Origin of the sequence: Nocardia sp. CY41 (assembly GCF_009829325.1) — a bacterium.
Lineage (GTDB): Bacteria > Actinomycetota > Actinomycetes > Mycobacteriales > Mycobacteriaceae > Nocardia.
Map to the genome: position 1 here is coordinate 1 of NZ_VUOS01000033.1, position 82,771 is coordinate 82,771.

General features: G+C 69.8%; 81 protein-coding genes and 1 riboswitch. Of the genes, 33 read left to right on the forward strand and 48 right to left on the reverse strand.

Going from position 1 to position 82,771, the window contains the following annotated elements; genetic code table 11:
• Nucleotides 1-246: 246 nt before the first annotated feature.
• Both GVY64_RS31210 and GVY64_RS38800 read right to left on the reverse strand, forming a co-directional pair.
• Nucleotides 247-969: a TetR/AcrR family transcriptional regulator gene (locus GVY64_RS31210; RefSeq protein WP_159849468.1), complete on the reverse strand. Its 723-nt coding sequence runs from the start codon at nt 967-969 to the stop codon at nt 247-249.
• Between the two features lie 67 nt (nt 970-1,036).
• Nucleotides 1,037-1,159 carry a hypothetical protein gene (locus GVY64_RS38800; RefSeq protein ID WP_267470263.1) on the reverse strand — a complete coding sequence of 41 codons (123 nt, stop codon included), beginning with the start codon at nt 1,157-1,159 and terminating at the stop codon, nt 1,037-1,039.
• A gap of 157 nt (nt 1,160-1,316) precedes the next feature.
• Here GVY64_RS38800 and GVY64_RS31215 point away from each other — a divergent pair, with 157 nt between their 5' ends.
• From GVY64_RS31215 to GVY64_RS31225, 3 genes are all read left to right on the forward strand, one after another.
• Nucleotides 1,317-2,579 carry a glycosyltransferase gene (locus tag GVY64_RS31215; protein ID WP_159849347.1) on the forward strand — a complete coding sequence of 421 codons (1,263 nt, stop codon included), beginning with the start codon at nt 1,317-1,319 and terminating at the stop codon, nt 2,577-2,579.
• Nucleotides 2,579-4,810: a glycosyltransferase family 39 protein gene (locus GVY64_RS31220; protein ID WP_159849349.1), complete on the forward strand. Its 2,232-nt coding sequence runs from the start codon at nt 2,579-2,581 to the stop codon at nt 4,808-4,810. The genes GVY64_RS31215 and GVY64_RS31220 overlap by 1 nt, the downstream gene beginning before the upstream one ends.
• Nucleotides 4,811-5,016: 206 nt before the next feature.
• Complete coding sequence (locus GVY64_RS31225; RefSeq protein ID WP_159849351.1) at nt 5,017-5,466, forward strand: hypothetical protein; 450 nt, start codon at nt 5,017-5,019, stop codon at nt 5,464-5,466.
• A gap of 45 nt (nt 5,467-5,511) precedes the next feature.
• Here GVY64_RS31225 and GVY64_RS31230 read toward each other — a convergent pair whose 3' ends face one another.
• The 8 genes from GVY64_RS31230 to GVY64_RS31265 all read right to left on the reverse strand — a co-directional run bounded on the left by GVY64_RS31230 (nt 5,512) and on the right by GVY64_RS31265 (nt 15,412).
• Complete coding sequence (locus tag GVY64_RS31230) at nt 5,512-6,069, reverse strand: TetR/AcrR family transcriptional regulator (protein WP_159849353.1); 558 nt, start codon at nt 6,067-6,069, stop codon at nt 5,512-5,514.
• Nucleotides 6,070-6,222: 153 nt separating this feature from the next.
• A complete protein-coding gene (locus GVY64_RS31235) occupies nt 6,223-6,837 on the reverse strand; it encodes a TetR/AcrR family transcriptional regulator (RefSeq protein ID WP_159849355.1) in 615 nt (204 codons plus the stop codon).
• Nucleotides 6,838-6,842: 5 nt separating this feature from the next.
• Nucleotides 6,843-7,619 carry an enoyl-CoA hydratase family protein gene (locus GVY64_RS31240; protein WP_159849357.1) on the reverse strand — a complete coding sequence of 259 codons (777 nt, stop codon included), beginning with the start codon at nt 7,617-7,619 and terminating at the stop codon, nt 6,843-6,845.
• A gap of 10 nt (nt 7,620-7,629) precedes the next feature.
• The gene (locus tag GVY64_RS31245; RefSeq protein WP_159849359.1) at nt 7,630-8,790 is read right to left on the reverse strand and encodes an acyl-CoA dehydrogenase family protein; all 1,161 of its coding nucleotides are present in this window, start codon (nt 8,788-8,790) and stop codon (nt 7,630-7,632) included.
• Nucleotides 8,790-10,796, reverse strand: coding sequence for an acetyl/propionyl/methylcrotonyl-CoA carboxylase subunit alpha (locus tag GVY64_RS31250; protein WP_159849361.1), 2,007 nt, complete (start codon nt 10,794-10,796; stop codon nt 8,790-8,792). The genes GVY64_RS31245 and GVY64_RS31250 overlap by 1 nt, the downstream gene beginning before the upstream one ends.
• An 8-nt stretch (nt 10,797-10,804) precedes the next feature.
• Entirely contained in the window at nt 10,805-12,403 is a 1,599-nt protein-coding gene (locus GVY64_RS31255; RefSeq protein ID WP_159849363.1) for an acyl-CoA carboxylase subunit beta, read from the reverse strand.
• Nucleotides 12,400-13,551, reverse strand: a complete 1,152-nt coding sequence (locus GVY64_RS31260) for an acyl-CoA dehydrogenase family protein (RefSeq protein WP_063016331.1) — start codon at nt 13,549-13,551, stop codon at nt 12,400-12,402. Before GVY64_RS31260 ends, GVY64_RS31255 begins: the two co-directional genes overlap by 4 nt.
• 145 nt (nt 13,552-13,696) lie before the next feature.
• On the reverse strand, nt 13,697-15,412 hold the full coding sequence (locus GVY64_RS31265; protein WP_159849365.1) for an acyclic terpene utilization AtuA family protein: 1,716 nt from the start codon (nt 15,410-15,412) through the stop codon (nt 13,697-13,699).
• Nucleotides 15,413-15,599: 187 nt separating this feature from the next.
• Between GVY64_RS31265 and GVY64_RS37430 the strand changes: the two genes are divergently transcribed.
• A complete protein-coding gene (locus tag GVY64_RS37430) occupies nt 15,600-15,758 on the forward strand; it encodes a hypothetical protein (protein ID WP_201298243.1) in 159 nt (52 codons plus the stop codon).
• Here GVY64_RS37430 and GVY64_RS31270 read toward each other — a convergent pair.
• The 4 genes from GVY64_RS31270 to GVY64_RS31285 all read right to left on the reverse strand — a co-directional run bounded on the left by GVY64_RS31270 (nt 15,755) and on the right by GVY64_RS31285 (nt 19,596).
• Nucleotides 15,755-16,519, reverse strand: a complete 765-nt coding sequence (locus GVY64_RS31270; RefSeq protein ID WP_159849470.1) for an adenylate/guanylate cyclase domain-containing protein — start codon at nt 16,517-16,519, stop codon at nt 15,755-15,757. The two genes, GVY64_RS37430 and GVY64_RS31270, sit on opposite strands and share 4 nt — an antisense overlap.
• Before the next feature lie 499 nt (nt 16,520-17,018).
• Nucleotides 17,019-17,780, reverse strand: a complete 762-nt coding sequence (locus tag GVY64_RS31275; protein ID WP_159849367.1) for an ABC transporter permease — start codon at nt 17,778-17,780, stop codon at nt 17,019-17,021.
• Entirely contained in the window at nt 17,780-18,724 is a 945-nt protein-coding gene (locus GVY64_RS31280) for an ABC transporter ATP-binding protein (RefSeq protein WP_159849369.1), read from the reverse strand. The genes GVY64_RS31275 and GVY64_RS31280 overlap by 1 nt, the downstream gene beginning before the upstream one ends.
• 125 nt (nt 18,725-18,849) lie before the next feature.
• Nucleotides 18,850-19,596: a helix-turn-helix transcriptional regulator gene (locus tag GVY64_RS31285; RefSeq protein ID WP_159849370.1), complete on the reverse strand. Its 747-nt coding sequence runs from the start codon at nt 19,594-19,596 to the stop codon at nt 18,850-18,852.
• Nucleotides 19,597-19,781: 185 nt separating this feature from the next.
• Here GVY64_RS31285 and GVY64_RS31290 point away from each other — a divergent pair, with 185 nt between their 5' ends.
• The gene (locus GVY64_RS31290; RefSeq protein WP_159849371.1) at nt 19,782-19,949 is read left to right on the forward strand and encodes a hypothetical protein; all 168 of its coding nucleotides are present in this window, start codon (nt 19,782-19,784) and stop codon (nt 19,947-19,949) included.
• Between the two features lie 277 nt (nt 19,950-20,226).
• On the opposite strand, the gene GVY64_RS31295 is transcribed toward GVY64_RS31290, so the two are convergent.
• Entirely contained in the window at nt 20,227-20,916 is a 690-nt protein-coding gene (locus tag GVY64_RS31295; protein ID WP_159849372.1) for a hypothetical protein, read from the reverse strand.
• A gap of 145 nt (nt 20,917-21,061) precedes the next feature.
• Nucleotides 21,062-21,775 (reverse strand): MerR family transcriptional regulator, encoded by a 714-nt coding sequence (locus GVY64_RS31300; RefSeq protein ID WP_201298238.1) that lies wholly within the window; start codon nt 21,773-21,775, stop codon nt 21,062-21,064.
• Between the two features lie 62 nt (nt 21,776-21,837).
• Between GVY64_RS31300 and GVY64_RS31305 the strand changes: the two genes are divergently transcribed.
• Complete coding sequence (locus GVY64_RS31305; RefSeq protein ID WP_159849373.1) at nt 21,838-22,305, forward strand: DUF6194 family protein; 468 nt, start codon at nt 21,838-21,840, stop codon at nt 22,303-22,305.
• 148 nt (nt 22,306-22,453) lie between these two features.
• Nucleotides 22,454-23,440 (forward strand): aldo/keto reductase, encoded by a 987-nt coding sequence (locus tag GVY64_RS31310; RefSeq protein WP_159849374.1) that lies wholly within the window; start codon nt 22,454-22,456, stop codon nt 23,438-23,440.
• A gap of 291 nt (nt 23,441-23,731) precedes the next feature.
• Here GVY64_RS31310 and GVY64_RS31315 read toward each other — a convergent pair whose 3' ends face one another.
• The 3 genes from GVY64_RS31315 to thiO are packed head-to-tail and all read right to left on the reverse strand — an operon-like array spanning nt 23,732 to nt 25,789.
• Entirely contained in the window at nt 23,732-24,508 is a 777-nt protein-coding gene (locus tag GVY64_RS31315) for a thiazole synthase (RefSeq protein ID WP_159849375.1), read from the reverse strand.
• Entirely contained in the window at nt 24,501-24,719 is a 219-nt protein-coding gene (gene thiS / locus GVY64_RS31320; RefSeq protein WP_159849376.1) for a sulfur carrier protein ThiS, read from the reverse strand. Before thiS ends, GVY64_RS31315 begins: the two co-directional genes overlap by 8 nt.
• Complete coding sequence (gene thiO, locus GVY64_RS31325) at nt 24,716-25,789, reverse strand: glycine oxidase ThiO (protein ID WP_159849377.1); 1,074 nt, start codon at nt 25,787-25,789, stop codon at nt 24,716-24,718. The genes thiS and thiO overlap by 4 nt, the downstream gene beginning before the upstream one ends.
• A 58-nt stretch (nt 25,790-25,847) precedes the next feature.
• Here thiO and thiE point away from each other — a divergent pair, with 58 nt between their 5' ends.
• A complete protein-coding gene (thiE, locus tag GVY64_RS31330; protein ID WP_159849379.1) occupies nt 25,848-26,546 on the forward strand; it encodes a thiamine phosphate synthase in 699 nt (232 codons plus the stop codon).
• A gap of 9 nt (nt 26,547-26,555) precedes the next feature.
• Here the strand turns inward: thiE and GVY64_RS31335 are convergent, their stop codons facing one another.
• Nucleotides 26,556-27,248: an NUDIX hydrolase gene (locus GVY64_RS31335; RefSeq protein ID WP_159849381.1), complete on the reverse strand. Its 693-nt coding sequence runs from the start codon at nt 27,246-27,248 to the stop codon at nt 26,556-26,558.
• Nucleotides 27,249-27,432: 184 nt separating this feature from the next.
• On the opposite strand from GVY64_RS31335, the gene GVY64_RS31340 reads away from it, so the two are divergent.
• The 3 genes from GVY64_RS31340 (at nt 27,433) to GVY64_RS31350 (ending at nt 32,712) form a co-directional block, all read left to right on the forward strand.
• Nucleotides 27,433-28,815 carry a hypothetical protein gene (locus GVY64_RS31340; RefSeq protein ID WP_159849383.1) on the forward strand — a complete coding sequence of 461 codons (1,383 nt, stop codon included), beginning with the start codon at nt 27,433-27,435 and terminating at the stop codon, nt 28,813-28,815.
• The gene (locus GVY64_RS31345; RefSeq protein ID WP_159849385.1) at nt 28,812-29,795 is read left to right on the forward strand and encodes a glutamate ABC transporter substrate-binding protein; all 984 of its coding nucleotides are present in this window, start codon (nt 28,812-28,814) and stop codon (nt 29,793-29,795) included. Before GVY64_RS31340 ends, GVY64_RS31345 begins: the two co-directional genes overlap by 4 nt.
• A 673-nt stretch (nt 29,796-30,468) precedes the next feature.
• Nucleotides 30,469-32,712 (forward strand): serine/threonine-protein kinase, encoded by a 2,244-nt coding sequence (locus GVY64_RS31350; RefSeq protein ID WP_159849474.1) that lies wholly within the window; start codon nt 30,469-30,471, stop codon nt 32,710-32,712.
• Here the strand turns inward: GVY64_RS31350 and GVY64_RS31355 are convergent.
• Nucleotides 32,709-33,920 carry an acetate kinase gene (locus GVY64_RS31355; RefSeq protein WP_159849387.1) on the reverse strand — a complete coding sequence of 404 codons (1,212 nt, stop codon included), beginning with the start codon at nt 33,918-33,920 and terminating at the stop codon, nt 32,709-32,711. The genes GVY64_RS31350 and GVY64_RS31355 overlap by 4 nt on opposite strands.
• Before the next feature lie 102 nt (nt 33,921-34,022).
• Nucleotides 34,023-36,095 carry a phosphate acetyltransferase gene (pta, locus tag GVY64_RS31360; protein WP_159849389.1) on the reverse strand — a complete coding sequence of 691 codons (2,073 nt, stop codon included), beginning with the start codon at nt 36,093-36,095 and terminating at the stop codon, nt 34,023-34,025.
• An 86-nt stretch (nt 36,096-36,181) separates the two neighbouring features.
• Here pta and GVY64_RS31365 point away from each other — a divergent pair, with 86 nt between their 5' ends.
• On the forward strand, nt 36,182-36,688 hold the full coding sequence (locus GVY64_RS31365; protein ID WP_159849391.1) for a nitroreductase family deazaflavin-dependent oxidoreductase: 507 nt from the start codon (nt 36,182-36,184) through the stop codon (nt 36,686-36,688).
• 69 nt (nt 36,689-36,757) lie between these two features.
• Here the strand turns inward: GVY64_RS31365 and fgd are convergent, their stop codons facing one another.
• Nucleotides 36,758-37,768 carry a glucose-6-phosphate dehydrogenase (coenzyme-F420) gene (fgd, locus tag GVY64_RS31370; protein WP_159849393.1) on the reverse strand — a complete coding sequence of 337 codons (1,011 nt, stop codon included), beginning with the start codon at nt 37,766-37,768 and terminating at the stop codon, nt 36,758-36,760.
• A gap of 245 nt (nt 37,769-38,013) precedes the next feature.
• Here fgd and GVY64_RS31375 point away from each other — a divergent pair, with 245 nt between their 5' ends.
• Entirely contained in the window at nt 38,014-38,772 is a 759-nt protein-coding gene (locus tag GVY64_RS31375; RefSeq protein WP_442939656.1) for an HAD-IIA family hydrolase, read from the forward strand.
• Nucleotides 38,773-39,047: 275 nt separating this feature from the next.
• Here the strand turns inward: GVY64_RS31375 and GVY64_RS31380 are convergent, their stop codons facing one another.
• Complete coding sequence (locus GVY64_RS31380; protein WP_159849396.1) at nt 39,048-39,497, reverse strand: MarR family winged helix-turn-helix transcriptional regulator; 450 nt, start codon at nt 39,495-39,497, stop codon at nt 39,048-39,050.
• Between the two features lie 50 nt (nt 39,498-39,547).
• Nucleotides 39,548-40,171: a type 1 glutamine amidotransferase family protein gene (locus GVY64_RS31385; protein WP_159849476.1), complete on the reverse strand. Its 624-nt coding sequence runs from the start codon at nt 40,169-40,171 to the stop codon at nt 39,548-39,550.
• Nucleotides 40,172-40,266: 95 nt separating this feature from the next.
• Between GVY64_RS31385 and GVY64_RS31390 the strand changes: the two genes are divergently transcribed.
• On the forward strand, nt 40,267-40,719 hold the full coding sequence (locus tag GVY64_RS31390; protein WP_159849398.1) for an RpiB/LacA/LacB family sugar-phosphate isomerase: 453 nt from the start codon (nt 40,267-40,269) through the stop codon (nt 40,717-40,719).
• Nucleotides 40,720-40,827: 108 nt separating this feature from the next.
• A complete protein-coding gene (locus tag GVY64_RS31395; protein WP_159849400.1) occupies nt 40,828-42,348 on the forward strand; it encodes a serine/threonine-protein kinase in 1,521 nt (506 codons plus the stop codon).
• Nucleotides 42,349-42,368: 20 nt separating this feature from the next.
• Here GVY64_RS31395 and GVY64_RS31400 read toward each other — a convergent pair whose 3' ends face one another.
• The 3 genes from GVY64_RS31400 to GVY64_RS31410 form a co-directional block, all read right to left on the reverse strand.
• On the reverse strand, nt 42,369-43,583 hold the full coding sequence (locus GVY64_RS31400; RefSeq protein WP_159849401.1) for an O-succinylhomoserine sulfhydrylase: 1,215 nt from the start codon (nt 43,581-43,583) through the stop codon (nt 42,369-42,371).
• Nucleotides 43,580-43,996, reverse strand: a complete 417-nt coding sequence (locus tag GVY64_RS31405) for a rhodanese-like domain-containing protein (protein ID WP_159849403.1) — start codon at nt 43,994-43,996, stop codon at nt 43,580-43,582. The genes GVY64_RS31400 and GVY64_RS31405 overlap by 4 nt, the downstream gene beginning before the upstream one ends.
• Nucleotides 43,997-44,010: 14 nt before the next feature.
• Nucleotides 44,011-44,127: riboswitch (SAM riboswitch) on the reverse strand.
• A 63-nt stretch (nt 44,128-44,190) separates the two neighbouring features.
• Nucleotides 44,191-44,631 (reverse strand): Rv0361 family membrane protein, encoded by a 441-nt coding sequence (locus GVY64_RS31410; protein WP_159849405.1) that lies wholly within the window; start codon nt 44,629-44,631, stop codon nt 44,191-44,193.
• 380 nt (nt 44,632-45,011) lie between these two features.
• Between GVY64_RS31410 and GVY64_RS31415 the strand changes: the two genes are divergently transcribed.
• Both GVY64_RS31415 and GVY64_RS31420 read left to right on the forward strand, forming a co-directional pair.
• Complete coding sequence (locus tag GVY64_RS31415) at nt 45,012-46,397, forward strand: FAD-dependent oxidoreductase (protein ID WP_159849407.1); 1,386 nt, start codon at nt 45,012-45,014, stop codon at nt 46,395-46,397.
• Nucleotides 46,398-46,481: 84 nt separating this feature from the next.
• The gene (locus GVY64_RS31420) at nt 46,482-47,357 is read left to right on the forward strand and encodes an amidohydrolase family protein (RefSeq protein WP_159849409.1); all 876 of its coding nucleotides are present in this window, start codon (nt 46,482-46,484) and stop codon (nt 47,355-47,357) included.
• 3 nt (nt 47,358-47,360) lie between these two features.
• Here GVY64_RS31420 and GVY64_RS31425 read toward each other — a convergent pair whose 3' ends face one another.
• Nucleotides 47,361-47,858 (reverse strand): DUF456 domain-containing protein, encoded by a 498-nt coding sequence (locus tag GVY64_RS31425; RefSeq protein ID WP_236567402.1) that lies wholly within the window; start codon nt 47,856-47,858, stop codon nt 47,361-47,363.
• A gap of 146 nt (nt 47,859-48,004) precedes the next feature.
• Between GVY64_RS31425 and GVY64_RS31430 the strand changes: the two genes are divergently transcribed.
• Nucleotides 48,005-49,102 (forward strand): CaiB/BaiF CoA transferase family protein, encoded by a 1,098-nt coding sequence (locus tag GVY64_RS31430; RefSeq protein WP_159849411.1) that lies wholly within the window; start codon nt 48,005-48,007, stop codon nt 49,100-49,102.
• Nucleotides 49,103-49,473: 371 nt separating this feature from the next.
• On the opposite strand, the gene yczR is transcribed toward GVY64_RS31430, so the two are convergent.
• The gene (yczR, locus tag GVY64_RS31435; RefSeq protein WP_159849413.1) at nt 49,474-50,979 is read right to left on the reverse strand and encodes a MocR-like transcription factor YczR; all 1,506 of its coding nucleotides are present in this window, start codon (nt 50,977-50,979) and stop codon (nt 49,474-49,476) included.
• Nucleotides 50,980-51,042: 63 nt separating this feature from the next.
• Here yczR and GVY64_RS31440 point away from each other — a divergent pair, with 63 nt between their 5' ends.
• The 3 genes from GVY64_RS31440 to GVY64_RS31450 all read left to right on the forward strand — a co-directional run bounded on the left by GVY64_RS31440 (nt 51,043) and on the right by GVY64_RS31450 (nt 53,106).
• Entirely contained in the window at nt 51,043-51,381 is a 339-nt protein-coding gene (locus tag GVY64_RS31440; RefSeq protein ID WP_159849415.1) for a hypothetical protein, read from the forward strand.
• Nucleotides 51,382-51,484: 103 nt separating this feature from the next.
• Entirely contained in the window at nt 51,485-52,123 is a 639-nt protein-coding gene (locus tag GVY64_RS31445; RefSeq protein ID WP_159849417.1) for a methylated-DNA--[protein]-cysteine S-methyltransferase, read from the forward strand.
• A gap of 146 nt (nt 52,124-52,269) precedes the next feature.
• Nucleotides 52,270-53,106: an alpha/beta fold hydrolase gene (locus GVY64_RS31450; RefSeq protein WP_159849419.1), complete on the forward strand. Its 837-nt coding sequence runs from the start codon at nt 52,270-52,272 to the stop codon at nt 53,104-53,106.
• An 8-nt stretch (nt 53,107-53,114) separates the two neighbouring features.
• Here GVY64_RS31450 and GVY64_RS31455 read toward each other — a convergent pair whose 3' ends face one another.
• From GVY64_RS31455 to GVY64_RS31465, 3 genes are all read right to left on the reverse strand, one after another.
• Nucleotides 53,115-53,399 carry a hypothetical protein gene (locus tag GVY64_RS31455; RefSeq protein ID WP_159849421.1) on the reverse strand — a complete coding sequence of 95 codons (285 nt, stop codon included), beginning with the start codon at nt 53,397-53,399 and terminating at the stop codon, nt 53,115-53,117.
• The gene (locus GVY64_RS31460) at nt 53,396-56,002 is read right to left on the reverse strand and encodes a helix-turn-helix transcriptional regulator (protein ID WP_159849423.1); all 2,607 of its coding nucleotides are present in this window, start codon (nt 56,000-56,002) and stop codon (nt 53,396-53,398) included. The genes GVY64_RS31455 and GVY64_RS31460 overlap by 4 nt, the downstream gene beginning before the upstream one ends.
• Before the next feature lie 116 nt (nt 56,003-56,118).
• The gene (locus tag GVY64_RS31465; protein ID WP_159849425.1) at nt 56,119-57,408 is read right to left on the reverse strand and encodes an adenylosuccinate synthase; all 1,290 of its coding nucleotides are present in this window, start codon (nt 57,406-57,408) and stop codon (nt 56,119-56,121) included.
• A 280-nt stretch (nt 57,409-57,688) separates the two neighbouring features.
• Between GVY64_RS31465 and GVY64_RS31470 the strand changes: the two genes are divergently transcribed.
• Together GVY64_RS31470 and GVY64_RS31475 are read left to right on the forward strand one after the other, a co-directional pair.
• Entirely contained in the window at nt 57,689-58,348 is a 660-nt protein-coding gene (locus tag GVY64_RS31470; RefSeq protein ID WP_236567404.1) for a hypothetical protein, read from the forward strand.
• Nucleotides 58,345-59,121: a site-2 protease family protein gene (locus GVY64_RS31475; RefSeq protein ID WP_159849429.1), complete on the forward strand. Its 777-nt coding sequence runs from the start codon at nt 58,345-58,347 to the stop codon at nt 59,119-59,121. Before GVY64_RS31470 ends, GVY64_RS31475 begins: the two co-directional genes overlap by 4 nt.
• Before the next feature lie 326 nt (nt 59,122-59,447).
• Here GVY64_RS31475 and GVY64_RS31480 read toward each other — a convergent pair whose 3' ends face one another.
• Nucleotides 59,448-60,584: an FUSC family protein gene (locus GVY64_RS31480; RefSeq protein ID WP_236567410.1), complete on the reverse strand. Its 1,137-nt coding sequence runs from the start codon at nt 60,582-60,584 to the stop codon at nt 59,448-59,450.
• 72 nt (nt 60,585-60,656) lie between these two features.
• A complete protein-coding gene (locus tag GVY64_RS31485) occupies nt 60,657-61,100 on the reverse strand; it encodes a DUF3151 domain-containing protein (RefSeq protein WP_159849431.1) in 444 nt (147 codons plus the stop codon).
• Nucleotides 61,101-61,291: 191 nt separating this feature from the next.
• Here GVY64_RS31485 and GVY64_RS38175 point away from each other — a divergent pair, with 191 nt between their 5' ends.
• Nucleotides 61,292-63,901: an Rv0361 family membrane protein gene (locus GVY64_RS38175; RefSeq protein WP_236567411.1), complete on the forward strand. Its 2,610-nt coding sequence runs from the start codon at nt 61,292-61,294 to the stop codon at nt 63,899-63,901.
• A 98-nt stretch (nt 63,902-63,999) separates the two neighbouring features.
• Entirely contained in the window at nt 64,000-65,067 is a 1,068-nt protein-coding gene (locus GVY64_RS31495) for a fused (3R)-hydroxyacyl-ACP dehydratase subunits HadA/HadB (protein ID WP_159849433.1), read from the forward strand.
• 8 nt (nt 65,068-65,075) lie between these two features.
• Here GVY64_RS31495 and GVY64_RS31500 read toward each other — a convergent pair whose 3' ends face one another.
• Nucleotides 65,076-66,542 carry a DUF4185 domain-containing protein gene (locus GVY64_RS31500; RefSeq protein ID WP_159849435.1) on the reverse strand — a complete coding sequence of 489 codons (1,467 nt, stop codon included), beginning with the start codon at nt 66,540-66,542 and terminating at the stop codon, nt 65,076-65,078.
• Nucleotides 66,543-66,825: 283 nt separating this feature from the next.
• On the opposite strand from GVY64_RS31500, the gene GVY64_RS31505 reads away from it, so the two are divergent.
• Together GVY64_RS31505 and GVY64_RS31510 are read left to right on the forward strand one after the other, a co-directional pair.
• On the forward strand, nt 66,826-67,194 hold the full coding sequence (locus GVY64_RS31505) for an excalibur calcium-binding domain-containing protein (RefSeq protein WP_159849437.1): 369 nt from the start codon (nt 66,826-66,828) through the stop codon (nt 67,192-67,194).
• Between the two features lie 43 nt (nt 67,195-67,237).
• Nucleotides 67,238-67,564, forward strand: coding sequence for an excalibur calcium-binding domain-containing protein (locus tag GVY64_RS31510; protein WP_236567406.1), 327 nt, complete (start codon nt 67,238-67,240; stop codon nt 67,562-67,564).
• Here GVY64_RS31510 and GVY64_RS31515 read toward each other — a convergent pair.
• Both GVY64_RS31515 and fbaA read right to left on the reverse strand, forming a co-directional pair.
• The gene (locus GVY64_RS31515) at nt 67,561-68,679 is read right to left on the reverse strand and encodes a BTAD domain-containing putative transcriptional regulator (RefSeq protein ID WP_159849440.1); all 1,119 of its coding nucleotides are present in this window, start codon (nt 68,677-68,679) and stop codon (nt 67,561-67,563) included. The two genes, GVY64_RS31510 and GVY64_RS31515, sit on opposite strands and share 4 nt — an antisense overlap.
• Nucleotides 68,680-68,710: 31 nt before the next feature.
• On the reverse strand, nt 68,711-69,745 hold the full coding sequence (gene fbaA, locus GVY64_RS31520; RefSeq protein WP_159849442.1) for a class II fructose-bisphosphate aldolase: 1,035 nt from the start codon (nt 69,743-69,745) through the stop codon (nt 68,711-68,713).
• A gap of 299 nt (nt 69,746-70,044) precedes the next feature.
• Between fbaA and GVY64_RS31525 the strand changes: the two genes are divergently transcribed.
• Both GVY64_RS31525 and GVY64_RS31530 read left to right on the forward strand, forming a co-directional pair.
• Nucleotides 70,045-70,701, forward strand: coding sequence for a DedA family protein (locus tag GVY64_RS31525; protein WP_159849481.1), 657 nt, complete (start codon nt 70,045-70,047; stop codon nt 70,699-70,701).
• Between the two features lie 5 nt (nt 70,702-70,706).
• A complete protein-coding gene (locus GVY64_RS31530; RefSeq protein ID WP_159849444.1) occupies nt 70,707-71,405 on the forward strand; it encodes a DedA family protein in 699 nt (232 codons plus the stop codon).
• A gap of 3 nt (nt 71,406-71,408) precedes the next feature.
• On the opposite strand, the gene GVY64_RS31535 is transcribed toward GVY64_RS31530, so the two are convergent.
• From GVY64_RS31535 to GVY64_RS31545, 3 genes are all read right to left on the reverse strand, one after another.
• Nucleotides 71,409-72,494 carry a glycoside hydrolase family 76 protein gene (locus tag GVY64_RS31535; RefSeq protein ID WP_159849482.1) on the reverse strand — a complete coding sequence of 362 codons (1,086 nt, stop codon included), beginning with the start codon at nt 72,492-72,494 and terminating at the stop codon, nt 71,409-71,411.
• Nucleotides 72,495-72,765: 271 nt separating this feature from the next.
• Entirely contained in the window at nt 72,766-73,452 is a 687-nt protein-coding gene (locus tag GVY64_RS31540) for a TrmH family RNA methyltransferase (RefSeq protein WP_159849446.1), read from the reverse strand.
• Between the two features lie 43 nt (nt 73,453-73,495).
• Nucleotides 73,496-73,831, reverse strand: coding sequence for a DUF4190 domain-containing protein (locus GVY64_RS31545; protein ID WP_159849448.1), 336 nt, complete (start codon nt 73,829-73,831; stop codon nt 73,496-73,498).
• A 92-nt stretch (nt 73,832-73,923) separates the two neighbouring features.
• On the opposite strand from GVY64_RS31545, the gene GVY64_RS31550 reads away from it, so the two are divergent.
• The 4 genes from GVY64_RS31550 to GVY64_RS31565 all read left to right on the forward strand — a co-directional run bounded on the left by GVY64_RS31550 (nt 73,924) and on the right by GVY64_RS31565 (nt 77,092).
• Nucleotides 73,924-75,294 (forward strand): sensor histidine kinase, encoded by a 1,371-nt coding sequence (locus tag GVY64_RS31550; RefSeq protein ID WP_159849450.1) that lies wholly within the window; start codon nt 73,924-73,926, stop codon nt 75,292-75,294.
• Nucleotides 75,291-75,944, forward strand: a complete 654-nt coding sequence (locus tag GVY64_RS31555; protein ID WP_159849452.1) for a LuxR C-terminal-related transcriptional regulator — start codon at nt 75,291-75,293, stop codon at nt 75,942-75,944. The genes GVY64_RS31550 and GVY64_RS31555 overlap by 4 nt, the downstream gene beginning before the upstream one ends.
• A gap of 265 nt (nt 75,945-76,209) precedes the next feature.
• On the forward strand, nt 76,210-76,584 hold the full coding sequence (locus tag GVY64_RS31560) for a Uma2 family endonuclease (RefSeq protein ID WP_159849454.1): 375 nt from the start codon (nt 76,210-76,212) through the stop codon (nt 76,582-76,584).
• Nucleotides 76,585-76,645: 61 nt separating this feature from the next.
• Nucleotides 76,646-77,092 carry a hypothetical protein gene (locus tag GVY64_RS31565; protein ID WP_159849456.1) on the forward strand — a complete coding sequence of 149 codons (447 nt, stop codon included), beginning with the start codon at nt 76,646-76,648 and terminating at the stop codon, nt 77,090-77,092.
• Here the strand turns inward: GVY64_RS31565 and GVY64_RS31570 are convergent.
• The 7 genes from GVY64_RS31570 to GVY64_RS31600 form a co-directional block, all read right to left on the reverse strand.
• Nucleotides 77,076-77,783: a lysoplasmalogenase family protein gene (locus tag GVY64_RS31570; protein WP_159849458.1), complete on the reverse strand. Its 708-nt coding sequence runs from the start codon at nt 77,781-77,783 to the stop codon at nt 77,076-77,078. The genes GVY64_RS31565 and GVY64_RS31570 overlap by 17 nt on opposite strands.
• A 1-nt stretch (nt 77,784) precedes the next feature.
• Entirely contained in the window at nt 77,785-78,843 is a 1,059-nt protein-coding gene (locus GVY64_RS31575) for a beta-ketoacyl-ACP synthase 3 (protein ID WP_159849460.1), read from the reverse strand.
• A gap of 50 nt (nt 78,844-78,893) precedes the next feature.
• A complete protein-coding gene (gene pyrE / locus GVY64_RS31580) occupies nt 78,894-79,442 on the reverse strand; it encodes an orotate phosphoribosyltransferase (RefSeq protein ID WP_040870748.1) in 549 nt (182 codons plus the stop codon).
• A 1-nt stretch (nt 79,443) separates the two neighbouring features.
• Nucleotides 79,444-80,253 carry an SDR family NAD(P)-dependent oxidoreductase gene (locus GVY64_RS31585; protein WP_159849462.1) on the reverse strand — a complete coding sequence of 270 codons (810 nt, stop codon included), beginning with the start codon at nt 80,251-80,253 and terminating at the stop codon, nt 79,444-79,446.
• A 55-nt stretch (nt 80,254-80,308) separates the two neighbouring features.
• Nucleotides 80,309-81,274 (reverse strand): hypothetical protein, encoded by a 966-nt coding sequence (locus tag GVY64_RS31590; RefSeq protein WP_442939655.1) that lies wholly within the window; start codon nt 81,272-81,274, stop codon nt 80,309-80,311.
• A gap of 137 nt (nt 81,275-81,411) precedes the next feature.
• On the reverse strand, nt 81,412-82,215 hold the full coding sequence (locus GVY64_RS31595; RefSeq protein ID WP_159849464.1) for a DUF5666 domain-containing protein: 804 nt from the start codon (nt 82,213-82,215) through the stop codon (nt 81,412-81,414).
• Between the two features lie 403 nt (nt 82,216-82,618).
• Nucleotides 82,619-82,771 (reverse strand): hypothetical protein (locus GVY64_RS31600; protein ID WP_159849466.1); only part of this gene is annotated, 153 nt, incomplete at its 5' end.

Below are 82,771 nucleotides of genomic sequence, written 5' to 3' on the forward strand. Positions count from 1 at the left end.
ATGTCCGCCCGACCAGCGCGCGCGGCCCTGACCGCCGGTCAGACCAAGTGATGGTCAACCCAGCAGGGCGACAGTCGGTGGGAGAGACACGACGATCAGAACCACTTCCCATCATCAGTGTCGGTGGTGGCTGCGATACTGAGGATGTCGCCGACACGGATGGCTTCAACGGCGAGGCGATCGGAACAACGACGTTCGGCGTGAACGCGGCGGAGACCTCGGCGCCCGGCCCGGGGGGCGCTCCGGTCACATAGCGGAAAAAGCGAGGTGCAGCGGCTGATCCGCCGCCATCGCGATGCCGTGCAGTCGAGCGCTCGCGGCTACCAGCGCCAAGATGACCTCGCTCAGATAGGCGGCGAACTGTTCGACCGGCATGGCCGGTGGCTCCGGCCGGTTCACCCCCAGCCACCAATCGGTGGCCGAGGCCACCGCGCCGAAGATCGAATAGATCACCAGCTCTACGCTCGCCACCTGCACCGACTCGTCGTCGACCGCGACGGCGAACAGCTCGGCGGCGCGTTCGGCGGACTGCCTGGCCGACTGTAGGGCGCGGTCGGCGTCGCCTGACCGTTGCGTGAAATGGCTGTGCAGCATGAACCGGAAGACGTTCGGCTGCCGCGACACCACCAGCGCGTATTCGGTCGCGGCACGGCGCACCAGGTCATCGGCCGAGTCGCCGGTCAGGTCGAAGCTGGTCATGACCTGCTCCCAGAGCAGGTCGCGCACCCGATCGACAATCGCGTTGTAGAGGTCGGTCTTGTCCTCGAAATGGCGATACAGCTTCGGCTTGGCCGCGCCCGCTTCCTTGGCGATGTCGCCCATGCTGACAGCGGGACCGCACTTGTCGAGCGCGCGGAACGCCGCGTCCACGAACTCTTCGCGCACCTTCCGGCGATGCTCACGCCAGCGCTCGGTGCGCGCGTCCACACGTTTCGGCGGCTGGTGGTCTTCCGTCCGGCCGCGCAGCATCACGAATCCGGATGCTACCTGCTGGCCCGGGTGCCGAGACCCGGCCGTGCGCCGGGTCTCGGCACCCTCAGTGTTTGCCGGAACCGGCACCGCCGTCGCCCGCGGCCTTGGCCTTCTTCTCCGCTCGCTTTTCCTTAAGGGTCTTCCCGGATTTCTTGGACATCGAACTGCGCGGAGATTTGTCGGACAAACGTGGTCCTTTGCTCGGAGAACCTGAATGGTCCCGCTGGCATCGACCGTACGCTACGGCGGCTGCCGGCGACCGCGAAACTTCTCCGGCGACACCCCCAGGAAGCTCACAGCTGAGGCCCAGCCCGGTGGCAGTGTGGCCCTCGACTCTGGTTCGCATGACCGAGACTTCGACCGTCGCGGCGACGGAACGGACCGAGACCACGGGCGCGCCCGTGCTGGACGTGGTGATACCCGTCTACAACGAAGAGACCGACCTCGGCGTGTGCGTTCGCGGACTGCACGCCTACCTGCGCAACGGGTTCCCCTTCCCGGCGCGCATCACGGTCGCCGACAACGCGAGCACCGACGACACGCTGCGGGTCGCCCAGCTGCTCGCTGAAGAACTGGACGACGTGCGCGTGGTGCACCTGTCCGCGAAGGGGCGTGGGCGGGCGCTGCGAGCGGTGTGGGAGCGCTCCGACGCGCAGGTGGTCGCCTACATGGACGTCGACCTGTCCACCGACCTGAACGCACTGCTGCCGCTGGTCGCTCCGCTGATCACCGGGCATTCCGATGTGGCCATCGGCACGCGGCTCGACGCGGCGTCCCGCGTGGTGCGCGGACCGAAGCGCGAGATCATCTCGCGCTGCTACAACTTGCTGCTGAAGGCCTCGCTGCGGGCGCACTTCTCCGACGCCCAATGCGGCTTCAAGGCGATGCGCACCGACGTGGCGCGCCGCCTGCTGCCGCTGGTGCACGACGGGGAGTGGTTCTTCGACACCGAACTGCTGGTCCTCGCCGAGCGGGCCGGTCTGCGCATCCACGAGGTTCCGGTGGACTGGATCGATGACCCGGACAGCCGCGTCGACATCGTCGACACCGCGCGCAAGGACCTGCTCGGCATCTGGCGGCTGGGGCGGGCGCTGGCCACCGGGACGCTGCCGCTCGACGAGCTGCGGCGCTCGGTGGGCCGGGAACCGCTGGTGGCCGGGGTTCCGCTGGGCATGGTGGGACAACTCGTGCGGTTCGCGATCGTCGGCGTGCTGAGCACGCTGGCCTACCTGCTGCTCTACGTGGTGTTGCAGCCGCTGATCGGGGCGCAGGTGGCGAACTTCGCGGCGCTGCTGATCACGGCGGTGGGCAACACCGCGGCCAACCGGGCCTTCACCTTCGGCGTGCGCGGCTCGAACGGCGCCGTGGCGCACCAGTTCCAAGGACTGGTGATCTTCGGGATCGGGTTGGCGCTCACCAGCGGGTCGTTGTTCGCGCTGCATCGGTGGGCGCCGGACGCCTCGGTGCATCTGGAGCTGTTGGTTCTGGTGGTGGCCAATCTGGTGGCGACGCTGTTGCGATTCGTCGGGCTGCGCTGGGTGTTCCGCGACAGCGGCGATCGCGCGCCGAGCGCATCCGCTCGCACCGCCGCCGAGGGAGACCGTTGATGACGGCGACCACGATCGCACCGTCGGTCGTGGCGGAACCGCGACCGAAAGCCCGCCGGAACTGGGAATATCCGGCCCTGGCTGCGCTGCTGCTCGGCATGGCGGTGGCCTACCTGTGCAATCTGAGTGCCAACGGCTGGGCGAATTCGTTCTATTCGGCAGCCGTCCAGGCGGGTTCGGTTTCGTGGAAGGCGTTCTTCTTCGGGTCCTCCGACGCGGCGAATTCGATCACCGTGGACAAGCCGCCCGCCTCGCTGTGGTTGATGGAGCTGTCGGTGCGGGCCTTCGGGCTCGACAGCTGGAGCATCCTGGTGCCGGAAGTGCTGCTCGGCGTGGCCGCCGTGGCAGTGCTGTGGGCGACCGTGCGCAGGCCGTTCGGGCCCGCGGCCGGATTGCTCGCGGGGCTGGCGCTGGCGGCGACGCCCGTCGCGGCGCTGATGTTCCGGTTCAACAACCCCGAAGCGCTGCTGGTCTTCTTGATGGTCGCGGCGGCCTGGGCGATGACGCGGGCGGTGGAGGACGGCCGCTGGCGGTGGCTGGTGCTCACCGGGGCGCTGATCGGATTCGGTTTCCTCACCAAGCAATTGCAGGTGCTGCTGGTGGTTCCGGCGCTCGCGCTGACCTACTTGCTCGCCGGTCCGCCGAAACTCGGCAAACGTATTCTGCAACTCTTCGCGGCCGGGGCCGCGATGGTGGCGGCCGCGGGCTGGTGGCTGCTGGCGGTGGAGCTGTGGCCTGCCTCGTCGCGGCCGTGGATCGGCGGCTCGCACGACAACTCGATCCTGGAACTCACCCTCGGTTACAACGGACTCGGCCGGCTCAACGGCAACGAGCGCGGCAGCGTCGGACCGGGCGGCGATCTTCCGCCGGGCGGCAACGGCATGTGGGGCTCCACCGGCATCACCCGGATGTTCGAACCGGCGCAGGGCGGTCAGATCGCGTGGTTGATCCCCGCCGCGCTGGTCGCGCTCGTGGCCGGAATCCTTCTGCGCGGCAGAGCGGCTCGCACCGATCGACAGCGCGCTTCCCTCGTCCTCTGGGGCGGCTGGCTGCTGGTGACCGGGCTGGTGTTCAGCTATATGGCCGGCATCTTCCACCAGTACTACACCGTGGCCCTGGCTCCGGCCGTCGCCGCGCTCGTCGGCGCGGGCACCGTGCAGGCGTGGCGGCAACGGCAGCGGCTATGGGTGCGGCTGGCCTCGGCGCTAGCGGTGGCCCTCACCACGGCGACCGCATGGATGCTGTTGTCCCGCAGTCCGGAATGGCAGTCGTGGCTGCGCTGGACGGTGCTGGTCGTCGGCGCGCTCGCGACGCTCGCCGTGCTCGTCCCCACACCGCGCAAACTGGCCGTGGTGTCGGCGCTGGCGGTCGCGTTCACGTTCCTGGCCGGACCGGTCGCCTACGCCGTCGACACCATCGCGACGCCGCACGCCGGGTCCATCCCCTCGGCCGGACCGAACGTCGCGACGCGTAATCGGCCGCCGTGGGGCGAGGGCATGCCGGGAATGGGCCGTCGCACGCAGGACGGGACCGGAACCACCGGCCGTGGCGGCGCCGCACAAGCCCCGGACGGCGGCGCTCCGGGAACGGGTCCGCAGGGCACGACGCCGGACGGCCGAATTCCGCATCCGGGGGACCGCATTCCGGGCGCCTGGCAGCAGGGCAACGCACCCGGCAGCCCGACACCGAGCGACGGACGCCAGGGCACGACGCCCAACGGACAGACCCCCGACGGCACGGGCACACCACCGGCCTTCCCTCCCGGCAACGCGCCGCAGGGCGGCGTACCCGGCGGGCAGGCACCGGGCGGCGCGATGCCCCCGCAGGGGCAAGGTATGCCAGGAGACGGCGGTCCCGGCGGCATGGGCGGCTTCCTGGGGGCGAGCGAACCGAGCGCGCAAATAGTGTCCCTGCTCGAGCAGAACGGTGGCGACTACACCTGGGTGGCCGCGGCCGTCGGCTCGAACAGCGCGGCGGGGCTGCAACTGGCCACCGAACTTCCGGTGATGCCGATCGGCGGCTTCAACGGCAGTGACCCCTCGCCGACGCTGGAACAGTTCCAACGGTATGTCGCCGAAGGGAAGATCCACTACTTCGTCGGTGGCGGACGTGGCGGACCGGGTTCCTCCGAGTCGTCCCCCAGTGCGCGGATCACGCAGTGGGTCCAGGAGAACTTCACCGCCTTTCAAGTGGACGGCGTCACCTTGTACGACCTGACCGCCACCCACTGAAACCGCGCGATGCGGTTCGGTCGCCCTGCATTCCCTCCGACCGCATCGCCTCCCCGTGTTCAGCGCTTCCCCTGCGTCCGCTGAACACCGCATCCGCACCGGCGCCATACCTCGGCGCCGGTGCGGATCGCGTTCGCGCACCGATTCCGCCACCGGCGCGCGGCCGATTCGGCTTCCCGCTCTTGGCATCCCGCAAAACTCCAGCGATGATGATCGGACCTGTGACGGCTCCCGGCTGGGAGCCGGGCCATCAGGTGCCGTGTCCACGCGAACATGCAGGGAAACAGTTGAACGCTTTCATGAAGCTGGCCGTGACGGTCGTCAGCGCACTGCTCGCAACCGCGCTCGCCGTCGGATTCGCCGCCACCGCGTCGGCCGCGCCCGCCGACCGCGCCGAACCGATCGCCGCCGCCGCGACCGGCGAACCCCCGCAGGTGACCTACATCAAAGCGTGCCTGCCGCCCGGTGACACGATCGAACTGCGCACCGGAATCGGCGCGGCGATCGGGGCCGCGATCGGCGCGCTCGTCGGCCTGCCCGTCTTCTTCGTCGGCGCGATCCCCGGCGCGATCATCGTCGGCCTGATCGGCGCCGCCATCGGGGCCTCCTCCTACGCCATCGATTCGGGACGGCTCGAGCAGCAAGGCCTGTGCTGATCGCCACGGCGTGACGCGACGCCGGACCCGTAGGCGCGACCGACGTCAATCGCTCCCGGCGGTCAGCGCTCGCACCAACCGGTCCAGCGCGGGGCGTGGATCGAAGTCCGCTTCCGGGTTGACCAGCTGATGCAGGATGATCCCGTCGAGCTGGTCGACCAGGGGCCGCGCCGCGGTCCGATCCGCCCCGGCACCCGCCAGCAGCGTCGCGGCCCATTCGGTCAGGCGCAGGTGTCCGCGCCGGACGCTCTCGCGCAGCGCGGGAATGGACTGTCCTTCCAGGAACAGGGCGTAGCGGGCCAGGGTGCGCACCCGGTCGGCGCCCACCGCGTGCACCGCGAAAGCGGCCATGCCATCGACGAGTTCGTCGATCGACCCGGGTGCCGGTCGCCGCAGGAGCGCCTCCCAATTCGCGTAGTCACGTGCCTCGAGGCGCTCGGTGATGCCGATCAGCAGCGCTTCCCGGGTGCGGAAGTAGTTGGAGGCCGATCCGGCGGGCATCCCCGCGGCCTCGTCGACCGCGCGGTGGGTGAGCGCGCGGGTGCCGCGGGATCCCAGCAGGTCGATCGCCGCGTCCAGGACGAGTTCACGTTTGGAGGACACGCTTTGATACTACGTAAGTAGTGATTCAGGTTACGGTGTAATTCCTGGTCGGCAACTCCTGTGCCCTGCACACTCTCGCCGCGATCGTCTCACTTCGCGCCCGCCATCGGGCCTCGCGACGCCACAGTCTCCGACTCGGTATCGAATCGCGGTTCAGCGGGGTGCGTGCAAGGCGGCGTGCAGCGTGGCCGCCCATTGCTCGACTATTCGCTTGCGACGGGCCGAATCGTCGGTGAGGACGTCGGCGAGGCCCAGACCGCGCGCCATGTCCAGGGTCGCCTGGACCAGGTGGTGGGCGACCGGGTCCGAGTCGTCCACGCCAAGGGCTTCGACCGCGCGGCGATGGGAGGCGCGCCCGAAACGAGCCTCCAGCGGGACGATGCGTTCGCGCAGCGCCGGGTCCGCGGCGGCATGGGTCCACACCTGCAATGCCGCCTTGAACAACGGGCTGGTGTAGGACTCGACCAGCCCCGCGACCACCGCCTCGGTGCGGGCGATGCCGTCACCCAGGTCCGTCAGCGTCGCCGCCTCCTGCACCGCCTGCCCGCTGCGTGTGTCGAACATGTACTCCAGCGCGGCGGTGATCAGATCCTCCCTGGTGGGGAAGTGATGCTGGGCCGCGCCACGCGACACCCCGGCCCGTTCGGCGACGACGGCGACCGTCGCGGCCGCCCAGCCCATTTCGGCCAGGCAGTCGATGGTCGCCTCGAGCAGGCGCTGCCGGGTGGCGCGGCTGCGGTCCTGCTTCGGTTCGTGGGGTGTCGCCATGGTCGTTATTCTGCCCAGTTCGGCGGGCGGCGCTGCAAAAAGGCCAGCATGCCCTCGTGCACTTCGGGGGTGCCGAAGAAACTCGCCGAACGCCGCGCGAGCTCTTCGGCGGAGGCGTCGAACTCGGCGAGGATGCCCGCGTTGACCAACCGCTTGGCCTCGGCCAGGCCCTGCGGGGAGCCCTTGCGCACCTCCCCGCACAGCCGTTCCACTTCGGCGGCCGGATCGTCGGCGGTCACCGTGACCAAGCCGATCTCTCGAGCCACGGTCGCGTCGAACTTCTCGCCCGTGAGGTAGTACCGGCTGGCCGCGCGCGGGTCGAGCCTGGGCAGCAGGGTCAGCGAGATCATGAACGGGGCCAGCCCGATGCGCACTTCGGTGAGCGCGAAACTACTGCCCGGACCGGCCACGACGATGTCGCATCCCGCCACGATGCCCATGCCGCCGGCCCGCACATTGCCGTCGATCCGCGCGATCACCGGCTTGGGGATCTCCACCAGCCTGCGCAGCACCCCGATCATGACCCGGGTGCGCTCATCGGCGGCCACGGCCGGATCGGCGTCGCTGGCCTCGCTCAGATCCGCGCCCGCGCAGAAAGTGTTGCCGGTGTGCGCGAGCACGATGACGCGCACCTTCTCGTCGGCGGCCGCGTCGTCGAGCCCGCGCAGCAGCTCGGCGACCAGCTTGGACGACAGCGCGTTGCGGTTGTGCGGCGAATCGAACGTGAGCGTCGCGACGCCGCCGCTCACCTCGTAGCGGACGAACGGGCCCGTCTCGGTCATGCGCGTCCTCTCAGTACGACTTCGGCAGGCCCAGCGAGTACTGGGCGACGAAGTTCAGGACCATCTCCCGGCTCACCGGCGCGATGCGGCCGATGCGCGCGGCGGCGAGCATGGCGGCCAGCCCGACGTCCCTGGTCAGACCGGCACCACCGTGGGTCTGGATGGCCTGGTCGAGTGCCTTGATGCTGGCTTCGGCCCCGGCGTACTTCGCCATGTTGGCCGCCTCGGCGGCGCCCATCTCGTCGCCCGCGTCGTAGAGGGTGGCGGCCTTCTGCATCATCAGCTTCGCCAGCTCCAATTCGACCTTCACCTGGGCCAGCGGATGCGAAATCCCTTGGTGCGCGCCGATCGGGGTCTTCCACACCGTGCGCTCCTTGGCGTATTCCACGGCGCGTTCGATGGCGTAGCGGCCCACGCCGACGGCCATGGCCGCGCCCATGATCCGCTCCGGGTTCAGGCCCGCGAACAGCTGCATCAGCGCCGCGTCCTCTTTGCCGACCAGCGCGGCGGACGGCAGCCGGACGTCGTCGAGGAACAGGTTGTACTGGTGGTCGGGCTCGATGATGTCCATCTCCTGCGCCGTCTTGGTGAAGCCTTCGGCGTCGGTCGGCACGATGAACAGGGCGGGCTTGAGCTTGCCGGTCTTGTGGTCGGAGGTCCTGGCCACGATCAGCACGGCCGCGGCCTGGTCCACGCCGGAGATGAAGATCTTGCGGCCGTTGAGGATCCAGTCGTCGCCGTCGCGGCGCGCGGTCGTGGTGATCTGGTGGGAATTGGAGCCCGCGTCCGGCTCGGTGATGCCGAACACCATCTTGCCGGAGCCGTCGGCGAGCTTGGGCAGCCATTCCCGCTTCTGCTCGTCGGTGCCGTACTTGGTGATGATGGTGCCGCAGATGGCCGGGGAGACCACCATCAGCAGCAGGCCCGCGCCCTGCGCGGACAGCTCCTCCATCACCAGCGACAGCTCGTACATGCCCGCGCCGCCACCACCGTACTCCTCGGGCAGGTTCACGCCGAGGAAACCGAGTTTGCCCGCCTCCTGCCACAGTTCGTCCAGCGGCTCGTTCTTACGCGCCTTCGGCAGCACGTAGTCGCGGTAGTTGTACTTCGCGGCCAGCGCGGCGACGGCGGCCCGCAGCGCCTTCTGCTCGTCGGTTTCGATGAACGACATCAGTTCTCCTGGGTTTCGGTGTTGTCGGCGGCGGGGTCGACGACCGCGAGCACGGCGCCGACGTCGACCTGCTGGCCGACGGTGACGTTGACGGCGCTGAGCACGCCCGCGGCGGGCGCGGCGATGGTGTGCTCCATCTTCATCGCCTCCAGCCACAGAATCGGCTGGCCCTGTTCGACCCGGCTGCCGACCTCGGCGCCGAGCCGGATCACGCTGCCCGGCATGGGCGCCAGCAGGGAGCCGGTGGCCACCTGGTCGGCCGGGTCGCTGAAGCGCGGCAGCCTGCGCAAGGCCACCGGGCCGAGCGGCGAGTCGACGTAGACCTGGTCGCCGTAGCGGGCGACCTCGAACTGCCTGCGCACCCGACCGCGTTCGCCCGGAACAGACAGCACCACGCGGTCGGGAGTCGCTTCGACGAGTTCGAGACCGTCGTGCCCGTCCACGGCGACACCGGTGCGGCCGAAGCGGTAACCCACCTCGTGCGTCCCGGTGGCACGGCTCTCGTAGGACTTACGCTGCGACTGGGACGGCAGGTTCCGCCACCCGCTGGGCAATCCACCGCCCACCCGCGCGCGGCCGCGATTGGCGGCGGCGTCGGCGAGCGCAGCCGCCACGATGGACAGCGCCTCGTCGGATTCCGACACCAGCGGCGCGGCGAGCACGTCCAGCCCGTGCGTGGCGAAGAACGCCGTGTCGGTGTCACCGGACAGGAACGCCGGATGACGCAGCACGCGCACCAGCAGATCCCGGTTGGTGACCAGGCCGTGGATCGCGGCGCGATGCAGCGCCGAAGCGAGCAATCGCGCCGCCTCGGTGCGCGTCTCGGCGTAGGAGATGACCTTGGCCAGCATCGGATCGTAGTGCACGCCGACGACCGAGCCGTCCACCACGCCTGTGTCCAAGCGCACGCCCGGCCGGTCGAGCAGGTCGAATTCGGCGCGGATCGAGGGGATCTCGATCCGATGCACGGTCCCGCTCTGCGGCTGCCAATCCTGTGCCGGATCCTCGGCGTAGAGCCGCACTTCGATCGAATGTCCGCGCATCGGGGGCGGTTCGGCGGGCAGCGCGCCGCCCGCGGCGACGTCCAGTTGCAGCCGGACCAGGTCCAGGCCGGTGGTGCACTCGGTCACCGGATGCTCGACTTGCAGGCGGGTGTTCATCTCCAGGAAGAAGAACTCGCCCTGCTCGTCGGCGAGGAACTCGACGGTGCCCGCGCCGGTGTAGCCGATCGCGCCCGCCGCCAGCCGCGCCGCCTCGAACAGGCGCGCCCGCATCCCTTCGGTGCGTTCCACCAGCGGAGACGGGGCCTCCTCCAGCACCTTCTGGTGGCGGCGCTGGATGGAGCACTCGCGCTCGCCCACCGCCCAGATGACGCCGTGCGTGTCGGCCATCACCTGGACCTCGATGTGCCTGCCGGTCTCCAGGTAACGCTCGCAGAAGACCGTCGGGTCGCCGAAGGCGGATTCCGCCTCGCGCCGCGCGGCCTCGATCTGCGGCGCCAGATCGGCCAGCGCGCGGACCACGCGCATGCCGCGCCCGCCGCCACCGGCGGACGCCTTGATCAGCACCGGCAGATGCGCCTCGGTGACCTCGGCCGGGTCCAGTTCGGCGAGCACCGGCACGCCCGCGGCGTCCATCATCTTCTTCGAGGCGACCTTCGAGCCCATCTGCTCGATCGCCTCGACGGGCGGGCCGATCCAGACCAGCCCGGCGTCGAGCACCGCCTTGGCGAATTCGGCGTTCTCGGAGAGGAACCCGTATCCGGGATGGATGGCGTCGGCGCCCGCGGCGAGCGCCGCTTCGATGATCAACTCACCACGCAGATAGGTTTCCGCCGGCGTGTTGCCGGGCAGACGCACCGCGGCGTCCGCCTCGGTGACGTGCGGCGCGGCGGCGTCCGCGTCGGAGTACACCGCGACGCTGCCCAGACCCATCCGGCGGCAGGTGGCGAAGACCCGGCGAGCGATTTCGCCACGGTTGGCGACCAGAACATTCATGATTTCCATCCCCGGCCTCACATTCGGAAGACGCCGAAGCCGTCGGCGCCTTTGATCGGGGCGTTGTGAATGGCCGACAGGGACATTCCCAACACGGTGCGAGTGTCGCGCGGATCGATGACGCCGTCGTCGTAGAGCCGCCCGGACATGAACATCGCCAGCGATTCGGCCTCGATCTGCGCCTCCACCATGGCGCGCATCCCGGCGTCGGCCTCCTCGTCGAACGGCAGGCCCTTCGCCTCGGCGGCCGCGCGGCCGACGATCGAGATGACGCCCGCCAGCTGCGCGCCGCCCATCACCGCGGATTTCGCACTGGGCCAGGCGAACACGAAACGCGGGTCGTAGGCCCGGCCGCACATGCCGTAGTGGCCCGCGCCGTAGGACGAGCCCATCAGCAGCGAGATGTGCGGCACCTTCGAGTTGGACACCGCGTTGATCATCATCGCGCCGTGCTTGATGATGCCCTTCTGCTCGTACTCCTTGCCCACCATGTAGCCGGTGGTGTTGTGCAGGAACAGCAGTGGCGTGTTCGTCTTGTTGGCCAGCTGGATGAACTGGGTGGCCTTCTGCGACTCCTCGGAGAACAGCACACCGCGCGCATTGGCCAGGATGCCGACCGGATATCCGTGCAGCTCGGCCCATCCGGTCACCAGGCTGCTGCCGTAGAGCGGCTTGAACTCGTCGAAATCCGAGCCGTCCACGATGCGTGCGATCACCTCGCGCGGGTCGAACGGGATCTTCAGGTCCGACGGCACGATGCCCAGCAGGTCCTCCGGATCGTAGAGCGGCTCGATCACCTCGGCGCGCGGAGCCGGACCCTGCTTGCGCCAGTTCAGCCGCCGGACGATGGAACGGCCGATGCGGATCGCGTCCTGCTCATCGACCGCGTAGTAGTCCGCGAGGCCGGAGACCCGCGCGTGCATGTCCGCCCCGCCGAGCGACTCGTCGTCGGACTCCTCGCCGGTGGCCATCTTGACCAGCGGCGGACCGCCGAGGAACACCTTGGAGCGCTCCTTGATCATCACCACGTGGTCGGACATGCCGGGTATGTACGCGCCGCCCGCGGTGGAGTTGCCGAACACCAGCGCGATCGTCGGGATGCCCGCCGCCGAGGCCTGGGTGAGGTCGCGGAACATCCGGCCGCCGGGGACGAACACCTCTTTCTGCGTGGGCAGATCCGCGCCGCCGGATTCCACCAGCGAGATCACCGGCAGCCGGTTCTCCCGCACGATGTCGTTGATACGCAACGTCTTGCGCAGCGTCCACGGGTTGGAGGTCCCGCCGCGCACGGTCGGATCGGGCGCGACGATCATGCACTCGACGCCCTCCACGACGCCGATCCCGGCGATGGTGCTGCCGCCGACGTGGAATTCGCTGCCCCAGCCCGCCAGCGGGCACAGCTCCAGGAACGGCGAGTCCTCGTCGACGAGCAGTTCGATGCGCTCGCGCGCGGTCAGCTTGCCGCGCTTGCGATGCCGCGCCAGCTTGTCCGGTCCGCCGCCCGCGATGGCCTTGGCGAACTCCGCCTCGACCTCGGTGAGCTTGGCGGTCATGGCCTCCGCGGCCGCCTCGTACTCGGGCGCGGCGGTGTCCAGGGTACTGCGCAGGATGGTCATGACTGATACCCCAATCGCTTCGCCGCCAGTCCGGTCAGGATCTCGGTCGTGCCGCCGCCGATGCCGAGGATGCGCATATCGCGGTACTGGCGTTCGATCTCGGATTCGCGCATGTAGCCGAGGCCGCCGAACAGCTGCACGGCCTGGTTGGCCACCCACTCGCCCGCTTCGACGGCGGTGTTCTTGGCGAAGCACACTTCGGCGATCAGGTCGGTCTCGCCTTCGGCGCTGCGCTGCACCACGTCGCGGGTGTAGACGCGAGCGACGTCGATGCGCCGCGCCATCTCGGTGACCGTGTTCTGCACCGCCTGCCTGCTGATCAGCGGGCGACCGAAGGTCTCGCGGTTGCGCACCCATTCCAGGGTCAGGTCCAGGCAGCGCTGCGCGCTGGAGTACGCCTGCACCGCGAGGCCGACGCGCTCGCTGACGAACGCGCCCGCGATCTGGAAGAAGCCGGAGTTCTCCGGGCCCACCAGGTTCTCCACCGGCACCCGGACGTCGACGTAGGACAACTCGGCGGTGTCGGAGGCCAGCCAGCCCATTTTGTCCAGCTTGCGGCTGACCGTGAAGCCGGGCGTGTCCTTGTCGACGATGAGCAGCGAGATGCCGCCGGAACCGGGGCCGCCGGTGCGCACGGCGGTGACCACGAAATCGGCGCGCACGCCGGAAGTGATGTAGGTCTTGGCGCCGTTGACGATGTAGTGGTCGCCGTCGCGGCGCGCCGTCGTGGTGAGGTGTCCGACGTCGGAGCCGCCGCCGGGCTCGGTGATCGCGAGCGAGCCGATCTTCTCCCCCGCCAGTGTCGGCTTCACCCAGCGCTCGATCTGCTCGGCGTTACCCGAGGCGATGATGTGCGGCACCGAGATGCCGCAGGTGAAAAGGGAGGCGAACAGCCCGCCGGACGCACCGGCCTGGTGCATCTCCTCGCAGACGATCATCGCGTCCACGCCGTCGCCGCCGGAGCCGCCCGCGGATTCCGGGAACTGCACGCCCAACAGGCCGAGCGCGCCCGCCTTCTTGTGCAGTTCGCGCGGGATCTCCCCGGCGCGCTCCCAGCCGTCCAGGTAGGGCAGGATCTCGCGTTCCACGAATCCGCGTACCGTGGAACGCAATTCGCGTCGTTCCGGCGTCTCCCAGAGTTTCGTCATGCGGTGTCCTTTCTCGCATGACCGGGGGCCCTGCGTGGTGACGCGAGCTGCCGCCTCCGGACCTGACCGGTCATGCGGTGTCCTTTCTCGCATGACCGGGGGCCCTGCGTGGTGACGCGAGCTGCCGCCTCCGGGCCTGACCCGGTCATGCGAAGAGCTCCACTGGAATGTCGAGGTGACGAGACCGCAGCCATTCGCCGAGTCCCTTGGCCTGCGGATCGAAGCGGGCCTGATACGCCACGCCCTGACCGAGCAAGCCTTCGATGATGAAGTTCAGCGCCCGCAGATTGGGCAGGACGTGCCGGGTGACGGTCAGCGAAGCCGCTTCCGGCAGTAGTTCTTTGACGCGGGCCACGGTGAGTGTGTGCGCCAGCCACCGCCATTGCTCGTCGGTGCGCACCCACACGCCGATGTTCGCGTCACCGCCTTTGTCACCGCTGCGAGCCAGCGCGATCGTCCCCAACGGGACGCGGCGCGTTTCCCCGGCGGGCAGCGGCTCCGGGGCGGGCGGCTCCGCGACGTCGGCGAGTTCGGTCGTCTCCGTGGCCGGCGCGACGTCGACGCGGGTGCCATCGGGCAGCACCGCCGTGTGCGGAACCTCCGCGGCGTCGACGAAACCGGGCGTGAACACGCCGTAGGGAGATCCGTTGCCGGGCAGCGTCGTGAAACTGCATCCCGGATAGCTGGCCAACGCCAGCTCCACGGCGACGTTGGAGAACGCGCGCCCGACCTTGTTCGGGTCCTGGTCGCGGACCACGCAGCGCAGCAGCGCGCTGGCCTGCTCCTCGGTCGCCGCGTCCGGCCGGTCCAGGCGGGCCAGCGTCCAGCTCAGCTCGGCGGGACGGGTCGGCAGCCAGGACTCCAGCTGGCGTTGCGCGAGTGCGGCTTTGGCCTCGATGTCCAGGCCGGTGAGCACGAACTCCATCTCGTTGCGGAAGCCGCCGAGGGTGTTCAGCGAGACCTTGAGCCGGGGCGGCGGGGCCTCACCGGTGACGCCGCTGATCCGCACCCGATCGGGACCGTCCTGGTCGAGCCGGATGGTGTCCAGGCGGGTCGTCACGTCGGGGCCTGCGTAGCGGGGACCCTGGATCTCGTACATCAGCTGGGCCTCGACCGTGTCGACGGTGACCGCGCCGCCGGTGCCCGCGTGCTTGGTGATCACGCTGCTGCCGTCGGCGCGGATCTCCGCGATCGGGAAGCCCGGCCTGCCCAGATCGGCGAGCTCGGTGAAGAAGGCGTAGTTGCCGCCGGTGGCCTGGGTGCCGCACTCGATCACGTGCCCGGCCACCACCGCACCGGCCAGCCGGTCGTAATCCTTGCGGTCCCAGCCGAAGTGCGCGGCGGCCGGACCGACGATCACCGACGCGTCGGTGACCCGGCCGGTGACCACGATGTCCGCGCCCGCGTTCAAGCATTCGACGATGCCCCACGCGCCGAGGTAGGCGTTGGCGGTCAGCGGCGCGCCGAAACCGAGTTCACCGGCGCGCGCGAGCAGGTCGTCGCCCTCCACGTGCGCGATCTTCGCATCCAGTCCGAGATCGGCGGCCACCTTGCGCAGCTTGCCCGCCAAGCCGGCCGGATTCAGGCCGCCCGCGTTGGCCACGATGCGCACGTTGCTTTCCAGCGCCAGCCCGAGGCAGTCCTCGATCTGTTTGACGAAGGTCTTGGCGTAGCCGAGGTCCGGGTCCTTCATGCGGTCCCGGCCGAGAATCAACATGGTGAGTTCGGCGAGATAGTCCCCGGTGAGGACGTCGAGCTGCCCCCCTTCCAGCATCTCGCGCATGGCACCGAGCCGATCACCGTAGAAGCCGGAACAGTTGCCGATCCGGAGCACATCCGGGTCGGCGGCCAGCATACTCATCAGCGGGAATGCCTCCTGTGCGGCGAACCGTCAGGATGAGCCGCATGCCGCACCCGTGAAGTCCGCTTTCCACGACCAGCATCACACCCGGGCCAGAAAAAAGCAAGCATGCGTGCTTGTTACTTGGCGACGGGGAGTTCGCGACCCACGCGCCCGCCGCCGAGCGGGCTGGAGCAAGATGGGCACGGTGTCCAGCGACGTCAGCGTGATCGTTCTGTTCGCCTTGGCAGGCTTCCTGCTCGGCGGCGCCTACACCACCTGGAAGACGGCCCGGCCGCTGTCGATCGCGTTGGCCGTCTGCGCCGTTCTGGCGGCGGGCGGCGCGCTGGCCTGGTGGCTCGGCTAGCTCTTCGACAAACGGAAGATCCGCAGGTCATCGGGGACGCCGTTGAGCGGAGCGGCGAAGAGGCCGCGGCGATACGGCTTGACCACCAAACCGAGTTCCGCCAGTGTCTCCGGCCGCAAACCCTGCAGCGTCACCTCCGACAGCATGGTGTGGCCGTTGCCGCCCGCCTCCATGACCCGCGCCGCGATCGTGACGTCCACGCCGAGCCAATCGCCCCCGATCTCGCGGGGGGAACCGGTGTGCAAACCGATGCGCATGTGCGGGGTGTAACCGCGCACCTGCACGTCGGCCAGGTTGCGCTTGGCGGTCACGGCCGCGCGCACCGCCCGGTCCGCCGAGGGGAACACCGCCATCACACCGTCACCCATGCGCTTGACCACCTGCCCTCCGCGTTCGGCGATCGGCGGCTCGATGGCCTTGGCCACCTTGCGCAGCAGTTCGAGGGTGGCCTCGTCACCGGCCGAGAGAGACCAGCGCGAGAAGGCCACCAGGTCGGTGAACATGACAGTTACTTCTTGGCTACCTTTGCCGCGGCCCATTCGCTCCAAGGCGGCCTGCCAGACCTGCAAGGCGCCGAAACCGATCTCGCGCGCGGCGCTGGGGGCGCCGCCGACCAGCTTGTCCGCCGCCCGCGCGACCGCTCGCGCGCCACCGGGCCCGGACACCGACAGCGGGTCGCCGAAGGCAGGGTCACCGGGTAGCTGTTCGCGGGCCTTGCGCAGCACACCGATGAGATCCGCACGCTGGTTCGCGGCGTTCATCAGCGCGGACAGCTGGCTGCGGCGCGATCCGCCGGAACGGCGGGAAGAATCGAACCCGTCGGACGGCTCCAACGGAATGACCACCTCGGGCGGTTCGCCACCGGCGGCCTCGCGCCCCGACTCCGGCTCCGTACCGCCGGAAGGTCTTTCGTTCACGCCCCGAGGGTATCTCAGCCGATCTGCCGTCGGCAGATTACCGATCATCGCCATCTCTCACCTCCGCGACGAACACGGCGAGCACGTCGGCGGGCTCCGCGTTGGATAACGAGCTGGTTGCTGAACCGAGGCTACTCGGCACAGCACAGGTCTCGGAACCGGCAAGCGGCATAGTTTCCTCGATGTTCACACGCACGATCGGCCCGGCGCGAGGACTCACACCGGGCCGATCGCGGCACCGACCGCCGGGCAGTGGCGACGGTGGGCGAAGCGCCGGACCTCCCGACAAGGTCGGCGCCCCACAACCCGAGTGGCGAGGGAAGGCGACTCGGGTGGCTTCGCGCTAAGCGTCGCGCTGGTTCACCACGACCAAGGCCGCGCCGAAGACGATCGCGACGAAGACGGTGAAGTACAGCAGGCTGCCCCACGGCCCCCAGTGCCAGTTGGCCGTGGACACGGAGGCGCTGAAGAAATGGTTCGCGTTCGCGAACGGCAGGAACGGCGTGACATTGCGGCCGAAGCTGCCGAACGCGCCGAGCAGCCCCTCGATGAGCAGCGGCCACAGCACGATCAGGGAGATGGCCGCGGCGGACTGCCGCACCAGCACGCCGACGCCGATCGCCAGCAGCACGCACAGGAACGCGTAGATCGGGATGCCGTAGACCTCGCGCCAGTCCTCCGCGCTGGACAGCGTGAGGGCCGCGCCCGCGTCCGGGCCGCTGATGGCCTTGGCCACCGCGTAGGCCAGGAACACCAGAACGAGGGTCAGCACCGCGCCGTACACGCCGACCAGCCCGGCCTTGGTCGCGATCACCTTGGCCCGATGCGGCGTCGCCTGGTACGTGGTCCGGATGATGCCGAAGCGATATTCGCTGGTCACGGTCAAGGTGGCCATGATCATCAAGACCATCACGCCGAAACCGCTGATGCCGGCCACCGCGGTGGAGACGGTCAGGTCGATCGCGCCGTCCTTGCCGTAGGACGCGCGCGCCACCGAGGCGAGCAGCGCGGCCATGCCGAGCGCCAGGGCGATGACGATCGCCGAGCACCACCAGGGCGACCTGGTGGAGGTGAGCTTGATTCGTTCCGCTGCCAGCACGCCCATCAGAGCGCACCTCCCATAACTTGATCGAAGCCTTCGCCGTGGTACTGCACGGCGCCGCCGGTCATCCGCATGAACGCCTCTTCCAGCGACGCGCGCTGCGGGGCCAGCTCGAACAACGTGATGCTGTGCTCGCCCGCCAGCTTGCCGACCGCGTCACTGGACACTCCCGCCACCACCAGCGCGGGGCCGTCGGCTCCGGCCCCGTCCTCGCGGACGGTCATGCCGTTCGAGGTGAGCACGCTGCGCAGCTGGTCGAGCTGCGGGCTGCGTACCCGCACCGACTGCTCGGAGGCGCGTTCGATGAATTCCTGGGTGGTCGAGTCCGAGATGAGCTTGCCGCGCCCGATCACCACCAGGTGCTCGGCGGTCTGCGCCATCTCCGACAGCAGATGGCTGGAGACCAGCACCGTGCGGCCTTCGGCGGCCAGCCGCTGCATGAACCGCCGGATCCACAGGATGCCCTCCGGGTCGAGGCCGTTCACCGGCTCGTCGAACAGCAGCACCTCCGGGTCGCCCAGCAGCGCGCCGGCCAGGCCGAGCCGCTGCGACATGCCCAGCGAGAAGCCGCCCGCGGTCTTGCCCGCCACCTCGGACAGGCCGACCAGCCGCAGCACCTCTTCCACCCGGGACTTGGCGATGTCGTTGGACGCGGCCATCCACTCCAGATGGGCGCGCGCCGATCGGTTCGGATGCACCCACTTGGCGTCCAGCAGCGCGCCGACGGTGCGCAGCGGATGGTCCAGCTCGTGGTAGGACTTGCCCTTGATCAGGGCGGTGCCCGCGGTGGGCCGGTCCAATCCGAGGATCATCCGCATGGTGGTCGACTTGCCCGCGCCGTTCGGTCCGAGGAACCCCGTCACCTGCCCGGGCCGAACGGTGAAGGTCAGATCCTGCACCGCTACGGTCTGCCCGTAGTGCTTGGTCAGGCCTCTCAGCTCGATCATGCGCCCAGCATTCCGCAAATCACGGCCGCGCGCGTCGGTAAATGGTGGCGAGTCGGATCATCCTCGAGGATGAGGAAGAGGTGTCCGGGTGGGTGCGATCCCGTACGGGGCGGCCGGCGAACAGCTCACGCGGTGTCCGGCGGGCGGTCGTAGGCGTCGATCGCGGCCTTGGACGTCGATGAGTCCTGGAGCACCAGCTCCCACGGTCCGGAGTTGATCTCGAAACTCTTGCCGAACCCAACCCACTTGCCGGCCATCCGCGCGCCGGTCAGCTCGATCAGCAGTTGGATCGCACCGTGGTAGTAGGCACCGCGGTAGTAGCCGTCTTGCGCGGTGTGCTCGCGCCACGTGCCCGTAGCCACATGCCCGTCCACCGTGAGGTCCATCTCCATGGACGACTGCGCGGAGTTCGGCAGGCTGCGCACCGTCAGCCGGTTGTCGTGCTGCAAGACGACGACATGGTGCACGGCTGTGAACGTCGCATCCCGTCCGGACGAGTAGTACTCGTACCGCGAAAGCCAAATACCTGAGTAGTTGCCTGGTGTCCTCGACCGCCGCGCGGCGGCGAACTGCTCGGGCGCGACTTCGCCGATAGCCGAGTCCACCACGGTTCCGTCCTCGCCGCCGGAGAGGCTGCGGCCCGCCATCACGGCACCGAAGCCGAGAGACTCGATAGGTAGTCGCATGACCTTCTCCAATGCTCGCGCGTGCGAGGGCCGCGGGTTGGTGGTGAGGCCGGATTCCCAGCGCTGCACAAGACGTTTCGTGGCGCTGGCGCATCCCGCTTCCCGGAGTGCCCGTGCTAGATCGTCCTGGCTCATCAGACGCGCGTTCCTGGCCGCGCGGAGAGCCGTGTTAGGTGCCGAAGCCATGTCGCCACGCTAGTCCTTTGACGCCTATATGTCGCCTTGGATAGAGACGGATTGACGCCGCTTCCGTCATCGCGGGGACATGGCCGGTCGACCGAGTCTGAAGGTGGCCCCGACGTCGGGTAGACGCCGAATCCTCGGCGTCGGGTGCCTGCCAACCGCACCACAACGCGCGAAGGAGTACAGCAATGCCCACCGACCTCGCAGTGACTTTGATCATCATGGCCGCTGTCGGCGGCCTCCTGATCCTGCTGTTCTGGGTGTTGCCGTGGCTACTCGAGCGGGGTGGCGATCCGGACGAGCGAGTTCCCTTCCGCGACGTGATGGACCGCATCGAACGCGAGGAACAGCGATGACGCTGCGGGGCAGTTGGATCCAGGACTACTGCGAGGACAGCAACTGGCCCGCGGATGAGAAGCACGCACAAGGCTTGCTGAAACTCCATGCCACCTGTACGCCACCGTGTCCGCGCAAGCTGTCCGCCGAGCGGTGGCTCCGGGGGCGCGGCATAGACGGACCGGATAGTACGACCAGCCAGGCGTAAAACGGGACAGCTATTCTTCGACTCAGCCGGCCCCCGCGAGATGAGGTCGGAGTTCGAGCCGCGGGGTCAGCGCAAGGTCCGCCGTAGTCTCAGCGGCCCAGCAGTTCGGCGACGTGCAGTAGCGGTGCGGCGTAACCGGGGATCGCGCTCGGATCGCGCAGCGCCGACGATGTTTTGACGAAAGTGAGCAGTTCGGCCCCGGCCAGGCTCCAAGGCGGAACCGTTCTGGCGATGTGCGCGTCGATCAACGGCGGACCCACCAGTGCCTTCGCGTAGCTCGGATCCGCTGTGACGATCCGGTATTGCGAGTCGAACAGCACATTGCCGGTCGCCGTCGGCTTGTCGCCGAACATCGCTCGGCCGAGCTGTGACAGCAGGCCCCGAGGGAGCACCTCGATCGGCGGATACATCCGATCGAGCAGGACCACCACGACGATGAAGTGATGTGTGGTGGTGGTCGTGCTGGTCGTGCCCGTCGCCGAGGTACTGCTGGACGACGTCGTCTGGTACGAGTACTCCGCCACGGTCACGCAGCGGCCGCCGAGCTGCCGGCTCATGGTCACGCCGAGTCCGCGCGAGTTGCGGCCTGGTAGGCGTGCGGTCCACTGGGCGCGGCCGGACTCGGCGAACGTCCAACCGTGGGCCGCCGCCCACTGCCCCAGCATCGCCTTGCGGGCCCGTTCGGCGCGGACGGCCAGCGGAATCGCGACGGCGAGCAGCACAACGAAGGACACGAGAACCGTCACGATCAGCACGCCCATGGCCTGTCCCGCTTCCACTTCCGATTCCTCCAGCGCAGACGCTGTCTACCGGTCGGCGACCCTTTCAGGAGTGTGGGCTCGCGACCTTCCCGGAGGCTTGGACAATCCTTGTGATGCGGCTTCGAAAGCCTCTGTACAGGATCGCGCCGGGATCCCAGGGCGTTTACACCGCGAGCGCGAGCACGGCGGCGAGCGCGGCGGCCGCGTCCAGCAGGGCGTGGGAGCGAGCGGTGATGCTCGCGTCCCGGGCCGCCAGTGCCGCCTCGACGTCATCGGATCGGTGGCCGCGCGGCAGGTCGGGCATCAACGCCTTCAGCGTGTCGACGCGGTATCCGGCCCTGCGGAGCTGATGGACGATCCGGGCGTCGCGGACCTGGGCGGGCGAGTACCGCCGCGTGCCCTGTGCGGTCGCGCGATCCGGGACGACGAGTCCTTCCGCGTCCCAATGCCGCAGTGTCGACGGGCGCACGCCCAGCGCGGCGGCGAGTTCGGCGACGCTCATCGCATCCGACGGCCGTACGTCGGCGATCGGCTCTGCGGAGATCACCTCCGCCGCCCGCTTGGCGAGTGCCAAATCGGCGCGCTCCCGGTCCAGCCCGGCGTGTGCCGCATCGAGCAGGGCGAGCACCTGGGAAAACGGTCCCTCGTGGACGGCGCGAACGATGCGCTTGGCCTCGACGGGGCCGACGCCCGCCGCCAGCGCTCGGTAGGCGAGCGCGGAACGCACGTGCACCTCGCCGTATCGGCGATAGCCCGTCGGGGAGCGGAGCGCTGTCGGCAGAACGCCGTCGCTTTCGAGGTTGCGAATTTGCTGCACGGAGTACCCCGCCCGCCGCGCCACGTCGGCCGTGCGCAGTGTGGAGTTGCGAGTTGGCACCCTGATTCACCTGTATATCCGGCTCGAAGTCTCCACGAGCACCTTAATGAAACGCTGGAATCATGACCATCGACGAGATCATCGACTTCGTCTCGGCCCTCGACGGAGTCCTGACGCTGCGCCCCGGCCCAGGTGACGGCTCGCCCGAAATCAGCTGGGGCGACACGTTCTTCTACTACTCACCGGACGGCGTCGTGCCGACGACGACCCAGCCTTTCGCGACGATCGTGACGAAGAATTACCCCGGCGACGAAAGTTCCCGCCTGGACCGGCCCGACACGTTCCGCGTCAACATCGCCGCCGGAAAAGAAGCCTTCACCCACTGGACCGGCCACACCCCTCGCGAATCATCCCCGCCCGATGATCCGAGCGCGGCGGACACGGTGATGCCCCACCCGATCTACGCATCCGCAGGATGGCTAGCGGTCGTCAACCCCGGCCCCCGAACCGCCGAACCCACCCGCGCCCTCCTCCGCACCGCCTACGAACTCGCCCGCGCCCGCCGCGAACGCCGCCCAGCTCGCCCATAGCGGACCGCGAGTGGCACATGGTTACGGCGAAACGCGGGAAGCTCCTCGACCATGTGCCACTCACGGAAACGGCTTCCGCACTGTTGACATGGAGCGCGCTCCAGCACCTAGCGTCGGGGCCGACGAATTCGAGTGCAGGAGGTAAAGCATGACCGACATCCCCACCCGGCAGCTCGGTGAACTGGCGGTTTCCGCGCAGGGCCTGGGGTGCATGGGTATGAGTCACGGATACGGCGCGGCGGACGACGAACAGTCGATCGCGACGCTGCACCACGCTCTCGACCTCGGGGTCACCTTGCTGGACACAGCCGACTTCTACGGCGCCGGGCACAACGAGGAGTTGATCGGGCGCGCCATCGCGGGGCGGCGCGACGACGTGGTGCTGGCGACGAAGTTCGGCTTCGCCAACCGGCTGGGCGAACCGACCCGCATCCGCGGTGACGCCGCCTACGTGCGTGAGGCGTGCGAGGCTTCGCTGCGCAGGCTCGGAGTCGACCACATCGACCTCTACTACCTGCACCGGGTCGACCCGCAGGTGCCGATCGAGGAGACCGTCGGCGCGATGGCCGACCTGGTGCGGGCGGGCAAGGTCCGCCATCTCGGGCTTTCGGAGGCGAGCGCGGACACTCTCCGGCGCGCCCACGCGGTGCATCCGATCGCCGCGTTGCAGAGCGAGTGGTCGCTGTGGACCCGCGACCTGGAGGCGGAGATCCTCCCGGTCTGCCGCGCGCTCGGCATCGGCCTGGTGCCGTTCTCCCCGCTCGGGCGCGGATTCCTGACCGGCAAGTACAGCTCGGTCGAGGGTCTGGCGGACAACGACGTGCGGCGCAGCCAGCCGCGTTTCGCCGACGGCAACCTCGAACGCAACCTCGCCATCGTCGCGAAGCTGAACGAGCTGGCCGCGGCCAAGGGCGTCACGGCGGGCCAGCTCGCGTTGGCCTGGGTGCAGCACCGCGGCGACGACGTGGTCCCGATCCCCGGCACTCGGCGGCAGCGCTACCTGGAGGAGAACCTCGCCGCGCTGACCATCGAGCTGTCCGCCGACGAACTCGCCGCCATCGAGGCCGCCGCTCCGCCCGATCAGGTCGCGGGCACCCGCTACGACGCGACGAACCTCACTTTCGTCAACGGCTGAGCGCCCACCGCCCCGGACTCGCCCGCCGAGCGGTGGCCTCCCCGCGATGACGTGCGAGCCTCACGTTGTCAACGGCTGAGCCCGCACGGCCCACCGCCCCGGACTCGCCCGCCGAGCGGTGGCCTCCCCGCGATGACGTGCGAGTCTCATGTCGTCGACGGCCGAGTCCGGGGCGGCCCAGCACTCCATGCCCCGGACTCGCCCACCGTGAGGTGTCGTCACACGCCTCGTGCCCGAACGGCTCGAGGATTCCGGCCGCCGTCACCGACTACCGGACGCGGGCTCGGCCCCTCACAGCGCCGGGGACGACGCCTGGGCCCAGAAACGTTTGGGGATGCGTCCGGCCAGCCGCGCCGCATGACCGGCGCGGACGGCGTCCGCCATCGCCGCGGCCATCAGCTCGGGGCGGCGCGCCCTGGTCACGGCCGTGGCCAGCAGCACCGCCGAGCAGCCGAGTTCCATGGCGAGAGCGGCGTCGCTGGCCGTCCCGATGCCCGCGTCCAGGATGACGGGGACGTTCGCGCCGGCGACGATCATCTCGATGTTGTGCGGATTGCCGATACCCAGGCCGGTGCCGATGGGCGCACCCAGCGGCATCACCGCCACGCAACCGGCGTCCTCGAGACGACGGGCCAGCACCGGGTCGTCGTTGGTGTAAGGCAGCACGACGAACCCGTCATCGACGAGTTGTTCGGCAGCGGTGAGCAATTCGATCGGATCGGGCAGCAGAGTGCGCTCGTCCGCGACGACCTCGAGCTTCACCCAGTCGGTGTCCAGCGCCTCGCGCGCCAACTGGGCGGTGAGCACCGCTTCGGCCGCGGTGCGACAGCCCGCCGTGTTCGGCAGCGGCGCGATGTCCAGCCGTTTCAGCAAATCGAGCACGCCGGTGCCGCCCGCGGCGTCGACGCGCCGCATGGCCACCGTGGTCAGCTCGGTGCCGGAGGCGATCAGCGCCTCCTCCAGCACGGCCAGGTTCTCCGCGCCCCCGGTGCCCATGATCAGGCGGGAGCCGAACTCCCGGTCGGCGATGCGCAGCGGAGCGTCGGCCGGTCCGGATGCCTCAGCCACCTTGAACCGCCGTCAGCACCTCGATCTCCCAGCCGCGCCCGACCGGTTCGTCCCAGCGCGATTTGGGGAACACCGCGCCGTCCACCGCGAGCGCGACGCCCCGGCACGGCAGCCCGAGGCGTTCCAACAGCTCGCGCACGGTCAGCGGCTCGGCGAACTCGTGCTCGTCGCCGTTCACCGTGACACCGACGGGGACGGATGACAGCGTCATCTGATTCCTCCTACAGTCGTCGAAAACCGTTGCGGATCGGCGGCTTCCGCTTCGGACAGCACTGCCCCGCCGAGCAGGCCGAGCACCGCGTCCACGGTGAGCGGCACGGTCAGCATGCCGTTGCGGCCGTGCCCGGTGGCCGCGACGATCCTGTCGGTGAGCCGGCCGATCAGCGGCAGGTTGTCCGGGCTGCCCGGCCGCGAACCCGCGCTCGCCTCGGCGAGCTCGTATTCGCCTATGCCAGGGAACACCGCCTCCGCGTCGGCGATCAGGTCGCGGACGCCCGCGACCGTGACCGCGGTGTCGAAACCCGCCTCGTACTGCGTGGCGCCCACAACGATCCCGTCGGCGCGCGGCACCAGGTAGACCGCTCTCCCGTGCACCCGGGCCCGGATGACCCGGCGCGGCGCGGGGGCGACACCTGGGCGGTGCCGCAGGCGCAGGATCTCGCCCTTCACCGGGCGGACCGGCAGTTCCGGCCACAACGTGGCCGAGGCGGCCCCCGCGGCGAGAACGATCTGGTCGTGCGGAAGTTCCGTCAGCGAGTCCACGGATTCGGCGCGCACCACGACGCCTGCCGCCTCGGCGGCCTGCCGCAGCGCGGCGACCAGTTTGCGATTGTCGATCGCCGGTTCGGCGGACGCCAGCAGCGCGGCGCGCACCGTCCTGGCCAGGTTCGGTTCCTTCTCGCGCACCGCGGCGCGGTCCAGCAGGTGCAGCTCGTGCCCGCGGCCGCCGACCCAATCGGCCACGGTGCGCAGGTCGGCCGCGTCGGCCGCGTCCAGCGCGACGGTCATGGTCTCGTCGGCGACGAAGACCGAGACACCGGTCGCGGCCGTCACCCGGGCGGCGAAGTCCGGCCAGCGGGCCAGCGACGCCGCGCCGAACTCGAGCACCCGGTCCTCGCCGGGCCAGCCCTCCGACAGCGGCGCGAGCATGCCCCCGGCCACCCACGACGCGCCCGAAGCCACAGCGGGATCCAGGAGCGTGACCGACCAACCGGTCTCGGCGGCGCGCCAGGCCACGGCCAGTCCGATGGCCCCGCCACCGACGACGGCCAGAGTCCGCATCCCGATCCACCTGCCTCCTGTTTCGCATCCCCACGGTAGCGCGGCTACGGTCGAAGGCGTGCAACCCTCCCACCCGAATCGACCCGCCTCGCCGCGGGAACGTCTGGCGAACGCGCGGCTGTATCTGTGCACCGACGCCCGCCGGGAGAAGGGCGATCTGGCCAAGTTCGCCGAGGCCGCGTTCGCAGGCGGAGTCGACATCATCCAGCTCAGAGACAAAGGGTCACCGGGCGAGGCCAAGTTCGGCCCGCTGGAGGCCAGGGCCGAACTCGGCGCGCTCGCCGAACTCAAGGCCGCCGCGCGCAGGCACGGCGGGCTGGTCGCGGTCAACGACCGCGCCGACATCGCGCTGGCCGCGACCGCCGACGTGCTGCACCTCGGACAAGGCGATCTGCCGCCCTGGTACGCGCGCCGGATCCTCGGGCCCGACGTGGTGATCGGACGATCCACGCACAACCGCGCCCAAGCCGGGCTCGCCGCGATCGACGAGCACATCGATTACTTCTGCACCGGCCCCATCTGGGCGACTCCCACCAAACCCGGCAGGCAGGCGGCGGGCCCCGAATTGATCCGCTCCACCGCGGAAGCCCATCCCACCCGGCCGTGGTTCGCGATCGGCGGGATCGACGCGGGCAACCTCGGGCAAGTGCTGGAAGCCGGGGCGACGCGGGTCGTCGTGGTGCGCGCGATCACCGAGGCGCGCGATCCGGAAGCCGCGGCGCGGCAGCTGAAAACGGCGCTGCTCGCGCACGCGTGAGCGCCGTGGTCAGGAAAGCAGCTGCCCGCGGGTGAACGACAGCGCCGTCTCCACCGCCGTATTTCCGCTCGGTCCCGGCTCCGAGATCTGCGCACCCGGCTCGTCGACGATCCTGGCGTAGTCCCCCGGCCCGGCGGGATCCGAATGCAACCAGACGAAACCGAGGTCGGCGAGGTCGAGTGTGCGCGGCAGCGCGGCGGCGACGGCGTGGTCGTCACCGATCTCGGCCGGCAGCACCCGCGCGGGGGCGGCGCGCAGCGTGGGCCAGGACGCGGCGAAGCCCGGATGCAGCGGACGGGCCTCGACCTCGTCCTCGGGGACCCAGACCAACTCGACGCTCTCGCCGTTGCCGATGGTCGGGAGGGTCATCACCGCGTCGGCGACGACCGTGGTGTAGGTCCAGCCGCTCAGGGCCGACGCCGTCACCCGCTCGCCGCGCACCCGGACGTCGGCGGGATCGATGCCCGCCTCCTCCCACGCCTCGCGGACCGCCGCGTGCACGGGCGTCTCGTGACTGTCGCGCGCCCCGCCGGGCAAGGCCCAGGTCCCGCCTTGGTGACTCCACGGAGCGCGGTGTTGCAGCAGCACCGCCGAACCGCCTGCGGCCAGCGGAGCGCGCAGGAGAAGTCCGGCCGCGCCGAAGCGACCCCAGTGCCGCAGTCCGTCCGGGCCGCGCGACCAACCGTCACCGTCACCACGCATCTCGTACCATCCTCGTCCGGCTACGGCAGCACCCCACCGCCGTTGCCTCCCAACCGGGGGTGTTTCACACGCCGCGGCGTCCGTACGACCACAATAAACTCCGCACCAACACGCACGGGTCGATCGAATATTCGGTCCAACCGTCGAGAAATCCGCGTACGCGGCCCAAACTGGGGAGGTGGACATGGCTAGCTCCGAGCCGACGACGGCCGAACTCCGGCCATCGTCCGCGCCCGAGACCGCCGACGGGGACGAGCCGGGCGGGTTGAGCGTCGCGGTGGTGCGCGAACGTCTCGACCTGGCCAATCTGCGGTCGTTCGCCAATTCCTCACCCGGACGGCTGATCGCGCTCGGACTGCTGCTGATCGGGTTGTGCCTGGCCGCGGGCTCGATGACCGCGGCGACCGTCGGCGACCGGCAGCAGAGCCTGGACGTCTTGCTCTACGACACCGAGCCGGACGCGCATTCCGCCCACCGGCTCTACACTTCGCTGTCGATCGCCGACGCCGCGGCCAGCACCGCGTTCATCGCGGGCGGGCTCGAACCGCAGGCGGTGCGTGATCGCTACACACAGGCGCTGGGCGAAGCGGCCGCGGAATTGGTGACCCGATCCGACCGCGACGTCGGGCCGAACGCGGCGCTGGACCCGGATGCCCGGCTGCGCACGGGCATAGTCACCGGCCTGCCGGTGTACTCCGGTCTGGTGGAGACCGCACGCACGAACAATCGCAGCGGATATCCGGTGGGCGCGGCGTATTTGAGCGAGGCGTCCAATCAGATGCAGACGACGCTGCTACCGATGGCCGAAGAGCTGCACAATCATCGGTCGGCGGCGGTGGCCGACGCGCAGCGCAATCACGTGCGCCCGCCCTGGGCCGCGATCGGACTGCTGATCCTCACCCTCGGCGTGCTGGTCTGGGTCCAGCGGGATCTGGCGCAACGCTGGCGGCGCGTGCTCAATCCTGGCCTGCTGCTCGCCTCGGTGTCCATGCTGATCCTGCTGGCGTGGACGGTGATCGCGGGGTCGGTGTCGGCGACGTCCATGATCAGCGCCCGCGACGACGGCGCGGTGCCCTCCTCCCGCCTGACCGAGAGCCGGATCCTCGCCCAGCAGGCGCGCGCCGCGGAGACGTTGAAACTGGTGCGCCGGGACGCGACCGGCGACTACGACCGCACCTACGACGCGGACATCGAACGACTGGCCGATCTGATCGGCAACTATCCCTCCTCCGCTCCGGCGGCGGACGAGGTGCGCAACGCCGTTCCGGCCCTGGCACGCTGGCGGGTGGCGCATCAGCGCATGAACGACGCGCTGGCCAAGGGCGATTTCAACAGCGCGGCCGTGGTGGCGACCGGTCCCGGCTCCGCGGACGCCACCGTGCAGGTGGAGGCGCTGGATCGTTCGCTCGAGCAAGGCATCGCCGAGACCAGGGACACGCTGCGCAGCGAGATATCCCAGGCCGCACGGGTCCTGGACTTCCTGGGCGCGGGAGCGATGGTGCTCGGCATTCTGGCGGCAGGCTATGTCGGACTGGGCATATGGCCCCGGCTTCGGGAGTACCGATGAGATCAGCGCGCGGCATTCTGGTGGCCGCCCTCCTCGTGGTGGCGCTGACAAGCGGTTGTGCGAGCGATTCCAGCGCGCCGGTGTCGACGAAGACGCCGAAGTACACCGATCCCCCGTTTCCCGCCAGAGCGGTTCCGGTGCTCACCGATTCGCCCGTCCCGCCACCGCCCGGTGCACCGCGATGTGGCGACCCGACGGCCAGCCTGCGCCCGACCGGCGCGGGAGCGGGCGCGCGCGGACCCACGATCGATGCGATCCGGGCGCGCGGGCGGTTGCTCGTCGGCCTGGACACCGGCAGCAATCTGTTCAGCTACCGCGAGCCGGTCTCCGGCGCCATCGTCGGTTTCGACGCCGACATCGCCAGGGAGCTGGCCCGCGACCTGCTCGGCAGCCCGGATCTGATCGAGTTCCGCAGCCTGGGCTCCGCCGAGCGCGAGACGGCGTTGCAGAACCGCACCGTGGATTTGGTCGCCAAGACCATGACGATCACTTGCGAACGGCGTGAGAAGGTCGCGTTCTCCACCGTCTACCTGCACGCGAATCAGCGGGTGCTCGCGGTGAAGAACTCCGGCATCCGGAGCCTGGCCGATCTGGCGGGCCGCCGGGTGTGCATCGTCACCGGCACCACGTCGCTGGAACACATGCGCCGCGACCAGCCCGCCGCGACCATCCTCACCGTGCCCACCTGGGCCGATTGCCTGGTCGTCCTGCAACAGCGCCAGGTCGACGCGGTCAGCACCGACGACGCCATCCTGGCCGGGTTGGCCGCGCAGGACCCGTACACCGAGTTGGTCGGCAGCAGCATCAGCGAAGAGCCGTACGGCATCGGCATCACCAAGGGCAACGACGATCTCGTGCGTTTCGTCAACGGCACGCTGGAACGCATCCGCAACGACGGCACGTGGGTCGGGCTGTACCAGAAATACCTCACCGTCCTCGGTCCCGTTCCCGCCCCGCCCGCCCCTACCTATCAGGATTGACCGGCCGATGAGCACACGGCCCGCCCCCGAGCCCGACCCGGACGAGACCGCTCCGGGGCGGCCCGGCCCGGCCGAGGTGTTCGAGGGCGGATGCACCGGATCGGCCGGTCGCCATCCGGATGCGGCGGCGAAACCGCCGCGCGCTGGTCACACGGGCACACGGCACTCGGACAGCCACGCTCCAGCAGCAGGCCGACGGTCGGGCTCGATAGATCCGGAAACGACTGTCCCCGAGGACCTTCACCACACGGCACTCACCTCGGCCGACCGTACGGCTCCCTCGCTCGGCACGGTCGCCTGGACCCGCACCGAGGACACAGCCCCGCCGGGTGCGGCGCAGGCGGCGTGCGGCACCGCATCTGCGAACTCCGGCGAAGCAGCGGGCGGCACCGGCGAAGAACAGCCCACCGCACCGCCGCCCGGCACCCCGGTTGCCGGGCGAGAAACACCGCCCACGGAATCGGCGCAGACGGCGGCCGAGCCGGACTCGGACGCCACCCGCACGCAGGTCAACCATCCAGGCACACCATCAGGCACACCGGAACACACTGCCGCCGAACAAGACTCGGACGCCACCCGCACGCAGGTCAACCGCCCGGGCACGCCGTCGGGCACGGTCGCATGGACGCGCGCCTCCGGACCGGAGAAGCCACCGGCGCGCGCGGCGGAAGAAATCCCCGGCACGGAGAAGGCGCGCGAGCAGCCCCGGCCCGCGGCGGCGGAAGACGACGAAACGCGCCGAACCTCCTCCGGTCCCACGTCGTCCCCGCAGCGCACTTCCGGACGCAGCGTGCGCACCGCGCGAACCCGCCCGGCGGTGCGGCGGCTCGGCGCGGGGCTCGTGCCGATCCCCTCGGTGACGCCGGCGGATCCCCGCGACGCCGTGCTCGCCGACGCGGTGGTCTCCGAGGGCAGGCGATTCTGCTGGCGCTGTGGCAAACCCGTCGGCCGGGCGACGGCGACCCGTCCCGCGACCACGGCCGGCGCATGCGCGACGTGCGAGGCGCCGTTCGACTTCCGGCCCACGCTGCACGCGGGCGACATGGTGGCGGGGCAGTACGAGATCCAGGGATGCATCGCCCACGGCGGACTCGGCTGGATCTACCTGGCGATCGATCGCAACGTCAGCGACCGCTGGGTGGTGCTCAAGGGCCTGCTGCACGCCGGCGACGGCGAAGCGCAGGCGGTGGCCATGGCCGAACGCCAATTCCTGGCCGAGGTGGCGCATCCCAGCATCGTCAAGATCTACAACTTCGTCGAGCACACCGGTGCGGACGGCACACCCGTCGGCTACATCGTCATGGAGTACGTGGGCGGCCGTTCGCTGCGCGACATCCTCGACTCCTACGAGCGGCCGAAGCGCATGCCGGTCACCGAGGCGATCGCCTACCTGCTGGAGATCCTGCCCGCGCTGGAATACCTGCACTCGACCGGTTTGACCTACAACGACCTCAAGCCGGACAACGTCATGGTCACCGAGGACCAGGTGAAGCTGATCGACCTCGGCGCCGTCGCCGCCATCGAGGCATACGGGAACCTGTACGGCACGAGGGGATTCCAGGCGCCGGAGATCGCGCGCACCGGCCCGACCGTCGCCTCCGACATCTACACCGTGGGGCGCACGCTGGCCGTGCTCACCCTGCACATGCCCTCGGAGCACGGACGCTATCTCGACGGGCTCCCCGATCCTGCCGACGAGCCGGTGCTGGCGCGCTACGAGTCCTTCCATCGTCTGCTGCTGTGCGCCACCGACCTGGATCCGCACCGCCGCTTCCCCTCCGCGCGTGCGATGTCCGCCCAGATGTCGGGCGTGCTGCGGGAGATCCTCGCGCTGGAGACCGACACCGAGCATCCGCAGCTGTCCACCGTCTTCACGCCGCCGCGCGCCAGTTTCGGCACCGAGGAACTGATCAGCCAGACCGACGCCTACACCGACGGCCGCCCCCGCAGCAGCCTGCTGGACGCGCTCGAGGTGGTGGCGGGGCTGCCGATCCCGCTGCTCGACCCGGCCGATCCGTCGGCCCCGTTGCTCGCGGCCGCGGTGCATCCCGAGCCGTCCCACGCGCTGGAGGCGCTGCGCAACGCCCGCGAGCGAGCCGACGCCGATCCCGGCAACGCCCCGGAGACGCTCGATCTGGAACTAGCCCTCGCCGAGGCGCGCGTGCGACTCGATCTGCGGGAGTCGGCGACGGTGCTGGATCTGCTCGGGCGTCTGCCCGAACGAGAGTGGCGGGTGAGCTGGTATCGCGGCATGGCCGAATTGCTCGACCGGGAGTACGAGCGCGCCTTCTCCAATTTCGACGAGGTCTTCCGCATGCTCCCCGGCGAGCTCGCCCCGCAGCTCGCGCTGGCCGCCACCGCGGAACTCGTACTCCAGCACTGGGATTCGCCGGATCCGGAGCAATGGCGCGCTTACGCCGAGAAGGCCTACGAGACGGTCTGGCGTACCGACCGCACCGTGGTGAGCGCCGCCTTCGGGCTGGCCAGGCAGTTGGCCGCGGACGACCGGGTGGAGGAGGCCGTGCAGGCGCTGGACGCCGTGCCCGCGGCGTCACGGCATTTCACCACCGCGCGGATGACCGCTGTGCTGTTCCTGCTCACGGCCGCGCCGGTGGCCGACCTCGACGAGGCCACCCTGCACATCTCGGCATCGCGGGTGTCGAGTCTGCCCGCGGGCGAGAGCCGCGCGGTGCAGATGCGGGTGCTGGTGCTCGGCGCGGCCTTGGCGTGGCTCCAGTCGGGCAACAAGCCGAAGCGTCCCGATGCCACACTGTTCGGCGCGCCTTTCACCGAGCGCGAACTGCGTGCGGGCACCGAGGCGGGTCTGCGCTCCCTGGCGCGCGGAGCACCCGATCGCAAGCACCGCTACGCGCTCGTCGACTTGGCCAACGCGATCCGCGCGAAGACCTGGGTCTAGCCGAGCCGCTCGACTACCTGCCGGGCGGCACGCGCGATGGCCAGTTCCTCGTTGGTGGGCACCACGAGCACCGCGACCGGCGCACCGGGCGGCGAGATGCGGCGCGCGGCACGATTCTGCGCGGTGTTGGCCGCCGGATCGACTTCGATGCCGAAGCCGGTGAGGCCGGTCAGCGCGTCGGCGCGCACCTGCGGGCTGTTCTCGCCGACTCCGGCGGTGAAGGTGATCGCGTCGACCCCGCCGAGTTCGATCAGATAAGCCCCCAGATAGCGCCGTAGCCGATGGATGTACACGTCGTAGGCCAGCTGCGCGGCCTCGTCCCCGCTGTCGATGAGTCGCCGCAGTTCGCGGAAATCGTTCACGCCGGACAGGCCCTTGATGCCGGAATCGCGATTGAGCAGGGTGTCGATCCGGTCGATGTCCATGTGCGCGGACCGGGCCAGATGCGCGACGATGCCGGGATCCAGATCACCGGACCTGGTGCCCATCACCAGGCCTTCCAGCGGGGTGAGTCCCATGCTCGTGTCGACCGGCCGCCCGCCGCGGATGGCCGAGGCCGACGCGCCGTTGCCCAGATGGAAGACGATCTGGTTCAGCTCACCCGGGTCGCGCCCGAGCAGTTCGGCCGCACAACCGGACACGTACTCGTGCGACGTGCCGTGGAAGCCGTACTTCCGGATACCGTGCGCGGCGGCCACCTTGGCGTCGATGGCGTAGGTCTTCGCGGCGGCGGGCAGGCCGTGGAAGAACGCGGTGTCGAACACGGCGACCTGCGCAACGCCCGGCAACAGCGCCCGCGCGCTCTCGATCCCGGCGACGTTGGCCGGATTGTGCAGCGGCGCCAGCGCAGCGAGGTCGGAGATCGCGGCAACCACGTCGTCGTCGATCAGCGTGGGCCGGTAGAACACCTCGCCGCCGTGCACCACCCGGTGCCCGACCGCCCGCACGCCCTCGCGCACCAGGTCGTGGCCCGTCGCGGCGAACGTATCGAAGACCAGCCGCAGTCCGGCGGCGTGATCGGCGATCGGCTCCCGTCGCTCGGTGGTCTCGCCGTCGGCGCGGTGCTCGAGCCCGCCCTCGTCCTCGCCGATCCGCTCCACCATGCCGGAGGCCGCGACCACGCTCGAATCCGGGTCCAGGAGCTGATATTTGATCGACGAGGAACCGGAGTTGATCACCAGCACCATGCCCTCGGCCGTCTTGCTCATCGCGCCTCCTGTATCCCGCGGGCTCGCCGCACTCGCTCGGCAACCACGATCACGACGCGATTGTTCCGCGCCGCGACCGCGCCGCAGCGGTGTGCGCGCGCATCAGCTCTCCTGTGCCTGGATGGCGGTGATCGCCACGGTGTTGACGATGTCGGCCACCAGCGCGCCCCGCGACAGATCGTTGACCGGCTTGCGCAGCCCCTGCAGCACCGGGCCGATCGCGATCGCCCCCGCGCTGCGCTGCACCGCCTTGTAGGTGTTGTTGCCGGTATTGAGATCGGGAAACACGAACACCGTCGCGCGGCCCGCTACGTCGGAATCGGGCAGCTTGGCATCGGCGACGGTCGGTTCGATCGCGGCGTCGTATTGGATCGGCCCCTCCACCGGCAATTCCGGCGCGCGTTCCCGCGTCAGCTTGGTCGCCACCCGCACCTTGTCCACGTCGGCCCCGCTGCCCGAATCGCCGGTCGAATACGACAGCATCGCCACGCGGGGTTCGATGCCGAAGCGGTCGGCGGTCGCCGCGGAGGAGATCGCGATATCGGCCAGCTGCTGCGCCGTCGGATCCGGTACGACCGCGCAGTCGCCGTACGCGAGCACCCGGTCGGCCAAGCACATCAGGAACACGCTGGAGACCGTGGACACGCCTTCGACCGTCTTGATGATCTCCAGCGACGGCCGGATGGTGTGCGCCGTGGTGTGCGCCGCGCCGGAGACCATGCCGTCGGCGATCCCCTTGTACACCATCATGGTGCCGAAATACGAGATGTCCGCGACGGTCTCGCGGGCCCGCTCCAGCGTCATGCCCTTGTGCTTGCGCAGTTCGGCGTACTCGGCGGCGAACTCGTCCAGGTAGCCGGAGGTGCGTGGGTCGAGCACCTGCGCGGCGGAGATGTCCACCCCGAGTTCGGCGGCCCTGGCGCGCACCGTCGTCTCGTCGCCCAGGATGACCAGGTCGGCGATCTTGCGTTGCAGCACCCGTCCCGCCGCGCGCAGGATGCGGTCGTCGTCGCCCTCGGGCAGCACGATCCGCTTGCGATCGGCTCGCGCGCGTTCGATGAGCTGATATTCGAACATCTGCGGCGTGACCACCGGGCTGGGCGGAACGTCGATGCGCCGCAACAACTCGACGGCGTCAACGTGTTCTTCCATCAACGCCAGCGCGGTGTCCACCTTGCGCGGGTTGCCCGCGGACATGCGGCCGCGGGTGCGGTAAGCGGCGCCCGCGGTGTCGTAGGTGCCGAGCTCGGTGGTGAGGATCGGCAGCTTCGGCTTCAGGCCGGTCATCAGCCGCGCCACCGCGGGGTGCGGCAGCAGGCCGCCGTTCATGATGATGCCCGACAGCGACGGAAAGCCTTCCGCCTCATGCGCGTTGACGACGCTGAGCAGCACGTCCGAGCGATCACCCGGCGCGATCACCACGACGCCCTCCACCAGCCGTTCCAGGATGTGCTCGGCCGTCATGCCGCCGACCATGATCCGCAACGCCTCGCGGTGCAGCAGTTCCGGGTCGCCGCTGTACATTTCGCCGCCGATGGCGGCGCACAGCTCGGCCATGGTGGGCGCGATCAGCAACGGCACCTCGGGCAGCGTCCAGGAGGGGACCGCGAAGCGGGCCAGCGCCGCCGCGACCTCGTCCAGCCGCTGCGGGTCGCACCGATTGGCGACGATGGCGACCAGCTGCGCGTGCTCGTAAGCCAGCTCGGCCGCGCACAGTTCGGCCAGCTGCTCGACCTCGTCCGGGGTGCGTCCCGCGCCGCGGACCACCAGCAACACCGGTGCGCCCAAGTTGACCGCGATCCTGGCGTTGAAGCGCAGTTCGCTGGGGCTGGCCACGTCGGTGTAGTCGCTGCCGACCACGACCACCGCGTCACACAGCTTGGCGACCTCGTGGAAGCGCAGGACGATCTCGCTGATGGCCGCGTCCGGGTCGGCGTGCACTTGCTCGTAGGTGGTGCCGATCGCCTGCGCGTAGTCGATATCGGCCGTGCTGTGCTCGAGCAACAGTTCGAGGATGTAGTCGGGCTCGGTGGTCGAACGCGTGATCGGCCGGAACACCCCGACCCGCGCGGTCGTCGCGCACAGCATCTGCAATACCCCGAGAGCCACCGTCGACTTACCGGTGTCGCCCTCGGGAGAGGCGATGTACACGGCGGATGGAGCGTTGTCGGCCATGTCCGAGAGCTTAGTGAACCAGCGGCAACCGAGCCGCTCCGCGCGACGGTCGTCACCCCGGTCCCCCACGCCGCTATAGTCCGGACATGGCTGAGCATTTTCCGGATCGGCAGTGGGGTTCGCGCACCAATCTCTTCGCCCGCGCGGCCAGCAGATTCGCCGCGACCAAGCCCGGCTCCCGGCTCGTGCGCGCCCTCACCCCACTGGACCGCGCGGTGCTGGAGCGCACCGACGCCAAGTACACCGTGCTCGGCCCGATCGGCGCGCCGGTCATCCTGCTCACCACCGTCGGCCGCAAGTCCGGCCGACCGCGCACGCAGCCGCTGCTGTACGTGCACGACGGTGACACCCTCTACGTGATCGGCAGCAATTTCGGCCAGGCGCACCACCCTGCCTGGACCGCCAACCTCTTGGCGAACCCCACCGCGACGGTGGCCATCGCGGGCGAACGCATCCAGGTGACGGCAACCCCGGTCCAGGACTCCGACAAAGACGCCGTCTTCCAACGCTTCGTCGACATCACCGGCGCCTACGCCGCCTACCGCACCCGCACCACCCGCGATCTCCGCATCTTCGCCCTCCGCCGGGCATAGCCGCACGAGCGGCACACCATTGCGGCATCGGCCGAGAAGGCCCCTGGCGGGGTGTGCCACTCGTGGCGGTCAGGCGAGGGCGCGCAGGCGGGGGGCCAGGTCGCGCTGGAAGAGGTCGAGGAAGCGGCGCTGGTCGTGCCCGGGGGCGTGGAAGACGAGGTGGTTGAGGCCGGCGTCGAGGTAGGGCTTGATCTGTTCGACCGCCTGGTCGGGGTCGCCTGCGACGATCCAGCGCTTGGCGATCTGCTCGATGGGCAGCGCGTCGGCGGCGGCCTCCATCTCGATCGGGTCGGTGATGCTGTGCTTCTGCTCCGCGGTGAGCGAGAGCGGCGCCCAGAACCGGGTGTTCTCCCTGGCCAGCTCCGGATCGGTGTCGTAGGACAGCTTGATCTCGATCATCCGGTCGATGGTGTCGACGCTGCGCCCCGCTTTCGCCGCGCCCTCGGCGACGGCCGGCATCAACTTCTCGGTGTAGAGGTCCATGCCCTTGCCCGAGGTGCAGATGAAGCCGTCGCCCGCGCGTCCGGCGTATCGCGCGACCAGCGGGCCGCCCGCGGCGATGTAGATCGGGATGCCGCCCTTGGGCACGTCGTAGATGGAGGCGCCGACGGTCTTGTAGTACTCGCCGTCGTAGTCGACGCGGTCGCCGGTCCACAGGGCGCGCATCAGGTCGACCGCCTCCCGCAGGCGCGCGAAACGCTCCTTGAATTCCGGCCACTCGCCGGTGTATCCGGTGGCGATCTCGTTGAGCGCCTCACCGGTCCCGACGCCGAGCATGACGCGATCCGGGTACAGGCAGCCCATGGTGGCGAACGCCTGCGCGATCACCGCAGGGTTGTAGCGGAACGTCGGGGTGAGCACCGAAGTGCCGAGCTGGATGCGCTGGGTGCGCTCGCCCACCGCGGCCATCCAGGCCAGCGAGAAGGGCGCGTGCCCGCCCTTGTGCCGCCAGGGCTGGAAATGGTCGCTCACCGTGGCGCTGTCCAAGCCGTGTTCTTCGGCCAGCACCGCGATCTCGACGAGTTCACGGGGGCCGAACTGTTCCGCCGATGCCTTGTATCCGAGCTTGAGTCCGCTCATCTGCCACGCTCCTCGCGTTTTGTTTCGCCGCCATCGCGATCCGTCCTCGACAGTAGTCAACGCTGCCGCTTCCGCGCCGACGGCATGGCGCGGATGATCTACCCAGCGGAGAACGCCGCGCCGGGGGCGAAATGTTTCTCCGAAGAATGCCGCAGCCGGTCGGCGCCGTTTCCGTGGCGGAGCGATAGCGGATAATGGCCCGCGTGACCGCAGACGATGAGCCGATCCTGTCCTACTTGACCGATATGGACGGCGTGCTGGTGCACGAGGACCATCTCATCCCGGGCGCCGACAAGTTCCTCGCCGAACTGCGCGCCAACGAAACGCCGTTCCTGGTGCTGACGAACAACTCGATCCGCACTCCGCGGGATCTGCAGGCACGATTGCGGCACACCGGGCTCGACATCCCGGAAGAGGCGATCTGGACCTCGGCCCTGGCCACCGCCACCTTCCTGAACGAACAGCGCCCCAACGGCACCGCCTACGTGGTGGGCGAATCCGGGCTCACCACCGCGCTGCACGAGATCGGCTACGTGCTGACCGACAGCGATCCGGACTACGTCGTCCTCGGCGAGACCCGCACATACTCCTTCGAAGCGATCACCACCGCGATCCGGCTGGTCGAGCGGGGCGCTCGTTTCATCGCGACCAACCCCGACCCGACCGGGCCGTCCCGCGAGGGTTCGCTGCCCGCCACCGGGTCGGTGGCCGCACTGATCACCCGCGCCACCGGACGCGACCCGTACTACGTCGGCAAGCCCAATCCGCTGATGATGCGCTCCGCACTGCGTCGCATCGGCGCGCATTCCCAGTCGACGGTGATGATCGGCGACCGGATGGACACCGATGTGATCTCGGGCTTGGAGGCGGGCATGCGCACCATCTTGGTCACCTCGGGTATCTCCACCCGCGCGTCGTTCGAGGCCTTCCCCTACCGCCCCACGATGGTGGTGGACTCCGTCGCCGACCTGATCGGAAAGACCAAGTCCCCGTTCACCGACTGAGCGGGTCGCCCGGCCGACACGGCTACCGGCGAGAGCATCGCACGCCGCCCACCACCGCGTGCGACGAGATCCGCCGACTTGCCGCCTGGATACCCACTACACCGACCAGCGGGGTCTCGGAAGTCGCCCAGCGCCGCCGGACAGACGCCATCCGCGGCAACCCTTGTCGAGCGGACGGCGAGCCGGGCTCGAACGGCCTTCCGTGCCCCGGCCCGCGATGCCACACGAAACGGCGATGTGCGCTGCCGTCGCACGCGATTCGCCGGTTGCCGCGGCTAGGTACCGTCCGCGGTGATCGCCTCGATCGCGGAGGACAGCGCGGTGAGCGCCTCGACCGCGCGCGCGAGCTGCTCCCGGCCGAGCTCGTCCACGAGCCGTTCGGCCGTCACCTTGTGTTGCGGATTGATGCGGCCCACCGCGGCCAAGCCCGCGTCGGTGATGGCGACGAGTTTCGCGCGCCGGTGCGCGGGATTCGGACGGTATTCGGCGAGTCCCTTGTCCACCAGCAGATCCGCGATGCGCTGGACACTCTGCCGGGTGATGCCCATTTCGCGGGCGATGCCCGCGACGGGCAGCGGCGCGCGCGTCACCGCACCCAGCACCTGCCACCACGCGGCGGTCAGGCCCGCCGGGCGCGCCAGATCCTCGGCCACCGCGAGGAATTGGCCGTTCAAACGGAACGAGGTGATCGCCGCCGCGGCGAACAGTTCCTGTTCAGGGGTCATGCGTCGCCTCCCGCTGCCGGTGATCCGGCCGGATCACCGGCGATTATCGCTCACGCGTGCTGCGCGTCGTACTCCGCGAGCACCGCCCAGCCGGCCGGATCGGCGTGTGCGAACAATCGATACCAGCCGTCCAGCACGTGCGGCTCGTACACGCCCAGCCTGCCGAGCACCTCGCGCGCGAATTCGAACGGCGCGCTCGCGCTTGCGGTGATCACGTCACCGTCGGTGACCGCGGGCGCCTCGACGTAGTGGTCCGCGCCCGAATATCCGCTGTAGACGAGGAATTCCGCGACGTTGCTGGTGTGCTTGCGGGTGTCGAGCAGACCCGCCTTGGCCAGCCCGAACGTCGCGCCGCAGATCGCGGCGACCGGAACGCCCGCGCCGACGAATTCGCACGCCTTGCGCGCGAACGGATCCAGCTCCGGCCCTTCCCAGGTCTGCGCGCCCGGCAGGATCAGCATCGCGCTGTCCGCGGGCGTGAGGTCGGCGAGCGCGACGTCCGGCACGATGCGCAGCCCACCCATCGTGGTGATCGGCTCCGCGGTCGGGCCGACCGTCCGGACCCGCCACGTTCCCGGCTCTCGATGCCAGCTTGGCTTGTTGATGTGCGCGGTGGCCGCGCCCACCTCCCAGTCGGCGAGCGTGTCGTAAACGGCCATGTGCACTGTCTTCATTGCCATGACAGTATGCTGTCATATTTGACAGCATACTGTCAATAGCCATGGCCGAAGGCGAACCGATACGACGGACCGGCAACTACGCTGAGGGCATGCGGATTTCGGTGGCGGCGGACGAGCGGGTGGGGGTAGCCGCGGAACTGGTCGACGAACTCGGCAAGCGCGGGCACGAGATCGTGCCGCACGGGGCGCTGTCCGACGAGGAGCGCGACGACTGGGCGTGGGCCAGCGAGGCGGCGGCCCGCGACGTCGCTTCCGGCCACGCCGACCAAGCCGTCGTCTGCTGCTGGACCGGCACGGGCGCCTCGATCGCGGCCAACAAAGTCGCCGGCGTCCGCGCCGCACTCTGCGCCGACGCCTCGACCGCGGCGGGTGCCCGCACCTGGAACGACGCGAACGTCCTCGCCCTGAGCCTGCGCTCCACCTCCAGCGCCGAACTCCGGGAGATCCTCGACGCCTGGTTCACCACCGACCCGAGTTCGTCCCCCGATGACCAGGCCAACATCGCCCATCTCGCCGACATCGAACGCGCCGCCGATGCCTGACGACGAACACTGCCGTCTTCGCCCGGCACCCGGCGGCACCGCCGAGCTCCGGTGAGCGACGACCGCCCGCCCACACTCTCGACGCGACCCAGGCGATACGGTCGAGACATGTCCGCGCAGAGCGCCGGTGGCGCGTTCGGGAACTATTCCCTGGAACGCTTGCTGGGTCGTGGCGGCATGGGTGAGGTGTGGTTGGCACACGACCACGACGGCCGTGCCGTCGCCCTCAAGGTGCTGTCGGCGGCGTTCACCGCCGATTCGCTCTACCGGCAGCGGTTCGAGCGGGAAGCGCGCGCGGGTACCCGGGCGCGCAACCCGCACATCGTGCCCATTCACGCGTTCGGCGAGGTGGACGGTCATCTGTACTTGGAGATGGCCTACATCGAGGGCATCGACCTCGGCACCCGATTGAAATCCGGCCCCCTTCCACCGAACCGGGCCGTCGACGTCATCGCCCAGGCCGCCGAGGCGCTGGATGCCGCACATGCGGCCGGACTCGTGCACCGCGATGTGAAGCCGGGCAACATACTCCTGCACACCAGTGGTTTCGTGTACCTGATCGACTTCGGCATCGCCCGCGCCGCCGACGGCACCGCGCTCACCGCGACCGGACTGGTGGTGGGCACGCTGGGGTACATGGCGCCGGAGCGATTCACCGGCACGGCCGATGCGCGTTCCGATGTCTACTCACTGGCCTGCGTCCTGTACGAAACCCTCACCGGACAACCGCCCTATGGTGCGGGCGACCCCGCGCAGCAGATGCGCGCACACCTGATGAGCGAACCACCGCGCGCCTCGCGGGCCGTCGGCGGTGTCCCGGCCGCGCTCGACGACGTCATCGCCCGGGGAATGGCGAAAGAGCCGGACGCACGCTACGGCAGCGCGGGTGATTTCGCCGCGGCGGCGTCGGCAGCCCTGAACCGGTCCGCGCCCGCGCCTCCGAGTTCGCCTGCCGTGCGCTCCACGACAGCGACCGGCCGACCGGCCACCCGGATCATGCCCGCCGACACCTCGGCACAGCCGACGCCCGGGGACTGGTCACCCGCGCCGGGGCCGCGCGATCGTCGGCGGAAGAGCCGATGGATACCCCTCGCCGCCGGGGCGGTGCTCGCCGCCGCAGGGGCGCTGTGGCTGCTGGGCGGCGGCATCGACATCGGGTCCGCACCTGTCGCCGGTCCGACGACGCCCGAAGCCGCCACACCGCCCGACCCGTCGCTGCCCTCGACCGGCGGGCAACCCGCCGATCCGGGGCCCGCCGTGCGCGACGGAAATTTCGCTTTCACGGTGACCGGCGCGGCGACCGCGGACGGTTCCCGCACCACCGTGACGCTGACCGTCACCAACGTGTCCGACCAGGAACAAACCCTGGTCATCTCGGATCAACGGTTGGTCACCACCGGCGGCCGCTCCGTTCCGCCCGACGCGGCGGGCACCGCCGAACTTAATCCGTCCGGCGACGATTTCGCGCGAATCGCTCCCGGCCGCGTCGGCACGATCCGGCTGGCCTTCGACCTGCCGGGCAACAAGAACAAGAACGGCAAGAAGAACGACAAGAAAGACGAGGCGGCCAGCCACGTGGTCCTGCACGGCGCCCCGTCGTCGCCCGGCGTCACCCTGCCGGTCCGCTGACCGATCGTGCGACGTTCCGGTCAGGAAAGGGCGTGGTCGAGGTCGTCGAGCAGGTCTTCGACGTCTTCGAGGCCCACCGAGATGCGCACGACGCCGTCGGTCAGGCCGATGGTGGCCCGGCCTTCGGGGCCCATGGCGCGGTGTGTCGTGGTGGCGGGATGCGTGATCAGGGACTTGGCGTCGCCGAGGTTGTTGGAGATGTCGACGATGCGCAGCCGGTTGAGCACCTCGAAAGCGCGCTTCTTCGCCTGGTCTTCGGGCGCGTTCAATTCGAAGGTGACCACGGTGCCGCCTCCGCTCATCTGGCCGGTGGCCAGCGCGTGCTGCGGATGTGATTCCAGGAACGGGTAGCGCACCCAGCTCACGGCCGGGTTGCTCTCCAGGAAGCGGGCGATGCGCAAGGCGGACTCGGTCGAATGGCGGACCCGCAGCGGCATCGTCTCCAGGCCCTTGAGCAGCGTCCACGCGTTGAACGGGCTCAGCGCCGGGCCGGTGTGGCGCATGAGCGTTTTCACCGGGCCGTCGATGTAGTCCGCGGCGCCGAGGATCGCGCCGCCGAGCACCCGGCCCTGGCCATCGATGTGCTTGGTGCCCGAGTAGACCACCACGTCGGCGCCGAGCTCGAAGCCGCGTTGCAGCAGCGGAGTGGCGAACACGTTGTCCAGCACGACTTTCGCGCCCGCCGCGTGCGCCAGCTCGGTCACCCGGCGCACGTCGACCAAGGTTTGCATCGGGTTGGCGGGCGTCTCGAAGAACACCGCCTGGGTGGGCACCGACAGCGCCCGCTCCCACTGGTCGAGGTCCTCGCCGTCGACGAAGACGGTCTCCACGCCCCAGCGCGGCAGGATCTCGTTGCACACCACGAAGCACGAACCGAACAGGCTGCGCGCGGCGACGAGCCGGTCGCCCGCGCCCAGCAACGCGCCCAGCGCGGTGAACACCGCGGACATGCCGCTGGCGGCCGCGAAGCACGCCTCGGCGCCGTCGAGCAGGCGCATCCGCTCCTCGAACATGGCCACCGTCGGGTTGCCGTAGCGGGAGTAGACGAAGTGTTCGACCTCGCCGGTGAACGCGGCCTCGGCGGCCTCGGCGCTCTCGTAGACGAAGCCGGAGGTCAGATAGAGCGCCTCGGCGGTCTCCTCGAAACCGGAGCGCCGCAGCCCGCCGCGCACGCCGAGCGTCGCGGGACCGACGCCGTCGGGCAGCGGCTTGTCGAACGCGCCGCCGGTGATCACGACTGCCGCCAGGGCAGTCCGAGCGCACGCCAGCCCGCGCCGCCCCGATGCCCGAATTCGTCCAGCGGACCCTCGAAGCCCTCGAGCACGTTGTAGGAGGTGCGGTAACCCGCCGAGGTGGCGGTGATCGCCGCGCCCACGGAACGCTGACCGGAGCGACAGAGGAAGACGACGGGAGCGTCGGGGTCGTGACCATCGAGCGCCTGCTTCAACTGCTCGACGAACGCCTCGTTGCGCGCACCGGTGGAATCGACCCATTCGATCAGCACGGTCGGCCGGTCGATCGAGCTCGTGTCGGGGACGCCGACGAACTTCCATTCCGCTTCCGTCCGCACGTCCACCAGGACGGCTTCGGGATTGTCGCGCAGCAGCTCCCACGCCTGCTGCGGAGTGATGTCACCGGCATAACTCATGTGCACCTCCTGCGAATCCGCACTTGCCGCGCCCGGGACCGGGGCGCCGCCAGGTCGTCACCCGGAGCACCCCACCGCGGAGGAGGGTTGCCGACCAGCAATGCCGGGGCTTGACACTGGTTCTCATGACCTTCGACTGAGATTGCACCGACCCGGGTCACCCTGTCAAACGGTGGCCGGTACCGTGCGAGCGCTCAGGTGCAGACCAGCCACTTGTCGCCCGACCTGGTGAGATTCCAGGTCGACGTCGCCTCCCGGCCGCCCACCGTCGTGGTCACGGTCGCCTTCCCGCGGTCGCCGTCCACCATGGGGTTGTCGATTTTCGTGATCTCGACCGGCTTTCCGGTGCCGTCCTGGCCCGCCAGCGGCGAGCGGCTCGCGTCGAAATCCCGGCACGCGGTGCCGGGCGGCGGCACGGCGTCGCTGCGGTTGGCGCCGTCGACGAAGTTGCGCACGGCCGCCGCGATGCGGTCGGACTCTGTGACATTTTTCTCAGCGGGCGACAGCACACCGCCGAGCACGATCGCGATCAGCACGATGGCCGCCACCACGGCGGCCGCCACGAACGGGACCACCGAGCGCTTGTCGGTCTGATCGACGCGGACGATCTCGTCCTCCGGCTGCTGTTCGGTCATGACTCGATGATCCCTGGTCGGCGCCGGTATCCAGCGCTCGGCCCCTGGCTGCGACCGCGACGGCGGGAGCAGGCGAATCTGGTCGGCCGCGATAGGTCGCACCCGAGCGGGTAAGCCACGATTGTGGCTTTCGATGGCATCCGCCGAGTTCACGCACCGACGCGGGACGGCATAGACCATCCCGATAGAATCGCGGGACGGCGGCCTGCTGTCATAGCGAATCGGCAGCTCTTCGCCGCGGCGAACGGAGCACCGTGCAGCTACGAGCCGGCATCGCCGACGTCCGCACCGGACGGGTGCGAGAGAGCCGGTGCGTCAACTTAGCCTAAGCTAAGCCTGACGTCCTTAATTGTTTCGACCATAAAGGTGCGCGTAAAGAGATGACCGAACAGAGTGCAGCCCGCCCGCTCCGCATCGCGATCGTGGGCGCCGGACCGGCCGGGATCTACGCCGCCGACGCGTTGATGAAGTCGGACGCCGATGTGAGCATCGACCTGTTCGAGCGCATGCCCGCCCCGTTCGGGCTGATCCGCTACGGCGTCGCGCCCGACCATCCGCGCATCAAGGGCATCATCACCGCCTTGCACAAGGTGCTGGACAAGCCGCAGGTCCGCCTGCTCGGCAACATCGACTACGGCACCGACATCACCCTCGACGACCTGCGGGCGTTCTACGACGCGGTGATCTTCTCCACCGGCGCCAACGCCGACCGCGCCCTGCCCATCCCCGGCATCGATCTGGAGGGCTCCTTCGGCGCCGCCGACTTCGTCTCCTGGTACGACGGCCACCCCGACGTCCCCCGCACCTGGCCGCTGGACGCGGAGAAGGTCGCCGTGCTCGGCGTCGGCAACGTCGCCCTCGACGTCGCGCGCGTGCTGGCGAAGACCGGCGACGAACTGCTGCCCACGGAGATCCCGCCGAACGTCTACAAGGGCCTGAAGGCCAACAAGGCCGTCGAGGTCCACGTCTTCGGCCGCCGCGGACCCGCGCAGGCCAAGTTCACTCCCCTGGAACTGCGTGAACTCGACCACTCGCCCACCATCGAGGTCATCGTCGATCCCGAGGACATCGACTACGACGAGGGCTCCGAAGCCGCGCGGCGCCATTCCAAGCAGGTCGACATGGTCGCCAACACGCTCGAGCAGTGGGCCATCCGCGACGTCGGCGACCGGCCGCACAAGCTGTTCCTGCACTTCTTCGAGTCCCCCGCCGAGGTGCTCGGCGAGAACGGCAAGGTCGTCGGCCTGCGCACCGAGCGCACCCAGCTCGACGGCACCGGCAACGTCAAGGGCACCGGCGTGTTCAAGGACTGGGACGTGCAGGCGGTGTACCGCGCCGTCGGTTACCTGTCGCAGAACCTGACCAACCTGCCGTTCGACGACCAGGCGGGCACCGTGCCCAACGAGGCGGGCCGCGTGATCGCCGACGAGAACGCCGACGGCGCCGCCCGTTACCTGCCCGCCACCTACGTCACCGGCTGGATCAAGCGCGGCCCGGTCGGCCTGATCGGCCACACCAAGGGCGACGCCAACGAGACCATCGCCTGCCTGCTGGACGACGCTCCGGGCTTCACCCCGGCCGAACGTCCCGAACCCGAGGCCGTCACGGAGTTCCTGGAAAGCAAGGGCATCCCGTTCACCACCTGGGCCGGCTGGTACCGCCTCGACGCGCACGAGCGCTCCCTCGGCGAACCCGAAGGACGCGAGCGCGTCAAGGTCGTCGAGCGCGAGGACATGCTGCGCGCGAGCGAACCGCACAAGGTCTGATCACACCGCAGCGCCAGATTCCGCTGCCATCGCCACACCCTCGGTGTGGCAGCGGAAAATTCGACCCTGAGGCATTCTGTACAAGTGTTCGATGCCCACCTGCACATCTTCGACCCGCGGTTTCCGCTGGCCGAGAACGAGGGCTACCTGCCCGACCCGTTCACCATCGCCGATTACCGCAAGCGCATGTCGCGGTACGACGTCGCCGGCGGCGCGGTGGTCAGCGGGTCGTTCCAGGGAACGGACCAGAGCTACTTGAAGGCCGCGCTCGCCGAACTCGGCGAGGGCTGGGTCGGCGTCACCCGGCTCGACCTGGACGCCACCGACGAGGAGATCCTCGAACTCGACCGCATCGGCGTCCGCGCGCTGCGGTTCAACCTCAAACGGGCGGCCACCGACATCACCGGGATGACGTTGCAGGCGCTGCGCGCGTACGACCTGGCGGGCTGGCACGTCGAGGTCTACATCGACGGCACGATGCTGGCGTCGCTGCAACCGGTCATCTCCAAGCTGCCCGCGCTGTCGGTCGACCACCTGGGCATGTCCGAGGAAGGGTTGCCGTTCCTGCTCGACCTCGTCGACCGCGGAGCCAAGGTCAAGGCGACCGGTTTCGGCCGGGTCGCGATGAACGTCGCCGACACGCTGCGCCGCATCCACGCGGTGAACCCCGAAGCTCTCATGTTCGGCACCGATCTGCCCGGCACCCGCGCCGGACGCCCGTTCCGGGACTCGGACGTCGATCTGCTCTGTGACGTGGTGGGCACCGACATGCATGCGGTGCTGGAGGACAACGCGCGCGCGTTCTACCGGCTGCCCGCCCGCGAACGCGTCGTCCGCGACGATCCGGCCCCCACCCTGCCGCTGTATCGCCCGGAACCGCCGACGCTGCGGCTGCGCCGCGACGAATTGCCGGAAAGCCAGGCGGGTGACACGATTCCGTTCCCCGCCATCGAGCGGTAGCAGTCAGACCGCGAAGACACCGGCGAGCCAGACGCCGGTGGCCAGCAGCGCGCCGAAGAGTTCGATCAGCATGGACAGCCCGACGCCCTTCAACGCGTGCATCGTCGCCTGCCACGCCTGCCGGTTGGCGCGCAGCCGCTGGAGTTCCGAAAGGTACACGCCGAGAACGAAACCCAGGAACAGGCCGACCACCGGGATCACGAAGAAGCCGACGACGCCGAGCACCGCGCCGAGGAACAGCGACCTGTTCGACACCCCCGCGTCCTTCAACCTGCGGCCGGGCCAGGTGTATTTGACGACGCCGGAAATCACCAGCAGCAGTGCGCTGATCGCGAAAACCGTCCAGGCCGTGGCACCTCCGGTCAGGAAAGCCCAGACGGCGATGGCCGCGAAGATCAGGATGACACCGGGCAGGATCGGCACCACGATCCCGACCAGCCCGACCAGAATCGCGAGGCCGGCGAGAAGGTTGTACCACCCCTGATCAGACAGCGCTTCCACACGTGCAGCCTAGAGCCGGGCACCGGCCAGGGCGAGCTGTAGCGGCGCGGCGTTATTGTCATACTGTCAATACATCCCTCCCGGTCCCGTCCGGGAGGACGCACCGGCCACCGGTGCGCTGGATCAACGACGAACCGAGGTAGGGCGTGAGTACTCCATCCACCGCCGAGCAGGGCCCGCTCGCGGGCATCAAGGTCATCGAGTTGGCCGGCATCGGCCCCGGTCCGCACGCCGCGCTGCTGCTCGCCGATCTGGGCGCCGACGTGGTGCGGGTGCAGCGCGCCGGCCAGTTGCCGGGCGGTTTCGACCGTCCCCAACTGCGCGGCCGGACCATCGTCGAGGCCAACCTCAAGGACCCCGCCGACATCGAGAAGGTGCTGGGCCTGATCGAGAAGGCGGACGTGCTGATCGAGGGCTTCCGCCCCGGCGTCACCGAGCGCATGGGTCTCGGCCCGGACGACGCGCTCGCCCGCAACCCGCGCCTGGTCTACGGACGGATGACCGGCTGGGGCCAGGAGGGCCCGCTGGCCGACCGCGCCGGTCACGACATCAACTACATCTCCATCACCGGCGTGCTGCACGCCATCGGCCGCAAGGGCGAACGCCCGGTTCCGCCGCTGAACATGGTGGGCGATTTCGGCGGCGGCTCGATGTTCCTGGTGTTCGGCATCCTCGCCGCGCTGGTCGAGCGGCAGCAGTCCGGCAAAGGCCAGGTGATCGACGCGGCCATGGTCGATGGCGCGCTTGCCCTTTCGCACATGATCTGGGGCATGCGCGGCGTCGGCGCGTGGTCCGACGAGCGCGGCGTGAACCTGCTCGACACCGGCATGGCGTTCTACGACACCTACGAAACCTCCGACGGCAAATACATGGCGGTCGGTGCGATCGAACCGCAGTTCTACGCGCAACTGCTCGCCGGACTGGAGATCGACGCCGACGGCCTGCCCTTCCAGCTCGACCCCGCCGGGCAGGAAACTTTGAAAAAGCTGTTCGCCGAGCGGTTCCGGACCAAGACCCGGGACGAATGGGCCGAGATCTTCGTCGGCACCGACGCGTGCGTCTCTCCGGTGCTCACGTTCGACGAGGCGACGCGCAACGAGCACATCGCGGCTCGCGGCTCCTTGCTGAAGCTGGACGACATCACCCAGCACGCCCCCACCCCGCGATTCTCCCGGACTCCGAACGGGATTCCGACCCCGCCGCCCACCACCGCGAGCGCGATCGAGTCGGTCTGGGCCGACTGAGCACCTGTGGGGTGCCGTGGCGCAGCCGCCACCGCACCCCGCCGCTCACTCGATGCCTTGCCGCGCACGATAATTGAAAGTTGCAACAGACCAACCGGTTCGACAGTGCCGCACCGGCCCTGCCATACTGTCTCCGAGCAGGCGGCTTTCGGCAATTGCGGACATTCCCGGACATCGTCCGGTCCGCTCCTTGACCGCCGCTCTAGTTGGAGGCCTCGGTGCCGTGCGAGCTTTCGTACGCCGCCCGAACACGAGGTGGGCCAGTCCCGAGGGGTGACCGGCCATTCGTGCCCGGCGGCGCTCGGAGGGGAGTGCCGCCGGCGGAGGCTCTCCCCAACGGCACAGTGCCCCCGCGCGGCGGTGAGATCGCCTCAGTAGCAGGTCAACGGCGTCAAAGGATCCGCGGCGCGGGGCGTCAGCGCCGCATAGGCGGACGCGATGGCCTTGACCGCCAAACGCAATTCGGGCTCCCGGTGGGTGAACGGCAGCCGGAGGAACCGTTCGAACGCGCCCTGCACGCCGAATCGAGGCCCGGCCGCGAGCAATACGCCGTGGTTGGGCGCCGTGGCGGCCAGCGCCGTGGAGACCGAGGTCGGCAGCTGCGCCCACACCGACATGCCGCCCGCGCCGACGGTGACGCGCCAGTCCGGCAGTTCTTCGGCGAGCGTGTCGAGCAGAGCGGCGCGCTGCGAACGCAACTGGTCCCGGCGGCGGTCGAGAATCGTCTCGGCGTGCTCGAGCAGGTGCACGGTGGCCAGCTGGTCCATGACCGGGGTGCCGAGGTCGACGGTGGAGCGAATGCCGAGCAGCTTGGTGATCAGCGCCTGATTGGTCCGGATCCAGCCGACGCGCAGACCGCCCCAGAACGATTTCGAGGCCGAGCCGATGGTGACGATCTCAGAACCTTTGGCGAAGGCCGCGACCGGCGGCGGTGTGCGCTCCGCGTCGAGCCCGAGATCCGCCATGGACTCGTCGATCACCACGGTCATCCTGGTTTCCCGCGCGATGGCGGCCAGTTCGGCTCGGCCGCCGGCGTCGAGCAGCAGGCCGGTCGGGTTGTTGTAGTCCGGCACCAGGTAGGCCAGGCTCGCCGCGGTCTGCCGGGCGGCGCTGCGGATTCCGTCCAGATCCCAACCGCCCGCCGGGTCCTCCGGACGCAGCGGCACCGGCACCGGCCGGGCGCCGACGTCGCGGATCGCCTCGATGGCGTTCGGATAGGTCGGATGGTCGATGAGCACGCGAGCGGCGGGCGCCGTGAGCACGTTCAACAGCAGCCGCAGACCGTGCTGGGCGCCGAGGGTGACGAGGATCTGCTCGGGCTCGGTGGGCAGCCCGCGCGCGGTGTAGCGGCGGGCGATCGCTTCACGCAGCGCCAGCACACCGACCGGGTCCATGCCGTGCGTGCCGAGGTAGGCGGGGATTCCCTCCAGGGCCGCCGAATACGCGTCCTGCATCTCCAGCGGTGCGGCCATGGCGGCATAGGTCATGTCGATGGTGGGCAGCTCCGGCGAGCCCATCATCGCCAGGATGCTCCTGGCCGGTTTGACGCCGTCGTGCTGCACGTCGCGGGGCAGCGCCACCGTGCTGCGCGACCCTTGGCGGCTGATCAGGTAACCGTGCTCGCGCAGCAGCGCGTAGGTGGAGGTGATGGTGGTGCGGCTGACCCCGAGGGTGGCGGCGAGATCGCGCTCGCTGGGCAAGGCGACGCCCAGCGGTGCGCGACCGTCGTGGATCAGCAACCGGATGCCTTCGGCGAGTGCCAGGTACGCCGGGCGGGCGGAGCGCCGACCGGCCGAATCCGGATCACCGTCGTGCGCGTGCCGCCAATGGCCCAGATCGCGGGCAAGACTGCCCGCGCCGATCACTCTTGTCGCCATACGGTCCAGTATCGACCGATTGGATATTTCTTGGCAAGGCCAGTGACGCGCACGCTGGCGGACATGACCGCCCTCGCCACCCTGCTCCTGGTCGCCGTCTTCGGCTACCTGATCCACCGCTTCGCGCCGAGACGCGACGAGCGCACCTTCCGTCTCGAACGCTTCCACCCGGGCACGCCGATGTCCGACCAGCCTCTCTCCTACTACGACCACCAGCGCGGATACTCCGATCTCGTCGCGATCTACGGTCACCGCGACGCGCTGGACCCGGATTCGTCCAGCGGCGCGGAATCACGCCGGACCATCGCGCGGTCGCTCACTTCGATCCGTGGCCGAGCGCCGCGGAATGCCGCCGCGCCCGCACCAGACCAGTGCGGCGGCAGTTCGCGTCCAGCGGCGTGACCTGCGACCCGGGCACGGACTCGACTACCGCAGCCTAAGTCCAGTTCGACAAAACTGGACTGGTCGTTGCGAATATGTCGGTCCCACGGTGCAGACTTGGCTCATGAGTGACGCCCCGAGCCTCGCTGCCGATCGCCCGGCGATCGAGGCCACCGGTCCGGCAACGGAGCCCGTGGTCTCCGGCCATCCCGCGCTGTCCGGCCCGGTCGCGGCGACGCTGTTCGACACCGCGATCGGCTGCTGCGCGATCGCGTGGAGCGGCGCGGGAGTGATTCGATTCCAGCTCCCGGAAGCGAGCCCGGCGGCCACCCGAGCGCGCATCACGCGCGCCCGCGCGGGCGAGAAGCTGCCCGAGGAGCCACCCACCGGCGCCATCGCCGAGGCCATCGCGGGCATCCGTGCCCATCTCGCGGGGGAACTCGACGACCTGCGCTGGATCGCTGTGGACACCAGCGGGATACCGGAATTCCACCGCGCCGTCTACACCGTCACGCGCGCCATCGACCCCGGCCACACCCTCAGCTACGGGCAGGTCGCGCACCGGGCGGGCGCACCCGGCGCCGCTCAGGCGGTCGGACAGGCTCTGGGCCGCAACCCGATCCCGCTGATCATCCCGTGCCACCGCGTGCTCGCCGCCGACCACGCCCTGCACGGCTTCTCCGCCCCCGGCGGCATCGACACCAAGCAGCGCCTGCTGACCATCGAGCGCACCCCCGGCTTCGGCGAACCCACTTTGTTCTGAGCAACCACCAGCCCGAGTGGAGCCCTCGGGTCCTGGTGTCGTGGCCCCGGATCCGCCAATGGTCCGATGAATCTGTCCAGTTCGCTTCGTCCCTACGAGGGAGACATCGGCAGCACCCGCCGATGCGGAACGAAAGTGAGCAGACCATGGAGACTGTGACATCGGCCGATGGCACCGTGATCGCGTTCGATCGGCACGTCGGCGGTGACAACGGAGTCGTGATCCTGATCGGCGGCGCCTTCGGTTTCCGGAAGTTCCCCAAAATGGTCGAGTTGGCCGCGGCACTCGCCGAGCAGCACCGGTTGACCGTGCTCAACTACGACCGGCGTGGCCGCGGTGACAGCACGGATTCGCCCGGCGTCTACGACGTCGACCGCGAGATCGATGACATCGCCGCTGTGCTCGAGGCCGCGGGCGGTACGGCGGCGTTGTTCGGCTGGTCCTCGGGCGCCGCGCTCGCGCTACGAGCCGCCCAGTCCGGCCGAGTGCGGGGCATCACGAAGATCGTGGCCTTCGAGCCGCCTTTCGTGGTCGATCGGGAGGGGTTCGTGCCGGAGCCCGGCCTGGAAGCGCGGCTGCACGAACTGATCGCCGCGGATTCTCGCGGCGACACCGTTCGGTTCTATATGACCGAAGCAATGGGGATGCCGCGTGTGATGACCGCGGTCATGCGATTCACCCCCTTCTGGAAAGGCTTGTGCGCCACGGCTCCCTCCACCGCCCACGACTGGGCCGTGATGCGCGACTTCATGCGCGGCGAGCCGCTGCGGCCCGAGGACTGGTCCGGAGTCGGCGTTCCCACGCTGGTCATCGCAGGTGGCAAATCCGACGCGCTACTCAGGAAGGGAGCCCGCGCCGCCGCCGCGGTACTTCCCGACGCTGCTTTCCGCGAGATTCCCCGGCTCAGCCACAATCCGAACATCGGGCTGCTCGCCCCGGTCGCCGGTTCGTTCCTCACCGGCGCCGAGCAGCCCGCCGGGTAGTACACGGTTCAGTCGATGGGATGCGTGCGGAAGAACTCGCACGCATCCCCGGTGATGTAGCCGTCCTCGCAGCCGAAGTAGGTCTGGATGCAGGCGTTCGTCGAGCAGCCCAGCTCGATCAGCTTCTGCCGGATCCGGGCGCTGCGCTCCTGGGGCGTCTCGGTCTTCGGCGAGACGGTCGCCGAGGGACGCGCCGAACTGGTGACCGGTTGCGGCTGCCCGTCCGAGCACCCGGCGGCCAGGACCACTCCGGCTGCCAGCGCGCAGATCAGAGCGGCCGAACGCGCGGTCATCCCCCGGCCCCCGACTCACCGCGCATCAGCGCTCCGAGGGACTCGCGATCGGTGACGTCCATCTTGATGCAGGCCCGGTAGAGGTGTCCCTCCACGGTGCGCACCGAGACCGTGAGCCGGTCGGCGATCTGCCGGTTGGACAGGCCGGCGGCGACGAGATTCGCGATCTCGCGTTCCCGCGCGGTCAACGGGAGGGGCTGGGCGGCCTGCCGCAGCGCCGGGGTGCTCGCTCCGCCGCAAGCGGCGGCGAGCCGGTTGGCCGTGGCGGCGGACTCCAGCAAGCGGCGCCGATCCCCGCTCCGCTCGTGTGCGGACGCGGCCTGCGCCGCGGCGTCGGCGGCCGACAGCAGCACCCCGAGTCGCTCGAATTCGGCTGCGGCGGCGTCCAGCGCGGGTCCGTCGTGGGCGACGAGCGCCACCGCATGCCGCGCCTGCGCCTGCACCAGCCGCCCTTCCACCCGCTCGGCCAGCTCCACCAGTCGTCCGGAGACGGAGTGGTCGCCGAAGCGGGCCGCGGTGTGCAGTGCCATGGCCTCGATCGCGTGCTGATGGGAGCGTGCGGCCGCGTCGGCGGCGCCCACCGCGATCCGGATGGCCGGAGTCACGGTTCCTTCGGCGGCGGCCAGCCAGGCGCGCGCCACTTCCAACTGCGGTTCGTACACCGCGCTGTGCCTGCCGCCCCGCGCGGTGGCGTGCCCGATCGACTCGGCGGCGTCGGCGGCGCGACCGAGTGCCGAATACGCCTCCGCCAAACGGATTCTGGCGGGGAACATCCAGGCGGCCGCGCCCTCCGCGGCCAGCGCGGCCAGCGCCTGTTCCAGATTCTCGATGCCGTCCAGGAACCGGCCCTGCGCCACGTCGACGGTGCCTTGCAGGATCTTCGACATGCCCCAGGCCAGATACTGGCCCGGCGATGAGTAGCCGACGAACGCTCCGGCGCAGCGCCGGGCGGCCTCCAGATCGCCCGCGAAGGTCAGGGCGAGTACCTCGGCGTGCGTGGACATGAAGCGGTTGAGCCCGTCGATGTGCCGTTCCACCTCGTGCCCGCGCGCCGCGTACTGCCTGGCCGCCGCGCTCTTGCCCAGCAACGCCGACGCCAGGCTGCCGCCGAACGCCGCCCACCACACCGCCCACGGCGGCGCGCCGTCGGCGGACATCACCGCCTCCGCCTCGGCGATCGCGTCGTCGACCCGGTTCTCGTTGACCAGGCTCGCGGACGCCAGACCGGTGAAGATGGCCGCTATCTTCGGATGCCGCACCTTCCCGCGCACCAGCTTCAAAACCTCGTCGGCGCGATCGGCGTCGCCCATGGCCCACAACAAGTTCGCCACCCGGGTGCTGCCCCAGCGCGCCAGCTGCACCTCGTCGAGCTGGTCGGGGTCGAAGCTGGCCAGGGTGCGCTCGGCCTCGATCCGATGCCCCTGCCACAGCAGCGCGCGCGCCAGCAGGTCGGCGGCCTCCACGCCGCCGCGCCGTTCCACGGCGGCGCGGGCGAAACGCTCGCCCAGCGGCAGATTCGCCAATCCGATCGCGTCGGCCGCGGCCGCCTCGAACAATTCCAGGTCCGCGGATTTGTCGCTGTCGAGCGCCAATTCGGCCAGCCGGATGCGGTCGGCGGCCGAATTTATCCGGCGCTCCTTCAGCGACGAATACAACCTGCCGCGCAGCCGCCGCGCCGAGGCGATGCCCAGCCTGCGCCGAATCACCTCACCGAACAGCGGGTGGTTGTATCGCACGATCAGATCTCGGGAATTCTCCACGACCCGGATCACACCGCGCGTTTCGGCGGCTTCCACCGCGTCCTCACCCGCCAATTCGGCCAGGACATCCAGATCGATCGGCTCACAGAAGGTCAGCAGTTCCAGTACCCGCAGTACCGGCTCGGGCAGCTGCTCGACACGGTCCTCCAGGAGCGCGGCCAGCTCCGAGGTCACCGCCGCGCGCCCGCGCAGCTGCCACACGCCGTTGACCTGGCGCAGCGTGCCCGCCTCCAGCGCGCCCTCGACCAAATGCCGCAGGAACAGCGCGTTTCCGGCGGAGGACTCCCACATCAGATTGGCGGTGAACCCCTCGAGCTGCCCGCCGAGCATGGATTCCACCAGCTCCACACTCTGGCGCTGGGTGAACGGGCGCAGGTCGATCCGGGTCAGGTGGCCGTCTTTCCACAGTGAGGTGACCGCGTCCGGCACCGGTACTCCGCTGCGCACGGTCACCACGATGTGCGCGGCTTTGTCGATCGCCAGCTGCAGCAGCAACGTGGCGGAGAGCTGGTCGAGCAGATGCGCGTCGTCCACGCCGATCACCGTGTCCCCGTCGGCGAGCAACGCCTCACGCGCCGCCGACATGAAGGTGACCGGATCGTGCGCCGTATAGACGCCGACCATGTGCGCGAACACCCCCAGGGGAATACTGCGCGCCGACTCGGTGCCAGCCACCCACCGGACGTTGCCGCCGATCGCGGAGGTGGCATGACGCGCCAGGGTGGTCTTACCGACCCCCGCGTCGCCGGTCAGCACCACGCCGACGTGCTCCGGACCGGTCAGCGCCGCACGGATCGCCTCGAATTCGCTCTCGCGCTCGATCATCGGCCAGTTCCGAGCCATGCTCTAACTGTAGTTCTTCACCGATCATGATCGAAGCCGAGCGAGCACGATAGATGTGGCCAATTTTCGGTGATATTGCCGAATTTTCGCTGGCCCACGCAGAATACGAACAGGTTCTAGCCGAGTACGTCGTGCCGGACGATGGTCTGATCACGCCCCGGACCCACGCCGATGCAGGAAATGCGGGCGCCGGAGAGCTCCTCCAAACGCAACACGTACGCCTGGGCGTTGGCGGGCAGCTCCTCGAAGGTGCGCGCGCCGGAGATGTCCTCCCACCAACCGGGCATTTGCTCGAAAATAGGCTTCGCGTGATGGAATTCGGTCTGCGTGGTCGGCATCTGCTCGACCCGCTCGCCGTCGACCTCGTAGGCCACGCAGATCGGCACCGTCTCCAGACTGGATAGAACGTCCAGTTTGGTGAGGAAGTAGTCGGTGATGCCGTTGACCCGGGTCGCGTAGCGGGCGATCACGGCGTCGAACCAGCCGCAGCGGCGGGCGCGACCGGTGGTGACGCCGACCTCGCCGCCGGTCTTGGCCAGGTAGGCGCCGAACTCGTCGAACAGCTCGGTCGGGAACGGGCCGGAGCCGACCCGGGTGGTGTAGCACTTCAGGATGCCGAGCACCGTGTTGATCCGGTTGGGGCCGATGCCGGCGCCGACCGCCGCGCCGCCCGAGGTCGGGTTCGACGACGTGACGTACGGGTAGGTGCCGTGGTCGACGTCCAGCAGCGTGCCCTGCGAACCCTCCAGCAGCACCGTCTCACCGCGCTCCAGCGCCAGGTTCAGCTTCAGCCGGGTGTCGGCGATCCGGTGCTTGAAGCTGTCGGCCTGGGTGAGGACCTCGTCGACCACCTGCTGCGGGTCCAGCGCGCGGCGGTTGTAGATCTTGACCAGCACCTGGTTCTTGAACTCCAGCGCCGCCTCGACCTTCTGGGTGAGGATCTTCTCGTCCAGCACGTCCGCGACGCGCACGCCGACGCGGGCGACCTTGTCCTGGTAGCACGGCCCGATGCCCCGGCCCGTGGTGCCGATCTTCTTGTTGCCGAGGAAGCGCTCGGTGACCTTATCGATGGCCACGTGGTACGGCATGATCAGGTGCGCGTCGGCGGAGAGCAACAGTCCGGTGGTGTCGACGCCGCGCTCCTCCAGGCCCGCCAGTTCGGCGAGCAGCACGCCGGGATCCACCACGACGCCGTTGCCGATGACGTTCGTCACGCCGGGGGTCAGGATGCCGGAGGGGATCAGGTGCAACGCGAAATTGTCACCGTTGGGCAACACGACGGTGTGGCCGGCGTTGTTGCCGCCTTGGTAACGGACCACCCAGTTCACCCGACCGCCGAGTAGATCGGTTGCTTTGCCCTTCCCCTCGTCGCCCCACTGGGCGCCGATCAGGACGATTGCCGGCATGGTCGTGTCTCCTACGGTTCGACAGGCAACACTGGTGTGTTGCAGCTACCTGCCGTACTGAGGCGGTGGCCGGAAGCACAGTCTAGCCGACCTGTCCGGAGCGGCATCGCAGCGGATCTCGTCGTAGGCTCGACAACCGTGTGGTCGCGGCCGGGCAGGGCTATGGTTGCACGGCACGCCGAGCGGCAGCCCGGTGCGCACGGACGAGCCGCAGCGGGTTCGGCCGCGATGGCGAGGGGCCCGACGGTGTCGGCTCGAACCGAGGAGGGTGTACGGCAGCTTGAGTACCCATGTTCTCCGCTGCGACGGCGCACCCGTACCCATCGCGCTCGCAGCACTGCCGACCACCCAGACGGCCGCCATCCCCGCTCCCGCAGTGATCGACGAGCTACTTCCCGTGCTGGCCGCCGACAGCCTGCCCCGGCTGATCGTGCTGGGTGTGGACGTGGCGCTGGCCGCGGTGCTCACCCATCTGATGCGCACCGAACGCCTGCACGTGGAGATCGGCTACGTGCCGGTCGAGCGGACCTACGCGTCGCGCGCCTACCAGACCGGCACCGGCAACGCCGCCGCCAAGCGCGCCATCGAAGGCCGCGCGGTGGAAACGCCGCTGGTACGCGACGACACCGGCAAGGTGCTCGCGGGGCGCGCGGTGATCACCGGCGTCGGCGGCGAGAAGCTGGATGGCGAGGCGTACGTCGACGACACCCTGCTGTTCTCCGGGCAGGTGACGGCCATGCTCGTCTCGCCGTGCCTGGAACCGCCCGGCGTGCGGGCGAGCGTGCGCAAAGGCTTCCGCAAGCGGCGCTGGCTGGAGGGACGAGCGGCGCAGCTGGGCACGCCCGGCGCGATCGTCACCCGGGACGGCGTCCAGGCCGATCGGCCGGTGCCGCGCTCGAGCTTCTACCGCCATCACGAACCGTGGCTGCTCGTGCGATGAGCGTTCCGATCCATCGCAGGTCGCGCGCGGTGCGGCCGAGCCCGGTGTTCCTGCTCGTGATCGCCCTGACCGCGGTGGGCGGCGCGCTGGCCTGGGACGCACCGCTGGACTCGACCAGGGCCAAGGCCGGAGTGTTCGTCTTCGTGGTGGCGGGCTGGGTGGTGTCGCTGTGCCTGCACGAGTTCGCGCACGCCTACATGGCATGGCGCGCGGGCGATCGCGAGGTCGAGTTGCGCGGCTACCTGACGCTCAACCCGCTGAAGTACAGCCATCCCTTGCTGTCGATCGTGTTGCCGATGGTGTTCATCGCGCTCGGGGGGATCGGTCTGCCGGGTGGGGCGGTCTACGTGCACACGCACAATGTCGCGCCGCGTACGCAGCGGATCATCAGCGGGGCCGGCCCCGCCGTGAACGCGCTGTGCGCGGTGCTGCTGCTGGTGACCGTTCGTGTCCTCGGCAGTTCCAGCGCCCATCCCGCGTTCTGGTTCGGCGTGAGTTTCCTTGCGTTCCTGCAGATCACCGCGACGCTGTTGAATCTCGTCCCGCTGCCGGGACTGGACGGCTACGGCATCGTCGAGCCGTCCCTGAGCTACCAGACCAGACGCTCGCTGGATCAGTTCAAGCCGTTCGGCATGCTGATCCTGTTCGCGCTGCTGTTCACCCCGGCCATCAACGAAGTGTTCTTCGACGCGGTGTACGCGCTGTTCGAATTGTCCGGCGTGCCGTCGAACTGGTCGCGCTACGGCGGCTATCTGACGCGATTCTGGACCTGAACCTCGGCGATTCGCGCCTGAGGTCGATGGTCGGTGTGTGGCGCGAGGCCGCCCGGTCGGATCGGCCGGGCGGCCCCGCTACTTCGCACGCTTCCGATCCGCCCCGCCTTCGGCCATCACACCCCTTGGCCGAGGGTCCTTTTCGTCCACGTGCGAAGTGGTCGACCGCGATACCCCGCGACTCGCGGTCACAAGGCAAAGTTATGGCGGAAGACCGCCCGGAACGCGAGTAGCGGACTACCCGAAGATCGAAATCTCGACTCGCAGCGCCGGACGCGGACCACGTGTCCGGCACGGATGTCCGAATACCGCTGAGTAGTAAGGGTTCAGACCTGGGGCTGCACGTAGGGGTTCTTGACCGTCGGCGGCAGCAGGGCAATCGCCGAGATACGTTGCACCCCGCACACCTGCATCAGATCTACCAGCGTCGAACGCACCTGCGCGAAGACGACGTGCGCCGAAAGCCCCGCCCCGGCTACCAGTTCCGGGCGCGCGCCCTTGGCGACCGAGCGCAGTACGCGGGCGGCCTCGGCCTGGTCGGGCTGCTCACCCGGATCGGCCAGCATCATCCGGCGCACCACGTCCACGGCTTGGCCGAGGCGCTCCACCTCGTCGATCAAACCGGGATCGAGGATCTCGTCGTCCCGCACCAGAGTCAGCGAGCGCCGCAACAGGACTCGGGTGTTGCGGATGGCGTTGTCCAGCGGGTCGGCCGTGGCCCTGATGCGTTCCAGACGCGGACGGGAGTTCCAGTACAGCGGCGAGATCCGGCTGATCTCGCGGCCGCCCTCCAGCGTGGCGCGCAAGGAGTCGATCTGCGGCTGGGTGGCGCGCATCGCGGTGAGCGCGTGGTGCAGCTTCTCCGGATCCTGCTCGAGCAGTCCGTCGGCGCACTGGGTGATCGACTTCCCCATCACGCCGAGGATGTCCGCGGCCAGCGTCCGCGCTCTGCGCACGGGATGCAGGGGAATCGCGGCGACCACGACCACGCCGACCAGACCGCCCACCAAGGCGTCGATCATGCGGGAGAGCCCGCCGCCCGCCGAGGGCGGCAGCAACGTCGCGACCAGCACGGCGGAACCGGCCGCCTGCACGGTGATCACCGAACCGCCGTCCAGGAACACCGCCGCGGCCATGGCGACCGCGACCACCAGCGCGATCTGCCATACGCCGGTGCCCGCGCGGGAGATGAACAGGTCGCCGATGCCGATGCCCACCGCGACCCCGACCACCAGTTCCACCGAGCGACGCAGCCGCGCGCCGAAGGAGATGCCCATCGACACCACGGCGGCCGTCGGCGCGAAGAACGGCAGGGCGTGACCGATGACGTGATGCGCGAGGAACCAGGCCAGCGCGGCGCCGACCGAACACTGGATGATCGGCAGCATCGACCGGCGCAGCCGCGCCCACGACGTGCGCAACCTCGCCATGCTGTTGGCACGGGTCACGCTGATCCGGGACATCGGGTCGAACGCACCCCTCACCCGGACGCCGTTGCTCATCGAGTCGCTACGCGGTGCACCGATCACTACGACTCAGTCGAGGCCGAGCTCCGCGGCCGCCCGGGGGTCGCAGTCTTCCAGCAGGTCGAGGCAGCGGGCGTACTCGTCGGTCTCGCCGATCGCCTTTGCGGCGCGGGCCAGCGCGCCGACGCTGCGCAGGAAGCCGCGATTGGGCTCGTGGCTCCACGGCACGGGACCGAAGCCTTTCCAGCCGTTGCGGCGCAGCAGGTCCAAGCCGCGGTGGTAGCCGGTGCGGGCGAACGCGTACGCGGCGAGGATGTCGTGGTTGATCGCCTCGTCCTGGGCTTCGCCGCGGGTCAGCGCCGCCTCGGCGAGATACGCCCAGGCGATCGAGGCGGCGGGGTGCTCCGCCGCGACCCGCACCGGATCGACGTTGTCGAGGAGCGCGTCCTCGGCGTCGGAGATTTCGGGTAGCAGTACCGGCTGCGGGCCGAGCAGGTCACCGAACGAGGTCATGCGGTTCATTCTGCACCGCGCGACGGGTTGCTCGACAGGCGGCCGTACTGGTGCGCCGTCCCGCCGCCGCCGCGCACGCGAGCGGCTCGGAGTCCATTCGGATCGACGTGGAGCGATGCCGGACTTCGCCGGGCGGCGACCATTAGGCTGGCCGTCGAGTTCAAACAGTTCCGCTTTGACGAGGGGTGTGCGTGTCCGACCCGAACGACGAGAAGAATCCGGCGCCCGACAGCGCCGAACCGGCCGACGCCGCCCGGGCCGACGCACGCCCCGGCGCTGCCACGGAACGCATCCCGGCCCCCGGCAAGGACGGCCCGGCGGCGTCTGCCGCGCCCACCGAACGCATCGCCAAGCCGCAGCGGCCGACTACCGCGCCATCGGGCACCGGCGATTCCGCCTCGGGTGCGGCCGCGTCGGCGACCAGTCCGAAGGCGGCGACGAGCCCGAAGGCGGAGGCGGGCACCCGCGGCCCTGCTCCCGCCGCGCCGCGAGCCGAAGGTGCGAAAGAAGCGCCCGCCGGCTCGGGCAGCGGTCCGGTCTCGGCCGAAGGCACCGGCGCACCGTCGAACACGGCGGGTGCGAAACCAGCGAACGGCCCCGCGGGCAAGACGAACTCACCGGCCCCCGCACCGGCGGCAGGCACCGCGAAGAGCGCCAACTCCGCACACCCCGGCGACCAACCCGCAACCCCGGACAACCGCACGAGCCCCCCAGCCCGACCTGCCCCCGCGAACCCTCCGGCAGCAGGCACCGCGCCGAGCGCGAACTCCGTAAACCCCGGCGGCAAGCCCGCAACCCCGGACAACCGCACCAGCCCCCCAGCCCGACCTGCCCCCGCGAACCCTCCGGCAGCAGGCACCGCGCAGAGCGCGAACTCCGCGCAGCCCGGCGGCAAGCCCGCAACTCCGGACAACCGCACGAGCCCCGCGAACCGGCCTGCCCCCGCGAACCCTCCGGCGGCAGGCACCGCGCCGAGCGCGAACTCCGTAAACCCCGGCGGCAAGCTCGCAACCCCGGACAACCGCACCAGCCCCCCGGCCCGTCCTGCCCCGGCGAACCCTCCGGCGGCCGGGCCCCTCGCTGGGTCAGTCGCGCCCGATGGCATGAGCGCCAAGGGCACACCCTCCTCCGGCCCCGGAGCGAAGGCTCCGTCGCCGAGTTGGGCCCCGAAGCCCGCGGGCGGCGCACCCGGCTCGGCGACCGGCGGCACCGGTGATCCGAACGCTCCCGCCACCGCCCGTCCCCAGGTGAGCCGACCGGCCGCGCAACCCGAGGGCGGCAAGAGCACGCCCGGCGGCTCGGCCGCGTCGAGCGCGCCAGGCATCAAGGGCACGGCGCCCGCCGGACCGGCAGGCCCCGGCCAGGCGAACCCCCCGGCGGGCCAGGCCGGTGAACCGGGGCGTTCCGGCGCGGGCACGTCCGAACCGAATCGGCCCCCGAACGCCGATGCGGAGACCGCCGAAATCGGCGGCAAGGCCGCGCCGAAGCAGCCGGAGGCCGGCGCGGCGAAGCCCGGCTTCGCACCGAACCAGCCGGGCGAAGCGCGCACCGTGGTGATCAAACGGGATCAGATGCCGTCTGGCCCGGCGCGCGGATCCGCGCCGGGCGGGGCCCCTGCAAGCGGTTCCGCTCCGAAAGACGCCGCGCCACAATCGACTCGGCCCACGCAGGACAAGGCCGCGCCGGAGTCCGGCACGAAAGCGGGCCCGGCGGCAGCGGCCGCGAAGAAGGCGGGGCCGGGCGCGCCAGGTGACGCCACTGCATCCGGCGTGCCCACCGGCTCGGAGTCGCGGAACGCGGCTGTCGCGCCGGGCGTCGAATCCGCGACCGTCGTGATCCGCAAACCCCAGCCCCCGGCCGGGCCGGCGGCTTCCGCGCCGGAGCAGACCGGGGAATCCGGCGATCAGCAGAACCCGCCCGGTTCGGAAGACGTGACGATGGCGATGCCGGTGGTCAGCCGGGACGACGCAAAGACCGTCGCGCTCCCCGTCCAGCGCCCCGCCGACGGTGGCAGGCCGGGGACCGATCGTGTGGTCCCGCCCTCGGCGGGACCGGTTCCGATCACGAAGCCGCCGAGCACGCCCCGTCCGGCGGCCGGTCCGAAGCAGCCCGGCCCGCACGGCCCTTCCGCGCCGCCGCAGCACGGACCAGGAGTCGAGGAGACCCGACCGTCACCGCCGCGTCCCCAAGGCAGGCCGCGCCAGGTGGCGACCGCGCCGTCGCCCGCGGACGTCCAGCAGACGGTGCCCGCGCAGTCGATGTCGGGTCCGCGCGCGCCGCAGACCCGGCCCGTCGCGCCGCCGCAGCGGATCCCCCCGGCTCCGCAGCCGGGCGCCGGGGCGTCCGCCACCGGCCCGGCTCGACCCGATCGACGGCTGATCGTGCTGGGCGCGGCGGGCGCGCTGGTGCTCGCGCTGGTCGCGGTGGTCGTGGCACTCGTCACGATGTCCGGCGACGACTCCCCCGAAGCGCAGGTGCGCGGCGCGATCACCAGCTACACCGACGCGCTGAAGGCAGGCGACCTGGACGCTCTGCGGTCCACCACGTGCGGTCCGCTGCACGACTTCTACCAGGGCATCCCGAGCGATCAGTTCGCCGGCGTGCACAAGCAGTCGGTGGAGCGCAAGACCATCCCGGTGGTGGACAGCATCGACGCCATCCGCATCACCGAGGACACCGCCATCGCGCAGGCCACGGTGTACACCGACGCCGATCCGGCGAAGCGGTCCGCACGCACCTTCGACCTGCAGCGCACCGACGACGGATGGAAGGTCTGCGACCCGCCCGGCAGCACCCAGTAACCAACCGGCCACGCGATAGCCGATGAACATCGATGCCGGTCGCGCCCGTCACATTCACCTGGTCAATGGTCCGGATCGCCAGTAGCATGGCCCGGATCATGAGCAGGGAGCAGACGATGGCACGGCCGGACATCGATGTCGTTCCGGCGACGCAGGCCGGACGGCGATTCCGGGTGCGGGACCATTACGAGGTCGGCAGGGAGAAAGTGCGGGAGTTCGCCCGCGCGGTCCAAAACCACCACGCGGCGCATCAGCGCGAAGCCGACGCGCGCGCGCTCGGGTATCCCGGGATCATCGCGCCGCCGACCTTCGCCTCGGTGATCGGGATGACCGCGACCAGGGCGCTGCTGGACTCGGTGCTCATCCAGTACGACCTGTCCCAGTTCCTGCAGACCGATCAGGTCTTCGAGATCTACCGGCCGATCCTGGCCGGTGACCGGATGCGCAGCGAGATCGTCATCGAGTCGATTCGCCAGTTCGGCGACAACGACTTCATCGTGGTGCGCTTCGCGCTGAGCAACCAGCACGGCGAGGTCGCCATCGTCGGGTCGACCACGATCGTCGCGCGCCGCGGCGCCGAGGTCGACGCCTCCCTGAGCGATGTGGTCGACAACATCATGATGCACGGGCGCCCGCTGGAATCCCCGGCAGCCGCCGCCGATACGGCGCACGATGACGCGCTGGTGCCGCTCGGCGTCGGCCCGTTGGTCGAGCCGGACGGCCACGAGATGACGACCGTGCACACGGCGCCCACGTTCGACGAACTCACCGCAGGCGATCGGCTTCCCGACGGCGCCTTCCGGCTGACCCGCGGCGACCTGGCGAACTACGCGGGCGTGTCCGGGGACGCCAATCCGATCCACTTCAGCGACCACGCCGCGCAGCTGGCCGGTCTGCCGACCGTGGTCGCGCACGGCATGCTGACCATGGGCTTGGCCGGTGGCTACCTCGCCGCGTGGTTGGGCGATCCGACCGCCATCCAGAAGTTCAGCGTGCGGTTCTCCGGCTTCGTCCCGGTCGCCGCCGACGCGGCGAGCACGGTCGATTTCTCCGGCCGGATCAAGTCGCTGGACCCGAGTGCGCGCACCGCGACCATCCTGCTCGGCGGCACCTCCGAAGGGCGGAAGTTGTTCGGCCGCGCGGTGGCCGAGGTCCGGCTGCGCTAGCGCGGGGGTCACTCCCCGAGCACGGAGTGCATCAGGTAGACGTTGTAGTCGCTCCAGGTCGACAGGGTGAAATAGAAGTCCGTCCCGGACGACCACGGGTGGATGAACCCGCCGTACAGCTCGGGATAGCTCAACGCCGACACCGTCGGCGTGCTCTCCGACCACACGCCCTGCGGTGTGTCCGATTCCCGTACGACGATGGCGGCCTTCGTCGTGTCCAGATAGCTCATCTGCCAGACGCCACGGGCGGCGTCGTAGCGGACGGACAGTTCACCGGCGGGACCGTCCACGATCGGCGTGGCGGAGCCGAATCCTCCGACGGGAGTCCACGCGCCGTCGCGCCAGTACTGGTAGGCCGTGGTGTTGAGCAGCTGGTCCTCCGGCACGCGGGCCAGCCCGACCGCGCCGAGGCGGGTGTTGGGCGTACCGAACATGTAGACGTGACCTTCGTGCGGAACCATCGCGCTGACTTGGAAATTCGCCAGACCGAAGATGTTGTCCCAGCGCGCGTGCGGGTCCTTCGTCCAGGTCTGGCCGTGGTCGTCGGAGTAGGCGATGCCGCCGTAGTTCGTGAAGAAGGTGCCCGGCAGGCTGTTCCAGGTCCGAATCGACATGTAGCTCAGGTACTGCCGCTCGCCGAGCGCGAAACCCGAGGTGGGAATGGTGGTGACCTCGACGTTGTCCAGCTTGCGGCTGGAGAGCACCTCGGCGGCGTGGCACCGATCGTCGGTGACCATCCGGTCGAAGGTCACGCCGTCGGCGAGGTCGCGATCGGTGCTGAAGGCCAGCACGTTGCTCCGCCAATCCAGCCCCATGCCACCGGGCGGATGGAAGCCGCGGCCCACGGTGTCGCCGAACGCGGTCGCGATCTCGCCCGGCGCGCTCTCCCACATGATGCCGAGGTCGGTGCCGTCCACCTGCCACCGTTTGTCGGTGCGGTTCACCGAGTTCGCGCCGGTCAGCTTCGCCACCTCGCGGGCGGGGCCCAGCCGCGGCGCGGGCCGGGCCGGTGACTGCGCCGCGGGTTCGACCGGCGGCCGCACCGGCGCGGGCGGCGGCGGCACCTGGCCGGGGTCCGGACCGGGACCGGGAATCGCGAAGTGGAACGGCTTGGGATTCAGCAGGATCTCCGGGATTCCGAGCTGAGCCGCGAGACTCGGTGGCGCGCCGGGCAGATCGGTGAGATCCGGGCAGGGGTTGACGCAGGGGTCCGGCGGTAGCTCCATCCGCGTGCGCTTCGGCGTGGGTTCGGGGGCATTCGCCGGGAGCACGGTGACCACCGGATAGGGAATCGGCACCTCCAGCGTTTTCGGCACCAGTGGCTCGTGAGTCGCCACCGGGTCGGTCGCGCACGGCCCCACTCCCGGAACAGCGGCGGCCGTTTCGGGCGCGGCCGCGGCGGGCCCATCGGCGTAGACCAGCATTGCCGCGCCGATCACCACCGCACCGACGGCGGCCGGCATTCGCATCGCCATAGCAAACCCCTCGGAATCCATTGCGGACACGAACCTTGCGGACACGAACCAGCGGAACGACCCTACCGCGTTCGACTTTCGGAGACCGGCAGACCGACACGCCCAATAAAAAGCATGAATTTGCTTCATTTGCACCGGCCGCGGCGTCCAGCGTTGCTAGCGTCCACTTCGCGACGACTCCAGTCGGGGAGAGTGGCCGTCCGGGGCACCGCTCCGGGTCATAGTTCGAACCCGTTGCCGCCGAGGCCTTCACCGTGCCCGGCGCCGACCGAGAACGGATCACATGAAGAACACACTCCTGCGCACCCTGCTCGGCGTCGGCTCCGCCTGCCTGCTCACCACCGCCGCGCTCACCCTCGGGTCACCCGTGGCCGCAGCCGACCCGCTCACCGACCTGCTCTGCGCCTCCGGGTCCGCGCAGTTCTGCCCACCGCCCGCGGCGCCGCCGCAAGCTGCCCCACCTGCCCCGAACAATCCGCAGCAGCCGAATCCGCCGCAGCGGAACAACCCACCGGCGCAAGTCCCCCCGGGCGGCCCCTCCTACAAGAACTGCACGGAGGTCCGCAACGCCGGCAAGGCTCCGCTGTTGCGCGGGCAGCCGGGTTACGCCCCGCACCTGGACCGGGACAACGACGGCGTCGCCTGCGAGTGAATCGCACCGGCGCACCGGCCGATCCCGGAGCAGGATGGAAGGCGTGACCAAGTCAGTTCTCCGCATCGCGCCCGCGATCGGGGCGGCGCTGCTGGCGGCCGGAGCGAGCGCGCTTCTGCCGCAGGCGGCGTCCGCCCTGCCTGCTCCGGCCGTCGCGATCGCCGGACCGCACGAAGACCATCCGATCCCGCACAATCGCTCCGGCCCGAAGGGCGACAGCGAGCGACCCGAGGAACCCGCCGAGCGATCGCCGCGGATCTACACCGATTGCGACCAGGTGCGGGCGGAGGGCGCCGGGCCGCTGTACCGCGGGCAGCCCGGCTTCAACGCGCGGCTGGACCGCGACGGCAACGGAATCGCCTGCGACTAGCGCAGCGCCTGGAAGACCAGGATCGTCCCGCCGATCCGGATCTGATCACCGTCGGCGAGCAGCGCGCCACTGTCGATCGCCTCGTCGTTGACGAAGACGCCGTTGGCCGAATGCAGGTCCTTGATCAGCAAGCCGGCGCGGCTCGGCATGATGTGCGCGTGGTAGCGGCTGGCCCGCGGATCTTCCAGGACCAAGTCGTTGTCGGTCATCCGGCCGATGCGCAGCCCGCCCTGGGCGATCGCCACCACGCGACCGTCCGGCATCCGCAGCTGTCCGCTGCGCACCGCGCGCGGCACCTCGGTGACCGTCTCGGTCATCGCCGCGGCCAGCCGCTCGACCTGCCGCAGTTCGACCGTGCTCAGCGGCTCCTGTCGCAGCACGCGCTGCTCCAAGTCGATCAGTGCCGGTCCGGGGTCGATGCCGAGTTCGTCGGCCAGCACCCCCCGCACCTTCCGGCACGCTTCCAGCGCGTCCGCCTGACGTCCGGACAAGTACAACGCGGTGATCAGCTGACCCCACAGCGGTTCACGCAGCGGCTGCTCATTGGTCATCGCGACCAGCTCGCCGATCACCGAAGAAGCCCGACCACAAGCGATTTCGGCGTCGATGCGAGCCGAGGCGGCCAGCAGCCGCTCCTCGTCCATCGCGGTGGCGAAGCCGTCGGCGAACTGCAGTCCGGCCAGGTCGGCCAGCGCTCGGCCGCTCCATTCGCGCAGCGCGGAGCCGAACAGCTGCGCCGCGCCGGCGTGATCGCCCGCGTCGGCCGCACGGGCGCCCGCCTCCCGCGCCGCCTCGAATCGACCCAGATCGCATGCGGTCTCGTCGATCTCCAGCCGATAGCCCGACGATTCCGTACGCAGCACCGTTGCCGGGTCCACCCCCGAATTCCGCAGCGCCTTGCGAATATTCGAGACGAAGACCTGCAGGCTGGCGGCATAGGAGTCGGGTGGATCCTCGTTCCACACCAGGTCGGCGAGCGCGGCCGAGGACACCGCGCGCCGCCGATTCACCGTGAGCGCGGCGAGCAGAGCTCGCGGTTTGGGCCCGCCGACCGCCACCGGTTCACCACCGACGAGCAGTCGCACGGGCCCGAGCACGCGCACATCCAGACTCATGTGCACTCGGCCCCTGACGGGTGTATCAGGGTCAGGCGCTGATCGAGCGTCCGGCGGAGTGCAGGTCGTTGCACGCCTCGACCACGCGCGCCGCCATCGAGGCCTCGGCCTTCTTCAGGTAGCTGCGCGGGTCGTAGGCCTTCTTGTTGCCCACTTCACCGTCGATCTTCAGCACGCCGTCGTAGTTGGCGAACATGTGCCCGGCGACCGGCCGCGTGAACGCGTACTGGGTGTCGGTGTCCACGTTCATCTTCACCACGCCGAAACGCAGCGAGTCCTCGATCTCGGACTTCAGCGAGCCGGAGCCGCCGTGGAAGACGAAGTCGAACGGCTGCGCGTCGGCGCCGAGACCGAGCTTGGCCGCCGCCACGCGCTGGCCCTCGGCGAGCACCTCGGGCTTGAGCACGACGTTGCCCGGCTTGTACACGCCGTGCACGTTGCCGAAGGTCGCCGCGAGCAGGTACTTGCCGTTCTCGCCCGCGCCGAGCGCGTCGATGGTCTTCTCGAAGTCCTCCGGCGAGGTGTAGAGCTTCTCGTTGATCTCGGCCTCGACACCGTCCTCTTCACCGCCGACGACACCGATCTCGACCTCGAGAATGATGTTCGCCGCGTGCGTGGCCTTCAGCAGTTCCTTGGCGATCTCGAGGTTCTCGTCGATCGGAATCGCGGAGCCGTCCCACATGTGCGACTGGAACAGCGGGTTCCGGCCTGCGTTGACCCGCTCCTGGGAGATCGCCAGCAGCGGCCGGACGAAGGTGTCCAGCTTGTCCTTGGGGCAGTGGTCGGTGTGCAGCGCGATGGTCACGTCGTACCTGGCCGCGACCACGTGCGCGAACTCGGCCAGCGCCACCGCGCCGGTGACCATGTCCTTCACGCCTTGGCCGGAGCCGAATTCCGCGCCGCCGGTCGAGAACTGGATGATGCCGTCGCTGCCCGCGTCCGCGAAGCCCTTGATGGCCGCGTTGACCGTCTCCGACGACGTGCAGTTGATGGCCGGGAAGGCGAAGGAATTGGCTTTGGCCCGACCGAGCATCTCGGCGTAGACCTCCGGAGTCGCGATGGGCACAGTAAGACCTCCGTGTTGTGCGGCAAAGACCTATTTTGTCAGCCTTCACCCTAAGGCAGCGGTGTTTCGCCTGGTATGCAGGGAGGGAGTGCGCGAAGTTGACCCACCGGTAATTTTGCGCACAGCACGAGCATTCTCAGGCGGAGCCGGTACTGTGGGGCCGGTAATTTGCGCTGGCAGCTTCCGACGCGGTGGCAAGCGATTCAGCCAGCCGTATCGGGACAGGAGGCCACGTGATTCTGCAGGCAGCGACAGAATCGGTGACGAGCAACCTCGCGCTGACCGAGTTGCTCGACCCGATGCACCTGCTCACGGAGACGTGGCTGAAGAATGCGGTGCTGCCGGCCATCCTGGTCATCGTCTTCATCGAGACCGGCCTGTTGTTCCCGATCCTGCCCGGCGACTCCCTGCTGTTCACCGGCGGCCTGCTCGCCGCGCAGCCGAATCCGCCGGTGTCGATCTGGGTGCTGGTGCCCACTACCGTCCTCGTCGCGTTCGCCGGCGACCAGTGCGCCTATTGGATCGGACGGGCGATCGGGCCCGCGCTGTTCCACAAAGAGGACACCCGCTTCTTCAAGAAGCATTACGTCACGCAGACCCACGAGTTCTTCGAGAAGCACGGACCGAAGACGATCGTCCTGGCCCGATTCGTGCCGATCGTGCGCACCTTCATGCCCGTGCTGGCCGGTGTCTCCCGGATGGACTACCGCAAGTTCGTCGCGTTCGACATCGTCGGCGCCCTCCTGTGGGGCGGCGGCGTCACGGTGCTCGGCTACTTCCTGGGCAACGTCGCGTTCATCCGGGACCACGTCGAGGCGATCTTCCTGCTGATCGTCTTCGTGTCGATCCTGCCCGGCATCACCGCGGTGGCGAAGAAGCTGATGAACCGGAAAGCGCCCGCGGACGATGCGGTCGAGGGCGAGCTGACCGCCTCGACCAGCGAGCCCACCCGCTGAAGCCGGTGACGACGGAATCCTCGCCCCTAGCCGTGGGCAGTTTCGATCCGCTGCTGTCGGCGGGCCCGGCGCTCGTCTGGACGGTGGTGCTGACCTTCGTCTTCCTCGAGTGCGCGGTGATCCTCGGCCTGTTCCTGCCCGGCGACTCGATGCTCATCACCGCGGGCATCGTGATGGCGTCGCACGCCTCGGGCGAGGCGCACGTGTGGGCGCTGTCGCTGGGCGCGATGGTCGCGGCCATCGCGGGCAACCAGGCAGGCTACGTCATCGGGCGCCGGACGGGACAGCACTTGGTCGCCCGGAAGAACGGCAGATACATCAACGTGCGCAACCTGCAGCGCGTCGCGGAGCTGCTGCACCGGCACGGATTCGTCGCGGTGCTGATCGCCCGGTGGATCCCGTGGGTGCGCACCCTGTGCCCCACGGTCGCGGGCGCCGCGGGCATGGAACATCGCAAGTTCACCGTCGCCAGCACCATCGGCGCGATCGTGTGGGCGCCGGTGCTGCTGCTCATCGGGTACTACGCGGGCAACTTCCTGCAGCGGGTGGAATGGCTGATGCCGATCGTGATCGGCACGCTGGTGGTGGGCCTGGTCGTCGGGACGGTGCTCGGTGTGCGGCACTACCGGCAGGAGATGGCCCAGCCCGCAGAGGACTTCGCGCTCGAGACGACTCCCGGCGCGGTGCTCGAGCCGGAGAGCTGACCCTCACAACCCCGCGGCGTTGACCTGGTAGGCCGCCTCCATGAGCAGCCAGCCGGACAACTGCACCGAGAGGTCGCGTCCCGGCACCTTCGACGAGGTCACCGAGCCGCCGGAGGTGAAGTAGCCGGCTCCCGCGCTCCCGCCGGGCAGCTGCGCCGGCTTGCTCCAGTCGTGCCCGAACAGCGGCTCGCCCTCGACCTGAAGCCGGTTCCGCCACGCCGCCGTGGCGGACGCGGTGACGATCGCGGCTGCCGCGCGGCGGTCGGCGACCTGTTCGGAGTCCTCGCCGGGCAGCATCACCGCGACCAGCGCCAGGTACCGGGCCAGGATGCCGTTGAACAGTCCCCCGTCGCCGCCACCACCGCCTGCGATGACGCCGTCGGTGGTCATGTGCTCCTCGATCGCCGCGAGCAGCCGGTGCACGCGCTCGGTGTGCTTCGGATCGCCGGTCTGCACGGCCAGCTCGGCCTCCAGGCCGAGCACCACGCCCTGGCAGTAGGTGAACACCGGACGCTCGATCTCGCCGGAGGGCAGGTGGATGCCGTCCAGGATCAGCCCGGTCTCCGGATCGCGCAGCGTCGCGTCCAGCCAATCGGCCATCTCCTGGGCACGCTGGACGCGCCCGAGGCGTAAAAGCGCGATCGCGGCGGGCCCGTTCGCGGGGGCGTTGAAGTAGTCCGCGCCGATGCGCCAGGGCAGGCCACCGCCGACCTGTGGCTGCCAGCCGTCGTGCAGTTGTTTCTCCAGCGCGGCCAGCGCGCTGCGCACGTCGGCGCCCTGGGTGCGCTCGGCGCGTTCCAGCGCGATGGCCAGCCAGGCCATGTCGTCGTAGTAGCGGTTGGTCCAGCCGGTGATGTTGCGGATGCGGTGCGAGCGCGCCAGCGCGGCGATCCGCCTGCGGCGCACCGGCGTCGGCGCACGGTTCGCGGCGTCGGTCGCGCACTCGATGAGATGCGCCTGCCACCAGTAGTGCCACGCGCCGAAGACCCGCTCGCGCCTCGTGGCGGGCCAGCCGACCACGCCGAGTTCGGTCCCCGGCAACGCCCACAGCGCGCGGAGGTGCCGCGAGACGACCGCCGATTCGGCCATGTCGGCCCGTTCCGACCACAGCGTCGCGGGCGCGGCGGCGTCCCTGCCCGCCTGCGCCCGTCCGATCGGCGGACGCGGTGCCGCGGAGCCGTTCTCGGCGTGCTCCACGCTCGGCACCTCGATGTCGTCGCTCCGCGAGGTCATGGGTCAATGGTGCCAGGCCAGAACGCATTTATGCGCCCGATTTGTTACGAAAGCGATGTGCAATCGTGCCGGTGCGCCCCGGGGCCGGAAGATCTCCAGCTCACAGGGCCCTGCGCTGGTCCGGTGATCACCACGCCTGAGTGAGATCGGCGTGTTGCCGGATCCACGCGTGCATGGCGATGCCCGCGGCCACGCCCGCGTTGATACTGCGGGTGGAACCGAACTGCGCGATCGACACCGTCATCACGGCGGCCTGCTTGGCGTGCTCGGTGACGCCCGGCCCCTCCTGGCCGAACAGCAACAGGCAGGCGCGCGGCAAGGTGACCGTCTCCAGCGGGACAGCGCCCGGCACGTTGTCGACGGCGACCACGGTGAGCCCGGCGCGCTCGCTGAACGCCAGCAGTTCGCCGATGTCGGCATGGTGCCGGATGTGCTGGTAACGATCGGTCACCATGGCGCCGCGGCGATTCCACCGCCTGCGCCCGACGATGTGCACGGCCGCGGCGGCGAAGGCGTTCGCCGTGCGCACCACGGTGCCGATGTTCGCGTCGTGCCCGAAGTTCTCGATCGCGACGTGGAAGGGGTGCCTGCGCCGGTCGATGTCGGCGACGATGGCCTCGCGGCTCCAGTACCGGTAGGCGTCCACCACGTTGCGGCGATCGCCGTGGGCCAGCAATTCCGGGTCCAGGCGCGGATCGTCCGGCGGCGGCCCGGCGTGCTCGTCCGCCCACGGACCGACGCCGTTCGGGTGCTCGCCCCACTCCGTCGGCCCGGGTAGGTCCTGCTCCGCCGCGTCCGGCACTGGGTGACTCACGCCGACGATGCTAATTCCGGCTGCCGTGCCTGCGACGGGTGGCTCAGTAGCTGGACGAACTCCCCGCGAACGCACCGACCAGCCCGAGCACCAGGAACAACAGGAGGAACACCAAACTCAAGACCATCAGCGCGGTGGCGATGATGCCGCAGATGTAGCCCGCGTTGACGTTGCCGCGGCCGCCGATGGTGCCGCCGGACGCGTCGATCTCGTTGAGCGCCCGCTTGCCCATCACCCAGGCGAAGGGTCCGATGAACTGGCACAGCACGAGGCTCAGGATGCCCAGGATCAGGATCGTGGTGGATTGCGGGTGGTCCGGAGGTCCGTAGGCCCCATAGGCTGGATAGCCGTACGGCGGCTGCTGCGGCGGGTAGCTCATCAGCAGGATCGTAGTAGGTGTGGCGGGCTACACCACATTTTCGGCGGACAGCTCCATCGAACCTCGAATCGGGCGCGACCACCATGGATCTCATGACGGAGACACACGCCGAACCGACCCTCGTGCTCGACCTGCCGCCTGATGCGCCCGAACCGGGCGAGCACCTGCTGCGCACGGTGCTGCTCGCACCGGTGCGCGCTCGGTTCTGGAAGGATCTCGTTTACGTCCTGACCGTTTTCGTGATCGGCTGTCTGGCCGTCACCTATCTGTTCTTCGGCTTCGGCGGCGGGCTGTATATCGCGATCACCGTCATCGGCCTGCCGGTATCGGCCCTGATGCTGCTCGGCGGGCGGGTGTGGGGCCGGATCTACCGCGCGCTGGCGAAAGACCTGCTCGGCGTCGCCGTCGCGCCGCCTCCACCGTTCGCGCCCGCGCCCGGCCTGATCGGCTACCTCAAGAGCGCGTTCACCGATCGGGCGAGCTGGCGTGCGGTGGTGTTCCTGCTCGCGCAGGCGGTGCTCGGGGTCGCGGTGGGGTACTTCGTGCTCGTCGCGGTGGCGATGACCGTGTTCACCGCGCTCTCCCCGATCCCGTGGGCGCTGGTCCGCCCGACCAACGTCGACGCGTCCGGTGTCGAGCACACGTCGATGGTCCAGTTCGGCGAGTTCTACGTCGACAGCTGGCCGAAGGTGCTCGGGTTCGCGCTGGTGGGTCTGCTCGGCTGCCTGGCCTTGCCGTGGCCGCTGCGCGGCGTCTGCTGGTTGCACGGGTTGCTCACCGTCGCGCTGCTCGGTGCGACCGATCGCGACCGCCGGGTGACCGAACTGCAGGAGAGCAGGCGGACCGCGGTCGAAGACTCCGCGGCGACACTGCGCAGACTGGAACGCGATCTGCACGACGGCACCCAGGCCAGACTGGTCACCATCGCGATGGCGCTGGGCCGGGCCGAGGATCGGCTCGCCGCGGGCGGCGACCCCAGCGACCTCATCGCCGACGCGCGCGCGAGCTCGAAGGAGGCGCTGACCGAACTGCGCGAACTGGTGCGCGGAATCCACCCGCCCGCATTGGAATTGGGGCTCGAACCGGCGTTGGAGACGCTGACGGCACGCTGCTCGGTGCCGGTGGAGCTGCGGGTGCACCTGCCCGAGCGACCGAGCCCGGCCATCGAGGCGATCGCGTACTTCTCGGTGGCCGAGCTGCTGACCAACGTGGTGCGGCACGCACAGGCCACCGGCGCATGGGTGTCGGTCCTGCCGGGTGACGGACGGACCATCGCGGTGACGGTGCGCGACAACGGCATCGGCGGCGTGGTGGCGCCGGTGGGCGGCGCGCTCGGCGCGGGCAGCGGATTGTCCGGCCTCGCGGCGCGGGCCCGCACCGTGGACGGGACGCTGACCGTGCGGAGCCCGGCAGGCGGACCGACCGTGGTGACCATCGTGCTGCCCCTGGCCGGGTCGCGATGAGCGACGGTCTGCGCATCGTGATCGCCGAGGACAGCGCCATCCTGCGCGACGGGCTGGCCGGACTGCTCACCGAACGCGGCCACGAGGTGGTCGCCATGGTCGGCGACGCGACCACCCTCGCCGAGGTGGTCGGCACGCACAACCCGGATGTCGCCGTGGTGGACGTGCGGATGCCCCCGAGCTACACCGACGAGGGACTGCTCGCCGCCATCGAATTGCGCCGCAAATATCCGATGACCGGCGTGCTGGTGTTCTCGCAGTGGGTCGAGACCCGCTACGCCACCGAGTTGCTGGCCGGCGGTGCGAGCGGCGTCGGCTATCTGCTGAAGGACCGGGTCGCCGATGTCGGGGACTTCGTGGACGCGCTGCACCGCGTGGCCACCGGCGGCACCGCGCTCGACCCGGAGGTGGTGAGCCAACTGATGGGAGCCTCGCGTCAGCAGGATTCGCTGGCCCGCCTGACCCCGCGCGAACGCGAGGTACTCGAGCTGATGGCCCAAGGCCTGTCCAACAGCGCCATCGCCGCCACCCTGACCGTGACCGAACGCGCGGTGGAGAAGCACATCGGCAACATCTTCATCAAGCTCGACCTGCCGCCCTCGGAGACGCACCACCGCCGGGTGCTGGCGGTATTACGACTCAAGGGCTGAACTCGCGCCTGCCCCGCACGCCGTGTGCAAGACTTCCCAGGGGATCGACACGGAGGGGGCGCTGTGACCATCGGATCGTACTGGCCGGATCACCTTCTGACGCTCGCGGAGTGGAACGCGCTACCTGAGGACAACAGTCGTTTCTACGAACTCGCAGAGGGTGTTCTCATCGCGTCGCCGCGCCCACCGTCGCGGCACCAACGGGCGGCCCTTGCGACTCGCCATGCAGATCGAGCCACAGCTGCCTTCCTGCTACAGCGTGCTCATGCAGTCAGAAGTGGTGGTCGACGACGGTCCACCACCGACCGTGCGTGTGCCGGACGTCCTCGTGGGCCCGAGCGCGGATATCGCCGCGAACCTACCGCCCTGGAACGCCCGCGAAGTGCTGCTCGTGGTCGAGGTACTCGCCGATGGCACGCGCCGGACCGATCGACGGACCAAGTTCTTCGAATACGCCGCAGCCGGTATCAGGCATTACTGGCTCGTGGACCTCGAGCCGGTCGGCGTGACCGCCTATACGTTGATCGACGGGGGCTACCAGTTGGCCGCGAACACGTCCGATGCGGTGGCACTGGAACTGGCCGAAACCACCGTCACCCTCGATCCTGAAGCCCTGACCAGCAGCCGAGCGGGCCGATAGCCCGTTCCACCGCGTGGTTCGGGCCTATCCTGGAGGTCTGGCACTCGGGGTGGAGGCTGGTATGGATCACGAGCGGATACTGCGCACGGTGCTCGGGGTGACCGCCGGGTATCTGATCCTGCTGGCGCTGTGGCTGGGGTGGGTGGTGCAGCGGACGCCGCCGGGGACCGTGCCGTATCAGATCGTGGCGTTGGTCGGACTGTTCGGCTCGTGCCTCGGCATCGGGATGATGCTGGCCGCGCGGCCGTCCAAGGCGGATCGCCAGTTGTGGCGGCACGGCTTGGAGGGGTGGGCGACGGTCGAGGGTGTGCACCCGCTGCAGCACACCGACCATCACACCGAACTGACCGAACTGGATCTCGAACTGACCGTCCCCGGCTCCGAGAGCTACCGCGGCACTGTTGTTTTCGACGCCACCCCGGCCGACAAACCACGGCTCGCGGTCGGCGAGATCCTTTCGATCCGCGTCGACCCGGCGAACCGGGACCGCATCATTCTGGTGCTGTGATCACCGGCGGAACGTGCGCGTTCGGATCGGCGAGCAGGTACTGCGCGGCCGCGTAGGTCGCCAGGATCACGCCTTCGGTCACCCGGCGGACCCGCCGACCGCGCGCGAACAACCGCCGCAGCACGATCAGCCCGTCGGAGACGGTGAACAGCAGTGCCCCGAGGCCGAGGCGAGTGCGCGGATCGACACCCGGAATATTCAGCCCCGCGATGTTTTTCGCGGTGGGCGCGAGCGCCGGGTCGGACGCGAGCACGGCCGCGGCGCCCAAGGTGACGCCGTAGGCCGTCAGCGGTGCGGCCACCGTCGGCGCCTTCCTGCGCAGCAACCCGGCCGCGCCGAGCCACGCGATCACCCGCGGTACCGCCACCCGCGCGGCGGGCCTGCCGCCCATCCGCCACCACAGCGTGGCGTATCCGGCCTGCATCACCGCGAACGACGACGCGCCCGCGATGAGCCTGCGGTCGTCGTCCGGATCGATGAGCAGAATGTCACCGACGGTGGCCGCACCGAGCGACCCGATCAGCACTGTGCGCTCGGTCGACGGCAGCTGCTTGCCTTCGATCGCCACGTCGGCCGCGAGCAGCGGCATCAACAGCGGCTTCGCGAGCCACTGCGCCTTCTCGCGCCCGGTGACGGCCCCGTAGACGGTGACCGCCGCCGCGGCGAGGAACCCGGCTCGGAACGGGCGCATTCTAGAAGCTCGGCTCGGCCGGTGCGGGGGGCAGCGTGACAACTTGGCCCGCGTAGCTCAGGCCCGCGCCGAAGCCGAGCAGCAAAGCCGTCTGCCCGCCCTTCGCCTTACCGGTGACCAGCATTTCCTCGATCGCCAGCGGAATGGACGCGGCCGAGGTGTTGCCGGTGTTCTCGATGTCGTTGGCCATCGGGACCTCGTCGGCCAGTCCGAGGTTCTTCTTCATCAGCTCGTTGATCCGGGCGTTGGCCTGGTGCGGGACGAAGACCTCGATGTCCTCCTTGGCCACGCCCGACACCTCGAGCGCGGTGGACAGCGCGCGCGGCAGCGTGACCGCGGCCCAGCGGAAGACCCGAGGACCTTCCATCCGCAGCGACATCCGGCCGACCGGATCGGCAGCCGGGTCGAGCCCCTGCATGGACTGAGCCCGGTGCATGTACTCCAGGAAGTCGATGTCCTGCATGATCGCGGCCGCGTTCTCGCCGTCGCTGCCCCACACGGTGGGCGAGATGCCGTTCTCGTCGCTCGGGCCGACCACCACCGCGCCGGCGCCGTCCCCGAAGATCATCGCGGTGCCGCGGTCGGTGGGGTCGAGCCCGACGGTCATCGTCTCGGCGCCGATCAGCAGCACATATTCGGCGGAGCCGGACCGGATCATGTCCGCGGCCACGCCGAGGCCGTAGCCGAAGCCGCCGCAACCGGAGGTCAGGTCGAACGCGGGGACGCCGTTCATGCCGATGTCGTAGGCCACCTGTGGCGCGCCGTGCGGGGTGAGGGTCAGCCAGCTGGAGGTGGCCAGGATCACGGCGCCGATCTTCGACCGGTCGACGCCGCTGTTGACGATCGCGCGCTCGCCCGCCGCCGCCGCGATCGACCGAAGCGTCTCGTCACCGCTGATCCAGCGCCGGTTGCGGACGCCGGTGCGTTCGTAGATCCACTCGTCGGTGGAATCGAGGACCTCGCAGACCTCGGCGTTGCTGACCAGGCGCTTGGGTCGGTAAGCGCCGATTCCGAGCATCGCAACGTTTTCGCGACTTCTGTTGACTGCAATGCTCACCACTGGTGACTCACACGACCCTTCACCTTCGAAGACTTAGACCGCGCTCCAGGCTATCCCAGGGCGAGATCCTTCAAGCCGAGGATCGACCGGTACTCCAGCCCTTCCGCGGCGATCACCTGGTCAGCGCCGGTTTCCCGGTCGACGACGGTGGCGACGCCGACGACGGTGGCGCCCGCCGCGCGCAGCGCCCGCACCGCGGTCAACGGCGAATTCCCGGTCGTGGTGGTGTCCTCGACCACCAGCACCCGCTTACCCACGATGTCCGGGCCCTCGATCTGGCGCTGCATGCCGTGCGACTTCGCCGCCTTGCGCACCACGAACGCGTCGATCGGGCGGCCGGGCGCGTGCATCACGGCCAGCGCGACCGGATCGGCGCCCATGGTGAGACCGCCGACGGCGTCGAAATCCCAATCCGCGACGAGCTCGCGCAGCAGCTTGCCGATCAGCGGGCCCGCGCCGTGGTGCAGCGTCGCGCGGCGCAGGTCGACGTAGTAGTCGGCCTCCTTGCCCGAGGACAGGGTCACCCGGCCGTGCACGACCGCGAGCTCGCGGACCAGCGCGGCCAACCGGTCCCTGTCGTTGGTAATCACGTCGATCATGTCAAGTCCTTCCGCGTGCGTTGAACAGCCCGCGATTGAGCCGGGCCCCCAGGGTTCGCGGGATCGCTCCGGCGAGGGTGGTGAGCGCTTTGTACTGCATTCCGGGCACGCTGAGCACCCGGCCCTTCTCCAGATCGCGCAGTGAGCCGGCGACTACCTGGTCGACGCTCAGCCACAGCGCTTCGGGCAGCGAGGGCATCTCGATGCCGGCTCGCCGGTGGAATTCCGTGCGGACGAATCCCGGGCACAAGGCTTGGACCCGGACTCCGGTTCCGGCCAGTCCCCCTGCCAACCCTTCCGTGAAGGATACGACGTAGGCCTTGGACGCCGAATACGTCGACCCTCGTCCGGGGATCAGGCCCGCCACGCTGGCCACGTTGACGACGCAGCCGTTCGCCGCCGCGATCATCGGCGGCAGCGCGGCTCTGGTGAGCCGCACCACCGCGGTGACGTTGACGTCCAGTTGCGCCTGCAACTGCTCGGGCGGCACCGTCCAGAACTCGCCGGAGTGCGCGAAACCGGCGTTGTTGACCAGGAATTCGACGCCGTCGGTCAGGCGCGCCGCCACCTGCTCGCGGTCCTCGGCACGGGCCAGGTCGGCGACGAGTATCTGCGAGCGGGTACCGAAGCGGTGCTCCAGGTCCGTCGCGAGGGCCACGAGACGCTGCTCGTCCCGGGCGGCCAGCACCAAGTCGTAGCCGAGCGAGGCCAGCCGGGTCGCGTAGCCGCGGCCGATTCCCGAGGTCGGGCCGGTGACCAAGCCCACCGGCCGAGTGGTGCCGGGCAGTCTCGGATGCGGATGCTCGGTCATGACGGCGCGATCGGTCGCAGTCGCGCGGCTGCGACTGCGGTGGGCGCGCGGCCGATCACTTCGGCACGGGTCCCTGGTAAGGGCGGAATCCGGGGTGGAAGGGCCCGCCTGGCGGGTCGGCGGGACGCTGCCGCGACTCACGATCGGGGCGACCCTCGTCGCGCTCCTCGCGCGGCCGCGGCTCGGCGTCCGCCCGCCCGCGGGCACGCGCGTTCGGCACGACGGCGAGCGAGGGGCGGCGCGCCGGTTCCGGGCCCGGCTCGTCGGCGTGGACGTCCTCGCCGGATCGCTCGTCGTCCTCGGCCTCGGCGTGCGGCCGGTCGTCCGCGTCGTCCTCGACGTCTGGAACATCCTCGCCCCGCTGACGTTCGCGGGGGCGCGGACGGCCCGGCTCACCGTCGAAACGCGGCTCGCTGACCGGCGGCAGCACGTGCAGCAGCCCGGACAGGCGCAGCACGGCGTCGATCGCGCTTTCCCAGTCCTTCGAGGTGGTGCCCACCAGCAGCATGCCCAGTGTCCAGTTGCCCTCGCTCCAGAGCATCTGCACGGTGTCGGGAAGGTTCTCGATGAAGGCGACCATGCGCTGATCGACGGCGTGCCTGGCGATTTCGGGGTTCGTCGCGAACACCACGCGGTCGCCGATGGCGCCGAGCAGTTCCAGATCGTGGTCCTTGGGCGGGCTGGCGGTCTTCAACCGCATGTCCACGTCGATGTCCGAGCCGATCTGGCGGCGCACCGCGACCAGCGTCGCGGAGTCCTCCAAGTCGAACAGCACGAACTTCTCGCCCTTACGGATGCCGGAGACCACGTCGACCGCGGAGAGATAGCCGAGCTTGGCCAACGCGCCTCGCCGCCATGTCGACGCCAACGCGGGTTCCACGGACACGTAGGTATAGCCCTGCGACTTCGCCCAGACCTGTCGCGCGTGACCGGTCCGCTGCCGCTGGAGCCGATCGAAATACAGCAGCACGATCGCGCCCACGAGCGCGATCGCCGCCAACCCGAACCACATTGCCGTCATCGACGCCTAGCCTAATGGTCCCGGACGGACATGGTCCGTCATTACCCCCGCGCCGAGCCGAGCGAACCGGGAGCGGTCATCGATCCCGCTCACCGGGCGAATGCGCGGTGCTCCGCTTCGACGGCGGTCCGGGCGGCTCATCGTCCGCCGCCGGGCAGCGAAGTACCGATGATGACCTTGGCCTGAATGGATCCGTCCGGCGCCTTGTCACCCTGGATCAGGACCAGCTCACCGGCGGCCAGATCCGACACCTTGGTGCCGGACAACGCGATCACCTGGGTGTTCGCGTCGGTGCGCACCGTGATGGTGTTGCCCATCACCGAACTCACCGTCAAGGTGCCTCCGTCGTTGGCGGTGATGGTGCCCATGGTCGCGCCGAGCCCGTCGACGTCGCCGAGGCCGGGCACGCTGGGCAACCCGCTCGGCGGGCTCGGTTGCGTGGTCCTGGGCGCAGGCGCGGGCCGTGTCGTGACGCGCGGCGTCGAGGCCGCCGCGGTGTCGGACGAACCGGAGTCGCTGCCGCCCAGCAGCACACCCGCGACCACCCCGATCGCACCGATCAGCACGACGACGCCGAGGCCGAGGGCGATCCAGAGACCGGTGTTGCGCCGCGGCGGCCCCGGCGGCGGTCCACCGCCAGGGGGCATCGCGCCACCCGGCGGCCCCGCCGTGCCCTGCCAACGATCAGCGCCGCCGTCCGGATACGCGGGCCATTGGGAGTCGTAGGCCGGGAATGCGCGCGTCGCGTTCGGCCCCGGCGGCGGCCCCCAGGACCCGTATTGCTCCGTCGGCGGATACTCCGACGGAGCGCCTGCGCCGTATGCCTCGGAGTACTCGGCGGTGTGCGCGGGGCCACCGTACCCGGATTTGCCCGGCGGACCCAGGTGCTCGGTCGGCGCATCCTCCGGCCGCTGTCCCCACGGATCGTTCGGGTTGGTCATGCCTTCCAGCGTAGGCTTTGTCCGCTCGCTCGCGCCCGCACCTCGTGGGCGGGTGTGCCTCGCCCGTGCGGAAGCCTGCTGGGAGACGCACGCCGGCAATCGATCCACATCCAGCACGCTCGCCCCCTGTGGGCGAAACATACTGCGCGCTAGAAGCATTGATGATCACCACCCTGCCGCGCCTCACGACGAAGGCAGTATCCCCTTCGCAGACATCGCCGAGACCGCCGACGGCGCGGCGAAGACGGACGCGGATCCGCGCAAGCGATCCTCGCGGACGACCTCAGCCCGCCGACCGCTGCCGTCGACCCGCGTGGCTGTAGGACGCGTTCGACGATCTCCTCGACCGACCCGGCGGGTCGATGGCCTCGCTCCGAGCACTGCCCGGAGCGAGGCCGCTCGCTCACCTGCCGATGATCAGGCCGTCACCGTCGGGGCTGACACTCACTTTGACGTTGTCGCCGTCGGTGATCTCGCCCGCGAGCAGTTCCTTGGCGAGGGAATCGCCGATGGCCTGCTGGATCAGCCTGCGCAACGGGCGCGCGCCGTAGGCGGG

Excerpts from the sequence above, each read along its gene's own strand:
- GVY64_RS31210 (WP_159849468.1), bottom strand. The coding sequence starts at position 969 with ATGCTGCGCGGCCGGACGGAAGACCACCAGCCGCCGAAACGTGTGGAC.
- GVY64_RS31215 (WP_159849347.1), top strand. The coding sequence starts at position 1,317 with ATGACCGAGACTTCGACCGTCGCGGCGACGGAACGGACCGAGACCACG.
- GVY64_RS31220 (WP_159849349.1), top strand. The coding sequence starts at position 2,579 with ATGACGGCGACCACGATCGCACCGTCGGTCGTGGCGGAACCGCGACCG.
- GVY64_RS31225 (WP_159849351.1), top strand. The coding sequence starts at position 5,017 with ATGATGATCGGACCTGTGACGGCTCCCGGCTGGGAGCCGGGCCATCAG.
- GVY64_RS31235 (WP_159849355.1), bottom strand. The coding sequence starts at position 6,837 with ATGGCGACACCCCACGAACCGAAGCAGGACCGCAGCCGCGCCACCCGG.
- GVY64_RS31240 (WP_159849357.1), bottom strand. The coding sequence starts at position 7,619 with ATGACCGAGACGGGCCCGTTCGTCCGCTACGAGGTGAGCGGCGGCGTC.
- GVY64_RS31245 (WP_159849359.1), bottom strand. The coding sequence starts at position 8,790 with ATGTCGTTCATCGAAACCGACGAGCAGAAGGCGCTGCGGGCCGCCGTC.
- GVY64_RS31250 (WP_159849361.1), bottom strand. The coding sequence starts at position 10,796 with ATGGAAATCATGAATGTTCTGGTCGCCAACCGTGGCGAAATCGCTCGC.
- GVY64_RS31255 (WP_159849363.1), bottom strand. The coding sequence starts at position 12,403 with ATGACCATCCTGCGCAGTACCCTGGACACCGCCGCGCCCGAGTACGAG.
- GVY64_RS31260 (WP_063016331.1), bottom strand. The coding sequence starts at position 13,551 with ATGACGAAACTCTGGGAGACGCCGGAACGACGCGAATTGCGTTCCACG.
- GVY64_RS31265 (WP_159849365.1), bottom strand. The coding sequence starts at position 15,412 with ATGAGTATGCTGGCCGCCGACCCGGATGTGCTCCGGATCGGCAACTGT.
- GVY64_RS31270 (WP_159849470.1), bottom strand. The coding sequence starts at position 16,519 with ATGAACGCCGCGAACCAGCGTGCGGATCTCATCGGTGTGCTGCGCAAG.
- GVY64_RS31275 (WP_159849367.1), bottom strand. The coding sequence starts at position 17,780 with ATGGGCGTGCTGGCAGCGGAACGAATCAAGCTCACCTCCACCAGGTCG.
- GVY64_RS31280 (WP_159849369.1), bottom strand. The coding sequence starts at position 18,724 with ATGATCGAGCTGAGAGGCCTGACCAAGCACTACGGGCAGACCGTAGCG.
- GVY64_RS31285 (WP_159849370.1), bottom strand. The coding sequence starts at position 19,596 with ATGGCTTCGGCACCTAACACGGCTCTCCGCGCGGCCAGGAACGCGCGT.
- GVY64_RS31290 (WP_159849371.1), top strand. The coding sequence starts at position 19,782 with ATGCCCACCGACCTCGCAGTGACTTTGATCATCATGGCCGCTGTCGGC.
- GVY64_RS31305 (WP_159849373.1), top strand. The coding sequence starts at position 21,838 with ATGACCATCGACGAGATCATCGACTTCGTCTCGGCCCTCGACGGAGTC.
- GVY64_RS31310 (WP_159849374.1), top strand. The coding sequence starts at position 22,454 with ATGACCGACATCCCCACCCGGCAGCTCGGTGAACTGGCGGTTTCCGCG.
- thiS (WP_159849376.1), bottom strand. The coding sequence starts at position 24,719 with ATGACGCTGTCATCCGTCCCCGTCGGTGTCACGGTGAACGGCGACGAG.
- thiO (WP_159849377.1), bottom strand. The coding sequence starts at position 25,789 with ATGCGGACTCTGGCCGTCGTCGGTGGCGGGGCCATCGGACTGGCCGTG.
- GVY64_RS31335 (WP_159849381.1), bottom strand. The coding sequence starts at position 27,248 with ATGCGTGGTGACGGTGACGGTTGGTCGCGCGGCCCGGACGGACTGCGG.
- GVY64_RS31340 (WP_159849383.1), top strand. The coding sequence starts at position 27,433 with ATGGCTAGCTCCGAGCCGACGACGGCCGAACTCCGGCCATCGTCCGCG.
- GVY64_RS31345 (WP_159849385.1), top strand. The coding sequence starts at position 28,812 with ATGAGATCAGCGCGCGGCATTCTGGTGGCCGCCCTCCTCGTGGTGGCG.
- GVY64_RS31355 (WP_159849387.1), bottom strand. The coding sequence starts at position 33,920 with ATGAGCAAGACGGCCGAGGGCATGGTGCTGGTGATCAACTCCGGTTCC.
- pta (WP_159849389.1), bottom strand. The coding sequence starts at position 36,095 with ATGGCCGACAACGCTCCATCCGCCGTGTACATCGCCTCTCCCGAGGGC.
- GVY64_RS31365 (WP_159849391.1), top strand. The coding sequence starts at position 36,182 with ATGGCTGAGCATTTTCCGGATCGGCAGTGGGGTTCGCGCACCAATCTC.
- fgd (WP_159849393.1), bottom strand. The coding sequence starts at position 37,768 with ATGAGCGGACTCAAGCTCGGATACAAGGCATCGGCGGAACAGTTCGGC.
- GVY64_RS31375 (WP_442939656.1), top strand. The coding sequence starts at position 38,014 with ATGGACGGCGTGCTGGTGCACGAGGACCATCTCATCCCGGGCGCCGAC.
- GVY64_RS31380 (WP_159849396.1), bottom strand. The coding sequence starts at position 39,497 with ATGACCCCTGAACAGGAACTGTTCGCCGCGGCGGCGATCACCTCGTTC.
- GVY64_RS31385 (WP_159849476.1), bottom strand. The coding sequence starts at position 40,171 with ATGAAGACAGTGCACATGGCCGTTTACGACACGCTCGCCGACTGGGAG.
- GVY64_RS31390 (WP_159849398.1), top strand. The coding sequence starts at position 40,267 with ATGCGGATTTCGGTGGCGGCGGACGAGCGGGTGGGGGTAGCCGCGGAA.
- GVY64_RS31395 (WP_159849400.1), top strand. The coding sequence starts at position 40,828 with ATGTCCGCGCAGAGCGCCGGTGGCGCGTTCGGGAACTATTCCCTGGAA.
- GVY64_RS31405 (WP_159849403.1), bottom strand. The coding sequence starts at position 43,996 with ATGAGTTATGCCGGTGACATCACTCCGCAGCAGGCGTGGGAGCTGCTG.
- GVY64_RS31410 (WP_159849405.1), bottom strand. The coding sequence starts at position 44,631 with ATGACCGAACAGCAGCCGGAGGACGAGATCGTCCGCGTCGATCAGACC.
- GVY64_RS31415 (WP_159849407.1), top strand. The coding sequence starts at position 45,012 with ATGACCGAACAGAGTGCAGCCCGCCCGCTCCGCATCGCGATCGTGGGC.
- yczR (WP_159849413.1), bottom strand. The coding sequence starts at position 50,979 with ATGGCGACAAGAGTGATCGGCGCGGGCAGTCTTGCCCGCGATCTGGGC.
- GVY64_RS31440 (WP_159849415.1), top strand. The coding sequence starts at position 51,043 with ATGACCGCCCTCGCCACCCTGCTCCTGGTCGCCGTCTTCGGCTACCTG.
- GVY64_RS31445 (WP_159849417.1), top strand. The coding sequence starts at position 51,485 with ATGAGTGACGCCCCGAGCCTCGCTGCCGATCGCCCGGCGATCGAGGCC.
- GVY64_RS31450 (WP_159849419.1), top strand. The coding sequence starts at position 52,270 with ATGGAGACTGTGACATCGGCCGATGGCACCGTGATCGCGTTCGATCGG.
- GVY64_RS31455 (WP_159849421.1), bottom strand. The coding sequence starts at position 53,399 with ATGACCGCGCGTTCGGCCGCTCTGATCTGCGCGCTGGCAGCCGGAGTG.
- GVY64_RS31460 (WP_159849423.1), bottom strand. The coding sequence starts at position 56,002 with ATGGCTCGGAACTGGCCGATGATCGAGCGCGAGAGCGAATTCGAGGCG.
- GVY64_RS31465 (WP_159849425.1), bottom strand. The coding sequence starts at position 57,408 with ATGCCGGCAATCGTCCTGATCGGCGCCCAGTGGGGCGACGAGGGGAAG.
- GVY64_RS31475 (WP_159849429.1), top strand. The coding sequence starts at position 58,345 with ATGAGCGTTCCGATCCATCGCAGGTCGCGCGCGGTGCGGCCGAGCCCG.
- GVY64_RS31480 (WP_236567410.1), bottom strand. The coding sequence starts at position 60,584 with ATGTCCCGGATCAGCGTGACCCGTGCCAACAGCATGGCGAGGTTGCGC.
- GVY64_RS31485 (WP_159849431.1), bottom strand. The coding sequence starts at position 61,100 with ATGACCTCGTTCGGTGACCTGCTCGGCCCGCAGCCGGTACTGCTACCC.
- GVY64_RS31495 (WP_159849433.1), top strand. The coding sequence starts at position 64,000 with ATGAGCAGGGAGCAGACGATGGCACGGCCGGACATCGATGTCGTTCCG.
- GVY64_RS31500 (WP_159849435.1), bottom strand. The coding sequence starts at position 66,542 with ATGGCGATGCGAATGCCGGCCGCCGTCGGTGCGGTGGTGATCGGCGCG.
- GVY64_RS31505 (WP_159849437.1), top strand. The coding sequence starts at position 66,826 with ATGAAGAACACACTCCTGCGCACCCTGCTCGGCGTCGGCTCCGCCTGC.
- GVY64_RS31515 (WP_159849440.1), bottom strand. The coding sequence starts at position 68,679 with ATGAGTCTGGATGTGCGCGTGCTCGGGCCCGTGCGACTGCTCGTCGGT.
- GVY64_RS31525 (WP_159849481.1), top strand. The coding sequence starts at position 70,045 with ATGCACCTGCTCACGGAGACGTGGCTGAAGAATGCGGTGCTGCCGGCC.
- GVY64_RS31535 (WP_159849482.1), bottom strand. The coding sequence starts at position 72,494 with ATGGCCGAATCGGCGGTCGTCTCGCGGCACCTCCGCGCGCTGTGGGCG.
- GVY64_RS31545 (WP_159849448.1), bottom strand. The coding sequence starts at position 73,831 with ATGAGCTACCCGCCGCAGCAGCCGCCGTACGGCTATCCAGCCTATGGG.
- GVY64_RS31550 (WP_159849450.1), top strand. The coding sequence starts at position 73,924 with ATGACGGAGACACACGCCGAACCGACCCTCGTGCTCGACCTGCCGCCT.
- GVY64_RS31555 (WP_159849452.1), top strand. The coding sequence starts at position 75,291 with ATGAGCGACGGTCTGCGCATCGTGATCGCCGAGGACAGCGCCATCCTG.
- GVY64_RS31560 (WP_159849454.1), top strand. The coding sequence starts at position 76,210 with ATGCAGTCAGAAGTGGTGGTCGACGACGGTCCACCACCGACCGTGCGT.
- GVY64_RS31565 (WP_159849456.1), top strand. The coding sequence starts at position 76,646 with ATGGATCACGAGCGGATACTGCGCACGGTGCTCGGGGTGACCGCCGGG.
- GVY64_RS31570 (WP_159849458.1), bottom strand. The coding sequence starts at position 77,783 with ATGCGCCCGTTCCGAGCCGGGTTCCTCGCCGCGGCGGCGGTCACCGTC.
- pyrE (WP_040870748.1), bottom strand. The coding sequence starts at position 79,442 with ATGATCGACGTGATTACCAACGACAGGGACCGGTTGGCCGCGCTGGTC.
- GVY64_RS31585 (WP_159849462.1), bottom strand. The coding sequence starts at position 80,253 with ATGACCGAGCATCCGCATCCGAGACTGCCCGGCACCACTCGGCCGGTG.
- GVY64_RS31590 (WP_442939655.1), bottom strand. The coding sequence starts at position 81,274 with ATGACGGCAATGTGGTTCGGGTTGGCGGCGATCGCGCTCGTGGGCGCG.
- GVY64_RS31595 (WP_159849464.1), bottom strand. The coding sequence starts at position 82,215 with ATGACCAACCCGAACGATCCGTGGGGACAGCGGCCGGAGGATGCGCCG.